General features: G+C 69.1%; 110 protein-coding genes, 4 tRNA genes, 3 pseudogenes and 1 riboswitch (1 of these 118 running past the window's edge). Of the genes and pseudogenes, 92 read left to right on the top strand and 25 right to left on the bottom strand.

Translation table 11 applies throughout. The annotated features are described in order from the left end of the window. The 8 genes from nuoH to recQ all read left to right on the top strand — a co-directional run. On the top strand, nt 1–243 hold the 3' end of the coding sequence (nuoH, locus tag SSP24_RS12250; RefSeq protein ID WP_141309546.1) for an NADH-quinone oxidoreductase subunit NuoH. 1,134 nt of this gene lie to the left of the window's left edge; only the last 243 of its 1,377 coding nucleotides appear in the window; the start codon falls outside the window, past its left edge; the stop codon is at nt 241–243. Further along, nucleotides 236–877: an NADH-quinone oxidoreductase subunit NuoI gene (gene nuoI, locus SSP24_RS12255; protein ID WP_141309547.1), complete on the top strand. Its 642-nt coding sequence runs from the start codon at nt 236–238 to the stop codon at nt 875–877. Before nuoH ends, nuoI begins: the two co-directional genes overlap by 8 nt. Beyond that, entirely contained in the window at nt 874–1,716 is an 843-nt protein-coding gene (locus tag SSP24_RS12260; RefSeq protein ID WP_141309548.1) for an NADH-quinone oxidoreductase subunit J, read from the top strand. The genes nuoI and SSP24_RS12260 overlap by 4 nt, the downstream gene beginning before the upstream one ends. Further along, nucleotides 1,713–2,012 carry an NADH-quinone oxidoreductase subunit NuoK gene (gene nuoK, locus SSP24_RS12265; protein WP_141309549.1) on the top strand — a complete coding sequence of 100 codons (300 nt, stop codon included), beginning with the start codon at nt 1,713–1,715 and terminating at the stop codon, nt 2,010–2,012. Before SSP24_RS12260 ends, nuoK (SSP24_RS12265) begins: the two co-directional genes overlap by 4 nt. Nucleotides 2,013–2,024: 12 nt before the next feature. After that, nucleotides 2,025–3,989, top strand: a complete 1,965-nt coding sequence (gene nuoL / locus SSP24_RS12270) for an NADH-quinone oxidoreductase subunit L (protein ID WP_141309550.1) — start codon at nt 2,025–2,027, stop codon at nt 3,987–3,989. A gap of 5 nt (nt 3,990–3,994) precedes the next feature. Beyond that, a complete protein-coding gene (locus tag SSP24_RS12275) occupies nt 3,995–5,566 on the top strand; it encodes an NADH-quinone oxidoreductase subunit M (protein ID WP_141309551.1) in 1,572 nt (523 codons plus the stop codon). Continuing rightward, a complete protein-coding gene (nuoN, locus tag SSP24_RS12280) occupies nt 5,563–7,212 on the top strand; it encodes an NADH-quinone oxidoreductase subunit NuoN (RefSeq protein ID WP_141309552.1) in 1,650 nt (549 codons plus the stop codon). Before SSP24_RS12275 ends, nuoN begins: the two co-directional genes overlap by 4 nt. A 687-nt stretch (nt 7,213–7,899) precedes the next feature. Then, a complete protein-coding gene (gene recQ / locus SSP24_RS12285; protein ID WP_141309553.1) occupies nt 7,900–9,876 on the top strand; it encodes a DNA helicase RecQ in 1,977 nt (658 codons plus the stop codon). 43 nt (nt 9,877–9,919) lie between these two features. On the opposite strand, the gene SSP24_RS12290 is transcribed toward recQ, so the two are convergent. Continuing rightward, the gene (locus SSP24_RS12290) at nt 9,920–10,858 is read right to left on the bottom strand and encodes a M56 family metallopeptidase (protein WP_141309554.1); all 939 of its coding nucleotides are present in this window, start codon (nt 10,856–10,858) and stop codon (nt 9,920–9,922) included. A gap of 183 nt (nt 10,859–11,041) precedes the next feature. Beyond that, entirely contained in the window at nt 11,042–12,253 is a 1,212-nt protein-coding gene (gene fahA / locus SSP24_RS12295) for a fumarylacetoacetase (RefSeq protein WP_141309555.1), read from the bottom strand. 208 nt (nt 12,254–12,461) lie between these two features. Here fahA and SSP24_RS12300 point away from each other — a divergent pair, with 208 nt between their 5' ends. Together SSP24_RS12300 and SSP24_RS12305 are read left to right on the top strand one after the other, a co-directional pair. Beyond that, on the top strand, nt 12,462–12,923 hold the full coding sequence (locus SSP24_RS12300; RefSeq protein WP_141309556.1) for a carboxymuconolactone decarboxylase family protein: 462 nt from the start codon (nt 12,462–12,464) through the stop codon (nt 12,921–12,923). A 65-nt stretch (nt 12,924–12,988) separates the two neighbouring features. Further along, the gene (locus SSP24_RS12305; RefSeq protein ID WP_141309557.1) at nt 12,989–13,837 is read left to right on the top strand and encodes an HAD family hydrolase; all 849 of its coding nucleotides are present in this window, start codon (nt 12,989–12,991) and stop codon (nt 13,835–13,837) included. On the opposite strand, the gene SSP24_RS12310 is transcribed toward SSP24_RS12305, so the two are convergent. From SSP24_RS12310 to SSP24_RS12320, 3 genes and pseudogenes are all read right to left on the bottom strand, one after another. Beyond that, the gene (locus SSP24_RS12310) at nt 13,831–14,310 is read right to left on the bottom strand and encodes a transglycosylase SLT domain-containing protein (RefSeq protein WP_141309558.1); all 480 of its coding nucleotides are present in this window, start codon (nt 14,308–14,310) and stop codon (nt 13,831–13,833) included. The two genes, SSP24_RS12305 and SSP24_RS12310, sit on opposite strands and share 7 nt — an antisense overlap. A 5-nt stretch (nt 14,311–14,315) precedes the next feature. Beyond that, a riboswitch (cyclic di-AMP (ydaO/yuaA leader) is annotated at nt 14,316–14,496 on the bottom strand. A gap of 277 nt (nt 14,497–14,773) precedes the next feature. Continuing rightward, a complete protein-coding gene (locus SSP24_RS12315; RefSeq protein ID WP_141309559.1) occupies nt 14,774–16,768 on the bottom strand; it encodes a CocE/NonD family hydrolase in 1,995 nt (664 codons plus the stop codon). 118 nt (nt 16,769–16,886) lie between these two features. After that, nucleotides 16,887–17,564, bottom strand: a pseudogene (locus SSP24_RS12320) (POT-type proton-dependent oligopeptide transporter); the annotation flags it as partial. 228 nt (nt 17,565–17,792) lie between these two features. On the opposite strand from SSP24_RS12320, the gene SSP24_RS12325 reads away from it, so the two are divergent. The 4 genes from SSP24_RS12325 (at nt 17,793) to SSP24_RS12340 (ending at nt 22,300) form a co-directional block, all read left to right on the top strand. Further along, nucleotides 17,793–18,803, top strand: coding sequence for a polyprenyl synthetase family protein (locus SSP24_RS12325; protein ID WP_141309560.1), 1,011 nt, complete (start codon nt 17,793–17,795; stop codon nt 18,801–18,803). 350 nt (nt 18,804–19,153) lie between these two features. Then, complete coding sequence (locus tag SSP24_RS12330; protein ID WP_141309561.1) at nt 19,154–20,371, top strand: LolA family protein; 1,218 nt, start codon at nt 19,154–19,156, stop codon at nt 20,369–20,371. A 92-nt stretch (nt 20,372–20,463) separates the two neighbouring features. After that, complete coding sequence (locus SSP24_RS12335; RefSeq protein WP_141309562.1) at nt 20,464–21,438, top strand: ABC transporter ATP-binding protein; 975 nt, start codon at nt 20,464–20,466, stop codon at nt 21,436–21,438. Next, entirely contained in the window at nt 21,425–22,300 is an 876-nt protein-coding gene (locus SSP24_RS12340) for an ABC transporter permease (RefSeq protein WP_141309563.1), read from the top strand. The genes SSP24_RS12335 and SSP24_RS12340 overlap by 14 nt, the downstream gene beginning before the upstream one ends. A 9-nt stretch (nt 22,301–22,309) precedes the next feature. Here SSP24_RS12340 and SSP24_RS12345 read toward each other — a convergent pair whose 3' ends face one another. Continuing rightward, on the bottom strand, nt 22,310–22,894 hold the full coding sequence (locus tag SSP24_RS12345) for a flavodoxin family protein (RefSeq protein ID WP_141309564.1): 585 nt from the start codon (nt 22,892–22,894) through the stop codon (nt 22,310–22,312). 142 nt (nt 22,895–23,036) lie between these two features. Beyond that, the gene (locus SSP24_RS12350) at nt 23,037–23,540 is read right to left on the bottom strand and encodes a DUF6668 family protein (protein ID WP_141309565.1); all 504 of its coding nucleotides are present in this window, start codon (nt 23,538–23,540) and stop codon (nt 23,037–23,039) included. Nucleotides 23,541–23,732: 192 nt separating this feature from the next. On the opposite strand from SSP24_RS12350, the gene SSP24_RS12355 reads away from it, so the two are divergent. Beyond that, on the top strand, nt 23,733–24,896 hold the full coding sequence (locus SSP24_RS12355; RefSeq protein WP_141309566.1) for a tetratricopeptide repeat protein: 1,164 nt from the start codon (nt 23,733–23,735) through the stop codon (nt 24,894–24,896). A gap of 30 nt (nt 24,897–24,926) precedes the next feature. On the opposite strand, the gene SSP24_RS12360 is transcribed toward SSP24_RS12355, so the two are convergent. Continuing rightward, nucleotides 24,927–25,394, bottom strand: a complete 468-nt coding sequence (locus SSP24_RS12360; protein ID WP_141309567.1) for a VOC family protein — start codon at nt 25,392–25,394, stop codon at nt 24,927–24,929. Between the two features lie 122 nt (nt 25,395–25,516). After that, nucleotides 25,517–25,969 (bottom strand): winged helix-turn-helix transcriptional regulator, encoded by a 453-nt coding sequence (locus SSP24_RS12365; protein ID WP_141309568.1) that lies wholly within the window; start codon nt 25,967–25,969, stop codon nt 25,517–25,519. Between the two features lie 169 nt (nt 25,970–26,138). Between SSP24_RS12365 and SSP24_RS12370 the strand changes: the two are divergent. Beyond that, nucleotides 26,139–27,233, top strand: a pseudogene (locus tag SSP24_RS12370) (MFS transporter); the annotation flags it as partial. Nucleotides 27,234–27,313: 80 nt separating this feature from the next. Here SSP24_RS12370 and rarD read toward each other — a convergent pair. Continuing rightward, complete coding sequence (gene rarD / locus SSP24_RS12375) at nt 27,314–28,315, bottom strand: EamA family transporter RarD (RefSeq protein ID WP_141309703.1); 1,002 nt, start codon at nt 28,313–28,315, stop codon at nt 27,314–27,316. Between the two features lie 127 nt (nt 28,316–28,442). Beyond that, nucleotides 28,443–29,297, bottom strand: a complete 855-nt coding sequence (locus SSP24_RS12380; protein ID WP_141309569.1) for an SDR family oxidoreductase — start codon at nt 29,295–29,297, stop codon at nt 28,443–28,445. Between the two features lie 99 nt (nt 29,298–29,396). Between SSP24_RS12380 and SSP24_RS12385 the strand changes: the two genes are divergently transcribed. After that, nucleotides 29,397–29,777 carry a winged helix-turn-helix transcriptional regulator gene (locus tag SSP24_RS12385; protein ID WP_141309570.1) on the top strand — a complete coding sequence of 127 codons (381 nt, stop codon included), beginning with the start codon at nt 29,397–29,399 and terminating at the stop codon, nt 29,775–29,777. Between the two features lie 48 nt (nt 29,778–29,825). On the opposite strand, the gene SSP24_RS12390 is transcribed toward SSP24_RS12385, so the two are convergent. The 5 genes from SSP24_RS12390 to SSP24_RS12410 form a co-directional block, all read right to left on the bottom strand. Beyond that, nucleotides 29,826–30,905: a 2-oxoacid:ferredoxin oxidoreductase subunit beta gene (locus SSP24_RS12390; RefSeq protein ID WP_141309571.1), complete on the bottom strand. Its 1,080-nt coding sequence runs from the start codon at nt 30,903–30,905 to the stop codon at nt 29,826–29,828. After that, nucleotides 30,898–32,826: a 2-oxoacid:acceptor oxidoreductase subunit alpha gene (locus tag SSP24_RS12395; RefSeq protein WP_141309572.1), complete on the bottom strand. Its 1,929-nt coding sequence runs from the start codon at nt 32,824–32,826 to the stop codon at nt 30,898–30,900. The genes SSP24_RS12390 and SSP24_RS12395 overlap by 8 nt, the downstream gene beginning before the upstream one ends. A gap of 145 nt (nt 32,827–32,971) precedes the next feature. After that, nucleotides 32,972–33,631, bottom strand: a complete 660-nt coding sequence (locus tag SSP24_RS12400) for a response regulator transcription factor (protein WP_280527080.1) — start codon at nt 33,629–33,631, stop codon at nt 32,972–32,974. 384 nt (nt 33,632–34,015) lie between these two features. Beyond that, on the bottom strand, nt 34,016–35,380 hold the full coding sequence (locus SSP24_RS12405; protein WP_141309574.1) for a sensor histidine kinase: 1,365 nt from the start codon (nt 35,378–35,380) through the stop codon (nt 34,016–34,018). Between the two features lie 156 nt (nt 35,381–35,536). Then, nucleotides 35,537–36,727 carry a sensor histidine kinase gene (locus tag SSP24_RS12410; RefSeq protein WP_141309575.1) on the bottom strand — a complete coding sequence of 397 codons (1,191 nt, stop codon included), beginning with the start codon at nt 36,725–36,727 and terminating at the stop codon, nt 35,537–35,539. A 219-nt stretch (nt 36,728–36,946) separates the two neighbouring features. Here SSP24_RS12410 and SSP24_RS12415 point away from each other — a divergent pair, with 219 nt between their 5' ends. From SSP24_RS12415 to SSP24_RS12480, 14 genes are all read left to right on the top strand, one after another. Beyond that, nucleotides 36,947–37,354: an NADH-quinone oxidoreductase subunit A gene (locus tag SSP24_RS12415; RefSeq protein ID WP_141309576.1), complete on the top strand. Its 408-nt coding sequence runs from the start codon at nt 36,947–36,949 to the stop codon at nt 37,352–37,354. Further along, nucleotides 37,345–37,974 carry an NADH-quinone oxidoreductase subunit B gene (locus SSP24_RS12420; RefSeq protein ID WP_141309577.1) on the top strand — a complete coding sequence of 210 codons (630 nt, stop codon included), beginning with the start codon at nt 37,345–37,347 and terminating at the stop codon, nt 37,972–37,974. Before SSP24_RS12415 ends, SSP24_RS12420 begins: the two co-directional genes overlap by 10 nt. Next, entirely contained in the window at nt 37,971–39,344 is a 1,374-nt protein-coding gene (locus tag SSP24_RS12425; RefSeq protein ID WP_141309578.1) for an NADH-quinone oxidoreductase subunit C, read from the top strand. Before SSP24_RS12420 ends, SSP24_RS12425 begins: the two co-directional genes overlap by 4 nt. Further along, nucleotides 39,341–40,309: a complex I subunit 1/NuoH family protein gene (locus SSP24_RS12430; RefSeq protein ID WP_141309579.1), complete on the top strand. Its 969-nt coding sequence runs from the start codon at nt 39,341–39,343 to the stop codon at nt 40,307–40,309. Before SSP24_RS12425 ends, SSP24_RS12430 begins: the two co-directional genes overlap by 4 nt. 2 nt (nt 40,310–40,311) lie before the next feature. Then, nucleotides 40,312–41,043, top strand: coding sequence for a NuoI/complex I 23 kDa subunit family protein (locus SSP24_RS12435; RefSeq protein ID WP_141309580.1), 732 nt, complete (start codon nt 40,312–40,314; stop codon nt 41,041–41,043). After that, nucleotides 41,040–41,681: an NADH-quinone oxidoreductase subunit J family protein gene (locus SSP24_RS12440; RefSeq protein WP_141309581.1), complete on the top strand. Its 642-nt coding sequence runs from the start codon at nt 41,040–41,042 to the stop codon at nt 41,679–41,681. Before SSP24_RS12435 ends, SSP24_RS12440 begins: the two co-directional genes overlap by 4 nt. Further along, nucleotides 41,681–42,073 carry an NADH-quinone oxidoreductase subunit NuoK gene (gene nuoK / locus SSP24_RS12445; RefSeq protein ID WP_141309582.1) on the top strand — a complete coding sequence of 131 codons (393 nt, stop codon included), beginning with the start codon at nt 41,681–41,683 and terminating at the stop codon, nt 42,071–42,073. Before SSP24_RS12440 ends, nuoK (SSP24_RS12445) begins: the two co-directional genes overlap by 1 nt. After that, complete coding sequence (locus SSP24_RS12450; protein ID WP_141309583.1) at nt 42,070–44,064, top strand: NADH-quinone oxidoreductase subunit 5 family protein; 1,995 nt, start codon at nt 42,070–42,072, stop codon at nt 44,062–44,064. The genes nuoK (SSP24_RS12445) and SSP24_RS12450 overlap by 4 nt, the downstream gene beginning before the upstream one ends. Before the next feature lie 6 nt (nt 44,065–44,070). Beyond that, a complete protein-coding gene (locus SSP24_RS12455) occupies nt 44,071–45,645 on the top strand; it encodes a complex I subunit 4 family protein (protein WP_141309584.1) in 1,575 nt (524 codons plus the stop codon). Then, nucleotides 45,642–47,165: an NADH-quinone oxidoreductase subunit N gene (locus SSP24_RS12460; RefSeq protein ID WP_141309585.1), complete on the top strand. Its 1,524-nt coding sequence runs from the start codon at nt 45,642–45,644 to the stop codon at nt 47,163–47,165. The genes SSP24_RS12455 and SSP24_RS12460 overlap by 4 nt, the downstream gene beginning before the upstream one ends. A gap of 210 nt (nt 47,166–47,375) precedes the next feature. Further along, a complete protein-coding gene (htpX, locus tag SSP24_RS12465) occupies nt 47,376–48,239 on the top strand; it encodes a zinc metalloprotease HtpX (RefSeq protein WP_141309586.1) in 864 nt (287 codons plus the stop codon). Then, nucleotides 48,236–48,631, top strand: a complete 396-nt coding sequence (locus SSP24_RS12470; RefSeq protein ID WP_141309587.1) for a YccF domain-containing protein — start codon at nt 48,236–48,238, stop codon at nt 48,629–48,631. The genes htpX and SSP24_RS12470 overlap by 4 nt, the downstream gene beginning before the upstream one ends. 87 nt (nt 48,632–48,718) lie before the next feature. Then, nucleotides 48,719–49,285: an SMI1/KNR4 family protein gene (locus tag SSP24_RS12475; protein ID WP_141309588.1), complete on the top strand. Its 567-nt coding sequence runs from the start codon at nt 48,719–48,721 to the stop codon at nt 49,283–49,285. A 223-nt stretch (nt 49,286–49,508) separates the two neighbouring features. Further along, nucleotides 49,509–49,775 carry a GlsB/YeaQ/YmgE family stress response membrane protein gene (locus tag SSP24_RS12480; RefSeq protein WP_141309589.1) on the top strand — a complete coding sequence of 89 codons (267 nt, stop codon included), beginning with the start codon at nt 49,509–49,511 and terminating at the stop codon, nt 49,773–49,775. Nucleotides 49,776–49,883: 108 nt separating this feature from the next. Here the strand turns inward: SSP24_RS12480 and SSP24_RS12485 are convergent, their stop codons facing one another. Further along, nucleotides 49,884–50,372 carry a YajQ family cyclic di-GMP-binding protein gene (locus SSP24_RS12485; RefSeq protein ID WP_141309590.1) on the bottom strand — a complete coding sequence of 163 codons (489 nt, stop codon included), beginning with the start codon at nt 50,370–50,372 and terminating at the stop codon, nt 49,884–49,886. 223 nt (nt 50,373–50,595) lie between these two features. Here SSP24_RS12485 and SSP24_RS12490 point away from each other — a divergent pair. After that, nucleotides 50,596–50,677: transfer RNA gene (locus SSP24_RS12490), tRNA-Tyr, on the top strand. Nucleotides 50,678–50,742: 65 nt separating this feature from the next. Here the strand turns inward: SSP24_RS12490 and SSP24_RS12495 are convergent. Continuing rightward, nucleotides 50,743–51,399 (bottom strand): SDR family oxidoreductase, encoded by a 657-nt coding sequence (locus SSP24_RS12495; RefSeq protein ID WP_141309591.1) that lies wholly within the window; start codon nt 51,397–51,399, stop codon nt 50,743–50,745. 117 nt (nt 51,400–51,516) lie between these two features. Then, a complete protein-coding gene (locus SSP24_RS12500) occupies nt 51,517–52,830 on the bottom strand; it encodes an amidohydrolase family protein (RefSeq protein ID WP_141309592.1) in 1,314 nt (437 codons plus the stop codon). A gap of 268 nt (nt 52,831–53,098) precedes the next feature. On the opposite strand from SSP24_RS12500, the gene SSP24_RS12505 reads away from it, so the two are divergent. The 6 genes from SSP24_RS12505 (at nt 53,099) to SSP24_RS12530 (ending at nt 55,731) form a co-directional block, all read left to right on the top strand. Continuing rightward, nucleotides 53,099–53,171 (top strand) — tRNA-Thr (locus tag SSP24_RS12505). A gap of 34 nt (nt 53,172–53,205) precedes the next feature. After that, a tRNA-Met gene (locus SSP24_RS12510) sits at nt 53,206–53,278 on the top strand. Nucleotides 53,279–53,367: 89 nt separating this feature from the next. After that, a complete protein-coding gene (rpmG, locus tag SSP24_RS12515; protein ID WP_003948671.1) occupies nt 53,368–53,532 on the top strand; it encodes a 50S ribosomal protein L33 in 165 nt (54 codons plus the stop codon). A 141-nt stretch (nt 53,533–53,673) separates the two neighbouring features. After that, nucleotides 53,674–54,126, top strand: coding sequence for a MaoC family dehydratase N-terminal domain-containing protein (locus SSP24_RS12520; RefSeq protein WP_141309593.1), 453 nt, complete (start codon nt 53,674–53,676; stop codon nt 54,124–54,126). 4 nt (nt 54,127–54,130) lie between these two features. Further along, nucleotides 54,131–54,559 carry a MaoC family dehydratase gene (locus SSP24_RS12525; protein WP_141309594.1) on the top strand — a complete coding sequence of 143 codons (429 nt, stop codon included), beginning with the start codon at nt 54,131–54,133 and terminating at the stop codon, nt 54,557–54,559. 116 nt (nt 54,560–54,675) lie between these two features. Continuing rightward, the gene (locus tag SSP24_RS12530) at nt 54,676–55,731 is read left to right on the top strand and encodes a UDP-N-acetylmuramate dehydrogenase (RefSeq protein ID WP_141309595.1); all 1,056 of its coding nucleotides are present in this window, start codon (nt 54,676–54,678) and stop codon (nt 55,729–55,731) included. A gap of 25 nt (nt 55,732–55,756) precedes the next feature. Here SSP24_RS12530 and SSP24_RS12535 read toward each other — a convergent pair whose 3' ends face one another. Continuing rightward, the gene (locus SSP24_RS12535; protein WP_141309596.1) at nt 55,757–56,809 is read right to left on the bottom strand and encodes an adenosine deaminase; all 1,053 of its coding nucleotides are present in this window, start codon (nt 56,807–56,809) and stop codon (nt 55,757–55,759) included. Between the two features lie 146 nt (nt 56,810–56,955). Next, entirely contained in the window at nt 56,956–58,182 is a 1,227-nt protein-coding gene (locus tag SSP24_RS12540) for a pyridoxal phosphate-dependent aminotransferase (protein WP_141309597.1), read from the bottom strand. Between the two features lie 294 nt (nt 58,183–58,476). Here SSP24_RS12540 and SSP24_RS12545 point away from each other — a divergent pair. The 10 genes from SSP24_RS12545 to SSP24_RS12595 all read left to right on the top strand — a co-directional run bounded on the left by SSP24_RS12545 (nt 58,477) and on the right by SSP24_RS12595 (nt 71,742). Next, nucleotides 58,477–58,549: transfer RNA gene (locus SSP24_RS12545), tRNA-Trp, on the top strand. A 105-nt stretch (nt 58,550–58,654) separates the two neighbouring features. Then, a complete protein-coding gene (gene secE / locus SSP24_RS12550) occupies nt 58,655–58,942 on the top strand; it encodes a preprotein translocase subunit SecE (RefSeq protein ID WP_141309598.1) in 288 nt (95 codons plus the stop codon). Nucleotides 58,943–59,019: 77 nt separating this feature from the next. Next, the gene (gene nusG / locus SSP24_RS12555; protein ID WP_141309599.1) at nt 59,020–59,829 is read left to right on the top strand and encodes a transcription termination/antitermination protein NusG; all 810 of its coding nucleotides are present in this window, start codon (nt 59,020–59,022) and stop codon (nt 59,827–59,829) included. Nucleotides 59,830–59,998: 169 nt separating this feature from the next. Further along, complete coding sequence (gene rplK / locus SSP24_RS12560) at nt 59,999–60,433, top strand: 50S ribosomal protein L11 (RefSeq protein WP_004927359.1); 435 nt, start codon at nt 59,999–60,001, stop codon at nt 60,431–60,433. A gap of 77 nt (nt 60,434–60,510) precedes the next feature. Further along, the gene (rplA, locus tag SSP24_RS12565) at nt 60,511–61,236 is read left to right on the top strand and encodes a 50S ribosomal protein L1 (RefSeq protein ID WP_129799294.1); all 726 of its coding nucleotides are present in this window, start codon (nt 60,511–60,513) and stop codon (nt 61,234–61,236) included. A 147-nt stretch (nt 61,237–61,383) separates the two neighbouring features. After that, a complete protein-coding gene (locus SSP24_RS12570) occupies nt 61,384–62,313 on the top strand; it encodes an SCO4651 family lipoprotein (protein WP_141309600.1) in 930 nt (309 codons plus the stop codon). A 329-nt stretch (nt 62,314–62,642) separates the two neighbouring features. Next, nucleotides 62,643–63,173, top strand: a complete 531-nt coding sequence (gene rplJ, locus SSP24_RS12575; RefSeq protein ID WP_053762845.1) for a 50S ribosomal protein L10 — start codon at nt 62,643–62,645, stop codon at nt 63,171–63,173. Between the two features lie 108 nt (nt 63,174–63,281). After that, nucleotides 63,282–63,671: a 50S ribosomal protein L7/L12 gene (gene rplL / locus SSP24_RS12580; RefSeq protein ID WP_141309601.1), complete on the top strand. Its 390-nt coding sequence runs from the start codon at nt 63,282–63,284 to the stop codon at nt 63,669–63,671. Nucleotides 63,672–64,262: 591 nt separating this feature from the next. Further along, nucleotides 64,263–67,748: a DNA-directed RNA polymerase subunit beta gene (gene rpoB / locus SSP24_RS12590; protein WP_141309602.1), complete on the top strand. Its 3,486-nt coding sequence runs from the start codon at nt 64,263–64,265 to the stop codon at nt 67,746–67,748. A 94-nt stretch (nt 67,749–67,842) separates the two neighbouring features. Beyond that, the gene (locus tag SSP24_RS12595; protein WP_141309603.1) at nt 67,843–71,742 is read left to right on the top strand and encodes a DNA-directed RNA polymerase subunit beta'; all 3,900 of its coding nucleotides are present in this window, start codon (nt 67,843–67,845) and stop codon (nt 71,740–71,742) included. Between the two features lie 57 nt (nt 71,743–71,799). Here the strand turns inward: SSP24_RS12595 and SSP24_RS12600 are convergent, their stop codons facing one another. After that, nucleotides 71,800–72,063 (bottom strand): hypothetical protein, encoded by a 264-nt coding sequence (locus SSP24_RS12600; RefSeq protein ID WP_141309604.1) that lies wholly within the window; start codon nt 72,061–72,063, stop codon nt 71,800–71,802. A gap of 180 nt (nt 72,064–72,243) precedes the next feature. After that, on the bottom strand, nt 72,244–73,548 hold the full coding sequence (locus SSP24_RS12605) for a putative hexosyltransferase (RefSeq protein WP_141309605.1): 1,305 nt from the start codon (nt 73,546–73,548) through the stop codon (nt 72,244–72,246). A 422-nt stretch (nt 73,549–73,970) separates the two neighbouring features. On the opposite strand from SSP24_RS12605, the gene rpsL reads away from it, so the two are divergent. The 5 genes from rpsL (at nt 73,971) to SSP24_RS12630 (ending at nt 79,799) form a co-directional block, all read left to right on the top strand. Next, nucleotides 73,971–74,342 carry a 30S ribosomal protein S12 gene (gene rpsL / locus SSP24_RS12610; RefSeq protein ID WP_003948652.1) on the top strand — a complete coding sequence of 124 codons (372 nt, stop codon included), beginning with the start codon at nt 73,971–73,973 and terminating at the stop codon, nt 74,340–74,342. A gap of 2 nt (nt 74,343–74,344) precedes the next feature. Beyond that, the gene (gene rpsG / locus SSP24_RS12615; protein ID WP_003998848.1) at nt 74,345–74,815 is read left to right on the top strand and encodes a 30S ribosomal protein S7; all 471 of its coding nucleotides are present in this window, start codon (nt 74,345–74,347) and stop codon (nt 74,813–74,815) included. Between the two features lie 39 nt (nt 74,816–74,854). Then, the gene (gene fusA / locus SSP24_RS12620) at nt 74,855–76,981 is read left to right on the top strand and encodes an elongation factor G (RefSeq protein WP_141309606.1); all 2,127 of its coding nucleotides are present in this window, start codon (nt 74,855–74,857) and stop codon (nt 76,979–76,981) included. A gap of 156 nt (nt 76,982–77,137) precedes the next feature. After that, on the top strand, nt 77,138–78,331 hold the full coding sequence (gene tuf / locus SSP24_RS12625; protein ID WP_141309607.1) for an elongation factor Tu: 1,194 nt from the start codon (nt 77,138–77,140) through the stop codon (nt 78,329–78,331). 292 nt (nt 78,332–78,623) lie between these two features. After that, on the top strand, nt 78,624–79,799 hold the full coding sequence (locus tag SSP24_RS12630) for an acyltransferase family protein (protein ID WP_141309608.1): 1,176 nt from the start codon (nt 78,624–78,626) through the stop codon (nt 79,797–79,799). Between the two features lie 77 nt (nt 79,800–79,876). Here the strand turns inward: SSP24_RS12630 and SSP24_RS12635 are convergent, their stop codons facing one another. Beyond that, complete coding sequence (locus tag SSP24_RS12635) at nt 79,877–80,398, bottom strand: hypothetical protein (protein ID WP_141309609.1); 522 nt, start codon at nt 80,396–80,398, stop codon at nt 79,877–79,879. 329 nt (nt 80,399–80,727) lie between these two features. On the opposite strand from SSP24_RS12635, the gene SSP24_RS12640 reads away from it, so the two are divergent. From SSP24_RS12640 to SSP24_RS12690, 11 genes are all read left to right on the top strand, one after another. After that, nucleotides 80,728–81,315, top strand: a complete 588-nt coding sequence (locus SSP24_RS12640) for an LbetaH domain-containing protein (protein ID WP_141309610.1) — start codon at nt 80,728–80,730, stop codon at nt 81,313–81,315. Next, nucleotides 81,312–82,424, top strand: coding sequence for a glycosyltransferase (locus tag SSP24_RS12645; RefSeq protein WP_141309611.1), 1,113 nt, complete (start codon nt 81,312–81,314; stop codon nt 82,422–82,424). Before SSP24_RS12640 ends, SSP24_RS12645 begins: the two co-directional genes overlap by 4 nt. A 103-nt stretch (nt 82,425–82,527) precedes the next feature. Next, the gene (locus tag SSP24_RS12650; RefSeq protein ID WP_141309612.1) at nt 82,528–83,313 is read left to right on the top strand and encodes a class I SAM-dependent methyltransferase; all 786 of its coding nucleotides are present in this window, start codon (nt 82,528–82,530) and stop codon (nt 83,311–83,313) included. 2 nt (nt 83,314–83,315) lie between these two features. Beyond that, nucleotides 83,316–84,092, top strand: coding sequence for a CDP-alcohol phosphatidyltransferase family protein (locus SSP24_RS12655; RefSeq protein WP_141309613.1), 777 nt, complete (start codon nt 83,316–83,318; stop codon nt 84,090–84,092). Between the two features lie 37 nt (nt 84,093–84,129). Beyond that, complete coding sequence (locus tag SSP24_RS12660) at nt 84,130–85,110, top strand: NAD-dependent epimerase/dehydratase family protein (protein ID WP_141309614.1); 981 nt, start codon at nt 84,130–84,132, stop codon at nt 85,108–85,110. 25 nt (nt 85,111–85,135) lie between these two features. Continuing rightward, nucleotides 85,136–86,341 (top strand): glycosyltransferase family 4 protein, encoded by a 1,206-nt coding sequence (locus SSP24_RS12665; protein WP_141309615.1) that lies wholly within the window; start codon nt 85,136–85,138, stop codon nt 86,339–86,341. 172 nt (nt 86,342–86,513) lie between these two features. Next, nucleotides 86,514–87,944: a hypothetical protein gene (locus SSP24_RS12670; protein WP_141309616.1), complete on the top strand. Its 1,431-nt coding sequence runs from the start codon at nt 86,514–86,516 to the stop codon at nt 87,942–87,944. Next, complete coding sequence (locus SSP24_RS12675; RefSeq protein ID WP_141309617.1) at nt 87,941–89,554, top strand: hypothetical protein; 1,614 nt, start codon at nt 87,941–87,943, stop codon at nt 89,552–89,554. The genes SSP24_RS12670 and SSP24_RS12675 overlap by 4 nt, the downstream gene beginning before the upstream one ends. Beyond that, nucleotides 89,551–91,098, top strand: a complete 1,548-nt coding sequence (locus SSP24_RS12680) for an oligosaccharide flippase family protein (RefSeq protein ID WP_141309618.1) — start codon at nt 89,551–89,553, stop codon at nt 91,096–91,098. Before SSP24_RS12675 ends, SSP24_RS12680 begins: the two co-directional genes overlap by 4 nt. Before the next feature lie 75 nt (nt 91,099–91,173). Continuing rightward, entirely contained in the window at nt 91,174–92,715 is a 1,542-nt protein-coding gene (locus SSP24_RS12685; RefSeq protein ID WP_141309619.1) for a fibronectin type III domain-containing protein, read from the top strand. Beyond that, the gene (locus SSP24_RS12690) at nt 92,715–93,149 is read left to right on the top strand and encodes an FAD synthase family protein (RefSeq protein ID WP_141309620.1); all 435 of its coding nucleotides are present in this window, start codon (nt 92,715–92,717) and stop codon (nt 93,147–93,149) included. The genes SSP24_RS12685 and SSP24_RS12690 overlap by 1 nt, the downstream gene beginning before the upstream one ends. Before the next feature lie 58 nt (nt 93,150–93,207). On the opposite strand, the gene SSP24_RS12695 is transcribed toward SSP24_RS12690, so the two are convergent. Continuing rightward, nucleotides 93,208–94,935, bottom strand: coding sequence for an NlpC/P60 family protein (locus SSP24_RS12695; RefSeq protein ID WP_141309621.1), 1,728 nt, complete (start codon nt 94,933–94,935; stop codon nt 93,208–93,210). 407 nt (nt 94,936–95,342) lie between these two features. Here SSP24_RS12695 and SSP24_RS12700 point away from each other — a divergent pair, with 407 nt between their 5' ends. The 28 genes and pseudogenes from SSP24_RS12700 to rpmJ all read left to right on the top strand — a co-directional run bounded on the left by SSP24_RS12700 (nt 95,343) and on the right by rpmJ (nt 110,391). After that, nucleotides 95,343–96,059, top strand: a complete 717-nt coding sequence (locus tag SSP24_RS12700) for a YoaK family protein (RefSeq protein ID WP_141309622.1) — start codon at nt 95,343–95,345, stop codon at nt 96,057–96,059. Between the two features lie 479 nt (nt 96,060–96,538). Further along, nucleotides 96,539–96,847, top strand: a complete 309-nt coding sequence (gene rpsJ / locus SSP24_RS12705) for a 30S ribosomal protein S10 (RefSeq protein WP_003948644.1) — start codon at nt 96,539–96,541, stop codon at nt 96,845–96,847. 17 nt (nt 96,848–96,864) lie between these two features. Beyond that, a complete protein-coding gene (rplC, locus tag SSP24_RS12710; protein WP_129799277.1) occupies nt 96,865–97,509 on the top strand; it encodes a 50S ribosomal protein L3 in 645 nt (214 codons plus the stop codon). A gap of 8 nt (nt 97,510–97,517) precedes the next feature. Continuing rightward, a complete protein-coding gene (gene rplD / locus SSP24_RS12715; protein WP_141309623.1) occupies nt 97,518–98,174 on the top strand; it encodes a 50S ribosomal protein L4 in 657 nt (218 codons plus the stop codon). After that, entirely contained in the window at nt 98,174–98,593 is a 420-nt protein-coding gene (gene rplW, locus SSP24_RS12720) for a 50S ribosomal protein L23 (protein ID WP_141309624.1), read from the top strand. The genes rplD and rplW overlap by 1 nt, the downstream gene beginning before the upstream one ends. Nucleotides 98,594–98,634: 41 nt before the next feature. Continuing rightward, on the top strand, nt 98,635–99,471 hold the full coding sequence (gene rplB, locus SSP24_RS12725) for a 50S ribosomal protein L2 (RefSeq protein WP_141309625.1): 837 nt from the start codon (nt 98,635–98,637) through the stop codon (nt 99,469–99,471). A 12-nt stretch (nt 99,472–99,483) separates the two neighbouring features. Beyond that, nucleotides 99,484–99,765, top strand: coding sequence for a 30S ribosomal protein S19 (gene rpsS, locus SSP24_RS12730; protein ID WP_141309626.1), 282 nt, complete (start codon nt 99,484–99,486; stop codon nt 99,763–99,765). A 43-nt stretch (nt 99,766–99,808) separates the two neighbouring features. Further along, nucleotides 99,809–100,156 (top strand): 50S ribosomal protein L22, encoded by a 348-nt coding sequence (gene rplV / locus SSP24_RS12735; RefSeq protein WP_019329637.1) that lies wholly within the window; start codon nt 99,809–99,811, stop codon nt 100,154–100,156. Further along, nucleotides 100,156–100,983 carry a 30S ribosomal protein S3 gene (rpsC, locus tag SSP24_RS12740; protein WP_141309627.1) on the top strand — a complete coding sequence of 276 codons (828 nt, stop codon included), beginning with the start codon at nt 100,156–100,158 and terminating at the stop codon, nt 100,981–100,983. Before rplV ends, rpsC begins: the two co-directional genes overlap by 1 nt. 5 nt (nt 100,984–100,988) lie before the next feature. Next, nucleotides 100,989–101,408 carry a 50S ribosomal protein L16 gene (rplP, locus tag SSP24_RS12745; RefSeq protein ID WP_093613754.1) on the top strand — a complete coding sequence of 140 codons (420 nt, stop codon included), beginning with the start codon at nt 100,989–100,991 and terminating at the stop codon, nt 101,406–101,408. Next, entirely contained in the window at nt 101,408–101,632 is a 225-nt protein-coding gene (gene rpmC, locus SSP24_RS12750) for a 50S ribosomal protein L29 (protein WP_007494763.1), read from the top strand. The genes rplP and rpmC overlap by 1 nt, the downstream gene beginning before the upstream one ends. Then, entirely contained in the window at nt 101,632–101,919 is a 288-nt protein-coding gene (gene rpsQ, locus SSP24_RS12755; RefSeq protein WP_141309628.1) for a 30S ribosomal protein S17, read from the top strand. Before rpmC ends, rpsQ begins: the two co-directional genes overlap by 1 nt. A 96-nt stretch (nt 101,920–102,015) precedes the next feature. After that, on the top strand, nt 102,016–102,384 hold the full coding sequence (gene rplN, locus SSP24_RS12760; protein ID WP_003998823.1) for a 50S ribosomal protein L14: 369 nt from the start codon (nt 102,016–102,018) through the stop codon (nt 102,382–102,384). Between the two features lie 2 nt (nt 102,385–102,386). After that, the gene (gene rplX, locus SSP24_RS12765; protein ID WP_009327082.1) at nt 102,387–102,710 is read left to right on the top strand and encodes a 50S ribosomal protein L24; all 324 of its coding nucleotides are present in this window, start codon (nt 102,387–102,389) and stop codon (nt 102,708–102,710) included. Then, nucleotides 102,710–103,267: a 50S ribosomal protein L5 gene (rplE, locus tag SSP24_RS12770; RefSeq protein ID WP_141309629.1), complete on the top strand. Its 558-nt coding sequence runs from the start codon at nt 102,710–102,712 to the stop codon at nt 103,265–103,267. Before rplX ends, rplE begins: the two co-directional genes overlap by 1 nt. 5 nt (nt 103,268–103,272) lie before the next feature. Further along, nucleotides 103,273–103,458 (top strand): type Z 30S ribosomal protein S14, encoded by a 186-nt coding sequence (locus tag SSP24_RS12775; RefSeq protein ID WP_003948630.1) that lies wholly within the window; start codon nt 103,273–103,275, stop codon nt 103,456–103,458. Nucleotides 103,459–103,698: 240 nt separating this feature from the next. Further along, a complete protein-coding gene (rpsH, locus tag SSP24_RS12785) occupies nt 103,699–104,097 on the top strand; it encodes a 30S ribosomal protein S8 (protein ID WP_129799270.1) in 399 nt (132 codons plus the stop codon). A gap of 24 nt (nt 104,098–104,121) precedes the next feature. Then, a complete protein-coding gene (gene rplF, locus SSP24_RS12790) occupies nt 104,122–104,661 on the top strand; it encodes a 50S ribosomal protein L6 (protein ID WP_141309630.1) in 540 nt (179 codons plus the stop codon). A 3-nt stretch (nt 104,662–104,664) separates the two neighbouring features. Beyond that, nucleotides 104,665–105,048 (top strand): 50S ribosomal protein L18, encoded by a 384-nt coding sequence (rplR, locus tag SSP24_RS12795; protein ID WP_055632352.1) that lies wholly within the window; start codon nt 104,665–104,667, stop codon nt 105,046–105,048. Nucleotides 105,049–105,087: 39 nt separating this feature from the next. Further along, nucleotides 105,088–105,693 carry a 30S ribosomal protein S5 gene (rpsE, locus tag SSP24_RS12800; RefSeq protein ID WP_004984517.1) on the top strand — a complete coding sequence of 202 codons (606 nt, stop codon included), beginning with the start codon at nt 105,088–105,090 and terminating at the stop codon, nt 105,691–105,693. 2 nt (nt 105,694–105,695) lie between these two features. Continuing rightward, nucleotides 105,696–105,878: a 50S ribosomal protein L30 gene (gene rpmD / locus SSP24_RS12805; protein ID WP_003998814.1), complete on the top strand. Its 183-nt coding sequence runs from the start codon at nt 105,696–105,698 to the stop codon at nt 105,876–105,878. Nucleotides 105,879–105,880: 2 nt separating this feature from the next. Next, nucleotides 105,881–106,336, top strand: a complete 456-nt coding sequence (rplO, locus tag SSP24_RS12810; RefSeq protein ID WP_014674382.1) for a 50S ribosomal protein L15 — start codon at nt 105,881–105,883, stop codon at nt 106,334–106,336. Between the two features lie 243 nt (nt 106,337–106,579). Beyond that, a complete protein-coding gene (secY, locus tag SSP24_RS12815) occupies nt 106,580–107,893 on the top strand; it encodes a preprotein translocase subunit SecY (protein ID WP_141309631.1) in 1,314 nt (437 codons plus the stop codon). Beyond that, entirely contained in the window at nt 107,893–108,555 is a 663-nt protein-coding gene (locus SSP24_RS12820) for an adenylate kinase (protein WP_141309632.1), read from the top strand. Before secY ends, SSP24_RS12820 begins: the two co-directional genes overlap by 1 nt. A 135-nt stretch (nt 108,556–108,690) precedes the next feature. Continuing rightward, entirely contained in the window at nt 108,691–109,527 is an 837-nt protein-coding gene (gene map / locus SSP24_RS12825) for a type I methionyl aminopeptidase (RefSeq protein ID WP_141309633.1), read from the top strand. 104 nt (nt 109,528–109,631) lie between these two features. Further along, nucleotides 109,632–109,790, top strand: a pseudogene (locus SSP24_RS45565) (type I methionyl aminopeptidase); the annotation flags it as partial. 205 nt (nt 109,791–109,995) lie between these two features. Further along, nucleotides 109,996–110,217 carry a translation initiation factor IF-1 gene (infA, locus tag SSP24_RS12835; protein ID WP_003948620.1) on the top strand — a complete coding sequence of 74 codons (222 nt, stop codon included), beginning with the start codon at nt 109,996–109,998 and terminating at the stop codon, nt 110,215–110,217. Nucleotides 110,218–110,277: 60 nt separating this feature from the next. Continuing rightward, nucleotides 110,278–110,391 (top strand): 50S ribosomal protein L36, encoded by a 114-nt coding sequence (gene rpmJ, locus SSP24_RS12840; RefSeq protein WP_003998809.1) that lies wholly within the window; start codon nt 110,278–110,280, stop codon nt 110,389–110,391. Nucleotides 110,392–110,508 lie beyond the last annotated feature (117 nt).

The following is a 110,508-nucleotide window of genomic DNA, read 5'->3' on the forward strand; positions in this document are numbered from 1 at the left end:
TTCGTCGTGGACTTCTTCCGCGACCGCGCCAAGCCCGCGCCCGAACCGCCCGCCCAGCAGCCCGCCTTCGACCCGATGGCCGGTGGGTTCCCCGTGCCGCCGCTGCCAGGGCAGGAGCTGCCACCGGTGCCGCGGCGCCGCTCGCGCCGGGAGCGGGAGCTGATTGTCAGTGGTGGGCCCGATACTCAGAGTGATGGATCTCTGGGTGGATCTACGGATGGAAAGGAGGCGTCCGATGGCTGAGGAGCCCAAGGAGACCAAGCCCGGTTTCCAGAACCCCGTGGCCGGCTTCGGCGTGACCTTCAAGGCCATGTTCAAGAAGCGGCTGACCGAGCAGTACCCGGAGCAGCAGAAGACCACAGCCCCCCGGTTCCACGGACGGCACCAGCTCAACCGCCATCCGGACGGCCTGGAGAAGTGCGTCGGCTGCGAGCTGTGCGCCTGGGCCTGCCCCGCCGACGCCATCTACGTGGAGGGCGCGGACAACACCGACGAGGAGCGCTACTCGCCGGGCGAGCGGTACGGGCGCGTGTACCAGATCAACTACGCCCGCTGCATCCTGTGCGGCCTGTGCATCGAAGCGTGCCCCACGCGCGCGTTGACCATGACGAACGACTTCGAGCTCGCCGACTCCAGCCGCGCCAACCTCATCTACACCAAGGAGCAGCTGCTGGCCGGCCTCGAAGAGGGGATGGTCGACTCGCCGCACGCCATCTACCCGGGGATGGACGAGCAGGACTACTACCGGGGCCTGGTGACGGAGGCCGCGCCCGGCACGGTGCGTCAGGTCGCCGTCTCCAAGGGGGAGACGCCCCAGGAGGCGGCCTCGACCTTCGGTGAGGGCGAGCCCGCCTCGGAGAAGGTGATCGGCCGATGACCACGGAACTCGCCGCCTACACCACCTCCACCGGAGAGGCCGTCCAGTTCTGGATCCTCGGCACGGTCGCGGTGATCGGCGCCCTGTGCACCGTCTTCATGAAGAAGGCCGTGCACAGCGCGCTCTGCCTGGCCGGCACCATGATCGTCCTGGCGGTGTTCTACCTCGCCAACGGCGCCTACTTCCTGGGCGTCGTGCAGATCATCGTCTACACCGGCGCGATCATGATGCTGTTCCTGTTCGTGGTGATGCTGGTCGGTGTCACCGCGGCGGACTCCCTGAAAGAGACCATCAAGGGCCAGCGCTGGCTGGCCCTGCTCTGTGGCCTCGGCTTCGGCATCCTGCTCGTCGGGGGCATCGGCAACGCGTCCCTGACGGAGTTCAACGGCATCGGCCAGGCCAACGCGAGCGGCAACGTGGAGGGTCTCGCGGCCCTCATCTTCACCAAGTACGTCTTCGCGTTCGAACTCACCGGCGCCCTGCTGATCACGGCCGCCGTCGGCGCCATGGTGCTCACCCACCGCGAGCGCACCGAGCGCGCCAAGACCCAACGCGAGCTGTCCGAGCAGCGCGTACGCCAGGGCAAGCACGTACCGCCGCTGCCGGCGCCCGGCGTGTACGCGCGGCACAACGCCGTGGACATCGCGGGCCTGCTGCCCGACGGCACCTCGTCCGACCTGACGGTCAGCAAGACGCTGCGCGAGCGCGGCCAGATCCGGGACGTGTCCACCGAGGCGCTCAACGATCTGCGGGCCCTCGAACAGCGCGCGGAGGAGCGGCTGGAGCGGAACGCGATCGAGCCGCCGACGTTCAAGCGGGCCGAGGAGGCGTCGAAGTGAACCCGGTCTACTACCTCTATCTCGCCGCCCTGTTGTTCACGATCGGCGCGACCGGCGTGCTGATCCGGCGGAACGCGATCGTGCTGTTCATGTGCATCGAGCTGATGCTCAACGCCTGCAACCTCGCGTTCGTCGCCTTCTCCCGGATGCACGGCAATCTCGACGGCCAGATCATCGCGTTCTTCACGATGGTCGTCGCCGCGGCGGAGGTCGTGGTCGGCCTCGCGATCATCGTGTCGCTGTTCCGTTCCCGCCACTCGGCCTCGGTCGACGACGCCAGCCTGATGAAGCTCTAAGGGGTCGCTGAAGTGGAGAACCTGATTGCGCTGCTGATCGCGGCGCCCCTGCTCGGAGCGGCCGTCCTGCTGTGCGGCGGCCGACGGCTAGACGCCGTCGGCCACTGGGTCGGCACGGTCCTCGCGTTCGTCTCCTTCGCCCTCGGCGCGGTCCTCTTCACCGACCTGCTGGGCAAGGACGCGGAGCACCGGACGCTGACGCAGCACCTGTTCAGCTGGATCCCCGTCGAGGGCTTCCAGGCCGACGTCGCCTTCCAGCTCGACCAGCTGTCGATGACGTTCGTGCTGCTGATCACCGGCGTCGGCTCGCTGATCCACCTGTACTCGGTCGGGTACATGGAGCACGACGAGCGGCGCCGCCGCTTCTTCGGCTACCTGAACCTGTTCCTCGCGGCGATGCTGCTGCTCGTCCTCGCCGACAACTACCTGCTGCTGTACGTCGGCTGGGAGGGCGTCGGTCTCGCCTCCTACCTGCTGATCGGCTTCTGGCAGCACAAGCCCAGCGCCGCCACCGCCGCGAAGAAGGCCTTCCTGGTCAACCGCGTCGGCGACATGGGCCTGTCGATCGCGATCATGCTGATGTTCACGACGTTCGGCACGTTCGCCTTCGGGCCGGTGCTCGGCAGCCACGAAGAGCCGGGCCTCGTGGGCGACACCTCCGAGGGCATGCTCACCGCGATCGGCCTGATGCTGCTGCTCGCCGCCTGCGGCAAGTCCGCCCAGGTGCCGCTGCAGTCCTGGCTCGGGGACGCGATGGAGGGCCCGACCCCGGTCTCGGCCCTGATCCACGCCGCGACGATGGTGACGGCGGGCGTGTACCTGATCGTCCGCTCCGGCGCCGTCTTCAACGCCGCGCCCGACGCACAACTGGTCGTCACCATCGTCGGAGCGGTCACGCTCCTGTTCGGTGCGATCGTCGGTTGCGCCAAGGACGACATCAAGAAGGCGCTGGCCGGCTCGACCATGTCGCAGATCGGCTATATGACCCTCGCCGCCGGCCTCGGCCCCATCGGCTACGTCTTCGCGATCATGCACCTGGTGACGCACGGCTTCTTCAAGGCCGGGCTGTTCCTCGGCGCCGGTTCGGTGATGCACGGCATGAACGACGAGGTCGACATGCGCCGGTACGGCGGCCTGCGCAAGTACATGCCGATCACCTTCGTCACCTTCGGCCTCGGCTATCTCGCGATCATCGGCTTCCCGGGCCTGTCCGGCTTCTTCTCCAAGGACAAGATCATCGAGGCGGCGTTCGCCAAGGGCGGCACCGAGGGCTGGATCCTCGGCGGCGCGGCCCTGCTGGGCGCGGCCATCACGGCGTACTACATGACGCGCGTGATGCTTCTGACGTTCTTCGGAGAAGAACGCTGGCGGCACGCCCCGACCCCGTCCCCGGCCGAGCCGAGCGTGGAGCCCGCCGCCGAGACGCGTGGCGAGCACGCTGAGCCACACCCGCACGAGTCGCCCAAGGTCATGACGATCCCGATGATCCTGCTGGCCGTCGGATCGGTCTTCGGCGGCGCGTTCTTCAGCATCGGCGACCGGTTCGTGCACTGGCTGGAGCCGGTCACCGGCCATGACCACGGGAACCCGCCGGTCAGCGCGCTGACGGTCACGCTGTCCACGGTGGCCGTGATGGTGATCGGCGTCGCGGTCGCCTACGCGCAGTACGGCCGCCGCCCGGTCCCGGTCGTCGCCCCACGCGGGTCGCTGCTCACCCGGGCCGCCCGCCGCGACCTCCTCCAGGACGACTTCAACCACGTCGTCCTGGTCCGCGGCGGCGAGCACCTCACACGGTCCCTGGTGTACGTCGACCACACCCTGGTCGACGGAGTCGTCAACGGCACGGCGGCTTCGGTCGGCGGCCTGTCCGGACGGATGCGCAGGCTGCAGAGCGGCTTCGCGCGGTCGTACGCGGTCTCGATGTTCGGCGGCGCGGCGATCCTCGTCGCCGCGACCCTGCTGATGAGGGCGGTCTGATACCGATGTCCTTTCCTCTGCTGACAGCGACGGCGGCGCTCCCGGCGCTCGGGGCGATCGCCACGGCCGCCGTCCCGGCCGCGCAGCGCACCGCCGCCAAGTGGCTGGCGCTGCTCGTGTCGCTCGCCACGCTCGCCCTCGCCATCACGGTGCTGATCCGCTTCGATCCGGCCGGCGCCCGCTACCAGCTCACCGAATCGCACGCCTGGATCGCCGACTTCGGCGTCCGCTACGAGCTGGGCGTGGACGGCATCGCGGTGGCACTCATCGCACTCACCGCCCTGCTGATCCCGTTCATCATCCTCGCGGGCTGGCACGACGCCGACCCGCTGGAGACGGGCAGCAAGCGGTGGCGCCCCACGCAGGGCTTCTTCGCCCTGATCCTGGCCGTCGAGGCGATGGTGATCCTCTCCTTCGAGGCCACCGACGTCTTCCTCTTCTACATCTTCTTCGAGGCCATGCTCATCCCGATGTACTTCCTCATCGGAGGCTTCGGGGACCGTGCCCACGAGCACGGCGAGCAGGTGGCGTCGACTCAACGGTCGTACGCGGCCGTGAAGTTCCTGCTCTACAACCTGGTCGGCGGTCTGATCATGCTGGCCGCGGTGATCGGCCTCTATGTGGTCGCCGGGAACTTCTCCCTCACCGAGATCGCCGAGGCCCGGGCCAACGGTTCGCTGGAGATGGCGACCAGCACCGAACGCTGGCTGTTCCTCGGCTTCTTCTTCGCCTTCGCGGTGAAGGCGCCACTGTGGCCGCTGCACACCTGGCTGCCCAACGCCATGCAGGAGTCCACCGCCCCGGTCGCCGTGCTCATCACGGCGGTCGTGGACAAGGTGGGCACCTTCGCGATGCTCCGCTTCTGCCTCCAGCTGTTCCCGGAGGCGAGCAAGTGGGCGACGCCCGCCATCCTCGTACTCGCCCTGATCAGCATCGTGTACGGCGCCCTGCTCGCCGTCGGCCAGCGCGACATGAAGCGCCTGATCGCCTACGCGTCGATCTCGCACTTCGGCTTCATCATCATGGGCATCTTCGCGATGACCAGCCAGGGCCAGTCCGGCGCGACGCTGTACATGGTCAACCACGGGATCTCGACGGCCGCGCTGATGCTGGTGGCCGGCTTCCTGATCTCGCGGCGCGGCTCGCGGCTCATCGCGGACTACGGCGGTGTCCAGAAGGTCGCCCCGGTGCTCGCCGGCACCTTCCTGGTCGGCGGCCTGGCCACCCTGTCGCTGCCCGGGCTCGCGCCCTTCGTCAGTGAATTCCTGGTCCTGGTCGGCACGTTCGCGCGCTATCCGGTGATCGGCATCATCGCCACGTTCGGCATCGTGCTCGCCGCGCTCTACACCCTCGTCCTCTACCAGCGGACGATGACGGGCCCGGTGAAGCCGGAGATTTCCGCGATGCCCGACCTCAGAGTGCGTGAACTGGTGGTCGTCGCCCCGCTGGTCGCGTTGCTGATCTTCCTGGGCGTCTACCCGAAGCCCGTCACGGACATCGTCAACCCGGCGGTGAAGCAGACCATGTCCGACGTACAGAAGCAGGATCCCCGGCCCGAGGTGGAGGCGGCCAAGTGAGCGCAACAGCCGTCCACAGCCTGTGGACAACAGCGGCCGAGCCCATCGGCAAGATCGACGCGCCGAAGATCGAGTACGCCCAGCTGTCGCCCATGCTGATCGTGCTCGGCGCGGCGATCCTCGGGGTGCTGGTCGAGGCGTTCGTACCGCGCAAGTCGCGTTACTACGCGCAGATGTTCGTGTCCGCGGTGGGGCTGACCGCCGGTTTCGCCGCGGTCGTCGCCCTCGCGGCGGACGGATACGGCACCACGAAGGCGCAGATCGCGGCGATGGGCGCGATCGCGGTCGACGGACCGGCCCTGTTCCTGCAGGGCACGATCCTGCTGTCCGGGCTTGTCGCCCTGTTCACCTTCGCCGAGCGGCGGCTCGATCCGGCCGCGCACGGCAACCGGGTGGACTCCTTCGCCGCGCAGGCGGCGTCGGTGCCCGGCAGCGACAGCGAGAAGGCCGCGGTCAAGGCCGGTTTCACCACCACCGAGGTCTTCCCGCTGCTGCTCTTCGCGGTCTCCGGCATGCTGCTCTTCCCCGCGGCCAACGATCTGCTGACGCTGTTCGTGGCCCTGGAGGTCTTCTCGCTGCCGCTGTACCTGATGTGCGCGCTGGCCCGCCGCAAGCGACTGATGTCGCAGGAGGCCGCGGTGAAGTACTTCCTGCTCGGCGCGTTCGCCTCGGCGTTCACGCTGTTCGGGATCGCGATGCTGTACGGCTACTCCGGCTCGATGGCGTACGGCACGATCGCGCAGGTCGTCGACGGCACCATCACCGACATCACCCCGGCCCTGGCGAACACCATGGGCAACGACGTGCTGCTCCTGCTCGGCACGGCGCTGATCGTGATGGGGCTGCTGTTCAAGGTGGGCGCTGTCCCGTTCCACATGTGGACGCCGGATGTGTACCAGGGCGCGCCGACGCCGGTGACCGGCTTCATGGCGGCGGCGACGAAGGTGGCGGCGTTCGGCGCGCTGCTGCGCATTCTGTACGTCGTGCTGCCCGGCCTGCGCTGGGACTGGCGGCCGGTGATGTGGGGTGTCGCGATCGTCACCATGCTGGGCGGCGCGATCGTCGCGATCACGCAGACCGACATCAAGCGGCTGCTGGCGTACTCGTCGATCGCGCACGCGGGATTCATCCTCGCGGGTGTCATCGCGACGACGCCGGACGGTGTGTCCTCGGTGCTCTTCTACCTGCTGGCGTACTCGTTCGTGACGATCGGGGCGTTCGCGGTGGTGACGCTGGTGCGGGACGCGGGCGGCGAGGCGACGCACCTGTCCAAGTGGGCCGGGCTGGGTCGTAGGTCGCCGCTGGTGGCGGCAGTGTTCGCGGTCTTCCTCCTCGCCTTCGCCGGCATTCCGCTGACCTCCGGGTTCGCCGGGAAGTTCGCCGTGTTCAAGGCGGCGGCGGAGGGCGGGGCGGTGCCGCTGGTGGTGATCGGCGTGATCTCGTCGGCGATCGCCGCGTTCTTCTACATCCGGGTGATCGTGCTGATGTTCTTCAGCGAGCCGAAGCCGGAGGGGCCGACGGTGGCGGTGCCGTCACCACTGACGGTGACGGCGATCGGGGTGGGCGTGGCGGTCACGCTGGTGTTGGGTGTGGCGCCGCAGTACTTCCTGGATCTGGCTGGGAGCGCGGGGGTGTTCGTGCGCTGACACAGCGCTCTTTCGACTACGGCCCGGCACCCTGCACGACGGGGGCCGGGCCGTGGCGGTACTCAGGGTGAGCTGCTCTCGTGGGGCAAGTGCTGGATCAGCGCCTCCTTGGGCAGGGAGCCGCCAATGACGTCCAGCGTCCACCTGGCTTTCCTCAGGCTGAGAGACTGCAGGCCGTACAGTCCGGTGCCGTCGGGGTGGGCAGCAGGGCGTGCATGCCGCAGGCACTGAAGGGATCTTCGCCCAGCTCAGAGAAGCGTGGCCGACCGAATCCTCCAGCTTTGGCTCCGGCCGTGAGGTCTTCCCGCGTCGCCATGCGGCTCGTCGCCGTCCCGTCGGCGCTCGGATGGCTCCCGGCTGCGGTTGTCGTAGCGCTGGGCGTTGTGGTCGTGGTGGGCCGCGCCTTGGCGCCCTCGCTCTCGCCGCCGCACCCCACCAGCAGCGCGGCTGCCCCTACCGCTGCCACGACGGCACTTGTTGTCGCCCGAACTCTTTCTCCTCCCCAGAGCCATGGTGCTCCGCAGAGCCATGGCGCTCCGCAGTTTCGCACGCTCGCTCGAACGGAGGGGCTGGTTTCGGCTCGGGCTGATCGGTTGCGATGAGCGGCCTGTGGATAACTCCGTGGCTGTCAGTGTGGGCGCCTATCGTGGACGCAGTGGTCGAGATACGACGTACGGGGGCACGGCGATGGGTGGGACAGGCGGGGTAGGTGCCATGACGGCGGTGGCCGAGAGTGAGGCGTTGGCAGCGCTCCACAAGGTGTTCGGGTACGAGGCCTTCCGTGGGGAGCAGGAAGCGGTCATCGAGCATGTGGTGGCCGGTGGAGACGCCGTCGTCCTCATGCCGACCGGTGGCGGCAAGTCGCTCTGCTATCAGATTCCGGCCCTGGTCAGACCCGGTACGGGCATCGTCGTCTCGCCGCTCATCGCGCTGATGCAGGACCAGGTGGACGCGCTGCGGGCGCTGGGTGTGCGGGCCGGGTTCATGAACTCCACGCAGGACTTCGACGAGCGGCGGATGGTGGAGGCCGAGTTCCTCGCCGGTGAGCTGGATCTGCTGTATCTGGCGCCGGAGCGGCTGCGGCTCGACGCCACGCTGGATCTGCTGTCGCGCGGGAAGATCTCCGTCTTCGCGATCGACGAGGCGCACTGTGTGTCCCAGTGGGGGCACGACTTCCGCCCCGACTATCTGACGCTGTCGCTGCTCGGCGAGCGCTGGCCCGACGTGCCGCGGATCGCGCTCACGGCGACGGCCACGCGGGCCACGCACCAGGAGATCACCCAGCGGCTGAACATGCCGACGGCCCGGCACTTCGTGGCGAGCTTCGACCGGCCCAACATCCAGTACCGGATCGTGCCGAAGGCGGACCCCAAGAAGCAGCTGCTGAGCTTCCTGCGCGAGGAGCACGCGGGTGACGCGGGGATCGTGTACTGCCTGTCGCGCAAGTCGGTGGAGTCGACGGCCGAGTTCCTGACCCGGAACGGGATCGAGGCGGTGCCGTACCACGCGGGCCTGGACGCGGGCACGCGCGCGGCGCATCAGTCCCGGTTCCTGCGGGAGGACGGGCTGGTCGTCGTGGCGACCATCGCCTTCGGGATGGGCATCGACAAGCCGGACGTGCGGTTCGTGGCCCACCTGGATCTGCCGAAGTCGGTGGAGGGGTACTACCAGGAGACCGGGCGCGCCGGGCGGGACGGGCTGCCGTCCACGGCCTGGATGGCATACGGCCTCAACGACGTCATACAGCAGCGCAAGCTGATCCAGTCCGGCGAGGGCGACGAGGCGTTCCGGCGGCGGGCGCAGGCGCACCTGGACGCGATGCTGGCGCTGTGTGAGACGGCCCAGTGCCGCCGGGGTCAGCTCCTCGCCTACTTCGGCCAGGACCCGGATCCGGCCGGCTGCGGCAACTGCGACACCTGTCTCACGCCGCCCGAGACCTGGGACGGCACGATCGCGGCGCAGAAGGTGCTGTCGACGGTGGTGCGGTTGCAGCGGGAGCGGGGACAGAAGTTCGGTGCGGTGCAGATCGTCGACATTCTGCTGGGCAAGCGCACCGGCAAGGTGATCCAGTTCGATCACGACCAGCTGTCCGTGTTCGGCATCGGTCAGGAACTCGCCGAGGGCGAATGGCGGGGCGTGGTCCGGCAGTTGCTGGCGCAGGGGCTGCTCGCAGTCGAGGGGGAGTACGGGACGCTGGTGCTGACCGAGGCCAGCGGTGCGGTGCTGCGGCGGGACCGGGAGGTGCCGCTGCGCAAGGAGCCGAAGAAGCCGGTGGGCTCGCGGTCGGGCTCGTCCTCCTCCGGCCGAGGTGAGCGCAAGCCGAAGGCTGCCGCCGCCGAGCTGTCCGAGGAACTGCTGCCCGCCTTCGAGGCGTTGCGCGCGTGGCGCGCCGAGCAGGCCCGCGAGCAGGGCGTCCCGGCCTACGTCATCTTCCACGACGCCACGCTGCGGGAGATCGCCACGGTGTGGCCCACGTCGGTGCGGGAGCTGGGCGGCATCAGCGGGGTGGGGGAGAAGAAGCTGGCGACGTATGGGGAGGGGGTGCTGGCTGTCCTCACGTCCCTCGACGCCCCGACAGGCGCGGAAGCGCGCACGGAGGCGGCCGGATCAGACGACGGCTGGCCCGAGATGGAGGGCGAGCCGGAGCCGGACGACTGGATGTAGGGAGCCGACCGGCCTCGGCACAGGGACAGCCAGCCCCACACACTCACCCGAGGGCTGTCAGCCCCGGCGCGAAGGTGATCAGCAGGGGGAGCAACGGCACCAGAGCCGCCGCCGTCGTCGTCAAGGCCCGGTGTCTGCGGTCCAGTCGAGCGGGGGGCTCCAAAAGCCGGTCCACGCGTTCGCCCAGGAGGCGGTGACTGGAGGCGCAGGACAGGACGCCACGGTGCTGGTTGAGCTCGATCAGGGCCAGCGCCGTGGTCAGGTGGCCGCAGCGCCGGGAGGCCGTGTCGTCGGCGGCGAGTTCGACCAGGCGGTGGGTCTGGTCGCAGAAGTGGGTGAAGAGGGGAACGCGCGGGAAGCCGGTGGCCAGCGCGGTGGACAGGTGCAGCAGCCAGTCGTGCCGGGCGCGGGCGTGGCCGCGCTCGTGGGTGAGGACGGCGTCGAGCTGATGGTCGGTGAGGCGGTGCAGCGCGCCGGTGGTGACGATCAGCTGGGGCGGGCTGCCCGGCATCCACCAGGCGTCGGGGTACTCGTCCTCCAGGACGAGCAGCGGGCCGCGCGCCGCGCCCAGGCCTGCGGGCAGGTCGGGGGCGCGTTCGCGCAGGTGGGCGCGGGCCTGGCCACGGCGGCGGCGGGCCTCGAACAGCTCGCGGGCGAGCATCGCGGTGGTCCAGGCGGCGCCGCAGGCCAGCAGCAGGGTGAGCGCCACGGCCCACGGCGGCGCGGCGGACAGGTTGTACGCGGCGGTGACGTGGGGCGGTGCGGGGGCGAAGACCTGGTCACGCACGGTCTGGAAGACGGCCGCCGCGCCGAGGGTGAGCGCGGTCAGACAGCACAGCAGGACGGTGGCGACCAGGCACTGCCACACCCACAGGCCGACCACGGGCTCCCGTTCGGGCCACGCCGCCCGGACCAGCGCGCGAGGCATCGGTACGGCGGCCGTCAGGGCGACGGCGCTGAGCAGGAGCAGGCAGACGGTCATGCCACGGGCTCCGGATCCTGATCGGGAGTGGGCGGCTTCGGGTTGGTGCGGTGCGGTGCGGGCGGCGGTCGCGCGCCGTACGCGTCACACGTCCCGCGTCACGCATGGCGCACACCGCCGCCGCCAGTATGACGGTGATGGGCGCCCGGAGTCAGTGCCCGGACCGTCGCTGTCGCGGAAACCTCACCCCGCGACGACCCGCCCACTCACCTCCCCCAGCCCGACCCGGGCCCCGCCCGCCCCCGGAGCCCAGGCCGTCATCGTCACCACGTCGCCGTCCTCAAGGAACGTCCGCTTGCCGTCGGGGAGTTCGAGGACGTCGCGGCCGTTCCAGGTCAGCTCCAGGAGAGAGCCGCGTTCGCGCTCGCCGGGGCCGCTGACCGTGCCCGAGCCGTACAGGTCGCCGGTGCGCAGGGAGGCGCCGTTGACGGTCATGTGGGCGAGTTGCTGGGCGGCCGTCCAGTACATGGTGGAGAAGGGCGGCTCCGAGATGACGTGGCCGTTGAGGGCGACGGAGATCCGGAGGTCGTAGCCGCCGGGTTCCTCGTCGGTGTCGTCCAGGTACGGCAGCAAGGGGTGCGTCCGCTCCGGCGGGGCCACCCGTGCCTCGTCCAGCGCGTCCAGCGGGGTGATCCACGCCGAGACCGAGGTGGCGAAGGACTTGCCGAGGAACGGGCCGAGAGGGACGTACTCCCAGGCCTGGATGTCGCGGGCGGACCAGTCGTTGAGGAGGCACAGGCCGAAGACGTGGTCGCGGAAGCCGGACAGCGGTACGGGCATGCCCATCGCCGACGGGACGCCGACCACGAAGCCGACCTCGGCCTCGATATCCAGGCGGACGGACGGGCCGAAGACCGGCGCGGCGTCGGCCGGGGCCTTGCGCTGGCCGCAGGGGCGGACGACGTCCGTGCCGGAGACGACGACCGTGCCCGAGCGGCCGTGGTAACCGATCGGCAGATGCTTCCAGTTGGGGGTGAGGGAGTCGGCGGCGTCGGGGCGGAAGATCCGGCCGACGTTCCGGGCGTGGTTCTCGGACGCGTAGAAGTCGACGTAGTCCGCGACCTCGAAGGGCAGGTGCAGGGTCACCGAGGAGAGGGGGTGCATCAGGGACGCGAGGGTCTCGCGGTGGGAGGGCACCGTGACCCAGGCGGTCAGTGCGCGCCGGACGTCCGACCAGGCGGTGCGGCCCGCGGCGAGCAGCGGGTTCAGGGTCGGGCGGGCCAGCAGTTCGGCGTAAGGGGAGCCGAGCGCCAGGGCGGCCGCGCCGGCGTCGAGGACGTGGTCGCCGAGGCGGACTCCCACCGTCCGGTCGGCAGAGCCGGCGGGCGAGAACACGCCGTACGGAAGGTTGTGCGGGCCGAAGGGGTCGCCCTCGGGGACATCGAAGGGGGGCATGGGGTGCTGCCTCACTTTCGTACGCGGTCCATGCGGTCGCGGATCACGTTACGGCTGTGGGCTCCGTCTTGGCAGTGTCTGCAGCGCGCGCAAATGGATCTTGATGTGCTGAATTTTGTCCCGCCGATCCGTCACAACGACCGCCCCCGATCCGTCAGTGCAGTGAAAGCAAGCATCGCACCGGCCACTGACAACAGGAGGCAGCACCATGCAGGCACGGATGACGAACCCGGCGTACGTCCTCCCGAACGCGATGAAGGGCATCGGCGCTCTCACCCAGGCCATCGGGGAGGGCGGGCTGTCCCAGGAGTTCGCGGAGCTCGTGGCGCTGCGGGTCAGCCAGATCAACGGATGCGGCGCGTGCGTGTACGGGCACGTGCACAATCTGCGCAAGGCGGGCGTGAGCGAGGAGCGCATCACGTCGGTCGTCGCCTGGCGGCACGCGCCCTACTACAGCGACGCCGAGCGCGCCGCGCTGACGCTCGCGGAGAAGATGACGCGGCTCGCCGACCTGTCCGAGGAGCCGGTTCCGGACGCGTTGTGGGACGAGGTCGCCGACCACTTCGACGAGAAGCAACTGTCGGCGCTGATCCTGACCGTCTCGCTGACGAACCTGTTCAACCGCATCAACACCACGACCAGGGAGCCTGCCGGCACCACGTGGGGGTGAAAAGCAGACAGGCAGACAGTAGTTGGGGATGAACAGTGTGGGTGCGGTGTCCGTATTCTCTGATCATGGCCGCACCCACCGCATATGCCGCGCGCACCGAGTCCGCGCGTACCGACTACGCCCTCATTGCCACTGACCTGGACGGAACGCTGCTGCGCGGCGACGACACGGTCTCCGACCGTTCGCTCGCCGCGCTCGCGCGGGTCTCGGCGGCCGGTGCCCGGCATCTGGTGGTGACCGGACGGCCGGCGCCGAGGGTGCGACCGCTGCTGGAGTTCCTGGGCGGCGGGGGGCTCGCGGTGTGCGGGCAGGGCGCGCAGTTGTACGACGCCGGCGCGGACCGTCTGCTGTGGTCCGTCACGTTGGACCAGGAACTCGCCGAGACCGCCCTCGGCAAGATCGAGGCCGAGGTCGGCCAGGTGTACGCGGCCGTCGACCAGGACGGCGTGGACGGGCTCACGCTCATCGAGCCCGGCTATCTGATGCCGCACCCCACGCTGCCCGCGGTGCGGGTCGACCGTCGCGACGACCTGTGGTGCGCGCCGATCAGCAAGGTGCTGTTGCGCCATCCGACCCTGTCCGACGACGAGTTGGCGGCGGTGGCCCGCACGGTGGTCGGCTCGCTGGCGACCGTCACCATGTCGGGGCCGGGGACGGTCGAGCTCCAGCCGTGCGGCATCACCAAGGCGACGGGGTTGGCGCTGGCGGCCCGCTATCTGGGCCTGAGTCCGCAGCAGACCATCGCCTTCGGGGACATGCCCAACGACATTCCCATGTTCGACTGGGCGGCCTACGGCGTCGCCATGGCCAACGCCCACCCCGAACTCAAGGCGGTGGCCGACGAGATCACCCTGTCGAACGAGGACGACGGCATCGCCGTCGTCCTCGAACGGCTCCTCGCCGGGGCTCAGTAAGCGCCGAAGACGTTGTCGATGGAGCCGTAGCGGGCGGCCGCGTAGTTGCAGGCGGCGGTGATGTTGGCGACCGGGTCGTACGGGTCGAAGGCCGTGCCGGGCACGTGGTAGGCGGCGAAGGTCGGGTCGATGACCTGGAGCAGGCCCTTCGACGGGGTGCCCTTGGCGGCGTTGGAGTCCCAGTTGTTGATGGCGTACGGGTTGCCGGACGACTCACGCATGATGTTGCGGTAGATGCCGTTGTACGAGCCCGGAATCCCGTGCTGCGCCATGATGTCGAGCGACTGGCGGATCCAGCCGTCAAGGTTGTTCGTGTACGTCGTGGCCGTGGTGGCGGCCGCGGGCGTGGCGGCGGAGGCGCTGGTGGCCCCGATCAGCGGGAGGGCGAGCACGGCCACGCCGGTACCGGCGACGGCGAGCTTGCGGGCGATGCGGGCAGAGCGGGAGCGGCGGTACTGACCGTTTGCAGTCATGGGGGATGTCCTCTCCGACGCCTACGAGGTGAGCTGTCGGGTTCGGGCGGGGAGGTGCCCGGCCGCGCCCTTGCGAGTGCGACTTCACCCCAAGCCGTTCCGGTGTGTCGTGGCGTACGACGTCCGGCTCGGCAACTTACCTGGGTCCCCCGCTCCTGCCGTGCGGTGAGTGAGTGAGTCATGGGTGGCGCGGGCGGCGGCAGGATTCGGCGTTCCGCCCGACTGGCCGGGAACGTATGCGAGAGCACATGTCCGAAACAAGTGGCGGATTCACTTATTGCGCGATTTGATCTTCGAACTGCGCGTTTGCTGTGCTTGATCCTTTGCGGTCGGCAAGGGTCAACTCGGTGGCACGCAAAGGCGGATCGCAGGATCTCTGTGAGGGAGCTGTGAAGGCGTGCACGTGAGCCAACTCACGCGCCGGTAGAAGAATGGCAAATCGGGCAATGCGCCCAAGTCCCTCTCAACCGGCGGCCCGTGGGATGCGCCGCTCCCAGGTCCGGTGGAAGATCACCTCGTCACCGGCGGTGCAAATTACCTCATTTGCGGACAAAAAGTCCTCTGCGGTGCATGCGATCTCGGACCTCGTCCGGATCGTCGTGTCCCAGGCCGGCTCCGGGCGGTGCAGTCGGATCGACCAGTCCGAGCGGGTGCGGGCGGACAGCGGATCGTCCTCGCGGATGGTGTACGTCTCCAGCGCGTCCTCGGTGAACTCCAGCCCGTCGGGATACATGCGCGTGCCGCCGTACCGCGGGTCGACCTCCAGCCGCCACTCGCCCTTGGCCACGTCCCGCACGAGCAGCCGCTCGGGGCGCGGTTCGTCGAGGGTGGCCGGATAGGCGACGCCGAGCGGCTCGGACTGCTCCGGTTCCTCGAAGGCGAGGGGCGAGACCACCGCACGCGCGCGTACCGGCAGTTCGAGCTCGCTGCCGGACGGGTCCAGGGTGAAGCCGGCCGCCGCGTCCGGCTGGGGCCAGATCCAGGGCCAGTAGGCGGAGGAGACGGCGAGGCGGATGCGGTGGCCGGGCGGGAAGGCGTACCCGATGCCGATGAGCTCAAAGGTGACGTCCTCGGTGGCCCCCGGGACCCACGGCACCACCCGGTCGCGCCCCTCGCGCGCGGAGAGGTTCATCACACCCCGCGTCACCAGGGTCGAGGATCCGTCCGGCGCAACATCGCACACCCGCGCGATGACCTGCCCGCGCGGCACCTGTGACGTCAGCCGCAGCCGCACCCGCGGCCGCCCCAGCACCCACGTCTCCTCCGGCACGGCGAACTCGAAGCACGCCCCGCGCGCGTCCTCCTCCCGCTGGTCCGGCGGCAGGTCGGCCTCGTTGCCGAACGGGAAGAAGCGCCCCGCGTCAACCCCGGTGTGCTGGGGGGACCGTACGAGGACGGGCTCGCCCTGGAGGGCGTACGTGACCGTCGTCACGTTGGGCGAGGGCCATGCGGGCTCACCGACCCAGCGGCCGGGCAGCGTGTCGTACACGGTCGCCGGGGGATGCGCGTCCATGACGTACGAACGCAGGAGCGGTTCGGACATCGCCCCGGTGTCCTTGCCCTTGAGCCAGTGGTCCCACCAGCGCAGGGTCTCCTGGAGGAAGCCGATCGCCGGGCCGGGCGGCAGGCCGCGGTCGGGGTACTGGTGGCACCAGGGGCCGATCAGGCCGCGGACGCGGTCGGGCGGGAGGTGTTCGACCAGGCGGAGCACCGTGTCGCGGTACGGGTCGTGCCAGCCGCCCACCGCGAGGACGGCCGCCCGGATCGCGCCGTAGTCCTCGCAGACGCTGCCGTGCCGCCAGTAGTCGTCGCGTTTCTGGTGGTCGAGCCAGGTGTGCAGAAAGGGTTCGACCTCGTCGAGGCGCCGCAGCCACATGTCCCGCCAGGCGTCGCCGACATACCGCGGATCGGGCGGGCGGCAGGACCACGCCAGCATGGTCGCCGCCCACGCGTGCATGTCTACGGCGAGGACGGAACCTCCCATGTAGTGCACGTCGTTGTCGTAGCGATCGTCCGTGGAGCAGACCGTGACGATCGCCTTGAGCGGCTCGGGCGCGAGGGCCGCGATCTGGAGGGAGTTGAAGCCGCCCCAGGAGATGCCGAACATACCGACCTTGCCGTCGCACCAGGGCTGCGCGGCCAGCCAGTTCACCACTTCGACCCCGTCGGCCAGCTCCGTCGCCGAGTACTCGTCCGTCGGCATGCCCTCGCTGTTGCCGTGCCCGCGCACGTCGACGCGGACGGAGGCGTAGCCGTGGCCGGCGTACCAGGGGTGGCGCTGGTGGTCGCGGGGCGCGGTCCAGTCGGTCAGGCGGTACGGGAGGTACTCCAGGAGCGCCGGTACGGGCTCGTCGGTGATGGGACGCCACGCGCGCGCGTACAACCGTGTTCCGTCGGGCAGCGGGATACGGAGGTCCTCGTGAGTCGTCTCGTAGGGGAAGGACGTACGGATGTGCATGAGCGTGACCCCAGGGATGGCTTCAGTGGACCGGGTGCATGGTGCGGCGCAGCCAGGGCGCGCCGGCCGGCACCGCCAGGCCGGCGAAGGCAGCCGGGGCGAGCTTGGTGGTGGGGGCGAGGAAGAGCACGACGTACGGGCGCAGCCGGCCGCGTTCCTCGGGGGTCACCCGCGGGCTCATGAACATGATCATGAAGTAGCCGGCGGGGGCGATCACCGAGACGAGCGTGAGCAGGTCGACGAAGAGGTCCATGGCCAGCCGGTCGGCTGCGGCGAGCAGCCACGCGAGCGCGGTGGCGATCACGAGCCCGGTGGCGGTCAGGCGGACGGCACGGCCTATCGCCTCCGGCGCGAGCGCGAACTGCGCGGCGTGCTTGCGTCCGGCCAGGTGACGGCGGCCGGTGACGTACCGGACGAGGCCGAACGTCATGCCGGTCGCGGCCGCCGAGAAGCCCCAGTGCCAGCCCTGGTGGTCGCCGAGCCGGCCGGTGACCAGGGGGCCCGCGAAGGCGCCGATGTTGATCGCGGTGGGTACGGCCATGGCGTAGTGGCCGCAGGCGATCAGGACGCCGCCCCAGAGCACGGCGCGGTACGAGCCGAGGACGCGGTCGGCGAGTCGGCCGCCGGCGACGGAGACCAGGTAGACGAGGGTGCCGTAGGCGGCGGAGACGGAGGCGGCCGTTCCGGCGGACATGCCCAAGCCGCCGTTTGCGAGCGTGTCGGCGAAGTACAGGACGAGGATGGCCAGCATGCCGAGGAACGAGAAGCGCTCCCAGACCTCCAGACCGGGCGCGGTATCGACGGCGGTGCGGGGCAAAGGTCACCTCTTCCGGCTGAGTCGATAAATACCTGCTCATATCAACTGATCAAAAACATACCCGGCGTGATCCGATACCGCCCGAGGTGTAACGGTGGGCGGCCTCGGTGATCGAAACGTGACCGGATACGCTGACTTGAGTGAAGGCAGCGACCTATCGACATTCCGCGTAATCGCCAGTAGACACCAGCAGACAGGAGACCCCTCGTGACCGTCGTCGGGCCGTTCGGGCTGAGCGTGCGGGACCAGGCTCTGGAAGCCGATGTCCAGGCCGGATTGGCGGCTGTCGAGGAAGGGTTGCTCGAAGCCACCAAGAGCGAGGTCCCCTTCATCACGGAGGCCGCGCAGCATTTGGTGCGGGCCGGCGGGAAGCGGTTCCGGCCGCTGCTCGTGATGCTCACGGCCCAGTTCGGTGACCCGTACGCGCCCGGAGTCGTGCCCTCCGCCGTGGTCGTGGAGCTGACCCACCTCGCGACGCTGTACCACGACGACGTGATGGACGAGGCGGCGGTACGGCGCGGGGTGCCGAGCGCGAACGTTCGCTGGGGCAACTCCGTCGCCGTCCTCACCGGCGACTTCCTGTTCGCCCGGGCCTCGCACATCCTGGCCGACCTCGGGCCCGAGGCGGTACGGGTGCAGGCCGAGGCGTTCGAACGGCTGGTGACCGGGCAGATCCTGGAGACCGCGGGCCCCTCCGACGGGCGCGACCCGGTCGAGCACTACCTCGATGTGCTCGCCGGCAAGACCGGATCGCTGGTGGCGGTGTCGTGCCGGTTCGGCGCGATGATGTCCGGGGCCGACGAGTCGGTGGTGGACGTGCTCACCCAGTACGGGGAGCGGCTGGGCGTCGCCTTCCAGCTCGCGGACGACGTGCTGGACATCGCCTCCGACTCCCACGAGTCCGGCAAGACGCCGGGGACCGACCTTCGGGAGGGCATCCCGACGATGCCCGTGCTGCGGTTGCGGGAGCGAGTGGCCCGGCTGGGGCTGGCGGAGGACATCGCGCTGTGCGAGCTGCTCGACTCCGATCTGACCGATGACACGCGGCACGCGCAGGCGCTGGCCGCGCTGCGGGTGCACCCGGCGCTGGAGCAGGCCCGGCGGGACACCGTACGGTTCGCGGAGGAGGCGCGGGCGGCGCTCGCGCCGCTGCCCGAGTGCGACGCGAAGGCGGCGCTGACGGAGCTGTGCGACGCGGTGGTGCACCGGGCCGGATAGCCCTGGTCCGGTCGGCAGGGTCGACGGCCGGTTCGCCGGGCGTCGGCCGTCCGGCTTGTTGTCGTGGCTCCGGCTTGTTGTGGCTCCGGCTCGTTGTCGTGGCTCCGGTTTGTTGTCGTGGCCCCGTCGAACCCCTACGGGTCGGGAGTAGATCCCGTCCTGTCGTGTCATACCGCAGCAGTACGCGGAGTTGGCTCCCGGGTCTGACGCTTCTCGCCGCCCGATTTGGTCAGATGGAGACCACGGAACACACCACTCCTCACCGATCCGGGTGAGAATGGCGGCTCAGGGTGGGACCCATGCGGGGACGTGACGAGACAGCCGCCGCCGACGACGGAGGTAAGGCACACATGGCACCGTACGAATCCGACGACACCACGGCCGTGGCGGACGCGGACGAACTGCGCGCGGCGCGGCGGCGCAAGGCCGCGCGGTACGTCGTCCCGGCGGCGGTCCTGGGGGTGGCGGCGGGGACCATCGGGCTCGTCCCCGCGATCGCCGACTCCGGCAGCCCCGACCTTCCGGAGATCACCGCGCAGCAACTCATAGAGAAGATCGCCGCATCGGACGTACAGCAGCTGTCCGGCACGGTGAAGATCAGCACCGATCTGGGACTGCCCGACCTGGGCGGCCTGGAGAGCGAGCTGATGTCCGGCGCGACCCCGTCCGGCGGCGAGGGCTCCTCCGCCGACCCGTCGGCCAAGCTCACCGAGCTGGCCTCCGGTACGCACACCCTGCGCGTCGCCGCCGACGGCCCCGACAAGCAGAAGCTGTCGTTGCTGGAGGACGCCGCCGAGTACAGCCTGATCCACAACGGCAAGGACGTCTGGGGCTACGACAGCGCGTCCAACGAGGTCTACCACGGCACCGCGACCGAGGGCGCCGAGCAGCGCGAGGGAGAGGTCCCGGCCACACCCCAGGAGCTCGCCGAGGAGGCGCTGAAGGCGGTCGACGACACCACGTCCGTGACCGTCGACGGCACCGCGCAGGTCGCCGGGCGTGACGCCTACAAGCTGGTCATCGAGCCGAAGCAGTCCGGTTCCACGGTGGGTGCGATCAGCGTGGCGGTGGACGCCAAGACCGGGCTGCCGCTGAAGTTCACGCTGACCCCGGCGAGCGGCGGCGCCGCCGTGGTGGACGCGGGCTTCACGCAGATCAGCTTCGCCAAGCCGGCCGCCTCGACCTTCGACTTCACCCCGCCCAAGGGCGCGAAGGTGACCGAGGAGGGCAGCGTGGACGCGCCGGAGCACTCGCAGCAGCCCAAGGAGGAGGACTTCGCCAAGGGCCTCGACGGGCTGAACGTCATAGGCGAGGGCTGGACGTCCGTCGCCGTCATCGACTCCGGCGCCGAGGGCATGCCCTCCGACGCCAAGCGCGGTGACATGGGCGACGCGGGCGCCATGGGCAGCTTCCTGGGCTCCCTGGGCGACGAGGTGACCGGCAAGTTCGGCTCGGGCACGGTCTTCAAGACCCGCCTGGTCAACGCGCTGATCACGGACGACGGCAAGGTCTACGTCGGCGCTGTCACGAAGGACGCGCTGGTGAAGGCGGCCGACTCGGGGAAGTGAGCCGGGAGTGAGCGCCGACTCCGGGAAGTGAGCCCGGGGTTCGGTGCCGGGTGTGAGTTCGGTACGAGTACGACGACACATCGGGGGGACGCATGGACGAGCCGTCCGTCACGGGGCCGCTGAGGGACGCCGCGGGTGAGGGCATCATCCACACCCGCGCGCTCACCAAGCGCTACCGCGGCGGACAGCTCGCCGTCGACGGCCTCGATCTGACCGTCCCGGCGGGCAGCGTCTTCGGCTTCCTCGGCCCGAACGGCTCCGGCAAGACCACCACCATCCGCATGCTGATGGGCCTGATCGAGCCCACGTCGGGCACGGCGCACGTGCTGGGGCACCCCATGCCCCGGGCCACGCGCGCCGTGCTCCCGCACGTGGGCGCCCTCATCGAGGGTCCGGCCCTGTACGGCTTCCTCTCCGGCCGCGACAACCTCCTGCGGTACGACTCCGCAGACCCGTCCGCCGACCCACGCACCCGGCGTGCCCGCGTCGCGGCGGCGCTGGACCGGGTGGGGCTCGCGGCGGCCGCGGGCAAGAAGGCGAAGGCCTACTCGCTCGGTATGAAGCAGCGGCTGGGCCTCGCGGCCGCCCTGCTCCAGCCGCGCCGTCTGCTCGTCCTGGACGAGCCGACCAACGGTCTCGACCCGCAGGGCATGCGCGAAATCCGCGCCTTGATCCGCGAGTTGGCCTCCGACGGCACGACCGTGTTCCTCTCCTCGCACCTCCTCGACGAGATCGAGCAGGTCTGCACGCACGCGGCGGTGATGGCGCAGGGCCGGTTGATCACCCAGGGCACGGTGGCGGACCTGGCGGCGGGGATGCGGGGCCGGCTGGTGGTGACCACGCCGGACACCGCGGACGCGGCCCGGGTGCTGAAGGAACGCGGGGTCGGTGATGTGGCCGTCACCGAGGACGGCGTGACCGGGGAGCCACCGGAGGGGGAACTCGCCGAGCTGAACGCCGCGTTGGTGGCGGCGGGCGTGCGGGTCCGCGGCTTCGGCGTGGAACGGGCGTCTCTGGAGGACGCGTTCGTGGCACTGACGGGGGAGGGCTTCGATGTCGCAGGCTGAGGTCATCGGTTCCCGCCGCAGCCCGCTGTGGACCTTCGGTCTGCTGCGCAGTGAACTGACCACCACCTTCCGGCGCTGGCGCACCCTCGCGCTGCTCGGCGTGCTGGCCGCCGTACCCGTCCTGGTCGGCATCGCCGTGAAGATCGAGACCAGCGACAGCTCGTCCCTGGGTGGCGGCGGTGGCGGCGAGGGACCGGCGTTCATCACGCAGATCACCAACAACGGCCTGTTCCTCGTCTTCACCGCCCTCGCCGCGACCCTGCCGTTCTTCCTGCCGATGGCCATCGGAGTCGTCGCGGGCGACGCGATAGCCGGTGAGGCGAACGCCGGGACCCTGCGCTATCTCCTGGTCGCCCCGGCCGGCCGTACGCGCCTACTGCTCACCAAGTACGCGACGACGCTGGCCTTCTGTCTGGCGGCCACCCTGGTCGTCGCCGTCTCGGCGCTGACCGTCGGGGCGCTGCTGTTCCCGCTGGGAGATCTGACGACCATCTCCGGCACGCGGATCAGCTTCGCCGAAGGCCTGGCCAGAGCCCTGCTGATCGCCCTGGTCGTCGCCGCCTCACTGATCGGCGTGGCGGCGCTCGGCCTGTTCGTCTCGACGCTGACCAACAGCGGTATCGCGGCGATGGCGACGACCGTGGGGCTGCTGATCACCGTGCAGATCCTCGACCAGATTCCCCAACTGCACGCGATACAGCCGTACTTCTTCTCCCACTACTGGCTGTCCTTCGCCGACCTGATGCGCGAGCCGGTCTACTGGGACGACCTGATACGCAACCTCGGCCTGCAGGCCCTCTACGCGATCGTGTTCGGATCGGCGGCGTGGGCTCGGTTCACGACGAAGGACATCACCGCGTAGCCGTCCGGGCTACTGGGCCTCGTACGGGAAATGGGCGAGCGGCGCCTCCTGTGCGAAGAACGTCTTCGCGCGGGTGAGGGCCTCGGTGTCCTTCAGTACGTCGCCGGGCTTGCTGCCGTTGCCCAGCAGGACTCCGCCGAAGCGCATCCCCATGTACGCGGCCGAGTGGTTGAGGGTGCCGATCAGCGGGTCGGCGACCTCGGTCTCCTCGTGCGCGAGCGCGGTGACGCCCCAGAGCGTGCGGCCGGCCAGCGTCGCCTTGAAGTCGAGGCCGGGGGTGCGCAGCCAGCCCGACCAGTAGTCCAGGTAGCGCTTGACGTGGGCCGACACCGAGTACCAGTAGAGCGGGGAGGCGATCACGATGTCCGTCGCGGCGAGCGTGGCGTCGAGCAGCAGCGCGACATTGCCCTCCGTGGGGCGGACGTGATCGCTGTCGTGCCGGAGGTCCTCGAAGTCGGGCAGGGGGTGCGTGGCGAGGTCGATCCAGTGCTGATCGACATGGGCGGGGAGCTGCTCGGCGGCCCTACGGGCCAGCAGTTCGGTGTTGCCGTCGCTGCGGCTGCTGCCCAGCACGAACAGGAAGCGTCGGGTCATAGTGTCCCCCAGGAGTCTCCGGATGTGCGGCGTACGGCGATTACCTGCTCATGCAGTATATGCACAAGCATCTAGATGGCGTCCAGTGTCATGGGGATTCGACGGGGGACGAGCCAGAGCCCCAGGTCGGCTCAGTGGTGGCTCAGCGAACCGTCGCCGTCAGCCGGACCAGCGCCTCGGTCTCGCGAGGCGGGCGCCCGCTGAGATCACCCAGCCGCCAGGCGGGCACCCACGGCACCCGGTACACGTCGACGACCGACTCGATGAGCCTGATCTGCTGGACGAGAGGGCGGGGCAACCGGCCCGGCGCGTCCGCGACCAGGACTACGGCGTCCAGGTCGAGCCCGGCCGGGGCCTCGCCGCGCCGGAAGATCTCCAGGGCGTGGACGGCGGAGGCCAGCCCGGTCGCGTGCGTGCGGGCGACGAGCAGCACCGACGGTGGATCGGCGGGGCGGGGCCAGTCACGTCCGCAGTCCTGACCGCCGTACACCGCTGCGAGCGTGGAGACCCCCGACCCGCCGTGGGTGCCGACCCAGGAGAAACGCCGGACCGTGCCGGGGGAGGTGGGAGCGGGCTCCGGTGCCGGTGGCACGGCCACTGGGCCGCGGAGCCAGATCCCCGGTCCCTGTCGCGCGCTCGTCCGCATGCCCGCTCCTCTCCGCCGTCGGCCGGCGATCGTCCTCCATCGATCTTCGCGTGACCGCGGAGAAGTCGGTGACGGGGGTGCCGGGTCTTGGGACGAGGCTGTGACGCCCCGGTGACGCGTGCATGGTGCGGAAGCGGTGAGACTCGACGGTAGGGTCCGCCGAGGTGTGGACGCCGGCGAGTGAGGGAACCGATGTCTCGACCAGGCCGCGAGAAGAAGCGGGAACAGCAGTACCGGACCGCGGGTGCGGTGATCGACGTGCACGTTCCGGGCGCCGGACAGGGCTCCGGCGGCACCGGCAGCGCCTCGATCGGCGGTGTCCCGGTCGTCCCCGCGCCCGGCGAGGAACTCCAGCAGACGGTTCTGAACCACCTCCACCGCATCGCCCTCGTCACCGGTCGGCCCGTCCTCGCCACGGTTCACGACGAACGGATCGGGTACGTCGTACCGCTTCGGGTTCACCCGGACGGGTCCAGTTCTTTCACGGCGGAGCCCGTGCGGACGAGCCCGGCGCAGGAAGCCGTACCCGCGCCGCCGCGCCCACGGCAGGAGCCCGCACCGGCTCCGCCTCGGCCGCCTCAGGAACCCGGCCGGCCCGCACAGGCAACGCAGGACAACGCGACGCAGTTGCTGCGCACGCCGCCGAACTCCGCGGCCACCGCCACGCCGACCTTCAGGCTGCGGGCGGTTCAGGAGCCGCAGCCGCTGGGCGAGTTCGGGCCGCCGCCGGTCATGGACGCGAGGCCGCACCCGGAGCCACTCATCACGCCGGAGCCGGAGCCCGACCTGGGCCCAGCCCCGGAGTTGGACCTGGACCCGAAGCCCACCCCACCCCGCGGCTTCGACGCGGTCGCCGAAGCCATCCTTGAGCCCGCGGATCTCCCGAGCCCCACCTCCACCCTCCTCGCCGAACCCACAGCCCGTATCGGCGAAGCCGTGAAGTCGGGGCAGATAGACACCGCGTCGGCCCTCGCGGAGCAAGCCCTGGCCGAGGCGTCGGCCAACCTTGCCCCGGATCACCCCGAACTGCTCCGGCTGCTCGAACTCACCGCATATATCGCCTACTTGGCGGCCGACCCGGTCCGAGCCTTCCGTCTCTCCCTGGACGTGGCCCGCATTCACCGCCGTACGCACGACACGGAGGGCGCCTACGGAAACGTGCAGAGCGCGGCGACGGCTTGGCGGGCCGTGCGTGATCCCGCGCTCGGCCTGGACCTGGGGCGTGAACTGATCGGTCTGTGGAGCGAGTTGGCCGCCGAGGCCGGTCCGGCCGCCGACGACGTCGACGAGCTCGAATCAGCCCGCGCCCGCATGGGCCGCCTCGCCGCGCGGGCGGGTAGGGCGTCCGGCGCCTGAGTGGCCCCGCCCCTTTCCGTCGGAACTCGTTCAGTGCACGCAGAACTCGTTCCCCTCCGGATCAGCCATCACCACCCACTCCCCGCCAGCCTCCTTGACCTCCCGCAGCACGCTCGCTCCCAGCCCCCGCAACCGCTCCACCTCGCTCGCCCGCCGCCCCTCGGCGGGGTGCAGGTCCAGGTGGAGCCGGTTCTTGCCGGCCTTGGACTCCGGCACGCGCTGGAACAGCACCCGCCGCCCCAGCCCGGTGCCGCTCTGCTCCTCGTACGGATCGTCCGGATGCCGTACGGCGACCAGGTCCCGGAAGGCCGGACGGCCGTGGAAGTCCACAGTGCCGGCGACCGGGAGCGCGCCGAGCTGGAGCAGCCGTTCGATCAGAGCGCTGTTGTCCTCGACCTCGTAGCCCAGCGCGGCAGCCCAGAAGTCGGCCTGCGCGTGCGGGTCGTTGGCGTCGATGACGAGCTTCCAGTGCACAGGTGAGGATGCCTTCTCAGTCATGCAACCAATATTGCTTACGTGACTGACAGGCCGGGTGACGCCGCCTGCGGAACCGGCGCTTCCGCACCGGCGCGTTGCGCTCGCGCGAAGGTACGCGCCCACCGCGTCCGCAGGGCGACCCCCTAGCCGACGCGGGCCTCCTGAGTCTCCTGCGTCTCGCGGGCGTCGTACGCCGCCCGGGCCGCCGCGATCTCGCGTTGGTGTTCCTCCGTCCACTTCACCAGCGACTGGATCGTGGCGTGCAGGGTGCCGCCCAGGGGGGTGAGCTCGTAGTCGACGCGGGGCGGTACGACGGGGTGGACCGTGCGCCTGACCAGGCCGTCCCGCTCCAGTTGGCGCAGGGTGACCGTCAGCATGCGCTGGCTGACGCCGTCGATCTCCCGGCGCAGTTCGGTGAAGCGGAGCTTGCGGTTCTCCAGGAGGGCGATGACGAGCAGGGACCACTTGTCGGCGACCCGGTCCAGGATCTGCCGTACCTCGCAGCCCTCGCGGGTGTCCCACTGGAAGGGGTCGGTGTCGCCGTAGTCCACGGTGCTCCCGCAGTTTCTCGGTGACTTCAAAGTGCCTTCTTCCATGTCTGTCGATGCTGCCGCAGGCTGGCCATGGTTACAAGAGGGAACCGACCCTCAATCCGGTAACCGACCTCTGTCTATCTCCGGGAGTGTGGTCATGGGCGCCCGTGCCTGGGCTCTGCTGCTCGTGCTGTGCGGAACGATCTTTCTGGAGGGCATCGACGTCGCGATGATGGCTGTCGCGATCCCGTCGATCAGGGCCGATCTGGCGCTGTCGACCGGTACCGCGGCCTGGGTGATGAGCGCGTACGTCCTCGGTTACGCCGGTTTCACCCTGCTCGGCGGACGCGCCGCCGACCTGCTCGGCCGCCGTCGGATGTTCCTGACCTGGCTGACGGTCTTCCTGCTCTTCTCCGGGCTCGGCGGTTTCGCCACCGACGGCTGGATGCTCGTCGTGGCCCGGTTCGTCACCGGCGTCGCGGCGGCCTTCATGACTCCGGCCGCGCTGTCGCTGATCACCACCTCCTACGAGGAGGGCCCGCAGCGCAACAAGGCCCTGCTGGTCTTCGCGGGCACCGCGGCCGGCGGTTTCTCGCTGGGACTGGTCATCGGCGGGCTGCTCACCGCGATCGGCTGGCGGTGGGTGTTCTTCGCGCCGGTGCTGCTGGCGGGGGCGCTGCTGGTCGCTGCGGTGCGCCTGGTGCCCGCGGCGGGTCCGGTGGAGCGTGACGGGCGTGGCCGTGACGGGGGTGGCTTCGACCTGCTCGGCGCGGTCACCGCCGCCGGCGCCATGCTGCTGGCCGCCTACACCGTCGTACGGCTGGAACACGGTCTGCACGACTGGCCGCTCACCGCTGTCGCCGGGCTCGCCGCGCTGGCGCTCGGGGCCGCCTTCGTCGCCGTCGAACGGCGGGCCGCCGCGCCGCTGGTGCGCCTCGGCATCCTGCGCAAGGGCTCCGTGGTGCGCGCCGATCTGGGAGCACTCCTCTTCGTGGGGGCCTTCTTCGGCTTCCAGTTCGTGGTGACGCTGTACTTGCAGGAGCTGCGCGGCTGGTCGTCGTTGCAGACCGCGATCGCGCTGGTCGTCATGGGCTGCGACGCCGTCCTTGCCCCGACGCTCACCCCGAAGCTGGTCGCCCGCTTCGGCAACGCCCGCGTGATCCTCGGCGGCTTCGTGCTGGCGGTCGTCGCCTACGGGCTGTTCCTGCCGGTCGGGATGGACTGGTCGTACGCCGCCATGTTCCCGACGCTGATCATCGCGGGCACGGCGTTCGCGCTGGCGTACGGGCCGCTGACCATCGCGGCGACCGACGGGGTCGCGGAGGAGGAGCAGGGCCTGGCGAGCGGGCTGCTGAACACCGCGACCCAGTTCGGCTCGGCGATCGGGATCTCCGCGGTGACCGCCGTCTACGGCTTGGCGTCGACGACCGGATCGGGCCCGGAGGCCACGCTGTCCGCGTTCCGTACGGCGCTGACCGTGCCGGTCGTGATGGTGGTGGCGGGCACGATCCTGTCGGCCTTCAGCGTGCGGGCCGCCCGGCGCGCGGTGCGCAGCGCGTCCCAGGTCAGCAGCGTCAGCGCCAGCCAGACCAGCGCGAACCCGGCCCAGCGCTCGGGCGGCATGGCCTCGCGGAAGTAGAGGACGCCCAGCAGGAACTGGAACACCGGGGCCAGGTACTGCAGCAGCCCCAGCGTCGACAGGGGCACGCGGATCGCGGCCGCGCCGAAGCAGACCAGCGGAAGCGCGGTCACGACGCCGGTCGCGGCGAGCAGCGCCGCGTGCCCCAGGCCCTCGGTGTGGAAGGTCGACTCGTCCTGGGCGGTCAGCCACAGCAGATAGCCGAGCGCGGGCAGGAACTGGATCGCGGTCTCGGCGGTCAGCGACTCCAGGCCGCTGAGGTTGACCTTCTTCTTCACCAGGCCGTAGGTGGCGAAGGAGAAGGCGAGGACGAGCGAGACCCACGGCGGGCGGCCGTAGCCGATGGTGAGCACGAGCACGGCCGCGAAGCCGATCCCGACCGCCGCCCACTGCACGGGCCGCAGCCGCTCCTTCAGCAGCAGCACGCCGATCGCGATGGTGACCAGCGGGTTGATGAAGTAGCCGAGCGAGGCCTCGACGACCTGTCCGTTGTTGACGGCCCAGATGTAGACGCCCCAGTTGACGGTGATCACGGCCGCGGCGACGGTGATGAGCCCGAGGCGGCGCGGCTGCCGCAGCAGCTCGCGGGCCCAGCTCCAGCGTCGTACGAAGAGCAGCGCGACGGCGACGAAAGCGAGCGACCACACCATGCGGTGGGCGAGGATCTCGACCGAGCCGGCGGGCTTCAGCAGCGGCCAGAAAAGGGGGACGAGTCCCCACATTCCGTAGGCCGCGAAGCCGTTCAGCAGTCCTATGTGGCTCTCGCCCATCGACTTCCTGGCCACCGGCCCCTCCTTCGTACGTCAGCCCGCCCGCACGAAGGTAACGCCGACCACCCGTGCCTGTCATGGACGTATCGCCATACGGTCATGACAGGCACGGGTGGGCGGGTTCAGGTCAGCCCTTGAGCGCGGCGGTGATGGCCTCGGAGAGCGGGGTGGTCGGACGACCGGTCAGGCGCGAGAGGTCGCCGGTGCGTACGGCCAGCTCGCCCTTCTCGATGGACGCGTCCACGCCGGCCAGGATCGCGGCGAGCGGCTCGGGCAGGCCGGCGCCGGTCAGGATGCCCTGGTAGGCCTCGACGGAGACCGCGTTGTACGCGATCTCCTTGCCGGTCTGCCGGCTGAGCTCGGCCGCGTACTCCGCGTAGCTCCACGCCTCGTCGCCACTCAGCTCGTACGTCTGGTTCTCGTGCCCCTCGCCGGTCAGCACCGCGACGGCGGCGGCCGCGAAGTCGGCGCGCGAGGCGGAGGCCACCCGGCCCTCACCGGCGGCGGCGACGACCGCGTTGTGCTCCAGCACCGGGGCGAGCTGCTCGGTGTAGTTCTCGTGGTACCAGCCATTGCGCAGCAGCGCATACGGCACGCCCGACGCCAGGACCGCCTCCTCGGTGGCGCGGTGGTCGTCGGCGAGGGCGGCCGTGAGGCTGCCGGGGGCGCTGGTGTAGGCGAGGAGCGCGACGCCGGCCGCCTTCGCGGCGTCGATCACGACCTTGTGCTGGGCCACTCGGCCCTTGTCGAACTCGTTGCCGGAGATGAGCAGCACCTTGTCGCCGGCGGAGAACAGGGCGTCGAACGTCGCGGGCACGTTGTAGTCGGCGAGCGCGATCTTCACACCGCGGTTGGCGAAGTCGGCGGCCTTCTCGGCGTTGCGGACGACGGCCGTGATCTGGTCGGCCGGGACCTTCTCCAGCAGCTGCTCGATGACGTGGCGGCCAAGGTGTCCGGTGGCTCCGGTGACGACGATGCTCATGGGGGCTCCTCTGTACGGGTGCGTATGTCCAGGTGTGGCACTCACCCTAAGAGGGGCACTAACTCTGCGAAAGTACCCACTTTGAAGTAAGGTACTCGCATGGCAGAGAGTGCAGGGAAGCCCGAGGGCGAGGCGATGTGCCCCTACCGGCTGGTCCTGGAGCACGTCACCAGCCGCTGGGGCGTACTGGTGCTGATCCGGCTCATGGAACGGCCGTACCGGTTCAGCGAGCTGCGCCGGGCGATCGGCGAGGTCCGGCAGGTCAGCGAGAAGATGCTCACCCAGACGTTGCAGACCCTGGAGCGGGACGGGTTCGTCCACCGCGACGCCCAGCCCGTCATCCCGCCCCGCGTCGACTACTCCCTCACCGACCTCGGCCGCGAGGCCGCGGACCAGGTGCGGTCGCTGGCGCTGTGGACGGAGCGGCGGATGGGGGACGTGGAACGGGCGCGGAAGGCATACGACGAGGCCCGGGCCTGAGCCCGGGCCTGTGGCGTACTGCCGGTGTTGCTGGGGTGTGGCTGTGGCTCAGCCGACGACGGTCCAGGTGTCGCCGCCCGCGAGCAGTGTGGCGAGGTCGCCCTTGCCGTTCTGTTCGATGGCGGTGTCGAGCTGGTCGGCCATCTGGGTGTCGTAGACCGGGCGGTCCACGGAGCGGAAGACGCCGATCGGGGTGTGGTGCAGCGTGTCCGGGTCGGCGAGCCTGCTGAGCGCGAAAGCGGTGGTCGGGGAGTCGGCGGCGGCGTCGTGAACTAGCACCTGCTGCTCGTTGTCCGGCGTGACCGTGACGACCGTGAGGTCGCCGGTCTGCGGATCCCGGACCACCCCGCGGGTGTTGTCCGGCCCGAAGCGGATCGGCTGCCCGTGCTCCAGGCGGATCACCGCCTCCTGGCTCTGCTGCTTGTCCTTCAGGGCGTCGAAGGCGCCGTCGTTGAAGATGTTGCAGTTCTGGTAGATCTCGATCAGCGCGGTGCCGGGGTGGGCGGCCGCCGCCCGCAGGACCTCGGTGAGGTGCTTGCGGTCGGAGTCGATGGTCCGCGCGACGAACGAGGCCTCCGCGCCCAGGGCCAGGGACACCGGGTTGAACGGGGCGTCCAGGGAGCCCATCGGGGTCGACTTGGTGATCTTGCCGACCTCGGAGGTGGGGGAGTACTGGCCCTTGGTCAGGCCGTAGATCCGGTTGTTGAACAGCAGGATCTTGAGGTTGACGTTGCGGCGCAGGACGTGGATGAGGTGGTTGCCGCCGATGGACAGCGCGTCGCCGTCGCCGGTGACGACCCACACGCTCAGGTCGCGGCGGGAGGTGGCCAGGCCCGTGGCGATGGCGGGGGCCCGGCCGTGGATGGAGTGCATCCCATAGGTGTTCATGTAGTACGGGAAGCGGGAGGAGCAGCCGATGCCGGAGACGAAGACGATGTTCTCCTTCGCCAGACCCAGTTCGGGCATGAAGCCCTGGACCGCGGCGAGGATCGCGTAGTCACCGCAGCCGGGGCACCAGCGCACTTCCTGATCGGACTTGAAGTCCCTCATGGACTGCTTGCCCTCGGCCCTGGGCACCAGGGAGAGCGCTTCGATCGTGCCGGTGCCTTCCATGGACGTCTCAGCCATCGATGGCCTCCTTCAACGCCGCGGCCAGCTGCTCGGCCTTGAACGGCATGCCGTTGACCTGGTTGTACGAGTGGGCGTCCACCAGGTACTTCGCCCGGATCAGCGTGGCGAGCTGCCCGAGGTTCATCTCGGGGATCACCACCTTGTCGTAACGTGCCAGCACCTCGCCGAGATTCCGCGGGAACGGATTGACATGGCGCAGATGTGCCTGAGCGATGGGATGTCCGGCCGCGCGCAGGCGTCGTACCGCCGCGGTGATCGGCCCGTACGTCGAGCCCCAGCCCAGCACCAGCAGCTTCGCGCCGGCCGGGTCGTCGACCTCGATGTCCGGGACATCGATGCCGTCGACCTTGGCCTGCCGGGTGCGGACCATCAGGTCGTGGTTGGCGGGGTCGTAGGAGATGTTGCCCGTGCCGTCCTGCTTCTCGATGCCGCCGATACGGTGCTCCAGGCCCGGCGTGCCCGGGATCGCCCAGGGGCGGGCGAGGGTCTGCGGGTCACGCTTGTACGGCCAGAAGCTTTCGGTGCCGTCCTCCAGGGTGTGGTTCGGACCCTGCGCGAACTGCACGGTCAGCTCCGGCAGCTCGTCCAGCTCCGGGATCCGCCACGGCTCGGAGCCGTTGGCGAGATAGCCGTCGGAGAGCAGGAAGACGGGCGTCCGGTAGGTCAGCGCGATCCGGGCGGCTTCGAGGGCGGCGTCGAAGCAGTCGGCGGGCGTGCGGGGCGCGACGACCGGGACGGGCGCCTCGCCGTTGCGGCCGAACATCGCCTGGAGCAGGTCGGCTTGCTCGGTCTTGGTGGGCAGACCCGTCGAGGGGCCGCCGCGCTGGATGTCGACCACCAGCAGGGGCAGCTCCAGCGACACGGCCAGCCCGATGGTCTCGCTCTTGAGCGCAACGCCCGGGCCGGAGGTGGTGGTCACGGCGAGCGAACCGCCGAACGCCGCGCCCAGCGCCGCGCCGATGCCCGCGATCTCGTCCTCGGCCTGGAAGGTGCGCACACCGAAGTTCTTGTGTTTGCTCAGCTCGTGCAGGATGTCCGAGGCCGGGGTGATCGGGTACGAGCCCAGGAACAGCGGCAGGTCCGCCTGCCTACTTGCGGCGATCAGGCCGTAGGCCAGGGCGAGGTTGCCGGAGATGTTCCGGTAGGTGCCGACCGGGAAGGCCTTCGCGGCCGGGGCGACCTCGTAGGAGACGGCGAAGTCCTCCGTCGTCTCGCCGAAGTTCCAGCCCGCCCGGAAGGCGGCGATGTTGGCGGCCGCGATGTCGGGCTTCTTGGCGAACTTCGACTTCAGGAACTTCTCGGTGCCCTCGGTCGGACGGTGGTACATCCAGCTCAGCAGGCCCAGCGCGAACATGTTCTTGCTGCGCTCGGCCTCCTTGCGGGTGAGGTCGAAGTCCTTCAGCGCCTCCACCGTGAGCGTGGTGAGCGGCACCGGGTGCAGCTGGTAGCCGTCGAGCGAACCGTCCTCCAGCGGGTTCGCCTCGTAGCCGACCTTCTGCATCGCCCGTTTGGTGAACTCGTCCGTGTTGACGATGATCTCCGCACCGCGCGGCAGGTCCCCCACGTTCGCCTTCAGCGCCGCCGGGTTCATGGCGACGAGGACGTTGGGCGCGTCGCCCGGGGTGAGGATGTCGTGATCGGCGAAGTGCAGCTGGAACGACGAGACACCGGGCAGCGTCCCGGCAGGGGCACGGATCTCGGCCGGGAAGTTCGGCAACGTCGACAGGTCGTTACCGAACGACGCGGTCTCCGAGGTGAAGCGGTCACCGGTGAGCTGCATACCGTCACCCGAGTCCCCCGCGAACCTGATGATCACTCGGTCGAGACGGCGGACGTCCTTGACGCCGGCCGCTTTGCGCTGCTCTCCCACGACGGCTCCGTCGGTCTGCTCCGCTGGGCTACTGACCTGGCTCGTCACTGAACTGCTCCTCCTTCGAGGCGGCTGTCGGGAACCGACCCCACAGGGTCCTCCCAGGATCAACCCTACGTCTGTGCGGCTCGCCTTCCTTCGACCATTTGCATGATGACTACCTGTCCAGGACGCTCACCGCCTGAGGTGGGCCTCAGGAATTCAGGTACGTCAGCACGGCGAGGACCCGGCGGTGATCCCCCTCGCTCGGGGACAGGCCCAGCTTGAGGAAGATGTTGCTGACGTGCTTCTCGACCGCGCCGTCGCTCACCACCAGCTGCTTGGCGATGGCCGAATTGGTCCGCCCCTCGGCCATCAGCCCCAGAACCTCCCGCTCTCTCGGCGTGAGCCCCGCGAGCACGTCCTGCTTACGGCTGCGCCCGAGCAGCTGCGCCACGACCTCCGGGTCGAGCGCCGTGCCCCCCTCGGCCACCCGCACCACCGCGTCCACGAACTCCCGCACCTCTGCCACGCGGTCCTTCAGCAGATAGCCGACCCCCCGGCTGGAACCGGCCAGCAGTTCCGTGGCGTAGCGCTCCTCCACGTACTGTGACAGCACCAGCACGCCGAGCCCCGGATGCGTCTTCCGCAGCTGCACCGCAGCCCTGACGCCTTCGTCCGTGTGCGTCGGCGGCATGCGCACGTCGGCGACCACGACGTCCGGCAGGCTGCCCTCGGCGTCCAGCTCCGTGATGGTCTTGATCAACGCCTCCGCGTCGGCCACTCCGGCGACGACGTCGTGCCCTCGGTCGGTGAGGAGCCGGGTCAGGCCCTCCCTGAGCAGCACCGAGTCCTCGGCGATGACCACTCGCACCCTGTCCTCCACGATCCTCGGCCCCCGTTGCTCGACTCCGCCCCTATGACCCGTCAAGCATTTCAGGTTTTGGGTGGAGGCGGGGTGGGTTGGGGCTTGGGTGGGGGAGAGGTGGGTGCGGGTGGGTGCTGGGTGGGTGAGTGAGGGCTTGGGGCTGGGTGTTGGGTGGGTGAGTGAGGGCATGTGGTGGGGTGCTGGGTGGGTGGGTGGGTGCGGTGGGGGGCGGGTGCCGGGCGGGTGAGACGGAGCGGGTGCTGGATGCCAGCTGCCGAGGTCCAGTGCCGGGGGCCGGGTGCCGGGTGGTGCGGTGGGGCGCTGGGTTGCTGGGGCAGGTGAGAGGGCGGCGTGCGAAGGTGGGCGGTGTGTGCCGAGGTGCTGGGTGGTTCACCCGCGCCAGGGCAGTTCCGCTGTGATGCGGGTGGGGCCGCCCACCGGTGAGTCGATCACCAATATGCCGTCCACCGCGTCCAACCGCTCCGCGAGCCCGGCCAGACCGGAACTCCCGTTCGCGCCGGCCTCGGCCCCGCCCATGCCGTTGTCCATGACCTGCAACATCAGCCGGTCCTCCGACCGCCAGACGTCCACCGCCGCCGAGGTCGCCTGCGCGTGCTTGCTGATGTTCTGCAGGAGCTCGGAGACCGTGAAGTACGCGATGCCCTCGATCGCCGGCGCCGGCCGCGACGCCAGGTCCACGTCCACCTGCACCGGCACCGTGCACCGCGAGGCGACCGCCGAGAGCGCCGCGTCCAGGCCGCGGTCGGTGAGGACCGCCGGATGGATGCCGCGCGCCAGGTCCCGCAGTTCCTGCAACGCCGTCTTCACCTCGCCGTGCGCCTCGTCCACCATCTGCGCCGCCGCGCGCGGATCCTCGGCCAGCTTCTCCTTCGCCAGCCCCAGATCCATCGCCAGCGCCACCAGGCGGGCCTGCGCCCCGTCATGCAGATCGCGCTCGATGCGGCGCAGATCCGCGGCGGCCGTGTCGACCACGACTCCTCTGTCCGACTCCAGCTCCACCACCCGCGTCGCCAGCCGCGACGGCCCGAGCAGCCCGTGCACCAGCAGCCGGTCCACCAGGGTCAGTGCCCGCACGATCCACGGCGTGGCCAGCGTGAACAGCAGCCCCACCAGCGCTGTCACCGTGATCTCGAACGGGTTGTCGAGGTAGATCTGGTGCGTCTCGTCGCCGTACAGCTGCAGCCCGTCCTGCCCGCCGTACATCGGGAAGAGCCAGAACCACACCGGGTACGTCAGCAGCGCCCAGCCGTACGCCCAGAAACTCGCCCCGATGGCGAAGGAGAACACGGCCCACGGGAAGTGCAGCACCGCGTACAGCAGGTGGCGCCAGGACGTGCCGCTCTTGAGGACCGCGCCCATCCACGCCATCGGGCCGCTCTTCCGCACCCGCAGCGGCTCCGGGTCGGCCACCTCGAGCCCGAGCAGTCCGCGCGCCCGCGCCCGCTCCAGCGCGCCGAGGCCCCGGCAGCCGGCCAGTCCCGCCGCCAGCACCGGTATGCCGAGGAACGTCACCAGCAGGCCCGCGCCGAGCGCGAGCATCGTCACGGCGTACGTGAACATCAGCACGCTGATCGGCAGGCTGAGCAGCACGTACGCGAGTTCCCGCCATGTGCGGCCCTCGAACGGCGCGCGCAGCCCGGCGGGCAGCCGGAACCGCCGCCCGACGTTCCCTTCCGCACCCCAGTCGGACGCCCCATTCCGGCGTCCGTAGCCGTGCCCGTACTCCGTGGCCATTGGTTTGGTCCCCGTTCTCCTCGGTCTGCTGTGTTTGCGCGGCTCTGTTTGCTCGGCGCTTGCTGCTTGCTTGTCGCACCTCCAACCCTGCTGTGCCCTGCGCCTGCGGACCATGGAGGCCGTCGGCATCTTGAACGGGGGGTTTTCCCTACCCCCTCAGCGCTGCCGGTCCCGCCACGGCAGTTCCGCGGTGATGACCGTCGGGCCGCCCGATGGGGAGTCGATGACGAACAGGCCGTCGACGGCGTCGAGGCGTTCCGCCAGGCCGCGCATTCCCGTGCCGCCGTCGAGGTGGGCGCCGCCCCGGCCGTCGTCGGCGACCTGTATGAGGAGGCGTTCCTCGGTGCGCCACACGTCGACGGACGCGGCCTTCGCGCCGCTGTGCTTGCTGACGTTCTGCAGCAGCTCCGAGACGGTGAAGTAGGCGATGCCCTCGATGGCCTCGGCCGGTCTGTACTCCAGGTCGACAGTCACTTTCACCGGCACCGTGCAGCGTGAGGCGACCGCGGAGAGGGCGGCGTCCAGGCCGCGGTCGGTGAGGACCGCCGGGTGGATGCCGCGTGCCAGGTCCCGCAGTTCCTGGAGCGCCAGCTTCACCTCGCCGTGCGCCTCCTCGACCATCGCCGCCGCGTAGTCGGGGTCCTCCAGCAGCTTCTCCTTGGCCAGGCCGAGGCCCATGGCCAGGTTGACCAGGCGGGCCTGCGCCCCGTCGTGCAGGTCGCGCTCGATCCGTCGTAGATCCGCGGCGGCCGTGTCGACCACGACCCCCCGATCGGACTCCAGCTCGGCGATGCGCCGCTCCAGCTCGTCGGAGGGCGACAGCAGGCCGCGCACCATCGCCCGGTCCACGTTGGCCAGCCCGCGCGCGATGAACGGCAGCACCGGCCACAGCACGAACAGCGAGGTCAGCGTGAGGGTGAAGGTGAGGATGCCCCACGGCAGCCGTATGAAGTCGTACAGGACGGTCCGCCAGGCCACCGGGTCCTTGAGCGCCATCCACAGCCGCGGGAAGAGGCCGCCGGCGCTCCGCACGGGCAGCCGGCTCGGCTCGTCCACGCGCACGCCGAGCAGCTTCCTGGCCCGCGCCCGCTCCAGTCTGCCGAGCTGCCGGGCGCCCAGCAGACCTGCGGCGAGCAGCGGGAAGCCGATCACCGTGACGGTGAGGAAGGCGCTGGTGGGCAGCACCGTGACGACGTAGACGAAGCCCAGCAGGGCCATCGGCAGGTTCGCCAGGAGATGCGCGATCTCCTTCCAGGTGTGCGCGTCATAGGCGAGGCGTGCCGGCGGCGGGCGGTCCGGGTTTCGGTCGGCCGTCGCCGCGCTCGCGGACAGGAGTTTCTCGGTCACATGGGCTAGCGTGCCCGGCGGCAAGCGCCCACGCCATGAGGTGCACCGCCACCTTTCACTGAGGAAAACCCCACCCTTGCCTCTACCCCTGTCTCTCGATGCGTGATGGGCTGCTTACTGTCCCTTTAACAGGCCCTAGACTCACGTTGCGTACAGGTCGTCGAACAGCGGCGTTCACGAAAAGTCATAGGGTCGAGGTCAGGGGAGCGAGGGACGGACGTGCGGGAATCGACCGTCGAACCGACCGCCGTCGTCGCGGCGGACTACTTCCAGTCCTATTCGGTCGTCGGACTGCTCGCCGCCATCGGCGTGCTGTTCGTCGCCATCGCCTTCGGCGCGGGCCGACTGCTGCGCCCCGTCGCGCCCACCCCCGAGAAGCTCCTGACCTACGAGTGCGGTGTCGACCCCGTCGGCGAGGGCTGGGCCCACACCCAGGTCCGCTACTACGTCTACGCCTTCCTCTACGTGATCTTCGCGATCGACTCGATCTTCCTCTTCCCGTGGGCCACCGTCTTCGCCGCCCCCGGTTACGGAGCGACGACCCTGGTGGAGATGTTCATCTTCCTCGGCTTCCTGGCCGTGGGCCTGCTCTACGCATACAAGAAGGGTGTCCTGGCATGGACGTGACGCCAGAAACGACTCCCTCGGTACCGGCCCCGGAACCCGTGCTGCTGCCGGAGCCGAAGCGCCTCGGCGCCCTCGCGCGCCTCGCCCCCGAGCCGATGAAGGTCGTCCTGAACTGGGGCCGCCGCTACTCGCTGTGGGTCTTCAACTTCGGCCTCGCCTGCTGCGCCATCGAGTTCATCGCCGCGTCGATGGCCCGCCACGACTTCATCCGCCTCGGCGTCATCCCGTTCGCGCCGGGCCCCCGCCAGGCCGACCTGATGATCGTGTCCGGCACCGTCACGGACAAGATGGCGCCCGCCATCAAGCGTCTGTACGAACAGATGCCCGAGCCGAAGTACGTCATCTCCTTCGGCGCCTGCTCCAACTGCGGCGGCCCGTACTGGGACTCGTACTCCGTCACCAAGGGCGTCGACCAGATCATCCCCGTCGACGTCTACGTCCCCGGCTGCCCGCCCCGCCCCGAGGCGCTGCTCCAGGGCATCCTCAAGCTCCAGGAGAAGATCGCCCGCGAGTCGCTGGGGGAGCGGTACGGTTCCGCACGCCCGTCGGCGGCGGCCCTGCAGAGCGGCCTGGTCCAACCGCCGGCCCCAGGCGGCACCGGCGCGGGGGAGGCCCGATGAACGGCACGGTCGGCTGGCTTCCCGCCCCCGCCGAGGACCTCTTCGGTACGGAGGCCACGGCCGAGGAGTCGTACGCGCTCCTGACCGTGGACGTACCGCCCACGTCCTGGACCGCCGCCCTGCGCACCGCCCGCGACGAGCTCGGCTGCACCTACTTCGACTGGCTGAGCGCGGTCGACGAACCGGGCATGGGCTTCCGCGTCTCGGCGCACCTGGTCGCCCTCGCCCCCGTACGCCGCTTGCTGCTGCGCACCACGGTCTCGCACGAGGCTCCCGTCCTCGCCTCCGCTGTCGAGGTCTACGCGGGCGCGGCCTGGCACGAACGCGAGACCCACGAGATGTTCGGCGTCATGTTCGAGGGCCACCCCGCGCTGGAGCACCTCCTCCTACCGGAGACCTTCGAAGGCCACCCCCTCCGCAAGGATTTCGTCCTCGCCGCCCGCGTCGCCAAGGCCTGGCCCGGCGCGAAGGAGCCCGGCGAGTCCGAACACGGCGGCCCCAAGCGCCGCCAGATGCTCCCGCCGGGCGTCCCCGACCCGAACGAGTGGGGCCCCCTCAAGGGCCAACTCCCCCCGGCTCCGACCCGCCCGGCCCGGGGCACGGCCCGCCCTGCGGGCGAACGCCCCGTACGCCGCACCCGCACCGCCGCGGAGGGCTCCGCAAGCCAGCCGCCGACGGCCGCCGCCGACACCCCCACGGAAACCCCCTCGCCGACCGCCCCGCGCCGCGCCCGGAGCGCGAGTGGGGGGTCGGCGTCGCAGCGTGGGGAGGGCGCTGCGGCGGCTCCAGCTGCGCCGACGGCTCCTCGTCGTGCGCGGAGCGCGAGTGAGGGGTCCGCGTCCCAGCGCGCGGAGGGTACGGACGCTGCCGAGCAGGCAGGGCCTTCCGCTACGGCGGCCCCTGCCGGCCCCCGCCGGGCCCGCAGCGCGTCCGAGGGCTCCGCCTCGCAGCGCGCCCAGGCACCGGCGGCGGAGAAGCCGACCCGCCCGGCCACCCCGCGCAGCCCTGACGCTCCGTGGCATCACGCCCGCCCGGCCTTCGACGAGCCCGAGACGAAGGACGTGGAGGGGCCGGGGAGCAAGGACGCGGAGGGGCCGGGGAGCAAGGACGCGGAGGGGCCGGGGAGCAAGGACCCGGCGGAGCCGGAGACCAAGGACGCGCCGGAACCGGAGGACAGGGGAGCGGCGGAGACGGCGGCCCCGACGGAAGCGCAGGCGAACGAGGCTGAGCCGCCGCAGCGGCCTGCGCCCGAGCGCGCGGAGCCGGAGCCGGAGCCGGGCCCGGAAGCGGAGCCGCCCGCCCCTCAGGACTCGGCACCCGACGAACCACCACCCCCCACCCCCGAAGCCCCCCAAGGAGGCCGGCAGTGAACGACGTGCTCGACGTCGCCCTGCGACTCCTGATCGTCTTCGGCGTCTTCCTCACCTTCCCCTTGATCATCGGTCAGACCGAGCACAAGGTGATGGCCCACATGCAGGGCCGCCTCGGCCCCATGTACGCCGGTGGCTTCCACGGCTGGGCCCAGCTCGTCGCGGACGGCGTGAAGTTCGCGCAGAAGGAGGACGTGGTCCCGGCGGGCGCGGACCGCCGTATCTTCCAGCTCGCCCCTGCCGTGGCCCTCCTCCCGTATCTGCTGGTCCTGCTCGCCATCCCCATCGGCCCCGGCGAGGGAGCGGTGGGTGTACTGATCGACGCGGGCATCTTCTTCGTACTCGCCGTCATGGGCGTCGGCGTCCTCGGCTCGCTCATGGCCGGCTGGGCCAGCGCCAACAAGTTCTCCCTCCTCGGCGGCCTGCGCACCGCCGCCCAGCTGCTCGCCTACGAGCTCCCGATGCTCCTCGCCGCCGCCTCCGTCGCCATGGCGGCCGGCACGGTTTCCCTGCCCGGCATCCTCAACGCCTTCGAGTGGTGGTGGCTGCCGTGGCAGATCGTCGGCGCGATCGTCTTCTTCGTGGCGGGGCTGGCCGAGCTGCAACGCCCGCCGTTCGACATGCCCGTCGCCGACTCGGAGATCATCTTCGGCGCGTACACCGAGTACACCGGCCTGCGTTTCGCTCTGTTCCTCCTCGCCGAGTACGCCGGGATCGTCGTCCTGTGCGGTCTGACCACCGTCCTCTTCCTGGGCGGCTGGCACGGCCCCTGGGGGGCCGACGGCCTCGGCTGGGTCTGGACCCTGCTGAAGACGGCCGTGCTCGCCTTCATCGTGATCTGGTTGCGCGTCACCTACCCCCGGCTGCGCGAGGACCAGCTCCAGAAGCTCTCCTGGACCCTTCTCGTCCCCCTCTCCCTCGCCCAGATCGCCCTCACCGGCATCGTCAAGGTGGTGATCCAGTAGCCATGGCCGAGTCTCTCCCGCCCACCCGGCCCCGCATTCCCGGCAGCGGTCTCGCCAAGGGCTTGGCCGTCACCCTCCGCACGATGACGAAGAAGACCGTCACCGCGCAGTACCCGGACGCCCAGCCCGACCTCCCGCCCCGTACCCGCGGCGTGATCGGCCTGTTCGAGGAGAACTGCACGGTCTGCATGCTGTGCGCCCGGGAGTGCCCGGACTGGTGCATCTACATCGACTCCCACAAGGAGACGGTCCCGCCCGCCGCCCCCGGCGGACGCGAACGCAGCCGCAACGTCCTCGACCGGTTCGCGATCGACTTCTCGCTGTGCATGTACTGCGGTATCTGCATTGAGGTCTGTCCTTTCGACGCCCTGTTCTGGTCGCCGGAGTTCGAGTACGCCGAGACCGACATCCGCGACCTCACCCACGAGCGCGACAAGCTCCGCGAGTGGATGTGGACGGTGCCCGCCCCACCGGCCCTCGACCCCGCCGCGGAGGAACCGAAGGAGGTCGCCGCCGCCCGCAAGACCGCCGAGAAGCTCGCCGCCCAGCAGGAAGCGGCAGCCCCGCAGCCTGCCCAGCCCACCGAGCCCGCCGAGCCCGCCGGAACCGAGCCGCACGCCGCCGAGCAGGCACGCGCCGCCGAGCGGCCTACCCGGCCGATGGGTGAATCCAAGCAGCAGACGGACTTGCCCCAGCAGCAGACCGACCTGCCCCCGCAGGAGGGCCAGGAATGACACTTGCAGCCGCCGCCACCGCCGTCGCGACGGACGCCACGAGCATGGCCGCCGAGAGCCCTGGCTTCCTCTCCCCGACCGGCGTCGAAATCGCCTTCCTCCTCGTCGGGGTGGTCACCTTCGGCGCCGCGATCGTCACCGTCACCACTCGGCAGCTGGTGCACGCCGCCCTGTGGCTGGTGGTGACCCTCGGTGGACTCGCCGTCGAGTACCTCCTGCTCACCGCCGAGTTCATCGCCTGGGTGCAGGTGCTGATCTACGTCGGTTCCGTGGTCGTCCTCCTCCTGTTCGGTCTGATGCTCACCAAGGCCCCCATCGGCCGCTCCCCGGACGCCGACTCCGGCAACCGCTGGGCCGCCCTCACCGTGGCCGTCGCCACGGCCGCCGCCCTGGTCTGGGTCGTCGTCGACGCCTTCCGCACGACCTGGATCGACCTGGACGGTGCCCCCGCCGGCTCCACCGAGGTCACCGGCAAGGCCCTCTTCCAGAACTGGGTCCTCCCCTTCGAGGCCCTCTCCGTCCTCCTCCTCGCCGCGCTGGTCGGCGCGATCGTGCTGTCCCGCAAGGCAAAGGCCGACGCGACGGCCACCACCGCGAGTGTCCCCGGCAGCCGAAGTGACAAGGGCGGTGCCCGCTGATGCACCTCGCCTACCCCGCCGTCCTCTCCGCCCTCCTGTTCTGCACCGGCCTGTACGGCGTCCTCGCCCGCCGCAACGCGATCCTGGTCCTGATGTCGGTCGAGCTGATGCTCAACGCCGTCAACCTCAACCTGGTCGCCTTCGACGTCTGGCTCAGCAGGACCGCCGAGGAGACCCTGCACTCCGGCCAGGCCCTGACCCTGTTCACCATCGCCATCGCGGCCGCCGAGATCGGCATCGGCCTCGCGATCGTCCTCGCCGTCTACCGCAACCGCGGCACCTCGGACATCGACAAGCTCCGCGACACCGCCGAGGGCCCCGAGACCGACGGACCCGACGGCGAGGCCCACGCGGCCGAGCCGGCCGCCGAGAAGGCTGAGGCCAGCGCGTGACCACGACCACCCTCGCCTACCTCGTCCCTCTCCTTCCGTTCCTGGGCGCGGCCGCCGGGCTGCTCCTGGGCCGCACGGCCCCCGGCTTCGTCCGCCCGATCGCCGTCCTGCCGACGCTCGCCTCGCTCGTCCTCGCCGTACTGGTCGCCGTCCGCCAGGGCGGCGACGAGGCCATCGACGCCGCCACCGAGCTCACGCCCACCGGCTCGATCCCGATCGAACTCGCCCTGCACATCGACGGCTTCGCCGCCCTCGTCGCCGTCCTGGTCGCGTTCGTCGCGCTCTGCGTGCAGATCTACTCGACCGGCTATCTGCAGGACGACCCGCGCTACCCCTCCTACGCCGCGCTCATCTCCCTGTTCACCTCCGCGATGCTCCTCGTCGTCTACTCGGGCGACCTGATGGTGCTGCTGGTCGGCTGGGAAGTCATGGGCATCTGCTCCTACTTCCTGGTCGGCCACTACTGGGAGACCCCGGAGGCCCGCGCCGCCTCCCTGAAGGCCTTCCTGGTCACCAAGCTCGGTGACGTCCCCTTCCTGATCGGCCTGTTCGCGCTCGCCGTCGACGCCGGGTCGTTCCGCATCACGCGGGTGCTCGGCGCGGTCGCGAGCGGCGGACTCGACCACCCCACGCTGATCGCCCTGCTGCTCCTGGCCGGTGTGGCGGGCAAGTCGGCGCAGTTCCCGCTGCACTCCTGGCTGCCCGACGCGATGGCGGGCCCCACGCCCGTCTCGGCGCTGATCCACGCCGCGACGATGGTCGCCGCCGGTGTCTACTTCATCGCCCGTCTCCTCCCCGTCTTCCAGGCCTCCTCGGCCGCGATGGTCGTCCTCGCCGCCATGGCCGCCGTCACCATGGCCGGCTCGGGTCTCGCCGCGCTCGCCCAGGACGACATCAAGCGCGTCCTCGCCTACTCGACGATCGGCCAGCTCGGCTACATGACCGGCGCCCTGGCCGTCGGCGACCGCGGTGCCGCCGTCTTCCACCTCCTGTCCCACGGCGCCTTCAAGGCGCTGCTGTTCCTCGCGGCGGGCGTGATCATCCACGCCGCCGGCACCAACTCGCTGGCCGCCATGTCCCGCATGGGCGGCCTGCGCGACCGCGTCCCCGACGCCTACTGGACGATGACCGTGGCGCTTCTCGCGCTCGCCGCGATCCCGCCCTTCAGTGGCTTCTTCTCCAAGGAGTCCGTCCTCGGCGCCGCCGAACACGTCACCACCGGCCACACCGAGCACGTCCCCGCCGCCGCGGGCTGGATCGTGCTGGTCGTCGGCCTGCTCACGGCCCTGCTCACGGCCGCGTACGCGATGCGGCTGTGGCTGCTCGCCTTCCGCGGCCACGGCACGGAGGCCCCGGACCACGGCAGGCAGCCGCTGACGATGACCGTGGTGCTATGGGTGCTCGCCGCCCCGTCCCTCGCCCTGGGCGGGCTGGCGTACCAGTCGCTGCCCGGCTGGTTCGACGGCGGTGAGCTGACCCCGACCCTCACCACGTCCGTGCTGGGCACGGGCCTGGCCCTGGTCGGCGGCATCGTCACCTACGCCGCCTGGCGGCGCACCAGCACCCTCGCGGCCCGCGTCCCACTGGGTGCGGTGGCCGCCCACCCCGAGGGCGACGCCGCGCAGGTCGAGGCCGAGGCCATCGCCACGCACGAACCCGCCTACGGCGACGTGGCCCACGCACCCGACCCGGCCGATCCCGGACGGCTGCTGCTCGGCCCGCTGCACCGGCACGCGGCCGTCGGCTTCCACCTGGACGCCGTGTACTCGGCGCTGTTCGTCCGCCCGGTCCGGGGCGGCGCCAGTCTGGTGCGGTTCCTCGACCGCGAGGTCGTCGACACCTACGTACGCGGGGCGGGCGCCCTGCCCCGCTGGCTGGGAGCCGCCGTCCGGCGCGCCCAGACCGGCAATGTGCAGACCTATGTGAGCGCGCTGCTCGCCGGCACCGTCGTCCTGGTGGTCGCCGCCGTCCTCGTCGCCACGGGAGCGTGAGCAGGCGTGATCGATATCAATGAGTCCGTGATGCAGTTCCTTCTCGCGTTCGTCGTCGTCGGCCCGCTCCTCGGTGCCGTCGCCGCTCTCCTGCCTGCCCCGCCCGGGCTGAAGGGGAAGTCGCCCGAGCAGGCCGTGCTGCGGCACGGCGTGACCGTGACCGGCGCGGTCCTCATCGCCGCGATCGTCCTGGCGCTCGGCTTCGACCACGACCAGCCGTCGAAGATGCAGGCCAGCACGGACATCAGCTGGATCCCCGCACTCGATGTGCGCATCCACCTCGGCATCGACGGCATTTCCCTCCCCCTTGTCGTCCTGACCGCGCTGCTGACCTTCCTCTGCGCGCTCTACTCGTACTTCAAGATGCCCGCGGGCCCGACCCCGAAGGCCTTCGTCGCACTGCTGCTCGTCCTGGAGTCCGGCACTCTCGCCACCTTCGCCGTCCTCGACCTGCTGCTGTTCTTCCTCGCCTTCGAGATGGTCCTGATTCCGATGTACTTCCTCATCGCCCGCTGGGGCGGCGAGGGGCGGACGCAGGCCGCCTGGAAGTTCATCCTCTACACGCTGCTCGGTTCCGTGGTCATGCTGCTCGGCCTGCTCCTGATCGGAATCACGGCGGGCACATTCGACATGGTGGCACTCGCCACTGACAACGGCCGGTCGCTGACCACATCCGTGCAGGTCATCGCGGTTCTGGCGGTCGGGATCGGGCTCGCGGTCAAGACGCCGATGTGGCCGCTGCACAGCTGGCTGCCGGACGCCCACACCGCCGCGCCGACCGTCGGCTCGGTCCTGCTGGCCGGCGTACTGCTGAAGATGGGTACGTACGGGTTCGTGCGGATTCTGCTGCCGGTCGCACCGGACGGATTCCGTACCTTCGCCCCGTATCTCGCGGCGTTCGCCGTCGTCGGGATCATCTATGGATCGCTGGCCTGCCTCGCCCTCGCCAAGCAGGGTGCGAAGGGCGACCTCAAGCGCCTCATCGCCTACTCCTCCGTCGGCCACATGGGCTTCGTCCTGCTCGGTATCGCCACCATGACCCCGACCGGCGTGAACGGCGCCCTGTTCGCCAACATCGCCCACGGCCTCATCACCGGCCTGCTGTTCTTCCTGGTCGGCGCGCTGAAGGACCGTACCGGCACCACCGACCTCGACGCCCTCGCGGACAAGACCGGCGCCGCGCTGTACGGCAAGGCCCCGCGCTTCGGCGGCCTGCTCGCCTTCGGCGCCGTCGCCTCCCTCGGCCTGCCGGGCCTCGCCGGGTTCTGGGGCGAGATGCTGGCGCTCTTCGGCGCATTCCAGCCCGCCGCCGGCCTCAGCCGCCCGGCCTTCCTCACCTTCATGGCGATCGCCGCGTTCGGCACCCTGCTCACCGCCGCCTACCTGCTCGTCGTGGTCCGCAGGGTCTGCATGGGCGTCGTACCGCAGGAGGCGCCCAAGCTCGCCGACGTGCACACGTACGAGTACGCGGCGTGGACCCCGCTGGTCGCCCTCACCGTCGTCGCCGGACTCTGGCCGAAGGCCCTCCTCGGCCTGACCGACCCGGCCGTGCAGCAGCTCCTCGCAGGAGGCACCCGATGAGCTCCCTGGCCCAGTCGCCGGTCGAATCCCTGGTCCAGTCCGTCGACTGGCTCGCCATCGCGCCGCCCACCATCGCGGCCGTGGTCGCCCTCGCCGTCCTGGTCGCCGACCTGTACGTCGGCGACCACAAGAAGGCGCTCCTCGGGTGGGTGTCCGTGGCCGGCCTCGCCGTGTCCACGCTGATGCTGCTTCCGCTCCTGGACGGCGACCGCTCCACCTTCTGCCTCACAGGCGACGCCGACGTGTGCAGCTATACGGCGGACCGGTTCACCCTCGTCATCCAGTTCCTGGTCCTCGGCGGCGCCCTCCTGGCAGCCCTGCTGTCCGTCACGGCCCTCAAGGACGCCCGCAGAGGACTCCCCGAAGGGGAGTTCTGGTTCCTGCTGCTCTCCTCAGCGGCCGGCGCCGCCCTCCTGCCGGCCTCCCGCGACCTCGCGACGCTGATCGTCGCCCTGGAGGTCGCCTCCCTGCCCGCGTTCGCCCTGGTCGGCATCCGGCACGGCGACAAGAGGTCCTCCGAGGCGGCCCTGAAGTTCTTCCTGTCGTCGGTCACCGCGACCGCCGTCAGCCTCATGGGCATCAGCTTCGTGTACGCCGCCACCGGCACCCTCTACCTGACCCAGATCGCCGAACGCATCCAGGACGTCGACGGACAGCTGCACACCCTCGCCCAGACCGGCGTCGTCCTCACCCTCATCGGCTTCGCCTTCAAGACGGCCGCCGTGCCCTTCCACTTCTGGGTGCCCGACACCTATGTGGGCGCCCCGCTGCCGGTCGCGGCCTATCTGTCGGTGGTCGGCAAGGCGGTCGGCTTCTCCGGGCTGATCCTCGTCACGGTCATCGCCTTCCCGTCGTACGCCGACGTCTGGGGCCCGGCGCTCGCCGCCCTGGCCGCCCTCACCATGACCGTCGGCAACGTCGGCGCCCTCCGACAGCAGGGCACGCGCGCGTACAGCGCGGTACGCCTGCTCGCCTGGTCGTCCGTCGGCCAGGCCGGCTACCTCCTGGTGCCGATCGCCGCCGCCGCGTACTCCGACGACGCCGAGCACTCGATCGGCTCCACGGTCGCCTACGCGCTCATGTACGGCGCCGTGAACCTGGGCGCCTTCGCCGTGGCCGCACTGGTGGGCCGTACGAGGACCCTCAACCGCGTCAGCGACTACCGCGGCCTGTACGCCACAAACCCCGTGACTGCGCTGCTGCTGGCCTTCTTCCTGCTCTGCCTGGCCGGGCTGCCGCCGGGCATCATCGGCCTGTTCGCCAAGGTCACCGTCTTCTCCGCGGCTGTCGACGCGGGCCTCGGCTGGCTGGCCGTGGTGATGGCCGTCAACGTGGTGATCGCGCTGTTCTACTACCTCCAATGGACGGCCCTGCTGTTCCGCGCCCCCGAGGGAGAGCCCGCCAGGCACCTCGTCCCGGCGCCCCTCACGGCCGCGATCGCCCTGACCGCCGTCCTCGGCATCGGCCTGTCCGGAGCGCCCCAGCTGGTCCTGCGCTTCGCGGACACCGGGCTCTTCTAAGGCACTCGCCGGACAGAGGCCCTCACCTGGACGGCCGGGCGCCTTCACCCGGACGGCCGACGTGGGCCGCCGCAGGCACAAGGGAACTAGTGGCCTTCGCCTCGCGTTGTCCACATCGTGAGGGTCCACTGGACGTGTCACCACGGCACCAGCGGGACCGAAGATCAACAAGCAAAGGGTTCCCCTGCTGCACCACTTGGAGGGCGTACCGTGCACCGCCGGCACAACGGGCTCAGGACCGCAGTACTCCTCGGGGGACTGTCCGCACTCATCATCCTCATCGGCAGCTTCTTCGGCCGTGCCGGGCTCGTCGTCGCCGTCCTGATCGCGCTCGGCACGAACGCGTACGCCTACTGGAACAGCGACAAGCTGGCCCTGCGCGCGATGCGGGCCCGCCCGGTGAGCGAGTTCGAGGCCCCCGCGCTGTACCGCATGGTCCGCGACCTCTCCACGCAGGCCCGCCAGCCCATGCCCCGCCTTTACATCTCCCCGACCGAGGCGCCGAACGCCTTCGCCACCGGCCGCAATCCGCGCAACGCCGCCGTGTGCTGCACCGAGGGCATCCTGCGCATCCTGAACGAGCGCGAGCTGCGCGGCGTCATCGGCCACGAGCTGAGCCACGTCTACAACCGCGACATCCTCATCTCGTCGGTCGCCGGCGCCCTCGCCTCCGTGATCATGTTCCTGGTCAACTTCGCCTGGCTGATCCCGATCGGCCGCTCAGATGACGACGACGGCCCCGGCATCCTCGGCATGCTGCTGATCATGATCCTCGGTCCTCTCGCGGCCACCCTCATCCAGCTGGCCATCAGCCGCTCCCGCGAGTACGAGGCCGACGCCTCCGGCGCCCAGCTCACCGGCGACCCGCTCGCCCTGGCCAGCGCGCTGCGCAAGCTGGAGGCCGGCACCAAGCAACTTCCGCTGCCCCCCGAACCCCGGATCGAGACCGCGAGCCACATGATGATCGCGAACCCGTTCCGCCCGGGCCAGGGACTGGCCAAGATGTTCTCCACGCACCCGCCCATGGCCGAGCGCATCGCTCGCCTCGAACAGATGGCAGGTCGTCGCCCGTGAAGACAATCCTGAACGTCATATGGCTCGTCCTGAGCGGCTTCTGGCTGTTTCTCGGCTATCTGCTGGCGGGCGTGCTGCTGTGCATCACCATCATCGGCATCCCGTTCGGCATCGCCGCGTTCCGCATCGGCGTCTACGCCCTGTGGCCCTTCGGCTACACGACGGTCGAACGCCGCGACGCCGGAGCCCCCTCCTGCGTCGGCAATGTCCTGTGGCTGATCCTCGCGGGCTGGTGGCTGGCCCTCGCCCACATCGCCACCGGCATCGCGCTGTGCGTCACGATCATCGGCATCCCGCTCGGCATCGCCAACTTCAAGCTCATCCCGGTCTCGCTGCTGCCCTTCGGTCGCGAAATCGTCTCCACGGACAGGCCGTTCGCGGCGGGTTGGTGACGCACGCCCCGAGTTCCGCGTTTTCCACAGGCTCGGGGTTATCCACAGGCCGGCCCGATTGTCAGTGCCGCCCTGCATGATGAACCCATGACCGAGATCGAGCAGTTGCTGGCACGGGTGGAGGGCAAGGCCCGTAACACCCGCCCGTGGGGCTGGACTTCGCTACCCGAGCCCGTGGACGCCGCCACGGTGGCCCGCGCCGAGGCCGCGCTCGGCTTCCGTCTGCCGCCACTGCTCGCCGAGCTGTATCTGCGGATAGGGGACGGCGGATTCGGCCCGGAGTACGGACTGCTGCCGCTGCTCGACAGCCCACCCGCCGACGAGCCCGCCGCCGTCGTGCAGTACCTCGCCCATCGCGAGAGCGGCCGCCAGGACCCCGAGTGGCCCTGGCCGGACGGGGTGCTGCCGATATCCCACTGGGGCTGTGCGATGTACGCCTGCGTGGACTGCCTCGACCCGCAGGCCCCCGTCCTGCTCTTCGAACCGAACGCCGACGAAGCCGACCACGCCTGGTACGTGGACGCCCCCAGCCTCACGGCCTGGCTGCGCGCCTGGGTGGACGGCACGGGCTGGTACGAAGAGACGAACGAAGGGATGGACCTGGCGCCCTGGTCCGACTTCCGCATACGCACGACCCCGACGCCGGCCTCGTAGCCGGATCGGCCCAGCCGACTCACCGGCGGTGTGTCATCCGCCGCACCTACTGGGCGGTGCAACCGCCCGGTGCTGCCGTGCCGTCCTCGGCAGTGACAAGAGCACGCTCATCGGGCCAGGCATGGCACCTGGGCGAAGCAGGGCGCTCCGTCCGGGGCCGGACATCGCCAAGATCACAGTCCCTGGACAGTGCAGACCCAGCGCGGAAGGGCAGGTTCACGGCATGAGCATCATCGCTTGGATCATCCTGGGACTGTTGGCCGGAGCCATCGCCAAGTTTCTGCTGCCGGGCCGCGACCCGGGCGGACTCATCGGCACGACAGTGATCGGCGTCGCGGGCGCGTTCATCGGAGGCTGGATATCGGCCCGCTGGCTGGACCACCCGATCACCAAGGACTTCTATGACGGCGCCACCTGGGCGGCGGCGATCGGCGGCTCGCTGGTCCTGCTGATCGCGTACCGCCTCCTGTTCGGCAACTCGCGCGACTGAGCGCGAAGCACGGCACGCAGGGACTCCGCGTCGGGCCGAGAAGGGCGGGCCACCGGGTAGCCGAGTAGCCGGGTGCCCACCCTTCCTCGGACGCACGCGGCGTCAGGGTTACCGGTAGTTCACGAACTGCAGCGCGAAGTCGAAGTCCTTGCCCTTCAGCAGGGAGATCACGGCCTGGAGGTCGTCGCGGCTCTTGGAGGTGACGCGCAGCTCGTCGCCCTGGACCTGGGCCTTGATGCCCTTGGGGCCCTCGTCGCGGATGATCTTCGCCACCTTCTTCGCGTTCTCCTGGGAGATGCCCTCCTGGATCGACGCGAAGATCTTGTACTCCTTGCCCGAGAGCTGGGGCTCGCCCGCGTCCAGGGCCTTCAGCGAGATGCCACGCTTGATCAGCTTGGACTGGAAGACGTCGAGGACGGCCTTCACGCGGTCCTCGGAGTTCGCCTCCATCAGGATCTTGTCACCGGACCACGAGATCGAGGCGCCCACGCCCTTGAAGTCGTAGCGCTGCGAGATCTCCTTGGCGGCCTGGTTGAGGGCGTTGTCGACCTCCTGCCGCTCGACCTTCGAGACGATGTCGAAACTGGAGTCGGCCATGTGCTGTGGCTCCTTGTATCGGGGTGCGAATCGGTTGCGTAGCGGCGTACGCGGGCGGCGGCCGGGCCCCGCTCGGACCGGGACCGCATCCGGACAAGCCTAGCCACCCCCTGTCCCCCGAGCGCCGATCAATCGGGTGGCGAAGCACCCCTCCGTATCGGGTATTGTTTACGTCGTTGCCAGCGAGCACCGCCGAAAGGCGGTTCGAGCGGCAGCAAACCCCGGCGGTGTGCCCGAGCGGCCAAAGGGAGCAGACTGTAAATCTGCCGGCTCAGCCTTCCCAGGTTCGAATCCTGGCGCCGCCACTTTGAAGAAGACCCCCTCCAGGTCTGCGGAAACGCAGCATGCAGGGGGTTTCTTCATGTTTGCCTCAGTTCCCGGCCACCGACTTCACGGCCACCGACACCGGTGTCGATCCGCTGATCAGTTCCAGGGTCAGACCGGCGGTCGCCGGGGTGTCGAGCAGCTCGGCCAGTACGGCGGCCACGTCGTCGCGCGGGATCGGGCCGCGTCCGGTGTGCGCCTCCAGGCGGACCAGGCCGGTGCCGGCGTCGTCCGTCAGCGCGCCGGGGCGCAGGATCGTCCAGTCCAGCGCGTCCTGGCGGGTGACATGCGCGTCGGCCTCACCCTTGGCGCGCAGATAGACGTCGAAGACGTCGTCGCCCTGGTGGTTCGGGTCGGCGCCCATTGAGGAGACGACCAGGAAGCGGCGTACGCCCGCGCGGACCGCCGCGTCCGCGAACAGCACCGCCGCGCCCTTGTCCACCGTGGCCTTGCGTGCCGCCCCGCTGCCCGGACCGGCACCGGCCGCGAACACCGCCGCGTCGGCGCCCTGCAGATGCGCCGCGACCTGCTCGACCGTGGCCGACTCCAGGTCCAGCAGGACCGGTTCGGCGCCCGCCTCCCGCAGATCGTCGCCCTGTTCGGCACGGCGGATGATGCCCGCCACCTCAAAACCACGCGCGGAGAGCAGGCGCTCCAGCCGCAGCGCGATCTGTCCATGACCTCCAGCGATGACAATGCGCATGCTTCCGACCGTACGCCCGAACGGCCGCATTCGCCCCATGAGATGGGTGGGGTTTCAGCCCTATGAGATGGGTGTGGTCTCAGACCCATGAGATGGGTGTGGTCTCAGGCGGGTGCCCTACGACAACTCCCCCCGCCCCTGCCGAGGCAACCCCAGTTCCGCCGCCGCGGCCGAGTTGCAGTACTCCCGTACCGCGCTCGTCCGTGCCACCACGCGCCCCCGGTGCACCACGATCCGGCTGTACGCCAGTGACAGGGCGCCCGCCAGCCGGTCCCCGCGTACGGCCAGCAGCTCGGCCGGGAAGCCCGCCTCCACCCGTACCTCGGGGAGGCCCAGGGCGGCGCGGGCCGAGGTGCTCACGGCGTCGTAGGCGTCCTCGGGGCGCAGGCCGTGGTGGGAGGCCAGGAGGTACGCGGCCTCCAGGGGGTCGCCGCGGCCCACCGGGTTCGAGGTGTCCCGGAGAGCGCCGCTGCCGGCGGCGACGCGTACGCCGGCGGAGCGCAGCAGTCGTACCGGCGCCGTGCCGCGCCGCTCGGCGCCCGCGCAGCCGCCCTGCGGCAGGCACACCACGGACACCCCCGCCGCCGCCAGCCGGTCGGCGGTGCGGGACGCCACGTCGGCGGGCAGGTCGCCCAAACCGCCGCAGGGGCCGATCGTCACCCCGGGGCGCATCCCGCCCGCCATCGCGGCGAGGCGGGCGAGGCGGGCCGGGTCGGTCGCGTCGGTGTGCAGGTCGACGGGGCAGCCGTGTTCGGAGGCGACCTCCAGGACGGCCTCCACATAGCCCGTCGGATCGGGATCGAGATCCGGACAGCCGCCCACCACGGAGGCACCCATCTTCACCGAGTCCCGCAGCATGGCGAGCCCGTCCGCCCCGGCCACCCCGGTCAGCACCCGCGGCATCGCCACCGCAGTCAGCTCCGCGAGCCCCCGCAACGACCGCCGCGCCCGCAGTACGGCGGTCAGCGCGCCCAGCCCCTTTACGTCCCCCACGCGCACGTGCGCCCGCAGCGCGGTCGCCCCGTGCCCGAGTTGCAGCAGCGTGGCCTCGGTGGCCCGGCGTTGGACGTCCTGGGCGTCGTACGAGACAGGGCCATCGGCATCGGCGGACAGCGCAGTGTCGGCGTGGGCGTGGACTTCGGCGGGGGCCGGCAGCAGGAGATAGCCGCTGAGATCCACCCGGCCGCCACCTCCGCCATTACCACCACCGCCACCGCCCCCGCCGCCACTACCCCCGCCACCGTCACCACGAGATCCGCCCAGGCTGCCGGCCGTACCCACCGCCTCGATCCGCCCGCCGCCCAGCCGGACGTCCACGGTCCGGCCGTCGGTCAGACGTGCGCCGCACAGCAGCAGGCCGACCGCGTCGCTCTGTCCCGAGCCCGACGAGGACGACGACGAACGGGGTGGCTGCGGCCGGCTGTCGGGCATCGCGCTCCAGGGCTCGGGATCAGGGGCAGAGATCAGGGGCAGGAATCAGGGGCAGTGACAGGGGCAGCACTCATGACGTACTCATGACGCGCCGCCGCGTCACGGACGCAAGATCACGCAGAGTGAGTCGAGCCTAGGACGGTGTTCGGTCCGTGGCGTGGAGGAGCGCAATAGTCGTACCGGTGTGGTCCGCCGATCGAGGGCGGGGCAGGGGCGGGGAAACGGATTTGGGTGAACGGCTGCCGAGCGTGTAATGTCTTCATCGCTCGCCCCAATAGCTCAGTCGGCAGAGCGTCTCCATGGTAAGGAGAAGGTCAACGGTTCGATTCCGTTTTGGGGCTCTGGTGCTAGCGCCGTTCGCGGCGTGTGCATCACAGCGGTGTAGCTCAGTCGGTAGAGCAAGCGGCTCATAATCGCTGTGTCACCGGTTCAAGTCCGGTCACCGCTACTGACAGTAGCCGATTGCGGGGTCGGTCCTTCGATCGGCTACTCTTTCTTGCGTTGACATAACCTACCCGTTCGTCAAGGAGCACTCACGTGGCTGCCACCGACGTCCGCCCGAAGATCACGCTGGCCTGCGTGGAGTGCAAGGAGCGGAACTACATCACCAAGAAGAACCGGCGTAACAACCCGGACCGTCTTGAGATGAAGAAGCACTGCCCGCGTTGCAACGCGCACACCGCGCACCGCGAGACGCGCTGACGCAGGCTCGTACATCTTCGTACGGCTCGTACACGAGGCCGCCCCCACAGTTCAGGGGGGCGGCCTCGTGGTCTTTTCGGTCACCTACGGTTGACCCGGCACGGTGGGTCGACCAGAGCAGAAACCAGGAGGTACCGAGCCATGGCGCTCGACCAGTCCTTCGTGGGGCGGAGCTACCCGCCCACCGACCCCTACGAGGTGGGCCGGGAGAAGATCCGTGAGTTCGCGGAGGCGGTAGGGGACGCCAACCCGGCCTACACGGACCCGGAAGCCGCCAAGGCCCTCGGCTACCCCGATGTGATCGCCCCGCCCACCTTCGTGTTCGCCATCACCTTCAAGGCGGCGCGGCAGGTCGTCGACGACCCGCAGCTCGGCCTGGACTACAGCCGCGTCGTGCACGGCGACCAGAAGTTCGCCTACAGCCGCCCGGTGGGCGCCGGTGACCGGCTCACGGTCACCTCGACCATCGAGACCATCAAGTCCATGGCCGGGAACGACATCCTGGACGTCCGCGGCGAGGTGCACGACGAGGCCGGGGAGCACGTCGTGACCGCCTGGACCAAGCTGGTGGCCCGCGCGGCCGAGGAGGCGTGAGCAGATGACGGCCAAGATCGCGTACGCCGACGTCGAGGTCGGCACCGAACTGCCCGCCCAGACCTTCCCCGTGACCCGTGCCACGCTCGTCCAGTACGCGGGCGCCTCCGGGGACTTCAATCCGATCCACTGGAACGAGAAGTTCGCCAAGGAGGTGGGCCTGCCGGACGTCATCGCGCACGGCATGTTCACCATGGCCGAGGCGATCCGCGTGGTCACCGACTGGGCCGGGGACCCGGGCGCGGTCGTCGAGTACGGCGTCCGCTTCACCAAGCCCGTCGTGGTCCCGAACGACGACCAGGGGGCCACGATCGAGGTCAGCGGCAAGGTGGCCGCCAAGCTCGACGACAACACCGTCCGCGTGGACCTCACGGCGACGAGCGCCGGACAGAAGGTCCTGGGCATGTCCCGGGCGGTTGTCCGGCTGGCCTGAGCTGTGCGGGTAGGTAAGGGGCGTTCGCCAGTGCGGGCGCCCCTTACCGATGCCGCGACTGCGCACACGCGCGTGCGCCACAGAGCCTGTCAGTGCCGTCTCGTACTCTTGGGCCCGTGCAGGTACTCCACGACGCTCCCCTCGCCCCGTTGACCACGTTCCGGCTGGGCGGTCCCGCGACCCGGCTGGTGACCGCGACGACCGACGCCGAGGTCGTCGACGTCGTGCGGGAGGCCGATGCCGCCGGGACGCCGTTGCTGGTCATCGGCGGTGGTTCGAACCTGGTCATCGGCGACAAGGGGTTCGACGGAACCGCCCTGCGCATCGCCACCCGCGGTGTCGAGCTGGTCGGTACGCGGCTGGAGCTGGCCGCCGGTGAGGTGTGGACGGACGCCGTCGTGCGCACCGTGGAGGCCGGGCTCGCCGGTGTCGAATGCCTGGCCGGGATTCCCGGGTCGGCGGGAGCGACGCCGATCCAGAACGTGGGGGCGTACGGCCAGGAGGTCTCCTCCACCATCACCGAGGTGATCGCCTACGACCGCACGGCGGGCCAGACGGTCACCCTGACGAACGCCGAGTGCGGTTTCTCGTACCGCCACAGCCGCTTCAAGGCCGACCCCGAGCGGTACGTCGTCCTGCGCGTCCGCTTCGAGCTGGAGGACGTGGGCGGGCTGTCGGGGCCCATCCGGTACGCCGAGACGGCCCGCGCGCTCGGGGTCGAACCCGGCGACCGGGTCCCGCTCGGCGACGCCCGTGACACCGTCCTGAAGCTGCGCGCCGGGAAGGGCATGGTGCTCGACCCCGAGGACCACGACACCTGGTCCGCCGGGTCCTTCTTCACCAACCCGATCCTCACGGACGCCCAGTTCGCCGCGTTCCACGCGCGCGTGCGGGAGCGGCTCGGCGAGGGCGTGGAGCCGCCGGCGTACCCGGCCGGGGACGGGCACACCAAGACCTCCGCCGCCTGGCTGATCGACAAGGCCGGATTCAGCAAGGGGTACGGCACCGGGCCCGCCAGGATCTCCACCAAGCACACCCTCGCCCTCACCAACCGCGGCGAGGCGACCACGGAGGACCTGCTGGCGCTGGCCCGCGAGGTCGTCGCCGGGGTGCGTGAGGCGTTCGGGATCACCCTGGTCAACGAGCCGGTGACGGTGGGCGTCAGCCTCTAGGTGGTGGTCGGCCTCTAGGCGGTGGTCAGCCTCTGACGGCAGCAGGCTCGCTGGTCAGCCAGGCGTCCACCCCCGCCAGCAGCCCCGCCTTGGTCTCCTCCGGCGCCGCCGACGCCCGTACCGACTGGCGCGCCAGCTCGGCCAGTTCCGCGTCCGTGAAGGCGTGGTGCTCGCGGGCGATCTCGTACTGGGCCGCCAGACGGGAGCCGAACAGCAGCGGGTCGTCCGCGCCCAGGGCCATCGGGACGCCGGCCTCGAAGAGCGTGCGCAGCGGCACGTCCTCGGGCTTCTCGTAGACACCGAGGGCCACATTCGACGCCGGGCACACCTCGCAGGTGACGCCCCGGTCGGCCAGGCGCTTGAGCAGGCGCGGGTCCTCCGCCGCGCGCACGCCGTGGCCCACCCGGTCGGCGTGCAGGTCGTCCAGGCAGTCGCGGACCGAGGCTGGACCGGTCAGTTCGCCGCCGTGCGGGGCGGACAGCAGGCCGCCCTCGCGGGCGATGGCGAAGGCGCGGTCGAAGTCGCGGGCCATGCCGCGCCGCTCGTCGTTGGAGAGGCCGAAGCCGACCACGCCGCGGTCGGCGTACCGGGTGGCCAGACGGGCCAGTGTGCGCGCGTCCAGCGGGTGCTTCATACGGTTCGCGGCGACCAGGACGCGCATCCCGAGCCCGGTCTCCCGCACCGCCGAGTCCACCGCGTCCAGGATGATCTCCAGCGCCGGGATCAGACCGCCCAGGCGCGGCGCGTACGACGTCGGGTCGACCTGGATCTCCAGCCAGCCCGAGCCGTCCCTCAGGTCCTCCTCGGCCGCCTCCCGCACCAGCCGCTGAATGTCCTCCGGCTGCCTCAGGCACGAGCGCGCGGCGTCGTACAGCCGCTGGAAGCGGAACCAGCCCCGTTCGTCCGTCGCCCGCAGTCTCGGCGGCTCCCCGCTGACCATGGCCTCGGTCAGCGCGTCGGGCAGCCGTACGCCGTACTTGTCGGCCAGCTCCAGCAGGGTGCCCGGCCGCATCGAGCCGGTGAAGTGCAGGTGCAGATGGGCCTTCGGGAGGTCGGAGACATCACGTACACGTTCCATTCGAGGATCCTGCCGTACGGCCTGCTCGTCCCGGTAGCGCTTTCCCCGTTCGTGGTCTTGCTCGTACGAATAAGCGGAACGGGCCGCCTCCCCGCAGGGAAACGGCCCGTACACGCGCGCGTGCTCCACGACGACGTCGTGGAACGTCAGTCGCGCGCCTCCGCCAGCAGCTTCTGGATACGGCTCACGCCCTCGACGAGGTCCTCGTCGCCCAGGGCGTACGACAGCCGCAGATAGCCCGGCGTACCGAAGGCCTCGCCCGGGACGACCGCGACCTCGACCTCCTCCAGGATCAGCGCGGCCAGCTCGACCGTGTTCTGCGGGCGCTTGCCGCGGATCTCCTTGCCGAGCAGGGCCTTCACCGACGGGTACGCGTAGAAGGCGCCCTCGGGCTCGGGGCAGACCACGCCGTCGATGTCGTTGAGCATCCGCACGATCGTGCGGCGGCGGCGGTCGAAGGCCTCGCGCATCGTCGCCACGGCGTCCAGGTCGCCGGAGACGGCGGCCAGCGCGGCCATCTGGGCGACGTTCGAGACGTTCGACGTGGCGTGCGACTGGAGGTTCGTCGCGGCCTTCACGACGTCCTTCGGACCGATGATCCAGCCCACCCGCCAGCCGGTCATGGCGTACGTCTTCGCGACGCCGTTGACCACGATGCACTTGTCGCGCAGCTCCGGCAGGACGGCCGGCATCGACACGGCCGAGGCCTTGCCGTAGACCAGGTGCTCGTAGATCTCGTCGGTGAGCACCCACAGGCCGTGCTCGACGGCCCAGCGGCCGATGGCCTCCGTCTCGGCCTCGGAGTAGACCGCGCCGGTCGGGTTGGACGGGGAGACGAACAGGACGACCTTGGTCCGCTCCGTGCGGGCGGCCTCCAGCTGCTCCACGCTGACCCGGTAGCCGGTCGTCTCGTCGGCGACGACCTCGACCGGGACACCGCCGGCCAGGCGGATCGACTCGGGGTACGTCGTCCAGTACGGGGCCGGGACGATGACCTCGTCGCCCGGGTCGAGGATGGCGGCGAAGGCCTCGTAGATGGCCTGCTTGCCGCCGTTGGTGACCAGGATCTGGGACGCGTCGACCTCGTAACCGGAGTCGCGCAGCGTCTTCACGGCGATCGCGGCCTTCAGCTCGGGCAGGCCGCCGGCCGGGGTGTAGCGGTGGTACTTGGGGTTCTTGCAGGCCTCGATCGCGGCCTCGACGATGTAGTCCGGAGTCGGGAAGTCGGGCTCGCCGGCGCCGAATCCGATCACCGGACGCCCGGCGGCCTTCAGGGCCTTGGCCTTGGCGTCCACGGCGAGGGTGGCGGACTCGGAGATCGCGCCGATGCGGGCCGAGACCCGGCGCTCGGTGGGTGGGGTTGCAGCGCTCATGGGGCCATGGTTTCAGACATGAAACCGGCCCGGCACACGGGTTTCACGGACTGAACAGCTCACGGCAAACCGTTGAACAACAGTCCGGATACCTCGGATGGCCTGGGTGATCTTCGGCCGGTCCGTGGCCGAGAAGGCGGCGATCTGCCTGGAGCGCAGGCCCCAGGGGCCCTTTCTGTTCGACGACCGGCTCAGGACCACGTACACTCTCACCTCGTTGGCCTTCATCGAGCCCGCACTTAACCGGTGCACACCGAGCACCCGGTTGGATGCGGTACGTTGGGGGACACACAAAGGGTCGTAGCTCAATTGGTAGAGCACCGGTCTCCAAAACCGGCGGTTGGGGGTTCAAGTCCCTCCGGCCCTGCTACACACACCGCCAGGATGTGTGCGCAGGTACGTACAGCAACGCACCGCCGTGCGGCTCAGACCGGGCGCGGCACGGCCACGACCCGGGATCAGGTGAGGACGAATGACGGACGCCGTGGGCTCCATCGACACGCCTGATGCTCAGGACGAGGCGTCGGAGTCCCAGAAGAAGACCCGCAAGGGCGGCAAGCGTGCCAAGAAGGGCCCGCTGAAGCGTCTTGCCCTCTTCTACCGGCAGATCGTCGCGGAGCTCCGCAAGGTCGTCTGGCCTACGCGTACGCAGCTGACGCGATACACGACCGTCGTGATCATCTTTGTCGTCGTCATGATCGGACTGGTGACCGTGATTGACTATGGGCTCGACCACGCCGCCAAGTACGTCTTCGGCTGAGCCAAGAGCGAAGGGCGCCGGGACCCGGCGCCCCTTTCGCGTGTTCCACCCCCATGATCCAGGAAGAAGCAGCCACCGTGTCTGACCCGAACGTGAACGACGCCATCGAGCCGGTCGAGTCCGTGGAAGACGAGCTCGACATCGTCGAGGGTGCGGACGAGGACCTGGACGAGGCCGAGGCTGCCGACGCCGCCGCGGGTGAGCCCGCGGAGGAAGCCGCCGTGCACGTCGAAGAGGAGCCCGCGGAGGAGGCCGAGCCCGAGGCCGAGCTCGACCCCGTCGAGAAGCTCCGTGAGGAACTGCGGACCCTGCCCGGCGAGTGGTACGTGATCCACACCTACGCCGGTTACGAGAACCGCGTGAAGACCAACCTGGAGCAGCGCGCCGTCTCGCTGAACGTCGAGGACTACATCTTCCAGGCCGAGGTGCCGCAGGAAGAAGTCGTCCAGATCAAGAACGGCGACCGCAAGACCATCAAGCAGAACAAGCTCCCGGGCTACGTCCTGGTCCGCATGGACCTGACGAACGAGTCCTGGGGCGTCGTCCGCAACACCCCCGGCGTCACCGGCTTCGTCGGCAACGCCTACGACCCGTACCCGCTGACCCTGGACGAGATCGTCAAGATGCTCGCCCCGGAGGCGGAGGAGAAGGCCGCCCGCGAGGCCGCCGAGGCCGAGGGCAAGCCGGCGCCGCAGCGCAAGGTCGAGGTCCAGGTGCTGGACTTCGAGGTGGGCGACTCGGTCACCGTCACCGACGGCCCGTTCGCCACGCTGCAGGCGACGATCAACGAGATCAACCCGGACTCCAAGAAGGTCAAGGGCCTGGTGGAGATCTTCGGCCGGGAGACGCCGGTCGAGCTGTCGTTCGACCAGATCCAGAAGAACTAGCGCCTTCTGGACGTACCGCTTCCGAGCAGGTCAGGCGGACGCTCGCACGTCCGCCTGACCTGCTCGGTTTTTGGCCGCGCATCTATACCCGTTATCGTTGTGCGGTATGCCTTCTGCTGAGACGCGACTCGGCGGAGGGTAGACCCGAATCGAAAGGACCCGGAGAGCTATGCCTCCCAAGAAGAAGAAGGTCACGGGGCTCATCAAGCTCCAGATCCAGGCCGGTGCCGCCAACCCGGCCCCGCCGGTCGGCCCCGCGCTGGGTCAGCACGGCGTCAACATCATGGAGTTCTGCAAGGCCTACAACGCCGCGACCGAGTCGCAGCGTGGCTGGGTCATCCCGGTGGAGATCACGGTCTACGAGGACCGCTCCTTCACCTTCGTGACCAAGACCCCGCCGGCCGCCAAGATGATCCTCAAGGCCGCGGGCGTGGAGAAGGGCTCCGGCGAGCCGCACAAGACCAAGGTCGCGAAGATCACCCGCGACCAGGTCCGCGAGATCGCCACCACCAAGATGCCCGACCTCAACGCCAACGACCTGGACGCCGCCGAGAAGATCATCGCCGGCACCGCCCGTTCCATGGGCGTCACGGTCGAGGGCTGAGCCCCAACCTCCCAGAGCAGTAGTGGCAGGGCCGGCTCGGCCCGGACCACGACTCCTAAGAATCCCCAGGAGCAGTAGTGAGCAAGCGCAGCAAGTCTCTCCGCGCTGCGGACGCCAAGGTCGACCGGGAAAAGCTGTACGCCCCGCTCGAGGCCGTCCGTCTCGCCAAGGAGACCTCCACGACCAAGTTCGACGGCACCGTCGAGGTCGCCTTCCGTCTGGGTGTCGACCCGCGCAAGGCCGACCAGATGGTCCGTGGCACCGTGAACCTTCCGCACGGCACCGGTAAGACCGCCCGGGTCCTGGTCTTCGCGACCGGCGACCGTGCCGAGGCCGCGCGTGCCGCGGGCGCCGACATCGTCGGCGCCGACGAACTGATCGACGAGGTGTCGAAGGGGCGTCTGGACTTCGACGCCGTCGTCGCCACCCCGGACCTCATGGGCAAGGTCGGCCGCCTCGGCCGCGTCCTCGGCCCGCGTGGTCTGATGCCGAACCCGAAGACCGGCACCGTGACCCCGGACGTGGCCAAGGCCGTGACCGAGATCAAGGGCGGCAAGATCGAGTTCCGCGTCGACAAGCACTCGAACCTGCACTTCATCATCGGCAAGGCGTCCTTCGACGACACCAAGCTGGTGGAGAACTACGGCGCCGCGCTGGAGGAGATCCTCCGTCTGAAGCCGTCCGCCGCCAAGGGTCGCTACATCAAGAAGGCCGCCATCACCACCACGATGGGCCCCGGCATCCCGGTCGACCCGAACCGCACCCGCAACCTCCTCGTCGAGGAGGACCCGGCCGCGGTCTGAGCCCTCATGGCTCGCTGAAGTCGGTCACGGGCCCCGCATCCCTTCCAGGGTGCGGGGCCCGTCCCCGTTTCCGGCCGTCGCTGGGTTAAGCTCACAGCGCTTTCTTGTATTCGACAACGTGTTCCTTGTGTTCCTTGGGGGGAATCGATGGGGCTTTCCATACGCACGCGGGGTGGGGCGACGCTCGCCGGGACAGCGGCTCTCGTACTGGCCGGCGGGGCCGTCGGCTGCGGCGCTGGGAAGGGCGACGGCGCGTCCGGTTCTGAGCGGACCGTTCAGCAGGTTCTGACCGTCGCCTACGAGAAGACCGCCGAGGCCAAGTCCGCCAAGGTCGAGATGACCATGTCGATGCCGGCCGCGATGGACGGCGGCGGCGAGGCGACCATGACCGGCGTGATGGGCTGGGACCCGACCGTCATGGACGTGACCATGAAGGGCTCCATGCTCGCCACCGAGGGCGGCCCGGAGCAGGTCCGCATGATCTGGCGTGACAACGTCATGTACATGGACATGGGTGCCGAGTCCGCCAAGGACATGGACGGCAAGCGCTGGATGAAGCTGGACCTCGCGGCCGCCGCCAAGGCCTCCGGGGACGAGGCGGTCACCAAGCAGATGACCTCCGGCCTGGAGAACATGAACCAGAACCCGGCCGAGCAGCTCGCCATGCTCCTGGAGTCGCCCAACCTCAAGCACGTCGGCAGCGAGAAGATCGACGGCGCCGAGACCGAGCACTACAAGGGCACGCTCACCGTCAAGGAGATGATGGCGAGCAACAAGAACCTGGAGGTCCTCGAGCCGAAGGACCGCGAGAAGCTCCTGGAGAACATCGAGAAGTCGGGCATCAAGGGCTACGACACCGAGGTCTGGGTCAACGAGGACGACCTGCCGGTCCGGATGGACGTCGGCATGGAGACCCCGCAGGGCAACGTCGACATGAGCATGAAGTTCTCCGACTACGGCGCCAAGGCCGAGGTCGAGGTGCCGCCGGCCGGCGAGACCTTCGACCTCTTCGAGATGCTGAAGGACCTGGAGGGGATGGCCGGCGACGAGAGCAGCTTGGACGGCTCGGGCGTCTGAGCCGTACCCCCCCGCCGTCCCTGGCCTACGCCTGTCGACGGTCCACCTGACCGGATTTGCTTGACAGCGATCCGGTCAGGTACCTTCCTTCAGAAGCCAAAGACCGCTGGTCGTTGCCGCGCGCTCGTACGAGGGTGCGGTGGCCGAAGGATCCGCTGAACTGCGGACGACCCGCGCAGGTGACAGTGGAAGTGCTCCCGGAGTGCATGCGTCCACGCATGTACGGCCGGTCGAGTCCGCCCCGTGCGCCTGCGCCGGGGCGTTTCGTTTTCCCCAGTCCTCCTTCGGGTCCGCGCGGTCCGAATCACCCGGAAGGAGGCCGAGGCTCTATGGCGAGGCCCGACAAGGCTGCCGCGGTTGCCGAGCTGACGGACAAGTTCCGCAGCTCCAACGCCGCCGTGCTGACCGAGTACCGCGGTCTCACCGTGGCGCAGCTCAAGACGCTGCGTCGTTCGCTCGGTGAGAACGCCCAGTACGCCGTGGTGAAGAACACGCTGACCAAGATTGCGGCCAACGAGGCCGGGATCACGCTGGACGACCAGCTCTTCGCTGGTCCGACGGCCGTCGCCTTCGTCACCGGTGACCCGGTGGAGTCGGCGAAGGGTCTTCGTGACTTCGCCAAGGACAACCCGAACCTCATCATCAAGGGCGGTGTCCTTGACGGCAAGGCGCTGTCCGCCGATGAGATCAAGAAGCTTGCGGACCTCGAGTCCCGCGAGGTTCTGCTCAGCAAGCTGGCCGGTGCCTTCAAGGCGAAGCAGTCCCAGGCTGCCTCCGTCTTCCAGGCGCTGCCGTCGAAGCTCGTCCGCACCGTGGACGCGCTGCGCGCCAAGCAGGCCGAGCAGGGCGGTGCCGAGTAATTCGGCTCGCATCATGACCGCTGCCTGACGCAGGGGTCGTAGCGGGCCGAACGTACGCCCGCCAGTCATGTACATCCCGGCACCAGCCGATTTAGTGGAAGGAAAGCCATCGTGGCTCTCACCCAGGAAGAACTGCTCGCCGAGTTCGAGTCGATGACCCTGATCCAGCTCTCCGAGTTCGTGAAGGCGTTCGAGGAGAAGTTCGACGTCACCGCCGCCGCGGCCGCCCCGGTCGTCGTCGCCGGTGGTGCCGCCGGTGGCGCTGCCGCCGAGGCCGAGCCGGAGAAGGACGAGTTCGACGTCATCCTCACCGGCGCCGGTGACAAGAAGATCCAGGTCATCAAGGTCGTGCGCGAACTGACCTCCCTCGGCCTGAAGGAGGCCAAGGACCTGGTGGACGGCGCCCCGAAGCCCGTCCTGGAGAAGGTTGCCAAGGACGCCGCGGACAAGGCCAAGGAGGCCCTCGAGGGCGCCGGCGCCTCCGTCGAGGTCAAGTAAGACCGACCTCTCACGCGCGCTGAGTACAGCCCCGTAGGGCTGTAACGCGAACGCACCGAAGAGCGATCATCCATCCGGGTGGTCGCTCTTCGGCGTTCTTGGGGGTCCGGCGGCGGCTGCCTTGCACCCGCGGTCGCGAGGAGTAAGGTGATCTTCGTCGTGCCTCTCAGCACCCCGGGGGCAGGCTGCACGTGACGAGCGCAGCACCTCGGCTTGGGCAAGGGGGCCTTGACGAACTGCACGCAGCGCGCAATTCTCAGGACGCGTCGTCACAAGGATCCGAATCCGAGGCATGGATCGACGACGAAGAGGGCAGTATCAACGTGGCGTTGAGGGCGTGGCCTTGTCGCAGGGGTTGAGAACAACGAGGGCATCGAGGTTCTTCGAAAACCCGCACTGGACATCAGTGTGCCAAGTGGCTACACTGACCCTTTGCGCTGCCTGTTAGCTGTCCCCTGCCCGTCACCAGGGGCATGCCCTCGCTTGAGCACCGACGATCGGACCGTCCCTGACCTGGGACTATCTGTCTCTGTGTATCGGTGAGGGGCCGGTACGCGCGTAGTGAGTCCGAGCCCTCGGAAGGACCCCCTCTTGGCCGCCTCGCGCACTGCCTCGACCGCGAATATGAACAACGGCGCCAGCACCGCCCCGCTGCGCATCTCCTTTGCAAAGATCAAGGAGCCCCTCGAGGTTCCGAACCTTCTTGCGCTGCAAACCGAGAGCTTCGACTGGCTGCTCGGCAACGACGCGTGGAAGGCTCGTGTCGAGGAGGCTCTGGACAACGGTCAGGACGTCCCCACCAAGTCCGGGCTCGAGGAGATCTTCGAGGAGATCTCCCCGATCGAGGACTTCAGCGGGTCGATGTCGCTGACCTTCCGCGACCACCGCTTCGAGCCGCCGAAGAACTCGATCGACGAGTGCAAGGAGCGTGACTTCACCTACGCGGCTCCGCTCTTCGTCACCGCCGAGTTCACCAACAACGAGACCGGCGAGATCAAGTCCCAGACGGTCTTCATGGGCGACTTCCCGCTCATGACGAACAAGGGCACCTTCGTCATCAACGGCACCGAGCGTGTCGTCGTCTCGCAGCTGGTGCGCTCGCCGGGTGTCTACTTCGACTCCACGATCGACAAGACGTCCGACAAGGACATCTTCTCCGCCAAGATCATCCCGTCCCGGGGTGCCTGGCTGGAGATGGAGATCGACAAGCGCGACATGGTCGGTGTCCGTATCGACCGCAAGCGCAAGCAGTCCGTCACCGTCCTCCTGAAGGCGCTCGGCTGGACGACCGAGCAGATCCTCGAGGAGTTCGGCGAGTACGAGTCGATGCGCGCCACCCTGGAGAAGGACCACACCCAGGGCCAGGACGACGCGCTGCTCGACATCTACCGCAAGCTGCGTCCGGGCGAGCCCCCCACGCGTGAGGCCGCGCAGACGCTGCTGGAGAACCTGTACTTCAACCCCAAGCGTTACGACCTCGCCAAGGTCGGCCGCTACAAGGTCAACAAGAAGCTGGGTACGGACACGCCGCTGGACGCGGGTGTCCTGACCGTCGAGGACATCATCGCGACGATCAAGTACCTGGTGAAGCTGCACGCCGGTGAGACCGAGACGGTCGGCGACTCCGGTCGCTCGATCATGGTCGAGACCGACGACATCGACCACTTCGGCAACCGCCGTATCCGCAGCGTCGGCGAGCTGATCCAGAACCAGGTCCGTACGGGTCTCGCCCGTATGGAGCGCGTCGTGCGCGAGCGCATGACCACCCAGGACGTCGAGGCGATCACGCCGCAGACCCTGATCAACATCCGGCCGGTCGTCGCCTCCATCAAGGAGTTCTTCGGCACCAGCCAGCTGTCCCAGTTCATGGACCAGAACAACCCGCTGTCGGGGCTGACGCACAAGCGCCGTCTCAACGCCCTGGGCCCGGGTGGTCTGTCCCGTGAGCGGGCCGGCTTCGAGGTCCGTGACGTGCACCCCTCGCACTACGGCCGCATGTGCCCGATCGAGACGCCGGAGGGCCCGAACATCGGTCTGATCGGCTCGCTCGCCACCTACGGCCGGGTCAACGCGTTCGGTTTCGTCGAGACCCCGTACCGCAAGGTGATCGACGGCCAGGTCACCGACGAGGTGAACTACCTGACCGCCGACGAGGAGGACCGCTTCGTCATCGCGCAGGCCAACGCGCCGCTGACCGACGAGCTCCGGTTCGCCGAGGCCCGCGTGCTGGTCCGCCGCCGTGGCGGTGAGGTCGACTACGTCGCGCCCGAGGACGTGGACTACATGGACGTCTCGCCGCGCCAGATGGTGTCGGTCGCGACCGCCATGATCCCGTTCCTTGAGCATGACGACGCCAACCGTGCCCTCATGGGCGCGAACATGATGCGCCAGGCCGTGCCGCTGATCCAGGCGGAGTCCCCGCTCGTCGGCACCGGCATGGAGTACCGCTCCGCGGTCGACGCCGGCGACGTGGTGAAGGCCGAGAAGGCCGGTGTGGTCCAGGAGGTCTCCGCGGACTACATCACCACCGCCAACGACGACGGCACGTACATCACGTACCGCCTGGCCAAGTTCGCCCGCTCCAACCAGGGCACCTCGGTCAACCAGAAGGTCATCGTCGGCGAGGGCGACCGGGTCGTCGAGGGCCAGGTCCTCGCCGACGGTCCGGCCACCCAGCAGGGCGAGATGGCGCTGGGCAAGAACCTGCTGGTCGCGTTCATGCCGTGGGAGGGTCACAACTACGAGGACGCGATCATCCTGTCGCAGCGCCTCGTGCAGGACGACGTCCTCTCCTCGATCCACATCGAGGAGCACGAGGTCGACGCCCGTGACACCAAGCTCGGCCCCGAGGAGATCACCCGGGACATCCCGAACGTCTCCGAGGAGGTCCTCGCCGACCTCGACGAGCGCGGCATCATCCGCATCGGTGCCGAGGTCATCGCCGGTGACATCCTCGTCGGCAAGGTCACGCCCAAGGGTGAGACCGAGCTGACGCCCGAGGAGCGCCTGCTGCGCGCGATCTTCGGTGAGAAGGCCCGTGAGGTCCGTGACACCTCGCTGAAGGTGCCGCACGGCGAGACCGGCAAGGTCATCGGCGTGCGCGTCTTCGACCGCGAGGAGGGCGACGAGCTGCCGCCGGGCGTGAACCAGCTGGTCCGCGTCTATGTCGCGCAGAAGCGCAAGATCACCGATGGTGACAAGCTCGCCGGCCGCCACGGCAACAAGGGTGTTATCTCGAAGATCCTGCCGATCGAGGACATGCCGTTCCTGGAGGACGGCACCCCGGTCGACATCATCCTCAACCCGCTGGGTGTGCCGTCCCGAATGAACCCGGGACAGGTTCTGGAGATCCACCTCGGCTGGCTCGCCAGCCGCGGCTGGGACGTCTCCGGCCTCGCCGACGAGTGGGCGCAGCGCCTGCAGGCCATCGGCGCCGACCAGGTCGAGCCCGGCACCAACGTCGCCACCCCGGTCTTCGACGGTGCGCGTGAGGACGAGCTCGCGGGTCTGCTGCAGCACACCATCCCGAACCGCGACGGCGAGCGCATGGTGCTCCCGTCCGGCAAGGCGCGGCTGTTCGACGGCCGTAGCGGTGAGCCGTTCCCGGACCCGATCTCGGTCGGCTACATGTACATCCTGAAGCTGCACCACCTGGTCGACGACAAGCTGCACGCCCGTTCGACCGGTCCGTACTCGATGATCACCCAGCAGCCGCTGGGTGGTAAGGCCCAGTTCGGTGGCCAGCGGTTCGGCGAGATGGAGGTGTGGGCACTCGAGGCGTACGGCGCCGCCTACGCCCTCCAGGAGCTGCTGACCATCAAGTCCGACGACGTCACCGGCCGCGTGAAGGTCTACGAGGCCATCGTCAAGGGCGAGAACATCCCCGAACCCGGCATCCCCGAGTCCTTCAAGGTGCTCATCAAGGAGATGCAGTCCCTGTGCCTGAACGTGGAGGTGCTGTCCAGCGACGGTATGTCCATCGAGATGCGTGACACCGACGAGGACGTCTTCCGCGCTGCGGAGGAGCTCGGCATCGACCTGTCCCGGCGTGAGCCGAGCAGCGTCGAAGAGGTCTGACGGGAGTCCGGCCGGGGCTCATAAAGCCCCGGCCGACCCCAGGACCCCCGTATCAGACCCCAAGACTTACGACCCTGAGAGGGATTGACGCATAGTGCTCGACGTCAACTTCTTCGACGAGCTCCGGATCGGCCTGGCCACCGCTGACGACATCCGTCAGTGGAGCCACGGCGAGGTCAAGAAGCCCGAGACCATCAACTACCGCACCCTCAAGCCCGAAAAGGACGGACTCTTCTGCGAGAAGATCTTCGGTCCGACCCGGGACTGGGAGTGCTACTGCGGCAAGTACAAGCGTGTCCGCTTCAAGGGCATCATCTGCGAGCGCTGTGGCGTCGAGGTCACGCGCGCCAAGGTGCGCCGTGAGCGGATGGGCCACATCGAGCTGGCCGCTCCCGTCACGCACATCTGGTACTTCAAGGGCGTTCCGTCGCGGCTGGGCTACCTGCTCGACCTCGCCCCGAAGGACCTTGAGAAGGTCATCTACTTCGCCGCGTACATGATCACGTACGTGGACGAGGAGCGCCGTACGCGCGACCTGCCCTCCCTGGAGGCGCATGTCTCCGTCGAGCGGCAGCAGATCGAGCAGCGCCGGGACGCCGACCTGGAGGCGCGCGCCAAGAAGCTCGAGGCCGACCTGGCCGAGCTGGAGGCCGAGGGCGCCAAGTCCGACGTGCGCCGCAAGGTGCGCGAAGGCGCCGAGCGGGAGATGAAGCAGCTGCGCGACCGTGCGCAGCGCGAGATCGACCGCCTCGACGAGGTGTGGAACCGGTTCAAGAACCTCAAGGTCCAGGACCTGGAGGGCGACGAGCTGCTCTACCGCGAGCTGCGTGACCGCTTCGGCACGTACTTCGACGGTTCGATGGGTGCCGCGGCGCTGCAGAAGCGCCTGGAGTCCTTCGACCTGGATGAGGAGGCCGAGCGCCTCCGCGAGATCATCCGCACCGGCAAGGGCCAGAAGAAGACCCGTGCGCTGAAGCGGCTGAAGGTCGTCTCCGCGTTCCTGCAGACCTCCAACAGCCCCAAGGGCATGGTCCTCGACTGCGTCCCGGTGATCCCGCCGGACCTGCGTCCGATGGTGCAGCTGGACGGTGGCCGCTTCGCGACCTCCGACCTGAACGACCTGTACCGCCGTGTGATCAACCGGAACAACCGACTGAAGCGGCTTCTCGACCTCGGCGCGCCCGAGATCATCGTGAACAACGAGAAGCGCATGCTTCAGGAGGCCGTCGACGCGCTGTTCGACAACGGCCGCCGTGGCCGTCCGGTCACCGGTCCGGGCAACCGCCCGCTGAAGTCCCTCAGCGACATGCTGAAGGGCAAGCAGGGTCGATTCCGTCAGAACCTGCTCGGCAAGCGTGTGGACTACTCCGCGCGTTCCGTGATCGTCGTCGGTCCGCAGCTGAAGCTGCACCAGTGCGGTCTGCCGAAGGCGATGGCGCTGGAGCTGTTCAAGCCGTTCGTGATGAAGCGGCTGGTCGACCTGAACCACGCGCAGAACATCAAGAGCGCCAAGCGCATGGTGGAGCGCGGCCGCACCGTCGTGTACGACGTCCTCGAAGAGGTCATCGCCGAGCACCCGGTGCTGCTGAACCGTGCGCCCACCCTGCACCGCCTGGGCATCCAGGCCTTCGAGCCGCAGCTGGTCGAGGGCAAGGCCATCCAGATCCACCCGCTCGTGTGCACCGCGTTCAACGCGGACTTCGACGGTGACCAGATGGCCGTACACCTGCCGCTGTCCGCGGAGGCGCAGGCCGAGGCCCGCATCCTGATGCTGTCCTCGAACAACATCCTCAAGCCGGCCGACGGCCGTCCGGTGACGATGCCGACCCAGGACATGGTGCTGGGCCTGTACTTCCTCACCACGGACGACGAGGGCCGTGACATCAAGGGCGCCGACCGTCCGTTCTCCTCGGTCGCCGAGGCGATCATGGCGTTCGACGCCGGCGATCTGTCGCTGCAGGCACGGGTCGACATCCGCTTCCCGGTGGGCACCATCCCGCCGCGTGGCTGGGTGCCGCCGGTCCGTGAGGAGGGCGAGCCGGAGTGGCAGCAGGGTGACAGCTTCACGCTGAAGACCACGCTGGGCCGTGCGCTCTTCAACGAGCTGCTGCCCGAGGACTACCCGTTCGTCGACTACGAGGTCGGCAAGAAGCAGCTCTCCCAGATCGTCAACGACCTGGCCGAGCGCTACCCGAAGGTCATCGTGGCGGCCACGCTCGACAACCTGAAGGCGGCCGGCTTCTACTGGGCCACCCGTTCCGGTGTCACCGTCTCGATCTCCGACGTCGTCGTCCCCGAGGCGAAGAAGGAGATCGTCGCCAAGTGGGAGGCGGCGGACGAGAAGGTCCAGAAGCAGTACGAGCGCGGTCTGATCACCAAGGACGAGCGCACGCAGGAGCTCATCGGCATCTGGACCAACGCGACCAACGAGGTCGCCGAGGCCATGACGCACAACTTCCCGAAGACCAACCCGATCTTCATGATGGTCAACTCGGGTGCTCGTGGAAACATGATGCAGATGCGTCAGATCGCCGGTATGCGTGGTCTGGTGTCCAACGCCAAGAACGAGACCATCCCGCGGCCGATTAAGGCGTCGTTCCGTGAGGGTCTGTCCGTGCTGGAGTACTTCATCTCCACGCACGGTGCCCGTAAGGGTCTGGCGGACACCGCTCTGCGTACCGCCGACTCGGGTTACCTCACCCGTCGTCTGGTCGACGTCTCGCAGGACGTCATCATCCGCGAGGAGGACTGCGGCACCGACCGTGGTCTGCGGCTGAACATCGCCACGCAGGGCGCCGACGGTGCGCTGCTCAAGGCGGAGGACGTCGAGACGTCGGTGTACGCGCGCTGCCTCGCCGAGGACATCGTCGTGGACGGCAAGGTGCTGGCCCCGGCCGGTACCGACCTGGGCGACGTGCTGATCGACGAGCTGATCCTGCACGGGGTCTCCGAGGTCAAGACCCGCTCGGTCCTGACCTGCGAGTCCGCCGTCGGCACCTGCGCCATGTGCTACGGCCGCTCGCTGGCCACCGGCAAGCTGGTCGACATCGGTGAGGCGGTCGGCATCATCGCCGCCCAGTCCATCGGTGAGCCCGGTACCCAGCTGACGATGCGTACCTTCCACACCGGTGGTGTGGCCGGTGACGACATCACCCAGGGTCTGCCGCGTGTCGTCGAGCTCTTCGAGGCCCGTACCCCGAAGGGTGTCGCCCCGATCTCCGAGGCCACCGGCCGCGTCCGGATCGAGGAGACGGAGAAGACCAAGAAGCTCGTCGTCACCCCGGACGACGGCAGCGACGAGACGGCGTACCCGATCTCGAAGCGTGCCCGACTCCTGGTCAGCGAGGGCGAGCACGTCGAGGTGGGCCAGAAGCTCACCGTGGGTGCCACCAACCCGCACGACGTGCTGCGCATCCTGGGCCAGCGTGCCGTCCAGGTCCACCTGGTCGGCGAGGTCCAGAAGGTGTACAACTCGCAGGGTGTGTCGATCCACGACAAGCACATCGAGATCATCATCCGGCAGATGCTCCGCCGTGTGACGATCATCGAGTCCGGTGACGCCGAGCTGCTGCCCGGTGAGCTGGTCGAGCGTTCGCGCTTCGAGCACGAGAACCGTCGTGTGGTCCAGGAGGGCGGTCACCCGGCCTCCGGTCGTCCGCAGCTCATGGGTATCACCAAGGCCTCGCTGGCGACCGAGTCGTGGCTGTCTGCGGCGTCCTTCCAGGAGACGACCAGGGTCCTCACGGACGCGGCGATCAACGCCAAGTCCGACTCCCTGATCGGCCTCAAGGAGAACGTCATCATCGGTAAGCTCATCCCGGCCGGTACGGGTCTGTCCCGCTACCGCAACATCCGGGTCGAGCCGACCGAGGAGGCCAAGGCCGCGATGTACTCGGCCGTGGGCTACGACGACATCGACTACTCGCCGTTCGGTACGGGCTCCGGCCAGGCCGTGCCGCTGGAGGACTACGACTACGGTCCGTACAACCAGTAAGCGAGTCGCTTGAGTCGAGGGGCGGTCCCTTTTGGGGGGCCGCCCCTCGGCGTGTGTTCAGCGCCCGGTCAGCTCCACCACGGCCACGGCCGCGGTGGTGAGCGCGGCGAGGGCGCCGATGCTGGCGAGGGGCCAGCGGGAGCGCTCCAGCGAGGCGAGGCGCTCCTCGTGGTCGGCGAGCTGCTTGTCGTTCTGGTCGCTGCGCTGGACGAGGAGCGCGAGGCTTCCGTCGACCCGGGCGAGGCCGGCTTCCAGGGAACCGCGCAGGCGCTCCAGTTCGAGGGCGACGGTGAGTGAGTCGTTCGGGTCGGGGTCGGTCATCGGCACCTCCGGTGCGGAGCCAGGTGGGCAGGAGGGCCTGCACGACGGGGAGCGCCCTATCCCTCCGTAGCGACCGGACCCTCGGAGACTAATTCGAACGTATGAGCGATAGATGGTGCAGGCTACCGCACAGGCCTGTGCGGCCGCAGGGGAAAACGGAAGCGGTCAACGCCACTTCGGCTACGGGACTCCCAGTTCGAACAGCACGAAGTGCGCGTACCAGCCCGATGCCGGTGCTGCGATCGCGAAGAACACCGTCAGGGTCGGCCAGCCGAGCCTGGTCATCGCGGCCGCCGGGGCGAGGAGGAGGGGGAAGCAGGGGAGCAGGTAGCGCGGGGTGTTGCCGAAGATCTGCTGGGTGCCCAGGACGCTGACGATGCTCGCCAGCGTGTAGGCGACCAGCACCAGGGGCGGCCGCTTGCGCAGCATCAGCGCGATCAGGAACGGCAGCGCCAGCACCAGCTGGACGGCGAGCAGGTCGGGGACGGAGAAGGCGAAGATGTAGTCGTGCTCCCCGATGGCCGTGTTGGCCAGCACGTCGAGGGTGTAGGAACCGAAGTCGAAGAAGTGCGCCCACCCCTCGCGCTGAAGCGTGAAGTACGCCGTCAGCTCGCCCATGCTGAGCCCGACCCAGGCGACGTAGGTGAGCAGGCCGAGCGGCGCGGCGATCATGGCGTAGACCGGCCCCGCCACCCCGTGCTTGCGCCGGCTCTCCCGCCGGGCCAGCGTCACCAGCGCGGCGAGTCCCACAGCGCCGATGAGCGCGGCGGACGTGGGCCGGTTGAGGCCGGCCACGAAGGCCAGCAGCCCGGCGGCCACCCAGCGGCCCTTCATCACGCAGTAGCAGCACCAGGCGGCGATCGCCACGAACACGGACTCCGAGTACACCGCCCACTCGACGCCCGCGCCGGGCACCACCGCCCACAGCCCGGCCGCGATGGTGCCCGCGCGGGCACCCGCGAGCAGCGAGATCACGGCGTAGATACCGGCGGCCGCGACGAAGGAGGCGATCACCGAGACGAGGATCCCGGACCCGTACAGCCCGAGCCCGGTCACCTCCGAGGTGCCCCGGATCAGGCCCGGGTAGAGGGGGAAGAACGCGACGGAGTTCTGCTCGACCGTGAACATGCCGCCGGGATTCAGCCGGCGCAGCGGCCCGGGGTCGTACCCCTTCTCGGCGACCTGGAGGTACCACCAGCCGTCCCAGGTGGCGAGTACGTCCCACCAGTGCGCGCCGCCGCCGAAGCGGGGGTTCTTCTCCCGGTAGCTCCCGGAGGCCAGCAGCAGGGCGGCGAAGACGACGGTCCCGACGAGCTTGGCGGCGCCGTAGAGGAGCAGGGGATCGGCGTACGGCCGCAGGCCGTCCGGCACCCTGAGGCGCAGCCCGTCCGGCAATCCGAGACGCCGTACCCTTCGGGGCCGCTCCGCGCCCTTGTCGTCGGTCGCGGCGGAATCCGTCGCCGCGGAACTGGCAGCCGTACTCATGACTGTGGGTCCCCCCTCGGCCCGATCACCGGGCCCCGGGCGGGGCATCACAGTCCGGATGATCGTGAAACATCTGTCATAAGATCCCCACAGGGTCGCACATGTGTGCAAGGTGGTGGGGGTGGGGTCCGGCCGGGTTCGGCCGGACAGGAGATTGTGACGCAGTCGGTGTGGCCCGGTCGGCGCCGGGCATTTGTTTTGACCGCAGCGTATGCGGTAGGTACGCTCAGACCTTGTGCCTGGGGTGTGCCCTGGCTTTCGTGCGTGCCTTCAACCGCATGGGGAGTCCGCGAGCGGCCACCGTAATCTGCGCTTCTTTCTGCCTTGCGGCGGGAGTCCGCGGGATTCGACACACCCGACCGCGTGGGTCGGCGACGTTCCAGGTTAGCTGTACCCATCGGCACACAGAAACCGGAGAAGTAGTGCCTACGATCCAGCAGCTGGTCCGTAAGGGCCGGCAGGACAAGGTCGAGAAGAACAAGACGCCCGCACTCGAGGGTTCCCCTCAGCGTCGTGGCGTCTGCACGCGTGTGTTCACGACCACCCCGAAGAAGCCGAACTCGGCCCTGCGTAAGGTCGCGCGTGTGCGTCTGACCAGCGGGATCGAGGTCACGGCCTACATTCCGGGTGAGGGACACAACCTGCAGGAGCACTCCATCGTGCTCGTGCGTGGTGGCCGTGTGAAGGACCTGCCGGGTGTTCGCTACAAGATCATCCGCGGTTCCCTTGACACCCAGGGTGTGAAGAACCGCAAGCAGGCCCGCAGCCGCTACGGCGCCAAGAAGGAGAAGTAAGCATGCCTCGTAAGGGCCCCGCCCCGAAGCGTCCGGTCATCATCGACCCGGTTTACGGCTCCCCCCTGGTGACCTCCCTGATCAACAAGGTGCTGCTGAACGGCAAGCGCTCCACCGCCGAGCGCATCGTCTACGGCGCCATGGAGGGCCTGCGCGAGAAGACCGGCAACGACCCGGTCATCACGCTCAAGCGCGCTCTGGAGAACATCAAGCCGACCCTCGAGGTCAAGTCCCGCCGTGTCGGTGGCGCCACCTACCAGGTCCCGGTCGAGGTCAAGCCCGGCCGTGCCAACACCCTGGCGCTGCGCTGGCTGGTCGGTTACTCCCGCGCCCGTCGCGAGAAGACCATGACCGAGCGTCTGCTCAACGAACTCCTCGACGCCAGCAACGGCCTCGGTGCCGCTGTGAAGAAGCGCGAGGACACGCACAAGATGGCCGAGTCCAACAAGGCCTTCGCGCACTACCGCTGGTAGTCGCTACCCACATCGAGACCGAGAGAAGACTGAAGCCTTATGGCTACCACTTCGCTTGACCTGGCCAGGGTGCGCAACATCGGCATCATGGCCCACATCGACGCGGGCAAGACGACCACCACCGAGCGGATCCTGTTCTACACCGGTGTTTCGTACAAGATCGGTGAGGTCCACGACGGCGCTGCCACCATGGACTGGATGGAGCAGGAGCAGGAGCGTGGCATCACGATCACCTCGGCTGCCACCACCTGCCACTGGCCGCTGGAGAACGTCGACCACACCATCAACATCATCGACACCCCGGGGCACGTCGACTTCACCGTTGAGGTGGAGCGCTCCCTGCGTGTGCTCGACGGTGCCGTGACGGTGTTCGACGGCGTTGCCGGCGTCGAGCCCCAGTCCGAGACGGTGTGGCGTCAGGCGGACCGCTACGGCGTTCCGCGTATCTGCTTCGTGAACAAGCTCGACCGCACCGGTGCCGAGTTCCACCGCTGTGTCGACATGATCTCCGACCGCCTGGGCGCTCAGCCGCTGGTCATGCAGCTGCCGATCGGTGCCGAGGCGGACTTCAAGGGCGTCGTCGACCTGGTGAAGATGAAGGCGCTGGTGTGGTCCGCCGAGGCCACCAAGGGCGAGATGTACGACACCGTCGACATCCCGGCCACGCACACCGAGGCGGCCGAGGAGTGGCGCGGCAAGCTGCTCGAGGCCGTCGCGGAGAACGACGAGGAGATGATGGAGCTGTACCTGGAGGGCGAGGAGCCTTCCGAGGAGCAGCTGTACGCGGCGATCCGCCGTATCACCATCGCCTCCGGCAAGGGCCAGGGCACCACGGTGACCCCGGTGTTCTGCGGCACCGCCTTCAAGAACAAGGGCGTTCAGCCCCTGCTCGACGCGGTCGTGCGCTACCTGCCGTCCCCGGTCGACATCGAGGCCATCGAGGGCCACGACGTCAAGGACCCGGAGACGGTCATCAAGCGCAAGCCGTCCGACGACGAACCGCTGTCGGCGCTGGCGTTCAAGATCATGAGCGACCCGCACCTCGGCAAGCTCACCTTCGTCCGCGTGTACTCCGGCCGCCTGGAGTCCGGCACCGCCGTGCTGAACTCCGTCAAGGGCCGCAAGGAGCGCATCGGCAAGATCTACCGCATGCACGCCAACAAGCGTGAGGAGATCGAGTCGGTGGGCGCCGGTGACATCGTCGCCGTCATGGGCCTGAAGCAGACCACCACCGGTGAGACCCTGTGCGACGACAAGTCGCCGGTCATCCTGGAGTCCATGGACTTCCCGGCGCCGGTCATCCAGGTCGCCATCGAGCCCAAGTCGAAGGGCGACCAGGAGAAGCTGGGCGTCGCGATCCAGCGCCTGGCCGAGGAGGACCCGTCCTTCCAGGTCCACTCGGACGAGGAGACCGGCCAGACCATCATCGGTGGTATGGGCGAGCTGCACCTCGAGGTGCTGGTCGACCGTATGCGCCGTGAGTTCAAGGTCGAGGCCAACGTCGGTAAGCCGCAGGTCGCGTACCGCGAGACGATCCGCAAGGCCGTCGAGAAGGTCGAGTACACCCACAAGAAGCAGACGGGTGGTACCGGTCAGTTCGGTCGGGTCATCATCGCGATCGAGCCGATCGAGGGCGGCGACGCCTCCTACGAGTTCGTCAACCAGGTCACTGGTGGTCGTATCCCGAAGGAGTACATCCCCTCGGTCGACGCCGGCTGCCAGGAGGCCATGCAGTTCGGCATCCTCGCCGGTTACGAGATGACCGGTGTGCGTGTGACGCTGCTCGACGGTGCCTACCACGAGGTCGACTCCTCCGAGCTCGCGTTCAAGATCGCCGGTTCGCAGGCCTTCAAGGAGGCCGCGCGCAAGGCGTCCCCCGTGCTCCTCGAGCCGATGATGGCCGTCGAGGTCACCACGCCCGAGGACTACATGGGTGACGTCATCGGCGACATCAACTCCCGCCGTGGCCAGATCCAGGCCATGGAGGAGCGGGCCGGTGCCCGCGTCGTGAAGGGCCTCGTGCCCCTGTCGGAGATGTTCGGCTACGTCGGAGACCTCCGCAGCAAGACGTCGGGTCGCGCAAGCTACTCGATGCAGTTCGACTCCTACGCCGAGGTTCCGCGGAACGTCGCCGAGGAGATCATCGCGAAGGCCAAGGGCGAGTAACGCACCGCGTTCATACGCCGTAGGCTTGACTCCGGAGCCTCACGGGGCATTCCCCCGCATTCTCGGGTGAATGCCCCGGGGCCCGGGACTTAACAGCAAAGATCACCTGGCGCCGATGAAGTAAGGCGTACAGAACCACTCCACAGGAGGACCCCAGTGGCGAAGGCGAAGTTCGAGCGGACTAAGCCGCACGTCAACATCGGCACCATCGGTCACATCGACCACGGTAAGACGACCCTCACGGCCGCCATTACCAAGGTGCTGCACGACGCGTACCCGGACCTGAACGAGGCCACCCCGTTCGACAACATCGACAAGGCGCCGGAAGAGCGTCAGCGCGGTATCACCATCTCCATCGCGCACGTCGAGTACCAGACCGAGGCGCGTCACTACGCCCACGTCGACTGCCCGGGTCACGCGGACTACATCAAGAACATGATCACCGGTGCCGCCCAGATGGACGGCGCGATCCTGGTGGTCGCCGCCACCGACGGCCCGATGCCGCAGACCAAGGAGCACGTGCTCCTGGCCCGCCAGGTCGGCGTTCCGTACATCGTCGTCGCCCTGAACAAGGCCGACATGGTGGACGACGAGGAGATCATGGAGCTCGTCGAGCTCGAGGTCCGCGAGCTCCTCTCCGAGTACGAGTTCCCGGGCGACGACCTGCCGGTCGTCCGTGTCTCCGCGCTCAAGGCCCTCGAGGGCGAGCAGCAGTGGGTCGACTCCGTCCTCAACCTGATGAAGGCTGTCGACGAGTCCGTCCCGCAGCCGGAGCGCGACGTCGACAAGCCGTTCCTGATGCCGATCGAGGACGTCTTCACGATCACCGGTCGCGGTACGGTCGTCACCGGCCGTATCGAGCGTGGTGTCCTCAAGGTCAACGAGACCGTCGACATCATCGGCATCAAGACCGAGAAGACCACCACCACGGTCACCGGCATCGAGATGTTCCGCAAGCTGCTCGACGAGGGCCAGGCCGGTGAGAACGTCGGTCTGCTGCTCCGCGGCATCAAGCGCGAGGACGTCGAGCGCGGCCAGTGCATCATCAAGCCGGGCTCTGTCACCCCGCACACCGAGTTCGAGGCCCAGGCCTACATCCTGTCGAAGGACGAGGGTGGTCGCCACACCCCGTTCTTCAACAACTACCGCCCGCAGTTCTACTTCCGCACGACTGACGTGACCGGTGTCGTGCACCTCCCCGAGGGCACCGAGATGGTCATGCCGGGCGACAACACCGAGATGCGCGTCGAGCTGATCCAGCCCGTCGCCATGGAGGAGGGCCTGAAGTTCGCCATCCGTGAGGGTGGCCGGACCGTGGGCGCCGGCCAGGTCACCAAGATCGTCAAGTAAGTGACCTGGTAGCTCCAGCTGCGAGCTCGTGAAGGGGCCCGTACGACTTCGGTCGTCCGGGCCCCTTTGCCGTGCCCGGCGGTATTCGAAAATCCAGATGGTTGTGCTCAGTCTGAGTGAAAACTGGTCGAACGTTCTGCGGCGGATTGGCGAGAGTTACGGCAACTCCCTGTGACCACGGGGGGATTGTTCTTTTCTGTCCCTGTGGGACGGCAGGCGCCGACGTAGCGTGAAGCGTCTGTCCAGTGGCCGTCGGGCCCCGAGTGTCTCCCGAGGATGGCTAGGTCTCCTGATGCAGGGTGTGCGCAGCCGATTGTCGATACCCATGCCGGTCGCGGCGGCCGAACAGCCGCCACAGCCGCTGGGTGCGCCGAAGGCCGCCACGTCGGCACGTGCCGCCCGGCGTCCGCGGCTGTACGTCGTCGACGGCATCCGCCTCCTCGCCGCCCTGATGGTCGTGCTGCACCACTTCGCCGGTACCCGCCGGGCCAACGAGCCGGGCAACATCATCTGGGACCGCCCGGTGTCGGAGCTCATGCCGACGGTGTTCCGCGTCGCGTCCTTCGGCTGGATCGGCGTCGAGATCTTCTTTGTGATCAGCGGCTTTGTGATCTGCATGTCGTGCTGGGGCCGGACGCCGAAGGACTTCTTCGTCTCGCGCGTGATCCGGCTCTACCCGGCGTACTGGTTCGCCGTCTTCTTCACCACGGCCGTGCTGGTGCTGCTGCCGGGTGTGCAGGAACGGCTGCGGCTGCGGGAGATCCTTTTCAACCTGACGATGCTCCAGGCCGGGTCCGACATTCCCAACGTCGACCCCGTGTACTGGACGCTCTGGTCGGAGCTGCGGTTCTATCTGCTGTTCCTCGTCGTCGTGGCCATGGGCCTGACGTACCGTCGGGTCGTCGTCTTCTGCTGCATCTGGGGTGCGGCGGCGATGCTGGCGCCGGTCTCCAAGTTCCCGCTGCTGACGCTGGTCGCCGACCCGAGCGCCGCCTGGTACTTCATCGCCGGGCTCGCCCTCTACCTCATGCACCGCTTCGGCCAGGACCTGCTGCTGTGGGGCATCCTCGCGATGTCCTGGCTGATGGGGCAGCTGGAGCTGGGGGAGCGGGTCGAGTACGAACAGGTCAGCAGCTGGCGCGGCGCGGTCGTCATCTTCACCGCGTTCATGCTGCTGATGGTTGCCATCGCGCTGGGCTACACCGACCGCATCCGTTGGAAGTGGCTGGTGACGGCGGGCTGTCTGACGTACCCGCTCTACCTCATGCACTACCTCGCGGGCATCGTCTTCATCCACCACCTGCGCGGCACCATGGACCCCCGCCTCCTGGTCGCGGTCCTGGTGGCCGGGTTCCTGGTGCTGAGCTGGCTGGTGCACCGGCTGGTGGAGCGGCCGGTGGCGCGGGCGTTGAAGAAGGGGTTGGAGTCGTCGTTCGTACGGTTGCGGGGCTTTCAGCGGGTGGCCTAGGGCGGTTTCCAACTGGCCGGGGGCCCGGGACATCCCGGGCCCCCTTCCGGTGTCAGGCCGAGTCACCCATTGGGGGCTCAGGTCTGGTTGCCGTCGCGGTCGAGGCAGAATTCGATGTTGCTGATGTCGTGGTAGAGACTGCCGCTCGGGCCGGCACCCAGCGGCGCGTGGAGATTCGTGTCCTCCTCGATGCCCGAGGGGCGGTAGTCGTACTCGTTGGTGTTCGGCCCGCCCTTGACGAGGACACCCAGGGCGACGTGATCGCTGATGATGTCGAAGTCGAAGGTCTCCCCGACGCCCTCGGTGTTCCGGACGGTGATGCTGACCGTGAAGCCGTCGACCGTGAACTCATTCGTCCCGACCTCCGGGTTGTTGATGACGCGCACGCCCTGGGGGCAGGTGTACCCCAGCTCGGGGAACGTCGCGTTGCCCTGCTCCTCGTCCGGCTGCACGCCTGAGCCGCTGGGCGGGCCCGGCTGCAGGGCCGACGCGGGGGCGGCGAAGCCGACCGCGAGTGCCGTCGTCAGGCCGAGGCCGACCAGCTGCGCTGCCCATCGGGGGCGGCGTGAATGACTCTTTGCAGGGATGGTTACTCGCACGACGAGTACTCCTTCTCGTTCTGGGTGATCCGGACTTCGCGTGGGACCCTCGGCCGTCTCTTCCGGCGACCCGAGTTCTGACTCTTATCCGCTAGCCGGGCAAACCGATCATTTGCACAGGCCGACCGGCGTCACGCCGAAAGCCCTGTCTGCCTACGCCATCCGAGGTTTCGGAACACTGGAAAGGCGGAGTGTGCCGATCGGGCGCGTGGAGGTCTTCCGAGCGGTCGAGCGTGTCGGCAACACGCCCTTATGTACTGGTTCACACTGATCACTCAGTAGCAATGTACGTAAATGGGCATATCGTCCAGCTCCGGAAGGGCCATCACATGGCAGAGACCGCAGCGCCGCCCGGCACGGGGGCCCGCGCGGGCGCGACCGACCACAGGGCCGCCGTCGAGCGCTCCCTGCGAGGTTTCACGGGAGCGGGCTATGACAAGGGACGCCCCCTGCTCGTCCAGGCCGCCTGGTTCGCCGTTCTCCATCTCGTGTTCGTCAAGTGGTGGTTCCCGGCCCGCTGGCGACCGGCCGTGCTGCGGGCGTTCGGCGCACGCGTCGGGCAGCGGGTGCTGATCCGGCGCGGTGTCCGCGTGCACTGGCCGTGGCGGCTGTCCGTCGGCGACGACGTATGGATCGGTGAGGACGCCTGGCTGCTCAATCTGGAACAGATCACCATCGGCAGCAATGTGTGCGTCTCCCAGAGTGCGTTGCTGTGCACGGGAAGCCACCAGCACGACCACCCCACCTTCGAGTTCGACAACGGGCCGATCCGCCTGGAACACGGTGCCTGGGTCGCGGCACGGTCCGTCGTGCTGCGGGGGGTCACCGTCGGCCGCGGGGCGGTGGTGGGTGCCTCGGCGGTCGCCCACCGCGACATCCCTCCGGGCGCCGTGATCACCGCGGGCGGTCTGGCATGAGGGTCGTCCATGTCGTGACCCTGGTCAGCGACGACGGAGCCTACGGCGGTCCGACGAGTGTGGCCGCCGGGCAACTGGAGGAGTGCGCCGCGCGAGGCCACGACGTCACGTTGGTGTCGCTGTGGCGGGGCAGAGGCCCGGCACCGGCGCGCTTCGGCTCGGTGCCGCTGCGCACGCGCCCGGCACGCTCCCTGCTCCCCGGGCGGTTCACCGGGCTCATGCACCCGCTGCTCGTCAAGGACCTGTGGCGTTCCATGGGCGGGGCCGACGTGGTCCACGTCCACGCGGGGCGTGACCTCGTCACCCTCACAGCGCTGGCCGTCGCCGTGCTGCGGCGCACGAGGTTCGTCGCCCAGACGCACGGCATGGTGCAGCCCCGGCGCTCGGCCGCGGTCAGGCTCTTCGACCGGCTGTACGTGCCGCTGCTGCGGCGGGCGCGTGCCTGCCTGGTTCTCACCGAGCAGGAGCGTGGAGCCGTGGCCGGGGTCGTCGGCGCCGGCGGTCCGCCGCTGGTGACCCTGCCCAACGGGGTGCGACCGGAAAGCGCGGGTGCGGCGGAGCACCGTGGGCGCGAGCGGGAGGTGCTCTTCCTGGCCCGGCTGCACCCGCGCAAGCGCCCGGAGGCGTTCGTCGAGATGGCCGCCCTGGCGCATCGTCAGGTGCCCGACGCCCGGTTCACCCTCCACGGGGCCGACGAGGGGGTGTTGCCCCAGGTGCGCCGGCTCATCGCCGAGCACGGGCTGGAGGGTGTCGTTTCCTACGGCGGAGCGCTGGAGCACGCGGAGGCGGTACGGGCCTACACGCGGGCGGCCGTCTACGTCCTGCCCAGCGTGGACGAGCCCTTCGGCATGACCGTGATCGAGGCTCTCGCCGCGGGCACCCCCGTGGTGTGCACCGACAGCTGCGGCATCGCGGAGGAGCTGGACCGCCGGGGGGCGGCCGTGGTCACCAACGGCAGCCCTCGGCAGCTGGCCGACGCGGTGTGCGCGCTGCTGAACGACGAGGGCAGGCGGCAGGCCCTCGCCGCGGCGGGCCACCGTGCCGTCGTGGAGGCCTTCTCCGTCCACGCGGTGACGGACCGGCTGGAGACGATCTACCGGCGCTTGTGAGTCCGAACGGATGGACATCGTGATGGGCTTGCTCGTCGGACGCGGCCAGGTCGGCTCGCAGGCCTACTTTCGGCAGATGAGCACCACTGTGACAAAGCCATCCATGGGCGAGCTGCAACAGTGCAGCCATGACGCGGGCCACAATTACGCGAAAGGCTCCCCGCACATTCTTCACCACAGCATCCGGGACAGAGTGGTCCGGAGCATCCACGAGCTGGTGGGCGAGATCCTCGCCAGGACAGGCCAGTGCCGGGTCGTCGAAGTCGGTGCGGGCCACGGGTGTTTCACCGACCATCTGCTGGCGGCCGGGGCCGAGGTGCAGGTCACGGAGATGAGCGCGTCGAGCGCGGATGTCCTGCGCCACCGTTTCCGGCACAACGGCAAAGTCACCGTCGTGCACGACGCCGACGGGGAGGCCGCCCTCAGCGGTGACCCGGTCGACGCCGTCGTCTGTATCTCCGTACTGCACCACATCCCCGATTACCTGGGCACGATCAACCGGTTGGTCGGTCGCATCTCCCCTGGCGGGGCCTTCCTCAGTTTCCAGGATCCGCTGTGGTACCCCCGGCGTTCCAGGCTGTCCCTGGCGCTCGACCGCGGAGCCTACTTCGGGTGGCGGCTGTTCCAGGGAGAACCCCGCCGGGGGATGGCCACCTGCATGCGCCGGCTGCGCGGTGCGTACGACGAGGCGAACCCGTCCGACATGGTGGAGTACCACGTGGTACGGCAGGGCGTCGACGAGGAGGCCATCCGCGACCGCCTCACCGCGTCGTTCTCAGCCGTCCGCCTCGAGCGGTACTGGTCGACGCAGTCCTGTCTGCTGCAGGCAGTGGGGGATCGGTACTTTCCCGCGTCGAACTTCGGAATCCTCGCGCACGGACGCCGTTGAGCATGGACTTTTCCAGCGCACTGAGGCAGCTCTCGCAGGCGCAGAAATCCGCCCGGGGGGTTTCCGCCTACACCCGGTTCGTGAACCGGCCGGTCGGCAGAGTGCTGGCGGCCGCGGCGCACCGTATGGGACTGTCGCCCAATCACGTCACCCTCGTCAGCGCCCTGGTGACCTTCGCGGCCATTGCCGCCACGGCTCTGCTGCCCCCTTCCCACGCGCTCGGACAGTGCGTCGCCCTGGCCCTGGTCCTCGGCTTCGCGCTCGATTCGGCGGATGGTCAATTGGCCCGGCTGCACAGGTCGACCAGCCTGTCCGGCGAGTGGATGGACCATGTGGTCGACTGCGCCAAGCTCCTGGGCATTCACGCGGCGGTGCTGATCTCCTTCCACCGGTTCTTCGATCTGCCGCGTCCCGCCCTGCTGCTGGTGCCGATCGCCTTCCAGTTCGCCGCCGTCGTGCTGTTCTTCGGGGGCATCCTGACGGAGCAGCTGAGAAGGCGCGGGGACGAGACGGAGACCGGCTCACCCTCCGCCGTTCGCGCCGTGGCCCTGCTGCCCGTGGACTACGGCCTGCTGTGCCTCGTCTTTTTGTTCCTCGGGAACCAGAAGCTGTTCTTCGCGCTGTACGTCGCCCTGCTCGCGGCGCACGCGGTGTTGTTGCCGGTGTTCCTCTCCAAGTGGTTCAGCGAGCTCTCCCGACGTACTCGTACGGAGGCATCAGGCACTTCCGGACACGAAGACGCGCGGCATATCACCATAATTGGGATAAATGCTGATTAATCTGCCAGGCAGATCCCGGCTTTCTGAAGGAGCTGCCATGAGCAAGCAGGTGGACGTCGTCGTTGCGGGAGGTGGGGGATTCATCGGTGGGCACCTCGCCGCCGATCTCCTGTCCCAGGGCCTGACAGTCCGTTGTGTCGACATCAAGCCGCGGCACGAGTGGCATCAACTGCACTCCGCCGCCGAGAACGTCGTCGCCGATCTGTCGCTCCTCGACAGCGCCCGTGCGGCCGTCCGGGACGCCGGGCAGGTGTACATGCTGGCCGCCGACATGGGCGGCATGGGCTTTATCGAGAACAACAAGGCCGCCTGCATGATGTCGGTGCTGACCAGCACCCACATGCTCAAGGCCGCCCAGGAAGCCGGCGTGGAGCGCTACTTCTACTCGTCCTCCGCCTGCGTGTACGCCGCCGGAAAGCAGACCGACGCGGACGTCACCGCGCTGAAGGAGGAGGACGCGTATCCGGCCCAGCCCGAGGACGGCTACGGCTGGGAGAAGCTGTTCTCCGAGCGCATGTGCCGCCACTTCGAGGAGGACTACGGGTTCACGTGCCGGGTCGCGCGCTACCACAACGTGTACGGCCCCGAGGGCACCTGGACCGGAGGCCGCGAGAAGGCCCCCGCGGCCGTGTGCCGCAAGATCGCGGAGGCGGCCATCTCCGGCCTGCACAGGATCGAGATCTGGGGCGACGGCCGGCAGACCCGCTCCTTCATGTACATCGGCGACTGCGTCCACGGCACCCAGATGATCATGAAGGGGACCAGCAGCGTCCCGGTCAACCTCGGCTCCTGCGAGCTGGTCACCATCAACCAACTGGTCGACATCGTCGAGGAGATCGCCGGTATCCGCTGCGAGCGCAGGTACCACCTGGACGCCCCGCAGGGCGTGCGCGGCCGCAACTCCGACAACACCCTGATCCGCGAGCTCTACGGCTGGGAGCCCTCGATCTCCCTCGGCGACGGCCTGGAGAGGACCTATGCCTGGGTCTACGACCAGGTGAAGCTCGCCGCCCACTGATCCGCGCACGGCAGGGGAGCAGCCGATGAAGATCCTCCTTCACGACTACAGCGGCCACCCGTTCCAGGCCCAGCTCAGCCGCGAGCTGGCACGTCGCGGTCACGACGTCGTGCACTCCACCTGCGTCGCCTACGTCTCCGGCAAGGGAAACCTCGGCGGAGACGCGGCCGACGGCCTCCGCTTCGCCACCATCGGCGACCGCACCGTGCTGAGGAAGGACGCTTACGTCCACCGCCTCTTCCAGGAGACCCGGCTCGGTTTCGAACTGGCCCGTCAGGTGCGACGTGAGGGGCCGGACGTGGCGATGCTCGGCAACCTGCCCATCCCGACCCTGGTCGTGGCCGCGCTGGCGTCGAAGGTGCTGCGTGTCCCGTGGGTGCTGTGGCACCAGGACGTCACTGCCATCGCGCTCAGGAGCTTCGCCGCCGCCGGCGTCTCGAAGCTGATGGGCGTCGCCGCCAAGGTCTTCGAGCAGGGGGAGAAGTGGGCGGCGCGATGCGCCTCGGCGATCGTGGTGATCGCCGACTCCTTCGTGCGGGTCCATGAGGAGTGGGGTACGGCCGACAAGGTCACGGTCATTCCCAACTGGGCGCCGCTGGACGAGATCCACCCCGTGCCCCGGGACAACACCTGGTCGGCCGAGCACGGTCTCACCGGCGTCAGGACTGTGCTGTACTCGGGCACCCTCGGCCTCAAGCACCAACCCGTCCTGCTCGTCCGGCTGGCCGAGCGGCTGCGCGAGCAGGGCGAACAGGTCCGTCTCGTCGTCGTCAACGACGGCCCGGCCGTCCCGGTCCTCAAGGAAGCCGCCGCCGCCCGCGGCGTCGACCTGACCCTGCTGCCGTTCCAGCCGTACGAGCGGCTGCCCGAGGTGCTGGGCACGGGTGACGTGCTGGTCGTGCTGCTGGCGGCGGATGCCGGGGAGTTCTCCGTTCCGTCCAAGACACTGTCCTATCTGTGCGCCGGACGTCCCGTGCTGGGACTGATGCCGGAAGACAACCTGGCGGCGAAACTGCTCCGCCAGGCCGGCTCGGCGGTGTTCCCGCCCGAGGAGTCCTCGCTGGACGACGCGGCCACCTGGGTCCGCGAGATCCTGACCGACCCTGCGCGCGCCGAGTCGCTGGGCAAGGAGAGCCGGGCGCTGGCCGAGCGGGAGTTCGCGCTGGAGGGCTGCGCCTCGCGATTCGAGCGAATTCTCGGCGCGGTGCGCGGATCCCATATTGTGCAGTAATAGCAATTTCCATCGGGAAAAGCATCCGGAAAAACGTCCGGTAAAACACCCCCTGGAATGCGGTCGCTAATCCCGGTGTCTGGGATATAAATACCGTGGCGACCGTCTATTCCGTTTGCTCGCTCAACCGGGGGTGCAGGTGCCAGGCAGTCAAAAGCGTTGCGCTGCGGCGGTGTGCTGCTGGTTCCTCCTGCTGGTCGCCATGCTGCCCACGCTGATCCTGTACACCCCCGAGGCACGGTTCGGTGCCACACTCGCCATGCAATGCGTCGTCGTGGCGCATGCCGGAACAGCGCTCACCCGGGTTCTCACGGATACCTCGGTGCGGCTTGTCGCACTCGGTTTCTGGGTCTTCGCCTATGTATGGCTCGGGCTCGCGCCGCTCGCCATGCTCGCCACCGACACATATCCCCTGGAATACCGGACCGGCGACTCCACCGCCTTCGCCGCCGCGGCGCTGACGGAACTCGGGCTCCTCGCCTACAGCGGGGGTACGGCACTCGCCACCAGGAGCGCGACCCGCCGGTCGCTCGTGCTCGAACCCCTGCTGTCCCGCAGGCTCACGCCCTGGCCCGTGCTCCTGCTGTGCGGCCTGTCGCTGGTTCTGGCGGTCATCGTGCTGCCGCAGCAGGAGGGCGGCCTGCAGGCCTTCTTCACGAGCAGGCAGGCCTTGCGGCAGTCGGGCGCCGAGGCAGAAGACCCGGTGCGGGCGCTGCAGGTGTGGGCCGTCGCCGTTCCCGCCTTCTGGGCGCTGGTGGCCCTGGTGCACCTGCCACGTCGGCCGGCGGGGGACCGGTTGCTGCGGGGTGTGCGCTGGATGCTGCTCCCGGCTCTCCTGGCACTCAACGTCATCGTCAACAACCCGATCAGCAGGCCCCGCTTCTGGGCCGGGACCGTCCTTCTGGTGCTGCTTTTCTCCTGGCGCCGATTCAGCAGCCCCAGGGCTTTCCGGATCGCTGCCGCGGCCCTCACGATCGGGGTGCTGTTCGTCTTCCCGTACAGCGACTACTTCCGTTACGACGAACGCGAAGTCGTCGAGGTGCTGAGCCTCACGGAACAGTTCAGCACCGCCATGGACTACGACGCCTTCCAGCAGATGCAGACCGGCATCGACTACGTGAAGGACAACGGATTCTCACCGTCGGCCGCGCTCGGTCCCGTCCTGTTCATGGTGCCCCGCGCCATCTGGCCCGACAAACCGCAGACCACGGGCATCGCATTCGCCGAGTACGCGGGCTACGACTTCCACAACCTTTCCGCACCGCTGTGGATCGAGACGTATCTCTGGGGCGGTGGTCCCTGCGTGGTCGCCGCCTTCTGCCTGCTGGGTCTGGCCGGGCGCCGCATGGACGACCTGAGGGAACGGATGCGGGGCGGGCACAGCACGCTGGCCGCTCTCCTGGTACCCGCTGTCGCCTTCTACCAGCTGGTCCTCCTGCGCGGCAGCCTCATGGCGATCGTCGGACCCCTGCTGCTGCTCCTCGTGGTTCCGCTCTTCATCACCACTCGCCCCGTCGCCCGGTCGTCCCCGTCCCGGTCACCGGCGCGGCCGCCCGCGAGGGCGGGCCACGCTCCCATTCCCGGACACAGGAGGCATTCGTGACCAGCTCCCCCGGCTACGACGACCGGTACGCCGAACCGGACCAGCTCCGCGACCAGCTGCGCCGACTGCTCAGGTACCGCGTGACCATCGCGACGGGCATCGTCCTGGGGCTGCTCGGCGGACTGCTGCTGGTGCTGCTGACCGCGGGCAGCTACAGCTCCACCAGCGAGGTGCTCGTCCGCTCCAGAACGGACCCGTTCAGCACGTTCGGCGTGGCCGCCGACAACCAGGTCAGCATGGGCACGGAACGGCAGATCGCGCTCAGCGCCACCGTCGCGGCCCGCGCGGCGAGGACGCTCGGCCGGCCCTCCAAGGCCGCCCCGCTGCTGGCGAACCTGCGCGTCACCAATCCCCCGGACACCCAGGTGCTCAGGTTCGCGTACACAGCCGGCACGGCGAAGGGGGCGGCCCGGGTGACCAACGCGTTCGCCGAGGCCTACCTCGCCGATCGCCAGGACCGGACCAAGGCCATGGTGAAGCGGATGACGAGCGGCCTGGAGCAGCAGATCGACGTGCTGGCCAAGCGCATCGAGGCGAAGTCCGACGACGACCCCGCCACGTCGGCGGCCGGCCTGCGGGACCAGATCAGTGTGCTGCAGAAGCGGGTGTCGGACATCAGGTCCTACGACACCACCGGAGGGGACATCGTGCGCCGGGCCGAGCCGCCGGCGCGCCCCTCCGGACCGGGCCCCGCGTGGCTCATCGGCCTCGGGCTGATCGGCGGTCTCCTCCTCGGCGTGGTGCTCGCCTGGCTGCGATCCGCCCTGGAGCCGCGGGCGCGCTCGGTCGGCGAAGTCCAGGCCGCACTGGGCGCTCGGGTGCTGGGCATCGTCCCAGGTGCTGACGCGGACGACGCGGACCCTCTGGTGGTCGGCCGGGCCGGCGGCAGTCGCGCGGAGGCCTACCGCACCCTCGCCTTCCTCCTGAGGAAAACCGAGGGCCGCACCGCCGCCGGCACTCTGCTCGTCGTGGCGCCGAAGGAGGACGGCAACGCCGAGGCCGCCGCGGTGAACCTCGCCGCCGCGTTCGCCGAGTCCGGCGACGACGTGCTGCTGGTGGACGCCACCGCCGGCGCACCCGGCCTGCCGGCGCGGCTGCCGCTGCTGGCCGACGCCTGCGCACCAGTCGGCGCTCCCGAGGGCAGTGCGGTCGTCGACGCGGGCACGGCCGGACGGTTCGCGCTCCTCCCGGACAGCCGTGGCACCACCGGTGACAACAGGCCTGCGGCCTCGGCGGTGACGCGCGCCCTGCCCTACGCCGAATCCGGTAGGCCCGTGCTGGTCATCACCCGACCCCTGCTCGAACACGCTGACGCTCTCGCGGTGGCCCAGCGCGTGGACGGCGTCCTCGTGGTGGGCGGCCTGAACCGGTCCAGGCGCGACGACCTCAAGCGGGTTCGCGAGCTGATCGACTGCTCGGGCGGACACATCGTGGGCGCGGTTCTCGACAGCGGCGCACGACGCCGCCTGCTGCGCCGTGCCGTGGACGGCGGCTGGGGCCGCCGGATCGGGCAGCGGGACCCGGACACCACGCCGTCCACGCCGGCCGACGACCTGGTCGGGGAAGTGCCCGCGCCCGTGCAGGACGACACACTCAGCGTCTCCCGATGAGCGCGTCCGGAACGGCCGTGCCCGTCACCGATAGGCCGGCCGCCCGGTGCGGGATCGCCGCCACCGCGCGGGGCGGGTGGTGGGGCTTCCTGGGATCGACGGTCAACGCCGTCTTCGGCTACGTCCTCGTCACCCTGGTCACCCGCGCCCTCGGGGCGTACGGGGCGGGAGCGGTGTTCACCGGCGTCGCCGTCTTCACCATCCTCTGCAACACCTGCAAGCTCGGTGCCGACACCGGACTGGTGCGCTTCGTCTCCCGTGACCTGGCCACCAGCGGGGGCCGCCAGGTGGGCGCGCTCATGCGCAGCGCCGTGCTGCCCGGGGCCGCGGTGAGTACCGCCGCCGCCGCGCTGCTCTTCCTGTCGCCCTGGACGGCGACCGCGTTGCTGCCGAATCTCGCCCGCGACGACGCGGTGACCCTCATGCGGCTGTTCGCCCTGTTCCTCCCGCTGGCCACGGTCACGCTGATCCTGCTCGGTGCCACCCAGGGATACGGCACCGTGGTGCCGTTCGTCGGTGTCGAGCAGATCGGCAAACCGGTCCTGCGGGTCCTGATCGCCGTCCCCGTCGCGCTGCTGGCGCCGGGTGTCCTGGGGCTGGCCACCGCCTGGCTCGCCCCCACCCTGGCCGGCGTCGTCATCGCCTGCGTCGCCCTGCGACGGTGCCGCCGCCGTACGGACCCCGGACCCGCCCCCGTGCCTGCCGAGGCCACCACCCGGCAGGGATTCTGGGCGTTCGCCGCGCCCCGGGCGATCTCCTCCGTCTTCGACATCAGCTCGGTGTGGGTGGGGGTCATCCTGCTGTCGGGCCTGGCGACGAGTGAAGAGGCGGGCATCTACACGGCCGTCGGCCGGGTCGTCATCGCGGCCACGCTGATCCAGCTCGCCATCCGGCTGGCCGTCGCGCCGGAGATCAGCCGTCTCCTCGCCGTGGGCGACCTCCCGCAGGCCTGTCATCTGCACCGCGTCTCCACGCGCTGGGTCGTGCTGTTCTCCTGGCCGCTGCTCGCGCTGCTGACCAGTTTCCCGGGCACCGTTCTGTCCCTGTTCGGGCCGGAGTTCGAGCAGGGGGCGGACGCGCTGGTCGTGCTGTGCATCGCCTCGGCGGTCAACGTCGGGGTCGGCAACGCCCAGACGGTGCTGCTCATGGCCGGCAAGAGCTCCTGGCATCTGGCGGTCACCGGTGCCGCGTTCGCCGTGCAGCTGGCGGTCGGCGTGCTGGCCGTTCCCCGGCTGGGCGTCATGGGAGCCGCCCTGTCCTGGGGGGTGGCGCTCGTCGTCGAGAACCTCGTCTCGGCCGCGCTGGTGCGGCGGCATCCGGGCTTCACGGTCGTCGACAACGAGTACCTCCTGGCGACGGCCACCGGGCTGTGCCTCACTGCGCCCCCGCTTCTTGCCGCCAGGCTGCTGGCTGGTGACACGACCGCCGGACTTGCCGTCGCAATCGCCTTGGGATTGTGTGCATTCGGTATAAGTTTGTGGAGATTTCGTACCCCGCTGGGAGTGCGAGAGCTCGTCGGTGTGCTGCGCGATCGCGCCACATAGGGCCGTCGCAGAACCGAAACCGCCGCACCCTCTTCCCCTCTCACCACCCGTACCTCCTGCACCCCGGGATGTTCCATGCGCCTGAGAAAACGCACGACGAGGGTCGCCACGACTGCTTCCATCGCGGCCCTCCTCGCGGCCGCCACGCTCATGACCGCCTCCGCCTCCGCCTCGGCCGCCGACGAACAGACCCTGGCCGCCGACACGTTGGCGACATGGCAGACGGACGGCATCGTCTGGTCGGTCGAGCACGCCCGCGGCGTCGTGTACGTCGGCGGCACCTTCGACAGCGTCCGTCCGCCGGGCGCGCAGCCCGGCGAGAGGGAGGTCCCCCGGAAGAACTTCGCCGCGTTCGACGCCGACACCGGCGAACTGCTGCCCTGTGCCCCGGAGCTCTCCGGCGGCGGCGACACCGTACGGGCGCTGAAGGCGTCGAGCGACGGCGAAGTGCTGTACGTCGGCGGCTCGTTCGGCTCCGCCGACGACACGAAGGTAGCCAGCGCGGTCGCGTTCAACACGGCCGACTGCTCGCTGCGCAAGGACTTCCGCCCCGCCGTGTCCTCGTTCGTCAGGGCCATCGAGGTGACGGACAAGGCGGTCTATCTGGGCGGCGATTTCGTGCTCGTCAACGGCGAGACGAGGCGGCGCATCGCGGCGTTCACCCCAGGCGGTGAGCTGCTGCCCTTCGCCGCGGACATCGACGGTTCCGTCCGGGCCATCAAAGCCGCACTCGAACACGGCAAGATTCTTGTCGGCGGCGACTTCGACGTGGTCAACGGCGCGAACGACCACGCGCTGGTCGCTCTGCATCCCTCGACCGGCGCGACGGTGGCCTCCTACCCGGACTGGCTCCCGAGACGATCGGCGGTGCGGTCGCTGGCCCGCGACGACACCAACTTCTACGTGGGAGCCCAGGGCATGGGGACGGGCATCTTCGACGGGCGCATCGCCGGGCGGCTGTCCAGCGGCGAGATGGTGTGGAAGGACTACTGCCTGGGCGCCACGCAGGCCGTCCTGGTGCACCGCGGTGTTCTCTACAGCGGTTCGCACGCCCACGACTGCAGCCGTACGCCGGGGGGTTTCCCCGAGCACTACAACCGCCAGCACCTCCTGGCCAACTCGGTCCGTGACGGGCACATCCTGCACTGGTTCCCCGACACCAATGGGGGGATCGGCGAGCAGAGCGGCCCCCGGGCGATGGTGATGGCCGGTGAAATCCTCTGGGTGGGCGGGGAGTTCACCACCGTCAACGACCAACCGCAACAGGGCCTGACGCGCTTCGCCCCCGAACCCGACACCGGAGCCCCGGAGAACCCGCCGCAGCTCCGGGTCGCGGACTCCAGCCCCGGCCGGACCACGCTCACCTGGCGTGCCGCCTGGGACCGCGACGACGCGGAGCTGACGTATCTGATCTACCGGGACGGCGTCCACGTGGCCTCGCGCAAGCAGCAGTCCACCTCGTGGGACCGGCCGGACATGACGTACACGGACTACGTCACCCCCGGCTCCCGTCACCGCTACACGATCGCCGTCACCGACGGTCGGAACGCCTCGCCCCAGTCGGAGCCGCTCGACGTGACCGCGGCCGCGGAAGAGCGGTCGACGGGAGGACAGTGATGGGAGAACGTCTCGGATACGCGCCCGGGGTCTTCGACCTCTTCCATGTGGGCCACCTCAACATCCTGCGCCGAGCACGGGCGAACTGCGACCGGCTCGTCGCGGGTGTCTGCTCCGACGACCTGGTGGTGCAGCTGAAGGGCAGACCGCCCGTCGTACCGCTCTCCGAGCGGCTGGAGATCGTCGGCAGCGTCCGCTACGTGGACGACACCTACGTCGCGACCATGGCCGACAAGATCAAGATCTGGAACGACATCGGTTTCGACGTCATCTACAAAGGCGACGACTGGCTGGGCACGGAGGTCTGGACGAAGCTCGAAGAGGCCTTCGCGAAGGTCGGCGTGGAGGTTGTCTACTTCCCCTACACCGCCCACACCTCCAGCACCCGCCTCCGCGAGGCACTCGATCTCTTCGCGGCGGATGCGGGCCGCTGACGGCTCCTTCCACGCGGAAACCGGGCGGGGGCGGGGCCGGCGCCCCCGCCCGGTCGGCTCAGATGCGGTGGACCGTGTGCAGTCTGGTGGCGTACGTGCCCGTGCCGTCCAGGAGTGATGCGCCGCCCAGGTCGGACATGGTGGGGCCGTTGATCGTCTTGCGGCTGGAGAGGAAGCGGCGTTTGCCTGCCGTGTCCTTGCCGAGGTAGATGCCGACGTGGTCCACCGTGACCGTCGGGGTGTCGTCGCCCGAGTCGGCGTTGAAGAGGACCAGGTCGCCGGGCTGGAGCAGGGCCGCGGCGGGCGGGTTCGTGCCGTCGGTGCGGTCGATGCGTACGCCGGGGGCGTGCTCGGCCATGTCGCGGGACTTGCGGGGTATCCGGGTGCCGGAGGTGTCCTGGCCCGCGGCCATCGGTACGCCCATGTGGTAGCCGTACACCATCCGCGTGTAGCCCGAGCAGTCCAGGTTGCCGACCTGCTTGCTGGACGGGCCGGTGTATGCGCCGTCGGGGAAGGTCCAGCCGACGTTCATGTACTCGTGGAAGTCGGCGCCCTCGTAGCGGTAGCCCTCCGGGTCCAGGTAGCCGTACCCGGACTCGCCCAGGACCTGCTTGTCCTTGGCCGGTCCGGAGCCGGCGACGACGGCGGGCGCACCGGCGAGGAACATCGCCGCGTGAGCCAGGACGTCCGGCGCGGTGGAGCCGGCCCAGCCACGGACGATCTCTTCGATTGCCGGGGTCCAGTTGCCGTCGAAGGGTTCCGGCAGGACGCGCACCCAGTCGCCGTGGGTGACCGTGGGCGGCGTCGCCCAGTTCGCGGCGCTCACCTCGAAGTGGCTGACGAGCAGCTTGACCGGCAGGTTGGTGCAGCCGTCGTTGGCGAGGGCGCGCAGGCCTACGCGTCCCTTGCCGAAGGTGGGGTCGGTGACGTCGACGGCCCAGGCGGACGGTTCCGCGGTGGCGGAGCGCCAGGCCTTGACCCGGATGCGGGTGCCCTCGCGGCGGACCCGGATGGTCCAGTCGGTGCCCGCGGGGACGTCGGTGGCCAGGGTGGTGGCGGACGTCAGCTGGGTGACCGCGTCGGCGACCTCCTTCTCCACCCGCAGCTGGACGTCGCCGCCGGTGGTGAAGGACAGCCGGGCCCGGTAGTTGTTGTGGGTGTCCTGGTAGCCGAAGGACAGCGCGTAGGAGCAGGCCTGGCCGGTGGGCACCTTGTCGAACCGGGCCACCGAGCGGACGTCCACGTCCGTGATCTCGCCGTCCCGGACGCTGGCGTGGCGGCTGGCGTAGTCGGTGGTGAGGGCGATGACGCCGGTGCCGGGCTGCACCGAGTAGTCCGTGTCGGCGGGGCCGAGGGTGGACCAGTTTCCGCCGCCGGGGGAGCTGCCCCATCCGTCCTGCAGGGTGCGCTGGAAGTCGTCGACGAAGGGCTTCTTGTTCTCCGTGAAGGTCCGCTCCGGGCCGGGCAGTACGACGGTCCGGGCGCCGTGGGTCAGCAGGGCGACGCGGCGGCCGCCGGAGGTGACCTCGGTGCGGGCCGGGGTTCCCGGCAGCACGGTGGCGGTCAGGGGCGTGCTCAGGGTCACCTGTGTGAAGTAGGAGGCGTCCAGCGGTGGCAGTGTCACCGAGGAGCGGGCCGAGGTGAGGCCGGTTGCCCCGGCGAAGGGCTCGACGGCATGGATCGACTCGGCGGCGCGCGCCGGGGCGGCGGCCAGGCCGCTGAACGGGACGGAGGCGGCCGAGGCCGCGAAGACGGCGAGCAGACTGCGCCGGGAGGTGATCGACATGCCGACCATGATCGGGGCAGGCGGGTGGCGGAAGATAGCCGTCCGCGTGGGCGAGGAGGGCGGTGGTGGGAGATGCCTGTCTGCGTGGTGGGCGGGGGCGGTGGCGGGGTGCCTGTCTGCGTGGTGGGCGGGGGCGGAGGCGGGGTGCCTGTCTGCGTGGTGGGCGGGGGCGGTGGCGGGGGGTGCCTGTCTGCGTGGGCGGGGAGGGCGGTGGTGGGAGGTGCCTGTCTGCCTGGTCGATGAGGGCGGCGGTGGGAGATGCCTGTCCGCGTGGGCGGACGAGGCGGGCGGCGGCGATCCCTGAGGGCCCGGTGCGGGCGTCGTACCTGATCGGCGTAGTGGCGCGTGGCAGCGGCAGCGGGTGGATCGGTCACGGCTTACGGTCCCCGTATGGAGCGGGTCCCCGTATGAAACCCAGAGCGGGCGTCGGGCTCACCTCGGTCATGGTGGCGCTCACGCTGACGACCGGCATGATCGAGGCCGTCAGCTTTCTCGTGCTGGGCCCGGTGTTCACGGCGGTGCAGACCGGGAACCTCCTCTTCCTCGCCTTCGCACTCACCGGCGCAGCGGGACTCTCCCCGGCCGCGGCCGGTGTCTCGTGCGCCGCCTTCGCGGTCGGCGCGGTGCTCGGCTCCCGGTTCGAGACGATCGTCGACGTCCACGGCCGCCGCTGGTTCGTGCCCGGCCTGATGACCGAGGCGCTGCTGCTGGGGCTCGGTGGTCTGGTCGCGTGGCGCACCGGCGTCGACGAGCAGGGCGGGCCGGTCACCGGTCACCATTTCGTCGTGATCGCCCTGGTGGCCGCGGCCATGGGCGTACGTAACGTCACCACCCTGCGCGTAGGGGTCCCGGACGTACCCACGACCGTGTCCACCCGCGCCCTGACCGCACTCCTCGGCGGGCTGTCCCCGCTCGCCGACCCCCGCATCGGTTCGGGCCTGCGCCACGAAGGCCGCCGCTTCGCCTCGGTCGCCGCCATGTTCGCGGGTGGCCTTGTGGGGGCCTGGCTGCTGCATGAGGCGGTTCGCCCGGCGGTGGTCCTGCTGGTGCCTGCCGTGGTCGTTCTGGCGCTGGGCGCGGTGTTCTGGGCGATGCCGCGGGGGCGGACGTCGGAGCCGGGGTGAGGGTCTCCGGCGTGATCCTCGGCTCGGTGACCTACGTACTTCCGCATCGCCTGCACCTGCGGCTCACGGCCCCCGTCCCACCTTGCGTTTGACCTAGGTCACGTCCGGGGTATTCTCTCCGGCTCGATTGGCGGACGCCCTGCCCCATATGGCAGACTGTCCGAGTTGCTCGGTCGAGTGTTGATGCTGCGCGCCTCCCGCCGGGAGGACCGGAAGCGAGTCCCACAGTACTCGTCGTCCCTGATCAGGGGCGGACGTACGGGAATCTTCCGGGAAGCGTGGGCGCGGCACCGGCCAGGCGCCCGGTGGGCCTCTAGCCCCCGGTTCACGGTTCGGTAGGGCCGTGTCAATCCCGCAGGGATGTTCGGACAAGGGACATCCGTGTCAGCGGGAGTGCGACACGCCCGACCGCGTGGGTCGGAGAAACGAAGAGAACACCGGGTTCCAGAGCTGTAGAGAGACAGGACTACGAAGTAGCCATGGCGGGACAGAAGATCCGCATCCGGCTCAAGGCCTACGACCACGAGGTCATCGACTCCTCGGCGAAGAAGATCGTCGAGACGGTGACCCGCACTGGTGCGTCGGTCGCGGGCCCGGTGCCGCTGCCCACTGAGAAGAACGTGTACTGCGTCATCAAGTCGCCGCACAAGTACAAGGACTCGCGCGAGCACTTCGAGATGCGCACGCACAAGCGCCTGATCGACATCCTCGACCCGACCCCCAAGACCGTTGACTCTCTGATGCGACTCGACCTCCCGGCCGGCGTCGACATCGAGATCAAGCTCTGAGGCCGGTGATCTGAGAGATGGCTAAGCAGATCAAGGGCATCCTGGGCGAGAAGCTCGGCATGACGCAGGTGTGGGACGAGAACAACCGTGTTGTTCCGGTCACCGTCGTCAAGGCCGGCCCGAACGTCGTCACCCAGGTCCGTACGAACGACACCGACGGCTACGAGTCGGTCCAGATCGCCTTCGGCGAGATCGACCCGCGCAAGGTGAACAAGCCCCTCAAGGGCCACTTCGCCAAGGCCGACGTCACCCCCCGTCGTCACCTCGTCGAGATCCGCACCGCGGACGCCTCCGAGTACACGCTCGGCCAGGAGATCACCGCTGAGGTGTTCGAGGCCGGCGTCAAGGTCGACGTGACCGGCAAGAGCAAGGGCAAGGGCTTCGCCGGTGTCATGAAGCGCCACAACTTCCGTGGCCTCGGCGCCGGGCACGGCACCCAGCGCAAGCACCGCTCGCCCGGTTCCATCGGTGGCTGCGCCACCCCGGGCCGCGTGTTCAAGGGCCTCCGCATGGCGGGTCGCATGGGCAACGAGCGGGTCACCACCCAGAACCTGACCGTCCACGCCGTTGACGCGGAGAAGGGTCTGCTGCTCATCAAGGGCGCGGTTCCCGGTCCGAACGGCGGCCTCGTCCTGGTCCGCACCGCGGCCAAGGGGGCCTGAGGTAACCGATGAGCACTGTTGACATCCTTTCGCCGGCGGGCGACAAGGCCGGTTCCGTCGAGCTCCCCGCGGAGATCTTCGGCGTTGAGAAGGTCAGCATCCCGCTGATCCACCAGGTCGTCGTCGCGCAGCTGGCTGCAGCCCGTCAGGGCACGCACAAGACCAAGACCCGTGGCGAGGTCCGCGGCGGTGGCAAGAAGCCGTACCGCCAGAAGGGCACCGGCCGCGCCCGTCAGGGCTCGACCCGCGCGCCGCAGTTCGCCGGCGGTGGCGTCGTCCACGGCCCGCAGCCGCGCGACTACTCGCAGCGGACCCCGAAGAAGATGAAGGCCGCGGCCCTGCGCCACGCCCTCACCGACCGGGCCCGCCACAACCGCATCCACGTCGTCTCCGGCGTCGTCGAGGGCGAGACGCCGTCGACGAAGTCCGCCAAGACGCTGTTCGGCAAGATCTCGGAGCGCAAGAACCTGCTCCTGGTCGTCGACCGCGCCGACGAGGCCGCGTGGCTGTCCGCCCGCAACCTGCCCCAGGTCCACATCCTGGAGCCGGGCCAGCTGAACACGTACGACGTTCTCGTCTCGGACGACGTGGTCTTCACCAAGGCCGCTTTCGAGTCCTTCGTGTCGGGCCCGAAGGCCGATGACACCGAAGGGAGCGAGGCCTGATGGCTATCCGTCACCCCGCCATTGCCTCGAAGGCCGCCAAGGCCGCCAAGGCCGCTCGCGTCGCCAAGGCGCGTCGCCACGCCGCCGAGGGCAAGAACACCGTCGAGACGCCGCTGAGCAAGTCGTACACGGACCCCCGTGACGTCCTGCTGAAGCCGGTTGTCTCCGAGAAGAGCTACGCGCTCCTCGACGAGAACAAGTACACGTTCGTCGTCGACCCGCGTGCCAACAAGACCCAGATCAAGGAGGCCGTGCAGTCGGTCTTCCAGGTCAAGGTCACCGGGGTCAACACGATCAACCGCCAGGGCAAGCGCAAGCGGACCCGCACCGGGTTCGGCCAGCGTGCCGCCACCAAGCGCGCGATCGTGACCCTCGCCGAGGGCGACCGTATCGACATCTTCGGCGGTCCGACCTCCTAACCGGGGGTCCGGATCGTCCGATATCGGACGAGGACTGAGAAATGGGTATCCGCAAGTACAAGCCGACGACTCCTGGCCGTCGTGGCGCCAGCGTCGCCGACTTCGTCGAGGTCACGCGGTCCACGCCGGAGAAGTCGCTGGTCCGTCCCCTGCACAGCAAGGGCGGCCGTAACAATTCCGGTCGTGTGACCGTTCGCCACCAGGGTGGCGGACACAAGCGCGCCTTCCGCGTGATCGACTTCCGTCGTCACGACAAGGACGGCGTGCCGGCGAAGGTCGCGCACATCGAGTACGACCCCAACCGCACCGCGCGCATCGCGCTGCTGCACTACGCGGACGGCGAGAAGCGCTACATCCTCGCCCCGCGCAACCTGCAGCAGGGCGACCGTGTGGAGAACGGTCCCGGGGCCGACATCAAGCCGGGCAACAACCTGGCCCTCCGCAACATCCCGGTCGGTACCACGATCCACGCGATCGAGCTCCGTCCCGGTGGCGGTGCCAAGTTCGCCCGCTCCGCCGGTGCCTCCGTGCAGCTGCTCGCGAAGGAGGGCTCGATGGCCCACCTGCGCATGCCGTCCGGAGAGATCCGCCTGGTCGACGTGCGCTGCCGCGCCACCGTCGGCGAGGTCGGCAACGCCGAGCAGTCGAACATCAACTGGGGTAAGGCGGGCCGCAAGCGCTGGCTGGGCGTTCGCCCGACCGTGCGTGGTGTGGTCATGAACCCGGTCGACCACCCGCACGGTGGTGGTGAGGGCCGTACCTCCGGTGGCCGCCACCCGGTCTCCCCGTGGGGCAAGAAGGAAGGCCGTACTCGTTCTCCCAAGAAGGCGAGCAACAAGTACATCGTCCGCCGCCGCAAGACGAACAAGAAGCGCTAAGGACGGGTTGAGATGCCTCGTAGTTTGAAGAAGGGACCCTTCGTCGACGACCACCTGATGAAGAAGGTGGACGCTCAGAACGAAGCCGGTACCAAGAACGTCATCAAGACCTGGTCCCGCCGCTCCATGATCGTGCCGGACATGCTCGGCCACACGCTCGCGGTGCACAACGGCAAGACCCACATCCCGGTGTTCGTCACCGAGTCGATGGTCGGCCACAAGCTCGGCGAGTTCTCGCCGACGCGCACCTTCCGGGGTCACGTCAAGGAAGACCGGAAGTCGAAGCGCCGCTAGTAGCGGATCGCATTCAGACACGTAAGTAACTGAAGGGACAACCATGGAAGCCAGGGCCCAGGCGCGGTACATCCGCGTCACGCCCATGAAGGCCCGCCGCGTGGTGGACCTCATCCGTGGCATGGACGCCACGGAGGCCCAGGCTGTTCTGCGATTCGCTCCGCAGGCAGCCTCCGTGCCGGTCGGCAAGGTGCTCGACAGCGCCATCGCCAACGCCGCGCACAACTACGACCACACCGACGCCGACAGCCTCTACATCTCCGAGGCGTACGTCGACGAGGGTCCGACCCTGAAGCGGTTCCGGCCGCGCGCCCAGGGCCGTGCCTACCGGATCCGCAAGCGGACCAGCCACATCACCGTGGTCGTCAGCAGCAAGGAAGGAACCCGGTAATGGGCCAGAAGGTAAACCCGCATGGGTTCCGGCTCGGTGTCACGACCGACTTCAAGTCGCGTTGGTACGCCGACAAGCTGTACAAGGACTACGTCAAGGAAGACGTCGCCATCCGTCGGATGATGACGTCCGGCATGGAGCGCGCCGGTATCTCGAAGGTTGAGATCGAGCGCACCCGTGACCGTGTCCGCGTGGACATCCACACCGCTCGCCCGGGCATCGTCATCGGCCGCCGTGGCGCCGAGGCCGACCGCATCCGCGGTGACCTGGAGAAGCTGACCGGCAAGCAGGTCCAGCTGAACATCCTCGAGGTCAAGAACCCGGAGACGGACGCTCAGCTGGTGGCCCAGGCCGTCGCCGAGCAGCTGTCCTCCCGCGTCTCCTTCCGCCGCGCCATGCGCAAGAGCATGCAGTCGGCGATGAAGGCGGGCGCCAAGGGCATCAAGATCCAGTGCGGTGGCCGTCTCGGCGGCGCCGAGATGTCCCGCTCGGAGTTCTACCGCGAGGGCCGTGTGCCCCTGCACACGCTCCGCGCGAACGTGGACTACGGCTTCTTCGAGGCCAAGACGACCTTCGGCCGCATCGGTGTGAAGGTCTGGATCTACAAGGGCGACGTCAAGAACATCGCCGAGGTCCGCGCCGAGAACGCTGCCGCCCGTGCGGGTAACCGCCCGGCTCGCGGTGGCGCTGGCGACCGCCCGGCCCGTGGTGGCCGTGGTGGCGAGCGGCGCGGTCGCAAGCCGCAGCAGGCTGCCGGCGCCGAGGCCCCCAAGGCCGAGGCTCCCGCGGCTGCCGCTCCGGCTGAGAGCACCGGAACGGAGGCCTGACCGACATGCTGATCCCCCGTAGGGTCAAGCACCGCAAGCAGCACCACCCGAAGCGCTCTGGCATGTCCAAGGGTGGAACGCAGGTTGCGTTCGGCGAGTACGGCATCCAGGCGCTGACCCCGGCGTACGTCACGAACCGCCAGATCGAGGCGGCTCGTATCGCCATGACCCGTCACATCAAGCGTGGCGGCAAGGTCTGGATCAACATCTACCCGGACCGCCCCCTGACGAAGAAGCCCGCCGAGACCCGCATGGGTTCCGGTAAGGGTTCTCCCGAGTGGTGGGTGGCCAACGTCAAGCCCGGACGCGTGATGTTCGAGCTGTCGTACCCCAACGAGAAGATCGCCCGTGAGGCGCTGACGCGTGCGGCCCACAAGCTGCCGATGAAGTGCCGGATCGTCAAGCGCGAGGCAGGTGAAGCGTGATGTCGGCCGGTACCAAGGCGTCCGAGCTGCGCGAGCTGGGCAACGAGGAGCTTCTGGCGAAGCTTCGCGAGGCCAAGGAAGAGCTGTTCAACCTCCGCTTCCAGGCGGCGACGGGCCAGCTCGAGAACCACGGCCGTCTGAAGGCGGTCCGCAAGGACATCGCCCGGATCTACACCCTCATGCGTGAGCGTGAGCTCGGCATTGAGACGGTGGAGAACGCCTGATGAGCGAGAACAACGTGACTGACCAGAACACTGAGGCGCGCGGCTTCCGCAAGACCCGTGAGGGCTACGTCGTCAGCGACAAGATGGACAAGACCGTCGTCGTCGCCGTCGAGGACCGCGTCAAGCACGCGCTGTACGGCAAGGTCATCCGCCGTACCAACAAGCTCAAGGCGCACGACGAGCAGAACGCCGCGGGTGTCGGCGACCGCGTCCTCCTGATGGAGACCCGGCCGCTGTCCGCGACGAAGCGCTGGCGCGTCGTCGAGATCCTCGAGAAGGCCAAGTAATCCCTGCGGGGCAAACCCCGCAGGACAGTTCCGCCAGGCTCCGGGGGCCGTTGAAGGACGGCCCCCGGGGAACCGGCAGACGATCAGGAGATAGACGTGATCCAGCAGGAGTCGCGGCTGCGTGTCGCCGACAACACTGGTGCGAAGGAGATCCTTTGCATCCGTGTGCTCGGTGGCTCCGGTCGCCGCTACGCGGGTATCGGTGACGTCATCGTCGCCACCGTCAAGGACGCGATCCCCGGTGGCAACGTGAAGAAGGGTGACGTCGTCAAGGCGGTCATCGTTCGCACCGTCAAGGAGCGCCGCCGTCCGGACGGCTCGTACATCCGCTTCGACGAGAACGCCGCCGTCATTCTGAAGAACGACGGCGACCCTCGCGGCACCCGTATCTTCGGCCCCGTGGGCCGTGAGCTGCGCGAGAAGAAGTTCATGAAGATCATCTCGCTCGCGCCGGAGGTGCTGTAAGCATGAAGATCAAGAAGGGCGACCTGGTCCAGGTCATCACCGGCAAGGACAAGGGCAAGCAGGGCAAGGTCATCGCGGCCTTCCCCCGCGAGGACCGTGTCCTGGTCGAGGGTGTCAACCGGGTCAAGAAGCACACCAAGGCCGGTCCCACGGCTCGCGGTTCGCAGGCCGGTGGCATCGTCACGACCGAGGCGCCGATCCACGTCTCCAACGTCCAGCTGGTCGTTGAGAAGGACGGCAAGAAGGTCGTGACCCGCGTCGGCTACCGCTTCGACGAAGAGGGCAACAAGATCCGCGTTGCCAAGCGGACGGGTGAGGACATCTGATGACGACCACCACCACTCCGCGCCTGAAGACGAAGTACCGCGAGGAGATCGTCGGCAAGCTGCGTGACGAGTTCAAGTACGAGAACGTCATGCAGGTTCCGGGCCTCGTCAAGATCGTGGTCAACATGGGTGTGGGCGACGCCGCCCGCGACTCCAAGCTGATCGAGGGCGCCATCCGCGACCTCACCACGATCACCGGTCAGAAGCCGGCCGTCACCAAGGCCCGCAAGTCCATCGCGCAGTTCAAGCTGCGTGAGGGCCAGCCGATCGGTGCCCACGTCACGCTCCGTGGCGACCGCATGTGGGAGTTCCTGGACCGCACCCTGTCGCTCGCGCTGCCGCGCATCCGCGACTTCCGCGGCCTGTCCCCCAAGCAGTTCGACGGCCGTGGCAACTACACCTTCGGTCTCACGGAGCAGGTCATGTTCCACGAGATCGACCAGGACAAGATCGACCGCGTCCGGGGTATGGACATCACCGTGGTCACCACGGCGACCAACGACGCTGAGGGCCGCGCGCTCCTTCGTCACCTCGGCTTCCCCTTCAAGGAGGCGTGAGCGAGATGGCGAAGAAGGCTCTGATCGCTAAGGCTGCTCGCAAGCCCAAGTTCGGTGTGCGTGGCTACACCCGCTGCCAGCGCTGCGGCCGTCCGCACTCCGTGTACCGCAAGTTCGGCCTGTGCCGCGTGTGCCTTCGTGAGATGGCTCACCGTGGCGAGCTGCCGGGCGTGACCAAGAGCTCCTGGTAATTCCGGTAATTCGGGATTCCTGAAGCTCTCGGTAAGCAATGGGCGTGTCAGGCGCCCTCCTCTCCATGCCATAGGCTTGGAGGGTTGGGCGCCTGACTGCCGCCCGTACGCCCGTGGGCAGGGCCCACTAATGTTTGCTTACTACGCCGTAGGTCCACCGCGCCGCACCCGTCCCGTCTCGGATCGGGGAGAGGGATGGCGCACCAGGAAACCCCGGCGAGAGAGGCCGAAGGCCAATTCATGACCATGACTGATCCGATCGCAGACATGCTTACGCGTCTGCGGAACGCGAACTCGGCGTACCACGACACCGTGGCGATGCCGCACTCGAAGATCAAGTCTCACATCGCGGAGATCCTCCAGCAGGAGGGCTTCATCACGGGCTGGCGCGTCGAGGACGCCGAGGTCGGCAAGAACCTCGTCCTCGAGCTGAAGTTCGGCCCCAACCGTGAGCGCTCCATCGCGGGCATCAAGCGGATCTCCAAGCCCGGTCTCCGGGTGTACGCGAAGTCCACCAACCTGCCGAAGGTGCTCGGTGGCCTGGGCGTGGCGATCATCTCCACGTCCCACGGGCTCCTCACCGACAAGCAGGCCGGCAAGAAGGGCGTAGGCGGAGAAGTTCTCGCCTACGTCTGGTAACGGAAGGGAACGGAGGAAACAGCTATGTCGCGCATCGGCAAGCTCCCCATCGCGGTTCCCGCCGGCGTGGACGTCACCATCGACGGCCGCACGGTCTCGGTCAAGGGCCCCAAGGGCGAGCTGACCCACACCGTCGCCGCGCCGATCGAGATCGTCAAGGGTGAGGACGGCGTCCTGAACGTCACCCGCCCCAACGACGAGCGTCAGAACAAGGCCCTGCACGGCCTGTCCCGCACGCTGGTGGCGAACATGATCACCGGCGTGACCCAGGGTTACGTGAAGAAGCTCGAGATCAGCGGTGTCGGTTACCGCGTGCAGGCCAAGGGCTCGAACCTGGAGTTCGCGCTCGGCTACAGCCACCCGATCACGGTCGAGGCCCCCGAGGGCATCACCTTCAAGGTGGAGACCCCGACCCGTTTCTCGGTCGAGGGCATCGACAAGCAGAAGGTCGGCGAGGTTGCGGCCAACATCCGCAAGCTGCGCAAGCCCGACCCGTACAAGGCCAAGGGCGTCAAGTACGAGGGCGAAGTCATCCGCCGCAAGGTCGGAAAGGCGGGTAAGTAAGCCATGGCATACGGACAGAAGATCCTGAAGGGCGACGCCTACAAGCGCGCCGCGATCAAGCGCCGTCACATCCGGATCCGCAAGCGGATCTCCGGTACGGCGGAGCGTCCCCGTCTGGTCGTTACCCGCTCGAACCGCCACATCGTGGCCCAGGTGATCGACGACATCAAGGGTCACACCCTGGCGTCGGCGTCCACCCTGGACACCTCGGTCCGCGGTGGCGAGGGCGACAAGTCCGCGCAGGCCAAGCAGGTCGGCGCCCTGGTCGCCGAGCGTGCCAAGGCCGCCGGTGTCGAGGCCGTCGTGTTCGACCGTGGTGGCAACCAGTACGCCGGGCGCATCGCCGCCCTGGCGGACGCCGCCCGCGAAGCCGGGCTCAAGTTCTGAGCCTGCCGTAGCTAGCGGAAACAGAGAGAGGTAAATCCAATGGCTGGACCCCAGCGCCGCGGTGGCGGTGCCGGTGGCGGCGAGCGGCGGGACCGGAAGGGCCGTGACGGCGGCGCAGCTGCCGCCGAGAAGACCGCGTACGTTGAGCGCGTTGTCGCGATCAACCGCGTCGCCAAGGTTGTGAAGGGTGGTCGTCGCTTCAGCTTCACCGCGCTGGTCGTGGTGGGCGACGGTGACGGCACCGTGGGTGTCGGATACGGCAAGGCCAAGGAGGTGCCGGCCGCCATCGCCAAGGGCGTTGAGGAGGCCAAGAAGCACTTCTTCAAGGTCCCCCGGATCCAGGGCACCATCCCGCACCCGATCCAGGGTGAGAAGGCTGCCGGTGTCGTGCTCCTGAAGCCGGCGTCGCCGGGTACCGGTGTTATCGCCGGTGGTCCGGTGCGTGCCGTGCTGGAGTGCGCCGGTATCCACGACGTGCTGTCGAAGTCGCTCGGCTCCGACAACGCCATCAACATCGTGCACGCGACCGTGGAGGCCCTGAAGGGCCTGCAGCGTCCCGAGGAGATCGCGGCCCGCCGTGGTCTGCCGCTCGAGGACGTCGCCCCCGCGGCTCTTCTCCGTGCGCGTGCCGGGGCGGGTGTGTGATCATGGCGCAGCTCAAGATCACGCAGGTCAAGTCCTACATCGGCAGCAAGCAGAACCACCGTGACACCCTGCGGTCGCTTGGTCTCAAGGGGATCAACACCGTGGTCGTCAAGGAGGACCGCCCCGAGTTCCGCGGCATGGTGCACACCGTCCGCCACCTCGTGACGGTCGAGGAGGTCGACTGATCATGGCGGAGCAGAACCCGCTCAAGATCCACAACCTCCGTCCCGCCCCGGGCGCCAAGACCGCCAAGACCCGTGTCGGTCGTGGTGAGGCGTCGAAGGGTAAGACGGCCGGTCGTGGTACCAAGGGCACCAAGGCCCGCTACCAGGTTCCGGAGCGCTTCGAGGGTGGCCAGATGCCGCTGCACATGCGCCTCCCGAAGCTGAAGGGCTTCAAGAACCCGTTCAAGACCGAGTACCAGGTCGTGAACCTCGACAAGCTGGCCGCCCTCTACCCGGAGGGTGGCGAGGTCACCGTCGAGGGTCTGGTGGCCAAGGGCGCCGTTCGCAAGAACAGCCTCGTCAAGGTGCTCGGCCAGGGCGAAATCTCCGTGGCGCTGCAGGTGACGGTCGACGCCGTCTCCGGCTCCGCCAAGGAGAAGATCACCGCCGCCGGCGGTACCGTCACCGAGCTCGTCTGAACGCATCAGGCGTCTCGATGACTTGAGCGAACCCGACCGGGGATGCCCCACAAATGGGGTATCCCCGGTTGGTCGTTCCAAGGGGGGCAGTCCCGCGGGTAAGGTGGCCTGCACTGCCAACTTTCACAGCTGCCGCACCTCGGGCACTTTGAGCGGCAGTTGACCGTTACCCATGTCGTTGTTCTATTGGAACCTCAAGACCGTCACCCTTGACGCAGATGCGCGGGGGTCGCAGGAGGCACCGTGCTCACCGCGTTCGCCCGGGCGTTCAAGACGCCCGACCTGCGCAAGAAGCTGCTCTTCACGCTCGGCATCATCGTGGTGTACCGGATCGGCACGCACATCCCGATTCCGGGCGTCGACTACCAGAACGTCCAGACCTGCATCGACGTAGCCAAGGGCAACCAGGGTCTGTTCGGTCTGGTCAACATGTTCAGCGGCGGGGCCCTGCTCCAGATCACGATCTTCGCGCTCGGCATCATGCCGTACATCACCGCGAGCATCATCCTGCAACTCCTGACGGTGGTGATCCCCCGCCTCGAAGCCCTCAAGAAGGAGGGTCAGGCCGGTACGGCGAAGATCACGCAGTACACCCGCTACCTGACCGTGGCGCTCGCCGTCCTGCAGGGCACCGGCCTCGTCGCCACCGCCCGCAGCGGCTCCCTTTTCTCCGGCTGCCCGGTCGCCAACCAGATCGTCCCCGACCAGTCGATCTTCGTCACGATCACCATGGTCATCGTGATGACCGCCGGTACGGCTGTCGTGATGTGGCTCGGCGAGCTCATCACCGACCGCGGCATCGGCAACGGCATGTCGATCCTGATGTTCATCTCGATCGCCGCCACCTTCCCGGCCGCCCTGTGGGCCATCAAGCAGCAGGGCTCGCTGGCCGACGGCTGGATCGAGTTCGGCACGGTCATCCTCGTCGGCCTGTTCATGGTCGGCCTGGTGGTCTTCGTCGAGCAGGCCCAGCGCCGTATCCCGGTGCAGTACGCCAAGCGCATGATCGGCCGCCGGGCCTACGGCGGTACGTCCACGTACATCCCGCTCAAGGTCAACCAGGCGGGTGTGATCCCCGTCATCTTCGCCTCGTCGCTGCTCTACATTCCGGCGCTGATCGTCCAGTTCGCCAATTCCCAGGCCGGGTGGGCGACTTGGATCACACAGAACCTGGCCGACACGGCGGCGCCCGTGCACATCACGTTCTACTTCTTCCTGATCGTCTTCTTCGCGTTCTTCTACGTGGCGATCTCCTTCAACCCTGAAGAAGTCGCCGACAACATGAAGAAGTATGGTGGCTTCATCCCGGGTATCCGGGCTGGCCGACCGACCGCTGAGTACCTCAGCTACGTACTCAACCGGATCACCTGGCCGGGGTCGCTGTATCTGGGGCTGATCGCTCTCGTGCCAACAATGGCGTTGGCCGGATTTGGGGCAAACCAGAACTTCCCGTTCGGCGGTACCAGCATCCTGATCATCGTGGGTGTCGGTCTCGAGACGGTGAAGCAGATCGAGAGCCAGCTCCAGCAGCGCAATTACGAAGGGTTCCTCCGCTGATGCGAATCGTCCTCGTCGGGCCGCCGGGTGCCGGTAAGGGTACGCAGGCCACGCGCCTTGCCGAAAAGCTGTCGATCCCGCACATCTCCACGGGCGACCTGTTCCGCGCCAACATCAGTCGGCAGACGGAGCTCGGCAAGCTGGCGAAGTCGTACATGGACGCCGGCAACCTGGTACCGGACGAGGTCACCATCGCCATGGCGAAGGACCGCATGGAGCAGCCGGACGCCGAGAACGGCTTCCTGCTGGACGGCTTCCCGCGCAATGTCTCGCAGGCCGAGGCGCTGGACGAGCTGCTCCAGTCCGAGGGCATCAAGCTGGACGCGGTGCTGGACCTGGAGGCCCCCGAGGACGAGGTCGTCAAGCGGATCGCCGGGCGGCGGATCTGCCGCAAGGACTCCGCGCACGTGTTCCACGTGACGTACAGCGCGCCGAAGAAGGAGGGCGTCTGCGACGTCTGCGGCGGTGAGCTGTACCAGCGGGACGACGACTCCGAGGAGACCGTGCGCAAGCGGCTGGAGGTCTACCACACGCAGACCGAGCCGATCATCGACTACTACAAGGCGCAGGGGCTGGTCGTGACCATCTCGGCGATGGGTGCGGTCGACGAGGTCACGGGGCGTGCGCTGGGGGCGCTCAAGCGCGAGGACGACGCTCAGTAGTCGTGTTTGGTACCTGATGGCGGCCGCGGTCCCTTGTGAAGGGGCCGCGGCCGCTGCGTGGGGTGGGCCGGTGCGGCAGCCCCTTATCGTGGAAGCAGTCCGTCCCTTCCCGGTCCAAGAAAGGCCGTCGTCTTCATGGTGCAGATCAAGAGTCCCGAGCAGATCGCCAAGATGCGTGAGGCCGGGTTGGTCGTCGCCGCCATTCACGCGGCCACGCGTGCGGCCGCGGTGCCCGGGGCCAGCACGAAGGATCTGGACGAGGTCGCGCGCAAGGTGCTCGCGGAGCACGGGGCGAAGTCGAACTTCCTGGGGTACGGCGGTTTCCCCGCGACGATCTGCACCTCGGCGAACGAGGTCGTCGTCCACGGCATCCCGTCCGACGACGTCGTGCTCAAGGACGGCGACATCATCTCCATCGACGCCGGCGCGATCGTCGACGGGTGGCACGGTGACGCCGCCTACACGGCGTTCGTGGGGTCCGGCCACGCTCCGGAGCTGGTCGAGCTGTCCCGGGTGACCGAGGAGTCGATGTGGGCCGGTATCGCGGCCATGAAGCAGGGCAACCGGCTCGTCGACATCTCCCGGGCCATCGAGACGTACATCCGCCGCCAGCCGAAGCCCGGCGGCGGGCGGTACGGGATCATCGAGGACTACGGCGGTCATGGCATCGGCAGCGAGATGCACATGGACCCGCACCTGCTGAACTACGTCGACCGGCGCCGTGGCAAGGGCCCGAAGCTGGTCCCCGGCTTCTGCCTAGCCATCGAGCCGATGGTCTCCCTGGGCACCCCGAAGACGGAGGTCCTGGAGGACGACTGGACGGTCATCACGACGGACGGCACGTGGTCCTCGCACTGGGAGCACTCGGTCGCCCTGACCGACCAGGGCCCACTGGTCCTGACGGCCCCGGACGGGGGCAGGGCGAAGCTGGCGGAGTACGGGGTCACGGCCGCACCGGATCCCCTAGCCTGACGACGGCCCGGACCACGACCGCCGGTCGGAGACCGGCGCAGCCGCTCGAAGTCTGTGAGGCGCCCCAGGCGCCGAGCCCGCGAGGGCGGCGTCGGGGATGGGTCGACTGGACGGTCATCACGACGGACGGCACGTGGTCCTCGCACTGGGAGCACTCGGTCGCCCTGACCGAGCAGGGCCCACTGGTCCTGACGGCCCCGGACGGGGGCAGGGCGAAGCTGGCGGAGTACGGGGTCACGGCCGCACCGGATCCCCTAGCCTGACGACGGCCCGGACCACGACCGCCGGTCGGAGGCTGGCGTCGGAGGTGGGCGCTGCTCGCATGATGATCTTCGGTGTGGGGCAGACTGGCTCGATTCGTGTTTCCGGGTGCGCTGACGTAGACTGACTCGTCGGCTCTTGTGTACCCGCATGTCTGCATGCGCTCACAGTGAGTCGATCAAGGTAGTCGATTCCGAAGGGCAAAGCGTGGCCAAGAAGCAAGGTGCCATCGAGATCGAGGGCACTGTCGTCGAGTCTCTGCCGAACGCCATGTTCAAGGTCGAGCTCCAGAACGGCCACCAGGTCCTGGCACACATCAGCGGCAAGATGCGTATGCACTACATCCGCATCCTCCCTGACGACCGGGTCGTGGTGGAGCTGTCTCCGTACGACCTGACGCGTGGCCGGATCGTCTACCGGTACAAGTAGATCTTGCCCGCGCCCCGGGCTTCCCCGAGGCGATGGCACTGACCCGGAGAACCTCACCCCATGAAGGTCAAGCCGAGCGTCAAGAAGATCTGCGACAAGTGCAGGGTGATCCGCCGTCACGGCCGGGTCATGGTCATCTGCGAGAACCCGCGCCACAAGCAGCGCCAGGGCTGACCGCACGACCTACCCCTCTGCACCGCTTTCGCAGAGATTCGCGCGACGCGAGCTGAATATGTTCATACGCAGGGCCCGAGCCGCGCGACGGCTTGACACCCCCGGTCGGAGGCCGGG

The sequence above is a fragment of the Streptomyces spinoverrucosus genome (assembly GCF_006539505.1).
GTDB lineage: Bacteria > Actinomycetota > Actinomycetes > Streptomycetales > Streptomycetaceae > Streptomyces > Streptomyces spinoverrucosus.

What these genes read in the sequence shown, in the direction of transcription:
- SSP24_RS12305 (WP_141309557.1), top strand. Translation starts at nt 12,989, where the DNA reads ATGGCCGCACCCACCGCATATGCCGCGCGCACCGAGTCCGCGCGTACC.
- SSP24_RS12500 (WP_141309592.1), bottom strand. Translation starts at nt 52,830, where the DNA reads ATGCCCGACAGCCGGCCGCAGCCACCCCGTTCGTCGTCGTCCTCGTCG.
- SSP24_RS12535 (WP_141309596.1), bottom strand. Translation starts at nt 56,809, where the DNA reads ATGGAACGTGTACGTGATGTCTCCGACCTCCCGAAGGCCCATCTGCAC.
- SSP24_RS12330 (WP_141309561.1), top strand. Translation starts at nt 19,154, where the DNA reads ATGGCACCGTACGAATCCGACGACACCACGGCCGTGGCGGACGCGGAC.
- SSP24_RS12605 (WP_141309605.1), bottom strand. Translation starts at nt 73,548, where the DNA reads ATGAGTACGGCTGCCAGTTCCGCGGCGACGGATTCCGCCGCGACCGAC.
- rplJ (WP_053762845.1), top strand. Translation starts at nt 62,643, where the DNA reads ATGGCGAGGCCCGACAAGGCTGCCGCGGTTGCCGAGCTGACGGACAAG.
- rarD (WP_141309703.1), bottom strand. Translation starts at nt 28,315, where the DNA reads ATGGGCGAGAGCCACATAGGACTGCTGAACGGCTTCGCGGCCTACGGA.
- SSP24_RS12405 (WP_141309574.1), bottom strand. Translation starts at nt 35,380, where the DNA reads ATGGCCACGGAGTACGGGCACGGCTACGGACGCCGGAATGGGGCGTCC.
- rpsH (WP_129799270.1), top strand. Translation starts at nt 103,699, where the DNA reads ATGACCATGACTGATCCGATCGCAGACATGCTTACGCGTCTGCGGAAC.
- SSP24_RS12485 (WP_141309590.1), bottom strand. Translation starts at nt 50,372, where the DNA reads ATGGCCGACTCCAGTTTCGACATCGTCTCGAAGGTCGAGCGGCAGGAG.
- rpsQ (WP_141309628.1), top strand. Translation starts at nt 101,632, where the DNA reads ATGAGCGAGAACAACGTGACTGACCAGAACACTGAGGCGCGCGGCTTC.
- SSP24_RS12680 (WP_141309618.1), top strand. Translation starts at nt 89,551, where the DNA reads ATGAGCGCGTCCGGAACGGCCGTGCCCGTCACCGATAGGCCGGCCGCC.
- map (WP_141309633.1), top strand. Translation starts at nt 108,691, where the DNA reads ATGGTGCAGATCAAGAGTCCCGAGCAGATCGCCAAGATGCGTGAGGCC.
- rpsS (WP_141309626.1), top strand. Translation starts at nt 99,484, where the DNA reads ATGCCTCGTAGTTTGAAGAAGGGACCCTTCGTCGACGACCACCTGATG.
- SSP24_RS12345 (WP_141309564.1), bottom strand. Translation starts at nt 22,894, where the DNA reads ATGACCCGACGCTTCCTGTTCGTGCTGGGCAGCAGCCGCAGCGACGGC.
- rpsC (WP_141309627.1), top strand. Translation starts at nt 100,156, where the DNA reads ATGGGCCAGAAGGTAAACCCGCATGGGTTCCGGCTCGGTGTCACGACC.
- fahA (WP_141309555.1), bottom strand. Translation starts at nt 12,253, where the DNA reads ATGCCCCCCTTCGATGTCCCCGAGGGCGACCCCTTCGGCCCGCACAAC.
- rpsE (WP_004984517.1), top strand. Translation starts at nt 105,088, where the DNA reads ATGGCTGGACCCCAGCGCCGCGGTGGCGGTGCCGGTGGCGGCGAGCGG.
- SSP24_RS12365 (WP_141309568.1), bottom strand. Translation starts at nt 25,969, where the DNA reads ATGGAAGAAGGCACTTTGAAGTCACCGAGAAACTGCGGGAGCACCGTG.
- SSP24_RS12665 (WP_141309615.1), top strand. Translation starts at nt 85,136, where the DNA reads ATGAAGATCCTCCTTCACGACTACAGCGGCCACCCGTTCCAGGCCCAG.
- rplB (WP_141309625.1), top strand. Translation starts at nt 98,635, where the DNA reads ATGGGTATCCGCAAGTACAAGCCGACGACTCCTGGCCGTCGTGGCGCC.
- rpsG (WP_003998848.1), top strand. Translation starts at nt 74,345, where the DNA reads ATGCCTCGTAAGGGCCCCGCCCCGAAGCGTCCGGTCATCATCGACCCG.
- rplV (WP_019329637.1), top strand. Translation starts at nt 99,809, where the DNA reads ATGGAAGCCAGGGCCCAGGCGCGGTACATCCGCGTCACGCCCATGAAG.
- SSP24_RS12435 (WP_141309580.1), top strand. Translation starts at nt 40,312, where the DNA reads ATGGCCGAGTCTCTCCCGCCCACCCGGCCCCGCATTCCCGGCAGCGGT.
- SSP24_RS12310 (WP_141309558.1), bottom strand. Translation starts at nt 14,310, where the DNA reads ATGACTGCAAACGGTCAGTACCGCCGCTCCCGCTCTGCCCGCATCGCC.
- SSP24_RS12820 (WP_141309632.1), top strand. Translation starts at nt 107,893, where the DNA reads ATGCGAATCGTCCTCGTCGGGCCGCCGGGTGCCGGTAAGGGTACGCAG.
- rpsJ (WP_003948644.1), top strand. Translation starts at nt 96,539, where the DNA reads ATGGCGGGACAGAAGATCCGCATCCGGCTCAAGGCCTACGACCACGAG.
- rplW (WP_141309624.1), top strand. Translation starts at nt 98,174, where the DNA reads ATGGCTATCCGTCACCCCGCCATTGCCTCGAAGGCCGCCAAGGCCGCC.
- SSP24_RS12495 (WP_141309591.1), bottom strand. Translation starts at nt 51,399, where the DNA reads ATGCGCATTGTCATCGCTGGAGGTCATGGACAGATCGCGCTGCGGCTG.
- SSP24_RS12520 (WP_141309593.1), top strand. Translation starts at nt 53,674, where the DNA reads ATGGCGCTCGACCAGTCCTTCGTGGGGCGGAGCTACCCGCCCACCGAC.
- rplK (WP_004927359.1), top strand. Translation starts at nt 59,999, where the DNA reads ATGCCTCCCAAGAAGAAGAAGGTCACGGGGCTCATCAAGCTCCAGATC.
- SSP24_RS12525 (WP_141309594.1), top strand. Translation starts at nt 54,131, where the DNA reads ATGACGGCCAAGATCGCGTACGCCGACGTCGAGGTCGGCACCGAACTG.
- SSP24_RS12315 (WP_141309559.1), bottom strand. Translation starts at nt 16,768, where the DNA reads ATGCACATCCGTACGTCCTTCCCCTACGAGACGACTCACGAGGACCTC.
- SSP24_RS12355 (WP_141309566.1), top strand. Translation starts at nt 23,733, where the DNA reads ATGTCTCGACCAGGCCGCGAGAAGAAGCGGGAACAGCAGTACCGGACC.
- SSP24_RS12650 (WP_141309612.1), top strand. Translation starts at nt 82,528, where the DNA reads ATGGGCGAGCTGCAACAGTGCAGCCATGACGCGGGCCACAATTACGCG.
- SSP24_RS12335 (WP_141309562.1), top strand. Translation starts at nt 20,464, where the DNA reads ATGGACGAGCCGTCCGTCACGGGGCCGCTGAGGGACGCCGCGGGTGAG.
- SSP24_RS12420 (WP_141309577.1), top strand. Translation starts at nt 37,345, where the DNA reads ATGGACGTGACGCCAGAAACGACTCCCTCGGTACCGGCCCCGGAACCC.
- SSP24_RS12290 (WP_141309554.1), bottom strand. Translation starts at nt 10,858, where the DNA reads ATGACCGTCTGCCTGCTCCTGCTCAGCGCCGTCGCCCTGACGGCCGCC.
- rplE (WP_141309629.1), top strand. Translation starts at nt 102,710, where the DNA reads ATGACGACCACCACCACTCCGCGCCTGAAGACGAAGTACCGCGAGGAG.
- rpmD (WP_003998814.1), top strand. Translation starts at nt 105,696, where the DNA reads ATGGCGCAGCTCAAGATCACGCAGGTCAAGTCCTACATCGGCAGCAAG.
- SSP24_RS12660 (WP_141309614.1), top strand. Translation starts at nt 84,130, where the DNA reads ATGAGCAAGCAGGTGGACGTCGTCGTTGCGGGAGGTGGGGGATTCATC.
- rplC (WP_129799277.1), top strand. Translation starts at nt 96,865, where the DNA reads ATGGCTAAGCAGATCAAGGGCATCCTGGGCGAGAAGCTCGGCATGACG.
- SSP24_RS12350 (WP_141309565.1), bottom strand. Translation starts at nt 23,540, where the DNA reads ATGCGGACGAGCGCGCGACAGGGACCGGGGATCTGGCTCCGCGGCCCA.
- SSP24_RS12440 (WP_141309581.1), top strand. Translation starts at nt 41,040, where the DNA reads ATGACACTTGCAGCCGCCGCCACCGCCGTCGCGACGGACGCCACGAGC.
- SSP24_RS12630 (WP_141309608.1), top strand. Translation starts at nt 78,624, where the DNA reads ATGCAGGGTGTGCGCAGCCGATTGTCGATACCCATGCCGGTCGCGGCG.
- SSP24_RS12480 (WP_141309589.1), top strand. Translation starts at nt 49,509, where the DNA reads ATGAGCATCATCGCTTGGATCATCCTGGGACTGTTGGCCGGAGCCATC.
- SSP24_RS12695 (WP_141309621.1), bottom strand. Translation starts at nt 94,935, where the DNA reads ATGTCGATCACCTCCCGGCGCAGTCTGCTCGCCGTCTTCGCGGCCTCG.
- rplP (WP_093613754.1), top strand. Translation starts at nt 100,989, where the DNA reads ATGCTGATCCCCCGTAGGGTCAAGCACCGCAAGCAGCACCACCCGAAG.
- SSP24_RS12775 (WP_003948630.1), top strand. Translation starts at nt 103,273, where the DNA reads ATGGCGAAGAAGGCTCTGATCGCTAAGGCTGCTCGCAAGCCCAAGTTC.
- rplR (WP_055632352.1), top strand. Translation starts at nt 104,665, where the DNA reads ATGGCATACGGACAGAAGATCCTGAAGGGCGACGCCTACAAGCGCGCC.
- nuoI (WP_141309547.1), top strand. Translation starts at nt 236, where the DNA reads ATGGCTGAGGAGCCCAAGGAGACCAAGCCCGGTTTCCAGAACCCCGTG.
- SSP24_RS12685 (WP_141309619.1), top strand. Translation starts at nt 91,174, where the DNA reads ATGCGCCTGAGAAAACGCACGACGAGGGTCGCCACGACTGCTTCCATC.
- SSP24_RS12385 (WP_141309570.1), top strand. Translation starts at nt 29,397, where the DNA reads ATGGCAGAGAGTGCAGGGAAGCCCGAGGGCGAGGCGATGTGCCCCTAC.
- rplO (WP_014674382.1), top strand. Translation starts at nt 105,881, where the DNA reads ATGGCGGAGCAGAACCCGCTCAAGATCCACAACCTCCGTCCCGCCCCG.
- SSP24_RS12655 (WP_141309613.1), top strand. Translation starts at nt 83,316, where the DNA reads ATGGACTTTTCCAGCGCACTGAGGCAGCTCTCGCAGGCGCAGAAATCC.
- rplX (WP_009327082.1), top strand. Translation starts at nt 102,387, where the DNA reads ATGAAGATCAAGAAGGGCGACCTGGTCCAGGTCATCACCGGCAAGGAC.
- SSP24_RS12645 (WP_141309611.1), top strand. Translation starts at nt 81,312, where the DNA reads ATGAGGGTCGTCCATGTCGTGACCCTGGTCAGCGACGACGGAGCCTAC.
- SSP24_RS12425 (WP_141309578.1), top strand. Translation starts at nt 37,971, where the DNA reads ATGAACGGCACGGTCGGCTGGCTTCCCGCCCCCGCCGAGGACCTCTTC.
- SSP24_RS12300 (WP_141309556.1), top strand. Translation starts at nt 12,462, where the DNA reads ATGCAGGCACGGATGACGAACCCGGCGTACGTCCTCCCGAACGCGATG.
- SSP24_RS12640 (WP_141309610.1), top strand. Translation starts at nt 80,728, where the DNA reads ATGGCAGAGACCGCAGCGCCGCCCGGCACGGGGGCCCGCGCGGGCGCG.
- SSP24_RS12570 (WP_141309600.1), top strand. Translation starts at nt 61,384, where the DNA reads ATGGGGCTTTCCATACGCACGCGGGGTGGGGCGACGCTCGCCGGGACA.
- SSP24_RS12390 (WP_141309571.1), bottom strand. Translation starts at nt 30,905, where the DNA reads ATGGCTGAGACGTCCATGGAAGGCACCGGCACGATCGAAGCGCTCTCC.
- secE (WP_141309598.1), top strand. Translation starts at nt 58,655, where the DNA reads ATGACGGACGCCGTGGGCTCCATCGACACGCCTGATGCTCAGGACGAG.
- SSP24_RS12600 (WP_141309604.1), bottom strand. Translation starts at nt 72,063, where the DNA reads ATGACCGACCCCGACCCGAACGACTCACTCACCGTCGCCCTCGAACTG.
- SSP24_RS12540 (WP_141309597.1), bottom strand. Translation starts at nt 58,182, where the DNA reads ATGAGCGCTGCAACCCCACCCACCGAGCGCCGGGTCTCGGCCCGCATC.
- rpmJ (WP_003998809.1), top strand. Translation starts at nt 110,278, where the DNA reads ATGAAGGTCAAGCCGAGCGTCAAGAAGATCTGCGACAAGTGCAGGGTG.
- SSP24_RS12380 (WP_141309569.1), bottom strand. Translation starts at nt 29,297, where the DNA reads ATGAGCATCGTCGTCACCGGAGCCACCGGACACCTTGGCCGCCACGTC.
- rplD (WP_141309623.1), top strand. Translation starts at nt 97,518, where the DNA reads ATGAGCACTGTTGACATCCTTTCGCCGGCGGGCGACAAGGCCGGTTCC.
- rpmC (WP_007494763.1), top strand. Translation starts at nt 101,408, where the DNA reads ATGTCGGCCGGTACCAAGGCGTCCGAGCTGCGCGAGCTGGGCAACGAG.
- SSP24_RS12475 (WP_141309588.1), top strand. Translation starts at nt 48,719, where the DNA reads ATGACCGAGATCGAGCAGTTGCTGGCACGGGTGGAGGGCAAGGCCCGT.
- SSP24_RS12690 (WP_141309620.1), top strand. Translation starts at nt 92,715, where the DNA reads ATGGGAGAACGTCTCGGATACGCGCCCGGGGTCTTCGACCTCTTCCAT.
- SSP24_RS12460 (WP_141309585.1), top strand. Translation starts at nt 45,642, where the DNA reads ATGAGCTCCCTGGCCCAGTCGCCGGTCGAATCCCTGGTCCAGTCCGTC.
- fusA (WP_141309606.1), top strand. Translation starts at nt 74,855, where the DNA reads ATGGCTACCACTTCGCTTGACCTGGCCAGGGTGCGCAACATCGGCATC.
- SSP24_RS12360 (WP_141309567.1), bottom strand. Translation starts at nt 25,394, where the DNA reads ATGACTGAGAAGGCATCCTCACCTGTGCACTGGAAGCTCGTCATCGAC.
- SSP24_RS12260 (WP_141309548.1), top strand. Translation starts at nt 874, where the DNA reads ATGACCACGGAACTCGCCGCCTACACCACCTCCACCGGAGAGGCCGTC.
- rplF (WP_141309630.1), top strand. Translation starts at nt 104,122, where the DNA reads ATGTCGCGCATCGGCAAGCTCCCCATCGCGGTTCCCGCCGGCGTGGAC.
- SSP24_RS12275 (WP_141309551.1), top strand. Translation starts at nt 3,995, where the DNA reads ATGTCCTTTCCTCTGCTGACAGCGACGGCGGCGCTCCCGGCGCTCGGG.
- SSP24_RS12700 (WP_141309622.1), top strand. Translation starts at nt 95,343, where the DNA reads ATGAAACCCAGAGCGGGCGTCGGGCTCACCTCGGTCATGGTGGCGCTC.
- nuoK (WP_141309582.1), top strand. Translation starts at nt 41,681, where the DNA reads ATGCACCTCGCCTACCCCGCCGTCCTCTCCGCCCTCCTGTTCTGCACC.
- SSP24_RS12340 (WP_141309563.1), top strand. Translation starts at nt 21,425, where the DNA reads ATGTCGCAGGCTGAGGTCATCGGTTCCCGCCGCAGCCCGCTGTGGACC.
- recQ (WP_141309553.1), top strand. Translation starts at nt 7,900, where the DNA reads ATGGGTGGGACAGGCGGGGTAGGTGCCATGACGGCGGTGGCCGAGAGT.